Origin of the sequence: Streptomyces sp. NPDC046203, from assembly GCF_040646255.1 — a bacterium.
In the GTDB taxonomy this organism is placed as follows: Bacteria; Actinomycetota; Actinomycetes; order Streptomycetales; family Streptomycetaceae; genus Streptomyces.
The window spans coordinates 1-99,560 of the sequence record NZ_JBEYZX010000022.1 but is presented as its reverse complement, the minus strand read 5'-3'; the positions used below and the strand labels follow the sequence as shown (position 1 = coordinate 99,560).

Here is a 99,560-nt window from a genome sequence, read left to right as displayed (position 1 = left end):
ACGCAGCGTGGGGGCACCTCCCGTGCCCGAAGGGCTACGGGGGAGGGCGTGCCAGGCGTCGCGGGCCAGGAGGGACTTTCGAAACACGCCCTAGCCCGCTCGGCGGTGCACCTTCGCCCGCGACCGCTTCTCGATGTACATCCGCTGGTCCGCACTGTTGAGGACTTCCTCGACGGTCATCCCGCACTCGGCCCAGCCGATGCCGAAACTGGCGCCGACCCGCACGGCCCGCCCGTCCACCCGGATCGGCGGGATGATCGCGTTGCGCAGCCGTACGGCGAGATCGGCGGCGTCGGCCGCGCCGAGGCCGTCGGCGAGGACGACGAACTCGTCGCCGCCGAGCCGGGCGACGGTGTCCCCGTCGCGAACGCCGGTGGTGAGGCGGCGGGCGACCTCGATGAGCACGGCGTCTCCGGTGTGGTGGCCGAAGCGGTCGTTGATCGACTTGAAGCCGTCGAGGTCGCAGAAGAGGACGGCCAGGCCCTTGGTGCCGTCGTCGACCTCGCCGCCGGAGGGGGCGACGAGATGGACGTGGTGGTCGTACTCGCCGGCGGCGGCGCCCGCCGGCGAGAACCCGAAGCCGTGCTCGTGGTCGTAGTCGTAGCCATCCGACGCGTACTCCACCGCGTACTCCACCGCGTACTCCGACGGGTACTCGGGCGGGTACGCGGAGGCGTATGCGGCCCCGTACTCGGATCCGTACGGCGACGGGGACGGGGACAGGGACTGCTGGTGCGGTTGGGACTGCGCCTGCTGGTGCGCCTGGTACCCGGACGACTGCGCCGGTATGTGTCCCGGAGCGCCGGCGCCGGTACCGGCAGCGGCGGGGCGGGAGCAGATCCGGGCCGAGAGCCGGGAGCGGAGTTCGGCGCTGTTGGGGAGGCCGGTGAGGGCGTCGTGCGAGGCGCGGTGGGCGAGCTGGAGCTCGTGGCGCTTGCGCTCCTCGATGTCCTCGACGTGGGTGAGGAGGAAGCGGGGGCCGTCGGCGGTGTCGGCGACGACGGAGTTGCGCAGGCTGACCCAGACGTACGTGCCGTCGCGGCGGCCGAGGCGCAGTTCGGCCCGGCCGCCCTCGGCGGAGGTGCGCAGCAGGGTGCCGATGTCCTCGGGGTGGACGAGGTCGGCGAAGGAGTAGCGGCGCATGACGGAGGCGGGGCGGCCGAGCAGCCGGCACAGGGCGTCGTTGGTGCGCAGCAGGCGGCCGTGCTGGTCGCCGCCCATCTCGGCGATGGCCATGCCGGAGGGCGCGTACTCGAAGGCCTGCCGGAAGGATTCCTCACTGGCGCGCAGCGCCTGCTGCTCGCGTTCGAGCCGGACCAGGGCGCGCTGCATGTTGGAGCGGAGCCGGGCGTTGCTGATCGCGATGGAGGCCTGCGAGGCGTACATCTGGAGGGCCTCTCGGCCCCAGGGGCCGGGGTGACGTCCGTTGCGCGGGCGGTCGACGGAGATGACGCCGAGGAGTTCGCGGGCGGAGCCGGAGGCGTACATGGGGGCGTAGAGCCGGTCGTGCGAGTGCCACTCGTCCTCGAAGCGCGGGGCGGGACCCTCGGTGTGCCACTGCGGGACGTCGTCCTCGATCAGCACCCAGCCCTCGGTGTGCGGGATGAACCGCAGGTCGCCCCAGGACTCGCCCATGGAGAGCCGGCGGTCCCAGGAGGCGCGGGAGCCGACCCGGCCGGTGATCAGCGCCTCGGCGGCGGGGCTGCCGGCGAAGGCGGCGACGACCAGGTCGCCGTCGGGCCGGACGAGATTGACGGCGGCCAGCTCATAGTTGAGGCCGGTGACGATGCCGTCGGCGACGGCCTGCAGAGTGTCCGCGAGGCTGCGGGCGGTGTTGAGGTCCGTCACGACCCGGTGAAGCTGCCGCAGGGTCGCAAGACGGACGTACGGCTCCGACTCGGTCTCCATCGCTCGCTCTCCCCGAGACCTCGACAGCTGACTCCAGGATTCTCATCGGTTACGGCTACGGCTTTGGCTACGTAATGCACTGTCCCCGCCACTGAATCACAGCGCGCTGCGCACTCGGTACACAGGGTCAACAATTACCCCCCTCTGTGACTCAAGTCACAACAACCCCGGAATGGCATATTCCGTCCGGGGTCCTAGGACCCATGAGGGAATCGCCGCTGGTCCCCGGGCCCGATGCGGCACGGGAGGGAAGCGGACTAGCGTGCGAGGGTGCTCCAGAAGACCCCCGTGACCTCCCCCGTGCCGCCCGCCGTCCACGACCTCGCGATCCCCTCGGCCGCCGCATTCCCCGGATTCCCCGTGCCCCCGGCGTCCCCCGGGACCCCGCCGGGACCCGGGACCCCGCCGGGCCTCGGGACCCCGCCGGGCCCCGCGCTCGCGGCGGCCGGCCCCGGGGCTGCCGCGATCCCTCATGCTGAGGGGGTGAGCGACGACGAGTTCCGCGCGGCCATGTCCCGCCTGGCGGCGGGCGTGGTCCTGGTGACGGCGCACGACCCGGAGGACGGTCCGCGCGGCGAGGACATCGGCATGACGGCCACCGCCTTCCTCTCCGTCTCGCTGGACCCGCCTCTGGTCCTGGTCAGCCTGCGCAATGGCTCCCGGATGGACGACGTGCTCGCGGAGGTTCCGGTCTGGGCGGTGTCGCTGCTCGCCGAGAACCAGCGGCAGATCGCGGGCCGCTTCGCGATGCGCAACCGGGTCAGCGACCGGCTGCTCTTCGCCGACCTCCCGTACCGGCGCGGCGAACACAGCGACGCGCCCCTGATCGGCGGCGCGCTCGCCACCCTCGAATGCCGTACGGAGAGCCGGGTGGTGGCGGGGGACCACACTCTGGTGATCGGCCGCGTCCTCGCGACGGAGCTGCCTCGGGCGGAGGGCGGCCCGCTGACGTACTTCCGCGGGAACTACCGCACGCTGGGCTGAGCGGGGCGGGGCGGGGCGGTTCGGCCGCCTGGGCCGGCTGTGCGGGCCGCGCCATCGCGCAGGACGGCGGGTCGGCTCGCCCCGTACGGGATCGGCTCGTACGGGATCGACCCGTACGGGTTCCGCACCGCCCCGTACGGCCCGCCACGCCCCGACCCCTACGGGGGGGGCGGCGAAGCCCGGCCCTACGCGCGCGGGGAAACCGCGCGGGGAAACCGTGGGACGCCCCGCAAGACTCCGTACCGTCAGCGCCACCCGTCAGCGCCAGTCGTCAGTGCCGACCGTCAGTGCCGACCGTCAGCACCAACGGTTCAGTGCCGACCGTCAGTGCCAGTCGCGGCCCTGCCGGCCGCGCTTGGTGTCCGCGCGCTGTTTCTTCTCCCGCAGCCGTCGTTCGTTGATCCCTCGGGGGATCTTCGTCGGGCGGCGCGGCTTCGGCGGCGGTGCGCTCGCCTCGGCGAGCAGGGCGGCCAGACGTACGGCCGCAGTCTCGCGGTTGCGCCACTGGGAGCGGTGCTCCGAGGCGCGGACGACCAGGACGCCGCCCACCAGACGGCCCGCGAGCCGTTCGAGGGCGCGTGCCTTCCACACCTCGGGCAGGGCCTCGGTGGCCGCCAGGTCGAAGCGGAGCTCCACCTGGGAGTCGCTGGTGTTGACGTGCTGGCCGCCCGGCCCGGACGACCGCGAGAAACGCCAGATCAGCTCGGCCTCGGGAAGCGAGACGGAGCCGCGGATCGGATAGGGACCGGACATGTGTCCATGTTCCCCGCCCGCGCGACCGCACGTCACGCTCTTTTCCTCCGGGACTCTGGCGGAAAGGCCGCCCGCGCGGGAGGCGGGCATGGGAAGCGGGCACGGAAGCGGGCACTGGAATCAGCCATTCCGGAAACGGTGCCGCGTGCTGGAACCGACGGGCAGCATCGCGCGTTATCGCTTTCGACGACCCGTCAGCAACCGGTGCCGCACCCCGTGCCGCACTTCGTACCGCAGAAAGGGACTTCCCATGGCTGTAAGCCTGTCCAAGGGCGGCAACGTCTCCCTGACCAAGGAGGCCCCCGGCCTCGCCGCCGTCACCGTGGGCCTGGGCTGGGACGTCCGTACGACCACGGGCACGGAGTTCGACCTCGACGCGTCCGCCATCGGCGTCGACGCCATGGGCAAGGTCGTCTCCGACGGTCACTTCGTCTTCTTCAACAACAAGTCGACGCCGGACCAGACCATCGTCCACACCGGTGACAACCGCACCGGCGAGGGCAGCGGCGACGACGAGCAGATCAGCGTCAACCTGGCGGGCCTCGCCCCCGGCATCGACAAGATCGTCTTCCCGGTCTCCATCTACGACGCGGTCACCCGCTCGCAGAACTTCGGCCAGGTCCGCAACGCGTACATCCGCATCGTGAACCAGGCCGGCGGCGAGGAGCTCGCCCGCTACGACCTGTCGGAGGACGCCGCCGTCGAGACCGCCATGGTCTTCGGCGAGCTGTACCGCAACGGCGCCGAGTGGAAGTTCCGCGCCGTCGGCCAGGGCTACGCCTCCGGCCTGGAGGGCATCGCCCGCGACTTCGGCGTCAACCTCTGATCCTCTGATCCAACGGCTGCCCGTCCGGCATCCGCACGCACGCGGCCCGTCACCCTCACGAGGGGGTGGCGGGCCGCGCGCCGTCGGCGGTCATACGCAGTCATATGCCAGGACGCGGCGCGTGGGTCTGGCATATGCCGGAACCGACCTCCGCGCCCCAGGCCGGAGACCCGGCCCCAGACCCGGATCAGGGCCCGGATCAGCGCCAGGATCAGGCCCCGACCCCGACCCCGACCCCGACCCCGGGCCCGACCCCTCTCAGGGTTTGGCGGGCTTCTTGTCCCCGTACAGCCAGACGTCCCACAGACCGGACAGGTCCTTGTCCGTCATCGACTCGGCGTAGTCCGTGAAGTCCCGGGTGCTCGCGGTGCCATGCCGGTACTTCGCCGGCCAGCCCTTGAGCATCTCGAAGAAGCTCGCGTCCCCGACCCGCTGCCGCAGCTTGTGCAGCACCATCGCGCCCCGCTGGTACACGGGCGGCGAGAACAGGTCCTCCGAGGTCGGCGGCTCGGCCGGCGGGAAGTCCCAGACGGCGTCGTTGGCGAAAGCGTGGTCGAAGGACTTCTGCGCCGGAAGGTGCGCGGTCCGCTCCTCGTACAGCCACTCCCCGTAGGTCGCGAACCCCTCGTTCAGCCAGATGTCCTTCCAGCTCGCGGGCGAGACGGAGTTCCCGAACCACTGGTGCGCCAGCTCGTGCACGAGCGTGGGCGAGTTGAAGGAGGAGACGGGCAGGATCGGCCGGGTCTGGGTCTCCAGGGCGTAGCCGAGGTCGCCCTCGCGCTCGACGATCACACCGGCGGACGAGAACGGGTACGGCCCGAAGAGCCGCTCCTGCTCCGCGAGGATGCCGGGAACCTTGGCGAGCAGCCCCGCGCTCTTCGCGGCGGCGGTCGGATCGACGGCGTTGAGCACGGGCACCCGGCCGCCGAGCGCGGTCGTGGTCGAGGTGTCGAAACGGCCGATCGCGAGCACCGCGAGATAGCTCGCCATCGGCTCGGCCGAATGCCAGACGGAGGTGACGCCGCGCCCGTCGGCGGTCTTCCGCTCGGCCGTGCGCACCCCGTTGGACAGCGCCTTCAGCCCGGCGGGAACGGTGACGGTGACGTCGTAGGTGGCCTTGTCGGAGGGGTGGTGGTTGCCGGGGAACCAGGCCATCGAGCCGGTCGGCTCGCCGACGGCGAGCGCCCCGTCGGAGGTCGGGACCCAGCCCTCCTCGTCGCCGTCCGTGTCGGTGATCGTCTTCGGGACGCCTTCGTAGGTGACGACCGCGACGAACCGCGCCCCCTTGTCGATGTCGCGGCGCGGGCGCAGCGTCAGTTCGTTGCCGGCCCGGTTGACGGCGGCGGGCGCGCCGTCGACGGTCGCGGAGCGCACGGTCATACCGCTGAAGTCCAGGTTGAAGGCGCTCAGGTCCTGGGTGGCGGTCGCGGTGATCTCGGCCTTGCCGGTGAGGCGGCGGGTGGAGGGCTCGTACGACAGGGTGAGGCCGTAGTGGCCGACGTCGTAGCCGCCGTTGCCGAGCTTCGGGAAGTACGGGTCGCGCAGCCCGGCCGCGCCGGGGGCACCATGGACCGCGCCGCCGTCCCGGCCCGCTCCGGCGGCGCAGCCGGCGGCCAGGAGGGCGAGGGCGACGGCCACGGCTCCGGCCCGGATTCGGGTACGCGTCGAGTTCACGAACCGATCCTAAACAGACGTACGAAACCAGGCGCCTGAAACGGGATCGATGGGACCGGCGCGCCGGATCGGGGGCCTCAGATGCCCGCACGACCCGTAGGACCCGTAGGACCCGTAGGACCCGTAGGACCCGTAGGACCCGTAGGACCCGTAGGACCCGTAGGGGGTGGTGCGGGCGCCGGGCGGGTCCGGGCCGCCCCGGTCGGGCCCGGATAACCGAAGAGGCTTCCGTAGGGGTCGTCCCTCCGGGCGTTCCTGGCCCGTCTCCCCCACCCGCACACCCTCCCCCTGCTACTGTCCGTTGCTTTCCGGACGCACCGTGTCATATGCCCGATGAAGATCCGTGGGAGCGCACATGAAGATCTCCGTCGTCGGGGGCGGCCCCGGCGGGCTGTACTTCGCCATCCTGATGAAACGCCAGGACCCCTGCCACGAGATCACCGTCTACGAACGGAACCCGGCCGGGTCCACCTACGGGTGGGGTGTCACCTACTGGGCGGGGCTCCTCGACAAACTGCGCGCGGGCGACCCCGAGTCCGCCGAGGCGATCGCCGCCGCGTCCGTCACCTGGACCGACGGCACGGCGATCGTCCGCGACGAGCGCACCACCCACCACGGCGACGCGGGCTTCGGCATCGGCCGCCGCCGCATGCTCGCCCTGCTCGCCGACCGGGCCCGGGAACTCGGCGTCCACGTCGCGTACGAGCACCCGGTCGACGGCCCCGGCGCGCCCGAGCTGGCCGGCGCCGACCTGGTCGTGGCCGCCGACGGGGTCCACAGCGTGCTGCGCGAGGCGCACGCCGGCCACTTCGGCGCCGAGATCACCAGCGGCCGCAACCGCTACGTCTGGCTCGGCACGACGAAGGTCTTCGACTCCTTCAACTTCGCCTTCAAGGAGACGGAGCACGGCTGGGTCTGGTGTTACGCGTACGGCTTCAGCGGCGAGCAGTCGACCTGCGTGGTCGAGTGCGCGCCGGCCACCTGGACCGGCCTCGGGCTCGACCGGGCGAGCGAGGCGGACAGCCTGCGCCTCCTGGAGAAGCTCTTCGCCGACCTGCTCGACGGCGAGCCGCTGATCGGCCGCCACCACGAGGACGGCGACCCGGCGGCGCCGGCCCAGTGGCTCACGTTCCGCACCCTCGGCAGCCGCGTCTGGCACCGCGGCCACACCGTCCTGCTCGGCGACGCCGCCCACACCACCCACTACTCGATCGGCGCCGGCACCACCCTCGCCCTGGAGGACGCCCTGGTGCTCGCCGCCGCCCTGCGCCGGTGCGGCCCGGACGGCTTCGGCTCGCTGGACCGGGCGCTGACCGCGTACGGGCGGCGGCGGCGCGCCGAACTCGTCCCGGCGCAGAGCGCGGCCCGGCACAGCGCGCAGTGGTACGAGAACCTGCCCCGCTATATGCGCCTGCCGCCGGACCGCATGTTCGCCCTGCTCGGCCAGCGCCACTCGCCGCTGCTGCCCTACGTACCGCCGCAGCTCTACTACCGCCTCGACCGCGCCGCCGACCGGCTGGAACCGCTGCGCCGCCTCAAGCGCTGGCTCGGCCCGCGCCTGGCCCGCGCCGTCCACCGGACCTGAGCCGGCGGCACGGGGCGCGGGAGCCCGCGAAGGCAAAGGGGCCGGGCGCGGGGACTGCCGGGGGGGGCGGGCGTACGCACGGAGCGGACGCACGCGGGCGGGGCGGACGCACGGGAGGCAGGGCGTACGAGGGGGCCGGGCGCCCCGCCCGGCACGAACGCCCGCCCGACCCGGCCCCGCCCCCGGGCCCGTACGCCCGCCCGGGCCCCGGCCCCCACCCCCACGTACGTCCGCGCGCCGCCCCCGCGCCGTACCGCCCTCCGGACGTGACACCATCGAGGCGTGCTCGACATCGGCTACTCGCTCTCCCGCCGCTTCCCCGACCCGCCGCAGACGGACTACCGCACGGCGGACGTCCACGCGCTGCGCCACGACCTGTTCTGCGGTGACGTGTACCTCGCGGACACCGACAAGGACGAGGAAGTATCCACAGCCTGGGGATGGGTGCCGGTGCTCGACTTCGCCTGGGCGCTGTGCGACATCGTCGAGCGGCTCGACCGCGACCCGCGCGGCAGCCGCGCGGCCCAGCCGCAGTACGCCGAACTCGACTTCACCGAGTCCTCGGACCGCATGCTGTTCGAGCGCCGGTTCGGCTGGGTGGACGTCGAGGCCGACTGGATGCCCGGCGAGCAGCCGCCCCTCACCTTCAACCACGCGGCGCTGCGCCGCGAGGCCCGCGACTTCCTGCACGACCTGATCGCCGACCTCACCGACATGCACGAGGACCTCGCCGGCAACCCCGCGATCTGGGACCTCCAGGCCCGCTTCCCCCGCGTGTCCTGACCCGGCCCCCGGCCCCCTCTTCTTTTCCCTTCCCTTTTACTCACGGATCTAGTGCCGCAACAGGCAACAGCCGCCGACAAGCGCCTCACCGCCATCGTGAGCGGGGCCAACACCGCCTGACTGGCGGGCGCCAGCCGGTGTCACCAAAGGTGCAGGAAGCTCCGGACATCGTCATAACCGTCGAGAGCCCGACCGTCCACGTCCGCCGGGTCCGTTTCAGCACGCGCCGCCAGCGACTTCGCCAGCGCAAGAGCGCCGTCGCCAAGACGGCCGAAGCGTCGAGCGGTATGGCCCAGACACAGGCCGGCCAGCCCGAGAAGCGGACTGCTCGGCACTGCGCGCGTCCCGACCTCCATGCACCAGTGCTCGACGAACTCACGGTCGTTGTCGCTCAAGGCGATTCCGACCAGGGTGTTCGCCGCCTCGCCCTCGTGCGAGCGGTCACGCAGAGCCCGCTCCAGCGTTTCGGCCACGGCCTCATGAGACAGCGCGGGAGGGTTCTCGAAACTCAGGTGCGAATGCATCCCGCGAGACTACGTGCCCCTTGTGATCCGCACTCCCCTCAGTAAGAACGGGGCGAACGTTGCCTGACGCCGCACTAGTCGGTCACCCGCAGCCCCAGGTGTGCCGCGAACACCGGTGCCAGATCGAGCAGTTGGGACGGCGAGATCACCGCACCGGCCAGCGCGTCCACGCCGCGGGCGATCTCCAGGCGCCGTACCGTCCGCAGATCGACATCCTTCATCCGCACCCCGCTGAAGTCGGCGCCGATCAGCACGCAGTCCCGGAACTCGACGCGTTCGAGGGTGGCGCGCGCGAAGTCCGGCTCGTTCAGCACGCAGCCGTCGAAGACCACGTCCTTCAGCCGCGCCGCCCGCAGATTCGGGAAGTCCGCCTTCCCGCCCCGGATCCACACCCGTTCCAGAACGGCCCCGTGCAGCTGCGCACCGCCGAGGCGCGCCTCCACGACCTCCACATCGCGCAACTGCGCCCCCGCCAGGTCGGTGCCCACGCCCCGTACCCCGTCCAGCACCGAGTCGAGGAAACGCGCCGCCGTCAGCCGGGCGCCGTCGAGCACACAGCCGCGCAGCGCGCTGTCCAGGAAACGGGCGCCCGCGCCGTCCTGCCCGGTCAGGTCGGCGCCTGTGAACTCCACACCGTCGTAGTCCCCGTCCGGCTCCAGGGCCCCCGCGTACGGGGCGAGCGGGGGCAGCCGGACCTCCGGCAGCCGCGCCGCCGCCACCGGCTTCGGCTTCACGCCCCGCGCGCCGACCCCGCGCTTGCCGCCCGCGCCACCCCTGCCATCCCTGTCGTCCCTGCCACCCCTGCCGTCCCCGCCGTCCATTTCTTCCATGTCCCTCACGCTCTCCATCGTGACGTACGCCACTGACAATCACCGGCCCGCGATGTCACGGACCCGGCCCCCTCACCCGTCCCCTGCGTGACAGCCACACCCAGCCACACCAGGGAGCCGGAGACATGCCGAACAGCCGGAGCGTCCGGAACATCACCATCGTCGGCGGCGGATTCGCCGGACTCACGGCGGCCGTCACCGCCGCGGAGGCGGGCGCCGACGTCGTCCTGTACGAGGCCCATCGCACCCTCGGCGGCCGGGCCCGCACCGCCGAGGGCCCGTATCTCACCAACGAGGGCCCGCACGCGATCTACAGCGGCGGCCCGCACTGGACCTGGCTGAAGCAGCGCGGACTGCTCGGCCCGCTCGCGCCGCTGCGCGCGCCCGACGCGGCCAGACTCCGCTTCCACCACCGGGGTGCGCTGCGGCGCGTGCCGCCGTTCGGCTTCCTCCGCCAGAGTTTCCGCAAGGCGGAGGCGGCCCCGGTCGACGTCGACTTCCGCACCTGGGCGACCGGGCTCGCCGGGCCGGCGGCGGCCGAGGCGGCCGCCGCGTACAGCGGGGTCGCGGTCTACCACCACGACCCCGGGGCGCTGTCGGCGCGCTTCGTGCAGGAACGGCTGTACCGGGGCTCGTCGGTCCCGGCGGAGGCGCACTTCGTCCAGGGCGGCTGGGGACGGCTCGTCGACCGCATGGCGGCCCGGGCCCGGGAGCTCGGGGTACGGATCGAGACCTCGGCCCGGATCGACGCCCTGCCCACCGGGCCCGGCACCGGGCCCGTGATCGTGGCCACCGCCCTGCCCGCGGCCGCCCGGCTGCTCGGGGACCCGGCCCTGACCTGGGAGTCGGGTCGCACCGTCCTGTTCGACCTGGCGCTGCGGACCCGTAAGGGTGATCCGTTCGCGATCTCCGACCTCGACGCGCCGGGCTGGCTGGAACGCTTCACCACCCAGGACCCGACCCTCGCCCCCGCCGGGGAGCAGTTGATCCAGGCCCAGTTGCCGATCGGCCCCGACGAGGCCAGGGCCGACGGCGTCGCGCACGCCGAACGCCTTCTCGACCTGGGCTTCCCCGACTGGCGCGAGCGCGCGGTGTGGCGGCGCGAGGCGGTCTCCTCCGGCCGTACGGGGGCGGTCGACCGCCCCGGCACCACCTGGCGCGACCGGCCCGCGATCGACCGGGGCGACGGCGTGTACCTGGTGGGCGACCAGGTCGCGGCCCCGGGCGTCCTCGCGGAGGTGTCCTTCACCAGCGCGGTGGAGGCGGTGTCCCTGGCGCTGCGCACGCGCCTGCCCGCGTACGTGCCGCACCGGGCGGCTTGATCCCGGGACCCCTGGCTTCCCGGCCCCGTTGCCGGGGACCAGGGGCCGGGGCCGAGGGCCGGGGGGGGGATCAGATCCCCAGCACGTCCCAGGAGTGGCCCTTGAACTCCTTCAGGAAGTCGGGGTGGTCCTCCCACATCCGGGCGATGGAGCGCAGCACATCCCAGTTGTGCTCCAGCGCCTGGTCCACGACCTGCCGCAGTTCCGGCGCCGAGTCCCGCTTCTCCAGCAGCCCGTTCACCGCCGACGCGGCCTGCACGGTGTACCGCAGCGCGCGCAGCGAGCGCGAGGTGTCGTCCATCCCGAACCCATGGTCGCTGCCGTTCTCGGGGTCGAACAGCGGCGTGAGCCGCGCCTCGATGAATGCGGTGATGCGCTCGAACCGCTGCTGAATGTCCTTGTCCATGCCCTCTTCCTACACCCCGGAGGTCACCGGCCCGATGCCGGGAGGCATATGCCGAATGGGAGCCGCGACCCGCGCCCTGGGCGGGGCGAGCCGCCCCGTACGGGCGGACCACCCCGCCTCCCCCCGAACTCAGTTGGTGACGCGCCCGCCGGAGACGTCGACCGTGAGGCCGGTGAGCCAGGAGGCCGCGTCGGAGGCGAGGAACAGGGCGGTGTCCGCGATGTCGTCCGGCGTGCCCATGCGGTTCAGCGGATGCAGGGCGGCGACCTTGTCCCGTACGGCGGCGGGCATCCGGGCCTGTGTCGTCTCGGTCAGGATCGCCGAGGGCGCGACGCAGTTGACGCGGACGCCAGACGGGCCGACCTCGGTGGCCAGATGGCGGGTCAGCATCACCACTCCGGCGTTGGCGACACCGTAGGCGAGATTGGCCTGGCTGGGCTGGCGCCCGGCGGCCGAGGACATCGTGACGACCGAGCCCCGGCCGCGTTCCACCATGCCCGGCAGGAAGGCCCGGACGGTGAGGAACACCGAGGTGAGGTCGGAGTCGACTACCTCGCGCCAGCGCTGTTCGGTGAGTTCGACGGTCGGGACGGGCAGGCCCTGGCCGCCCGCGAAGACGGCGAGGACGTCGACCGGCCCGAACCGGGACTCGACGTGCCGGCGCGCCTCGTCCACCGCGGCGGAATCGGTGACGTCGGCGACCGCGCGGGTCGCCGTACCGCCCGCGCCGGTGATGCCGGCGACGACGGCGTCCAGGGCCTCCGCGTCCCGTCCGACGACGCAGACCCTGGCTCCCTGGGCCGCGAAGGCGTGCGCGGTCCGGGCGCCGATGCCGCGCGATCCACCGGTGACGAGGACGACCTTGCCGTTCAGGTCGGGATAGGTACCGGACATCTGTGTTGGCTCCTTGAGTCGGTGCGTGCGTTCTGAGCGAGAGCAAAGCGAAACGGCCTCAACAGGGCCTCAGCGCAAGGCCGTCAGGCCGAAACGGGACCGGGCTCCCGGCCGTTCGGCGTCCTGCGGCGGGTGCGCGGCAGGAGCGCCGCGACGCACAGCAGCCACAGGGCGCCGCCGAAGCGGACGACGGGCAGCAGATAGGCGAATCCGTCCGCCAGCAGGGTCAGCGAGGAGAGCATCCCGGCGGCGGCGATCACCAGTCCCGCCCAGCTCGCCGCCTTCGGCAGCAGGCCGGCCAGCAGGCCGGTGACGGAGACGCCGGCGGCCAGCAGGGCGTACGTCACCGCGTAACCGGGGCCGCCGGACAGGAACGACAGATCGGCGAGCGCGCGGGCCAGCGGCGCCGGGGCGTCCGCGGGCAGCCGGCCGCCGGTCCAGGTGAACAGCGCGCTCATGGTCAGCGCGGCGCTCGCGAGCACGCCTCCGACCAGGGTGATCGCCGAGCCGGGGGCGGTGATGCCGAGGGCTCGCAGCCGCCGGTAGAGCACTGCGGCGCACAGCGCCAGCGGCACGGCGGAGGAGAACAGCAGGAACGCGCCCAGTTTGATCGCGGTGCCGTGCTCGGCGGCGTAGCGCAGGACGTCGGCGCCGGAGGCGTCGGGATGCGGGGTGGCCCGGTTCACGACCACGTAGGCGACGGTCAGCGCGCAGAAGGCGAGGACGGGTGCCAGCAGCGGCGGTCCGGTCTGCGGGCGGCGCGCGTTCGCGGCGGGGAGCGGGGGTGCGGGGGCGACGGCCATGACTTCTCCCGGGATATCGATTTACCATCGATAATGATTACAGCTTGGAACGATTGTCAAGCGTGTACGACATGTACGATGCGAGGCATGAGCAGCAGCCACCACGAGGACCGCCCCGAGGGCCGCCCTGAGGACACGAGCCCCGCACTCCGCGGCGGCGCGGCCTTCCTGCTGGCGCAGTTGGGAGCCCACGCGGCGCAGCTGTTCGCCGAACGGATCGCCACCCTCGATCTGACTCCCGCGCAGGCGGGGCTCCTGCGTCTCCTCGACCGGACCCCGGGCCGCAGCCAGCGCGAACTCGCCGACGCCCTCGGCATGCCGCCGAGCCGCTTCGTGGCCTTCGCCGACGGCCTGGAGGAACGCGGCCTCATCGAGCGCCACCGCAACCCCGACGACCGGCGCCTGTACGCGCTGGACCTGAGCGAGGACGGGCGGGCGATGCTGGCCCGGCTGCGCGAGGCGGGAGCGGCGCACGAGCAGCAGGTCTGCGAGGGACTCTCCCCCGACGAACACGGGCAGTTGACCGCCCTGCTCGGCCGGCTGGCAGCACAGCAGGGGCTCACCCCGGGGGTGCACCCCGGCTTCCGTTCGGTACGCGCCGACCGCCCCGCGCGGGGGCGGTAGCCCGCACCCGGCACACCCGACACACCCCAAACACGCGGCACACCCGGCACACCCGGCACACCCCGGGCATGCGAAAGGAGCTCGTTCGCAGACCTGCGAACGAGCTCCTTGGGACTATCGGCAGCCGGGGCCGGGGCCCCCGACCGCCGCCACGATCAGCCGGTCACGCCCCCGCACCCTCCTCCGCGCCCGAGCCCGCGCCGGCCCCCGCGCCCGTCCCCAGCCGCTTCAGCGCGTCGTCCGTCAGCCGGTACACCGTCCACTCGTCCTGCGCCCCGGCGCCCAGGGACTCGTAGAAGGCGATCGACGGCGCGTTCCAGTTCAGGACGGACCACTCCAGGCGCTCGTAGCCGCGCTCCACGCAGATCCGCGCCAGCTCCGCGAGCAGCGCCTTGCCGTGCCCGCCGCCCCGCAGCTCGGGGCGGACGTACAGATCCTCCAAGTAGATGCCGTGAACCCCGCGCCATGTCGAGAAGTTGAGGAACCACAGCGCGAAGCCGGCAACCTCGCCCGTGTCGGTCTCGGCGATGTGCGCGAAGGCGGCCGGGTGTTCGCCGAAGAGCGCCTCGCGCAGGTGCTCGGGCGTGGCACGGACCTCGTGCAAAGCCTTCTCGTACTCGGCGAGATCGCGGATCATCTCGTGGACGACTGGGATGTCGGCAGGCGTGGCGGTACGGATCATGGGCCCAGCCTGCACCCGCTTACCCCGCCCTGGCCAGCAGGTTCCGCGCAATGGACACCTGTGCCGGGGCGAGCGCGACGGCGCCGTCCTCGACGTCCCACAGACCGTTCTGGAGCACCCGGCCGAGCGTCCAGGCGCGCGCCCGCGTCCGATCCAGGCCGAGGCGTTCGGTCAGCAGGTCGAAACGCCACCGGGTCTCGGCCGGATCCGGCAGGGGGCCCGGGTCCCAGGGGCTCGTCAGCGCCGGCAGCAGATCGAAGCCCGGGTCACCGGCCAGCGGCTTGGGGTCGATGGCCAGCCAGGGTTCGCGCGCGGACGCCAGGATGTTGTCGGCGTGCAGATCCCAGTGGAGCAGCCGATCGCCCGGTTCGCCCGCGACTTCCCGTACCGCCGCCGCGCAGTCCCGGAGCAGCGCGGCGTCGGCCGGATCCGCCAGGGCGGCGACGGCCGCCGGGGTACGGGCGAGCATGCGGGGCGCGATGTCACCGAGGCGGCGCAGGCCGGCCGGGGCGGGCAGGGCGACCAGCCGGGCGAGGACGTCCGCCAGGATCCGTACCGCCTCGCGCGCGTCCGGGTGCGAGGACAAGTGGCGGTTCTCGTCGGCCCGTTCCAGCAGCATGGTGCCGGTCGTTCCGTCATATGCCAGCAGTCGCACCGCCCCGTTCCCGCCCCACGCGCGCAGGGCGGGCGCCTCGCCCTCGCTCTCCTCGTCGAGCAGCTGGAACTTGAGCGCCGCCGGGGTCCCGTCCGCCCGTACGGCCACCGGCAGCACCAGCGACGCGACCCCGTGCATCGAGGGCCCCGTCACCCGTAGCCCCCACCGCTCGGTGAACTCCGCCGCCAGACCCGGCAGCGAGGCGACGAACGCCCGACCCGCCGCACCGTTGTACTTCTCCTGGGACGCCACCAGCGCCGCCGGAATCACGACCGGACGGCCCGCTGGACCACCCACCGTCCCGCGCACCGCACCACCCTCCGGCTCCCCGCTTTCCCTGTGTTCCCCGTGTTCCCCGTGTTCCCTTCCTCCCCCACCCGCTTCCCCGCGCGAAACTCCGACCGGACCCTTCACAGAGCCCTCCTCCGACGCACCCATCCCGTCAACTCCCCTTCCTCACCCAGCCGATGAAACAGCCCACCCCGCACTCACCAGGAACAACGAAATCCGCAGCCCGAAGGCTCCCCTGGAGACCACCGAAAGCTCCCCTCGAATCAGCCGTATCCACAGGCCCCGGGCCACCGGTAACCTCCCGCCCACGCACCCGGAAGAGGGATGGGACATGAGCACGAGCAGCACGGTCAACGGCGGCATATCGTTCTGGTACGCGCAGGAGGGCGCCCCCGCGCCCCGCGAGCCGCTGCCCGGCGACACGACCGCCGACGTCTGCATCGTCGGCGGCGGCTACACCGGCCTGTGGACGGCCTACTACCTCAAGAAGGCCGCCCCCTTCCTCGACATCACCGTCCTCGAAGCCTCCTTCTGCGGCTACGGCGCCTCCGGCCGCAACGGCGGCTGGCTCTACAACGGCATCGCGGGCCGCGACCGCTACGCCAAGCTGCACGGCCACGACGCCGCCGTCCGCCTCCAGCAGGCCATGAACGACACCGTCACCGAGGTCGTCGACGTGTGCGCCGCCGAGGGCATCGACGCCGACCTCCACCGCGGCGGCGTCCTCGAAGTCGCCCTCTCCCCCGCCCAGTTCGGCCGCCTCAAGGAGTTCCACGCCGCCGAGGTCGCCTTCGGCGAGAAGGACCGCGAGCTGTACGGCGCCCGCGAGACCGCCGAACGGGTCCGCGTCACCGGTGCCGTCGGCTCCACCTGGACCCCGCACGGCGCCCGGCTGCACCCGGTCAAGCTGGTCAAGGGCCTCGCCGACGCCGTCGAGGCGCTCGGCGTCACGATCCACGAGTCGACCCCCGTCACCGAGATCCGCCCGAAGCACGCCGTCACCCCGTACGGGACCGTCCGCGCGCCGTACGTCCTGCGCTGCACCGAGGGCTTCACCGCCTCCCTGAGCGGCCAGCGGCGCACCTGGCTGCCCATGAACTCGTCCATGATCGCCACCGAGCCCCTCACCGACGCCCAGTGGGAGTCGATCGGCTGGGACGGCCTGGAGACCCTCGGCGACATGGCCCACGCCTACATGTACGCCCAGCGCACCGCCGACGGCCGGATCGCGCTCGGCGGCCGGGGCGTCCCGTACCGCTACGGCTCGCGCACCGACAACGACGGCCGCACCCAGCCGCAGACCGTCGACGCGCTGCGCGAGATCCTGGTCCGCTTCTTCCCGCAGCTCGCGGGCGTCGGCATCGCGCACGCCTGGTCCGGTGTCCTCGGCGTGCCGCGCGACTGGTGCGCCACCGTCACCCTGGACCGGTCCACCGGTCTGGGCTGGGCGGGCGGTTACGTCGGCTCCGGCGTCGCCACGACCAACCTCGCCGCCCGCACCCTGCGCGACCTCATCCAGCAGGACTCGGGCCAGGCCGGCCCCACCGAACTGACCGCCCTGCCCTGGGTGAACCACCGCGTGCGCAAGTGGGAGCCGGAGCCGTTGCGCTGGCTCGGGGTGCAGACCATGTACGCGGCCTTCCGCTCGGCGGACCGGCGCGAGGCGGCCTCCCGTACGGCCGCGACGGACCGCATCGCGACGGTGGCGAACCGGCTCTCGGGGCGCTGAGGCGGGCACGGGCCCGGACACGGGCCCGGACACGGGCCCGCGCAGGCCGTCCAACCGGCCGACCGTCCCCCCGACTGCCGCCCGGGCGAAGGGGCGAGGGGGCGAGGGGGCGACCCAACTACCGAACAGCAGTACAACCCTTGGGCGCATACACGAGTCACACCAGGCGACCGACACGGCCTCCCCTCCGTGTCACGACTTCCTGGAGTACGTCTTGCGCCCCACTCGCACCGCCGCCGCCGTGGCGGCCGTCCTCGCGGCGGTGGCCGCGGGCCCCCTCGCGACCGCCCAACCGGCGGTCGCGGCCCCGGCCCCGGTCCCGGCCCCGGCCAAGCTGTCCGACGACTTCAACGGCGACGGCTACCGCGACCTCGTCCTGCTCGGCGGCACGTACCAGAAGGACTACCGGGTCGACGTCGTCTACGGCACCGCGAACGGTCCCGGCACCCGGGTGCAGACGATCCACCAGAGCCAGGCCGCCATCCCCGGCACCACCGAGGAGGGCGACTTCTTCGGACAGTCCGCCACCAGCGCGGATCTCGACCGCGACGGGTACGCCGACCTGATCGTGGCGTCCCCGGGCGAGGCGGTCGGCACCGCCACGCGCCGCGGCGGGCTCACCGTCGTCTGGGGCGGCCCCGGCGGCCTCGGCTCCGGCACCGTGTTCCACTCCCCCGTGCCCGTCGCGAACACCGACCAGAAGCAGGGCGACGCCTTCGGCCGGGAGGTCGTGGCGGGCGACTTCGACGGCGACGGCGACCAGGACCTGGCGGCCGTCAGCGAGAGCCGGGACGGCGGCGTCGTGCTGCTCAAGGGCCCCTTCACCCGGGCCGGCAAGACCGCCGGACACGCGCTCCTCGGCAAGAACTACGGCCTTCTCCAGGTCGACAGGCTGGTGGCCGGGCGGGTCGACGCCGACAGCGCCACCGACCTGTACATCGTCGGCGACGACACCTCCGACTCGGACAACGACGAGCACGCCTACCTCCACCGCGGCGGCGCCGCCTTCGCCACCCGGGCCTCGTCCGTACGGATCCCGGACCCCAGCCCCAAGACCGGAGCGTTCAGCCGCGGCCCCGTCGCCGCCGCCCTCGGCGACTTCGACAAGGACGGTTACGGCGACCTGGCCGTCGGCCGCGCCGCCGCGCCGAACGACAAGGAGCGCGGCTACGTCGTCGTGCAGTACGGCGGCGCCACCGGCCCGAACACCGCGCGCAAGCCGGTGAAGTTCACCCAGGACACGGCAGGTGTGCCGGGGGTCTCCGAGAACGGCGACCTCTTCGGCTACTCCCTCGCGGCGGGCGACGTGAACGACGACGGGTACGCGGACCTGGCCGTCGGCGCCCCCGGCGAGGACCTGGGGTCCGCGCGCGACGCCGGCGCGGTCACCGTCCTGTTCGGCCGCGCCGGAGGATTGACCGGCACCGGCTCGAAGGCGTACGACCAGAACAAGCCCGGCATCGGCGGAAGCGTCGAGCGCGACGACAACTTCGGCAACGACCTCCGGATGGCCGACTACAACCGCGACGGACGCGCCGACCTGATGGTCGAGACCGACGACTGGGTCGGAAACAAGCTCGGCATGGTCCACCTGCTCAAGGGGTCCGCGTCCGGCATCACCGGCACCGGCTCGAAGGACTACACCGCGAACTCGCTGAAGCTCTCGTACAACACCTTCGGCGGCTGGTTCGCCCGCTGACCCGCCGAACGCCGTCTACCGGCAACGGCGAAGGCCCCCGACCGCGACCGGTCGGGGGCCTTCGTCGTGAGCCCGCTGCCGGCCCGGCACAGGAGGCCAGGCGCCCCGCATATCGGCCCCGCGCCCGACCCCGCTCACCCACTCGCCCACGCACCCGCTCGCTCACCCGTACAACCATCGGGCCAGGACACGAGTCCAACCGCCAACTCGCTTTCTCCGCAAGCTCCTTGACCCCTTGGAGTGTCCCTTGCGCCCCACTCGCCCCGCCGTCGTGACGGCCGTCCTGGCGGCGCTGGCCGCAGGCGTCTTCGCGGCCGCCCAACCGTCGATCGCGGCCCCCTCGGCGACCCCGCCCTCTCCACTGTCCCTGCCCGTGTCCGGGCCCCTGCCCGACGCCTCCGCCTCCGCACCACTGTCCGCGTCCGCAGCCCCCGCCAAGCTGTCCGACGACTTCAACGGCGACGGCCACCGCGACCTCGTCCTGCTCCACGGCACGTACAAGCAGGACCAAAGGGTCGACGTCGTCTACGGAACGGCGAGTGGTCCCGGCACCCGTGTGCAGACCATCTACCAGGACCTCCCCAACATCCCTGGCATCACCGAGCAGTACGAAGGCTTCGGCCGGGCGGCCACCAGCGCTGACCTCGACCGCGACGGGTACGCCGACCTGGTGGTGGCGACCCCGAGCGAGAAGGTCGGCACGGTCGACGCCCGAGGCGGGCTCACCGTCGTCTGGGGCGGACCGCGCGGCCTCGGCTACGGCACCGTGTTCCACTCCCCCGTGCCCCTCGAAGAGAAGAACTGGGGTGATTCGTTCGGCGGCCTGGTCACAGCGGGCGACTTCAACGGTGACGGCAACCAGGACCTGGTGGCCCACAGCGACTCCACAGCCGGCGTCGTGGTCCTCCTCAAAGGCCCCTTCACGCGGACCGGCAAGACCGCCGGGCACGAGTTCCTCGGCAAGAACTTCCCTCGCCCCGTGCGCATCGACGGGCTGATCGCCGGGCGCGTCGACGGCGATCGCGCCACCGATCTCTACATCCTCGGCTGGGTCGGCGGCGAAGGCGACAAGGACGAGCACGTCTACTTCCACCGCGGCGGCGCCGGCTTCGCCACCCGGGCCGCCACCTTCCCCGTCCCGGACCCCACCACCACGGTGTCCAGCCAGTCATTCAGCCTCGCCCTCGGCGACTTCGACAAGGACGGCTACGGCGACCTGGCCATCGGCCGAGGCACCGAGCAGGTGGACAAGGGGCGCGGCTACGTCATCGTGCAGTACGGCGGTCCGGCCGGCCCGGACACCGGCCGCCCCATGGCGAGGTTCACCCAGGACACACCGGGCGTGCCGGGGGACCCCGAGGACGGCGACTACTTCGGCATGGCCCTCGCGGCGGGCGATGTGAACGGCGACGGCTACGCGGACCTGGCCGTCGGCGCCCCCGGGGAGAACCTGGGGCCCTCGGGCCGTAACGCCGGCATGGTCACCGTCCTGTACGGCCGCGCCGGAGGACTGACCGGCGCCGGCGCCCGGGTGTACGACCAGAACAAGCCCGGCATCCTCGGAGTCATCGAGCGCAACGACTACTTCGGCATGGAACTCCGGATGGCCGACTACACCCGCGACGGGCGCGCCGACCTGATGGTGCAGACCACCGACACGGTGGGCAAGACGTACGGCATGATCCACCTGCTCAAGGGATCCCCGTCCGGCATCACCGGCACCGGCTCGAAGATCTACAACGTGCCTTCGCTGAAGCTCCCTTACGACAACATCGGCACCGCGTTCGCCAACTGACCCGGTTCCGGCAGCCGGGCCCCAGGACCTCGACCGGTCCCGAATCCCCCTCTGCCCCAAGGCCGTCGCCGCCCCGGACACTCGGCGTCGACGGCCTACAGCGTCGAAGTCGCGCTATCGGCACCCGCCTTGCCGCCCACGCCTTCCCTCCGGCGCGCCCTCACCGACGCCGTCACCGCTCCGGCCGCGCAGACCAGGAGCAGCAACACCACAGCAACAAGAGTGGGATTGACGAAGGCGGGGACCATGTCGGCGTCCGCGTTGCACCGGTTGTGCAGGGGAAACCAGCGTCCGGGCTCACGCCAGTGCTCCGCACGGTAGGCGTCGTCGTAGACGGCGCCGTGCTCCGCGCAGGTCTCCCGGATGTCCAGGCCGCCGGCGGTGATCCCGCTGAACCACGCGGCACAGCCCAGGACAACGAGCAAGGCCACCGGGAAGACCCACCATCCCGGCCGCGCCCAGCCGCCGGTGCGCACTCCTCGCGCGGTCTTCCAGAGGCTCACCACCAGGAGAGCCGGAAGCAGGACGAGACCCATGACGAGGGCCGGCTCCAGGATGGTGTTCACGTTCCGGCTCACTCTCCTTGCCCGGGGCACTGCCCGGCGGCGGGTCCTACGGCTCAAACGGGTCACGCGGGTCACGGCACACGATGCCGTGGACACGAAAGCGTAACCACCCGGACCCGACCCCGGCCCCGGGCCCGGCCCCGGAAATCCAACCCGGCCCCGACCCCGGAAATCCAAGGAGAGAATCGCGTCTTCAGCACGCGAAAATCGCGGCGGTCACGGGTGTTCTATGGTTGCGGCCATGGCGATCGCGACGCATACCCCGCTCACTCTGATACCGCTGTTACGAGGAAAGCCGGCCGTGACGGTCCCACCGGCCGGGCCCACGACCTTCGAAAGCGGTGCCGCGTGAACAAACCGCTGCGCCATACGGCCGTCTTCTGCGGGCTGTTGATGCTCGCCCTGCTGCTGCGGGCCAACTGGATCCAGTACGCCGAGGCCGACAAGCTCGCCAACGATCCCAACAACCGCCGTGTCCTGATCAGCCGTTACGCGATACCCCGGGGCGACATCATCGTCGGCGACCGCGCGATCACCGGGTCGGTCCGGACGGACGGCGCGGAGTTCACGTACAAGCGCACGTACAAGAACGGCCCCATGTACGCGCCCGTCACCGGCTACGCCTCCCAGTCCATGGGCGCGACCCTGCTGGAGAGCACGTACGACAGCATCCTCAGCGGCACCGACGACCGGCTCGCGTTCGACCGGTTCACCCAGGTGCTCACCGGCAAGGAACGGCGCGGCGGGGATGTCGTCACCACCATCAACGCCAAGGCACAGGAAGCCGGTTACAAGGGTCTGACCAAGCTCGGGGCGCGCGGCTCGGTGGTGGCGCTCGAACCGAAGACGGGCAAGGTGCTCGCGCTGGTCTCGGCCCCGACCGCCGATCCCTCGCTCTTCGCGGGCAACTCCCTCAAGGAAGGCGAGCGGTTCACGAAGCTGAACGACGACAAGAGCAAGCCGCTGGCCAACCGGGCGCTGCGGGAGACCTTCCCGCCCGGCTCCACCTTCAAGATCCTCACCGCGGCGGCGGCCCTGGAGAACGGTGTGGTGACGGACGTCGACGCCCGTACCGACGCGGTGTCCCCGTACCCGCTGCCGCTGTCCACCAACAAGATCGGCAGCGAGGCCGGCGACGCCGTGTGCGACCGGGCCTCGCTGAAGACCGCCATGCAGCACTCCTGCAACAACGTCTTCCTCGACGCCGCCGTGAAGGTGGGCGCGGACAAGATGCGGGAGACGGCCGAGAAGTTCGGGTACAACGAGGACGTCTACTCCTCCGACATCGGTGATCTGCGTGCCGTCAAGAGCCTCTACCCCGCCGGCCTCGACAAGCCGGGCACGGCGCTGACGGGCATGGGCCAGGGCAGTCTCACCAGTACGCCGATGCAGATGGCCATGGTGACCGCCGCCCTGGTCAACGACGGCAAGGTGATGCAGCCGTACATCGTCGACACGCTGCGCGCCCCCAGCCTCGACATCCTGGAGAAGCACGAGCCCAAGATGATGAGCCAGGCCGTCTCCTCTCAAACGGCCGCCAAGGTACGGGAGATGATGGAGTTCACCGCCAAGGAGGGCAGTGCGCGGCGCGCGTTGATCGACGGCATCACCGTCGGCGGCAAGACCGGCACCGCCCAGCGCGGCGTGAACGTGCGCGACCAGGTCCCGTACGGCTGGTTCGTCTCCTACGGCGTCAAGCCGAACGGCGACTCGGTCGCCGTGGCCGTCTTCATCGACCCGACCGCGATGGACATCTCCCGTGAGGACATCTCCGGTGGCTCGCTGGCCGCGCCGATCGCGCGCAAGGTGATGCAGGCGGTCCTCCAGGACTGACCCCGCCGCCCGGGACCGGCCCCGCCGCCGGGGGCCGACCTCGCCGCCGGGCACGGACACGCCCGAGCCCCACGCGCCGCCCGCCCGGATGCTCCGGTGGTCCGCGGGCGGCAGGCAGGGTCGGCGGGCGGGGGCGGCGGGCGGCCGGTTCGGATCGATCGAATTCGGCCGGTTCGCCCGGAAGGAAGCCCGCGTGCGGGTGGGGGAAACCGGGACGCGCCGACGGCTTCCCCCACGCCGCCGACCCGCTTCCCCGGGGATTTCCGCACCGGGAACCACCGGGTCGGACAGGCACGACCGGCGGAAGTTCCCCCACCACCCCGAGCAGGTCCAAGAACGGGTTCGGCGACGCGAAACCGGCCCCTTTGGTTCCACATTGATTTTCGGCCATTCGGGAGCGTTGTACTCCGCTATCCATGCAAAATGATCGGTTACGCTGACTGCGCCGCCGCGTGATGATCGCCAGCCATCCCTCCAGGGCCACAGGTCGCCCGGCGAGAACCATCCGCACTCGCCTACAGGACGTGTGACGCGCCAGGTCCCCCGTCCTGCAGGACGCATGTGCCGCGACCGCACGAAGGAGACAGCGATGGCGGACCCGACTCCCGACGCCGGGGCCCACGGTCAGGACGACCCCCGGACGGAACCCTCCGGGAAAGCGGCCTTGGAGACGAAGAACGACGCCGTCACCAGGCCGTCGGACGGCATGGCCGGCACCGACGACACCGACGCCCCCGGCGGCCCGGACACCCCTGACGACACGGACCAGCCGAACGGGCCGAACAGGCCGAACGGACCTGGCGGCACGACACCGGCCGGGCCGGACGAGGACCGTCCGGCCGAAAACGGTCCGGACGCCTCGCGCGGCCGCACCCTGACCCTGGGCACCGGGCCGATAGTCGCCGAACTCTCGAAGAGCGACGGCGGCTTCGACGCGAGGGACACGCGCCCCAAGCCGCCGGCCACCGAGGCCCACACCGACGCCGACGACGCCGACGACGCCGCGTCCGCGAAGCCCTCCGAGGCCCCCGCCCCCGTCCCGGCCCCCGCCAGGACGCGCGCATCCGCGCCCCCGTCCGGCCGCACGGCCGACACCGGCACAGACGCCGGCTCGGTCTCCGCCGAGGGCTCCGGCCGGTCCGCCAGGAGCGGGCCCGGGGCGCGTACCGCCGCCGAGTCGTCCGAGACCACGCGAGCGATCCCGTCCTGGGCACTCGCGGACGAGGCCGCCGTCGAGTCCGGCAGGACGATGGCGCTCAGGGTCACCGACCTCCCCGGCGCCGGACCGGTCACCCCTCCCGGCACCACCGCCCCCGGCACCGAAGCTCCCCACAACAAGTGGGCCGACGACCCGTTCGTCTCCGCCGACCCCTCCCCCGGCCCCGCCGCCCCCGGCACCGACCGGGGCTCCGACGGCGCGCAGCCGCCCGCCGCTCCGCTCACCCTGCTCGCCCAACTCACCAACACGCCCCCGCCGCCGCCCCGGCCGGCCCGTACCCTGCTGCGCCGGCTCAAGATCTGGACGCCGATCGTGGGGCTCCTCGCCCTCGGTGTCGTCGGCGCCCAGTTGCTGCGCCCGCTGCCCGCACCCGCGGTCGTGGTCGAGTCGTCCTCGGCCACGGTCGGCGAGGGCACGTTCGACATGCCGTGGCCCGCGAAGGGACAGGCGGCGGTCATGGTGGCGGGCTCGGGCACGATCGGGACGTTCGGCGAGCAGAAGCCCGTCCCGACGGCCAGCGTCGCCAAGATCATGACGGCCTACGTCCTCCTGCGCGAGTACCCGATCAAGCGGGACGAGCAGGGCCCCAGCATCACCATCGACGCCCGCACCGTCGAGGAGGGCAAGGCCAAGGACGAGTCGCGCATCGAGGGGCTCGAGGTCGGCCAGACCTTCGCGCTCCAGGACATGCTGAAGATGCTGATGATCCCGTCGGGCAACAACGTGGCACGGATGCTGGCCCGTTGGAACACGAAGACCGACGACGAGACCGCGTTCGTCCAGAAGATGAACGAGGCGGCAGCCTCGCTCGGCATGACGAACACCACGTACACCGACCCCAGCGGGCTCGACAAGGGAACCGTCAGCACGGCCGTCGACCAGCTCAAACTCGCCGACGCCGTCATGAAGTTCGAGACGTTCCGCGCGGTGGTCGCCATGCCCGACGCCGACATCCCCGGTGTCGGCCGCATCTACAACAACAACCAGCTGACCTCGGCCGGGCTGAGCGTCCGGGGCATCAAGACCGGCTCAAACACCCCTGCCGGAGGCACCCTTTCCTGGGCCTCCTACAAGACGGTGGACGGCGTGGACCGGCTGATCCTGGGCACGATGATGGACCAGCACGCCCCGGGAGCCGACCTCAACGGCGCCGACAGCCTCGCGCTGGTCCTGAAGAACAGCAAGAAGGTCATCGAGGCGGTACGGGGCGCCCTCACCACCTCGACGGTGGTGCGCTCGGGCCAGGTCCTCGGCTACGTCGACGACGGCCTGGGCGGCCGTACGCCGGTGACGGCGACCAAGGACATGAAGGTGGTCGGGGTCCCCGGGCAGGAACTGACCCTCACCTTCCGCGACAAGGAGATCGACCTCGGCGCGGAGAGGAAGGCCGCGACCGTCGTCGGCGAGCTGGTCGTGGGCAGCGGCAAGGAGGCGCAGCGCGTCCCCGTGGCACTCCGGTCCGAGCGCCCGGAGCCGTCCTACTGGACTCGGCTGACCCGACTCGGCTGACCGACCGGGACGGGCGCCAGACCCCTGACCCCTGGCCCCGGCCTCCAAGCCCTCGGAGCCGGGGGCCGGGGCCGGGGGCCGGGCCGCCCGGCTCAGACCAGCGTGGTCACGACGTGCCGGGTGGCCTCGGCGATCAGGGCCTCGACGGGGTCGGCCTTGAAGTCGGAACGCTCGGACATGACGGCCAGAACCAGGGGCGCCGAGTGCGGTGGCCACACCACGGCGATGTCGTTGGCCCGTCCGTAGTCCCCGGTCCCGGTCTTGTCGGCGACCCGCCAGCCGCCGGGAACGCCGGCCCGGATGCGCTTGCCGCCGGTGGTGTTGCGCTCCAGGAGATCGTTGAGGAACGCGCGCCGATCCTCGGACAGCGCGTTGCCCAGGACGAGTTGCCGATAGTCGGCGGCGATGGCCTCGGGTGTGGTGGTGTCGGCCGGGTCCCCCGGGCGCATCGCGTTCAGCTCGGGCTCGTAGTGGTCGAGGCGGCTGACATGGTCGCCGAGCCCGCGCAGATAGGCGTTCAGCCGCTCCGTACCGCCGAGGTCGTGGACCAGCAGATTGGCGGCCGTGCCGTCGCTGAACCGGACGGCCGCGTCGCAGAGTTCGCGGATCGTCATGCCGTGCGCGACATGTTTACGGGTGACGGGCGAGATGGAGTTGATGTCGCTCCACCCGTAGCTGATGCGCTTGTCCAGATGGCCGAGCGAGTTGCCGTGCAGGACGGCGGCGACGGCGAGCGTCTTGAACGTGGAGCAGAACGCGAAGCGTTCGGACGCCCGGTGCACGACCGTGGCGCCCGTTCCGGTGTGCAGGGCGTACACCCCGATCCGGGCGTCGTGCTTGCCTTCGAGCGCGGCGAGCGCCGGGAGCTCCAGGGGCTTCGCGGCGCCAGGTGAGCCCGCCGGAGGGGCCGGCGCCCGCTTCGCCAGGGCGGCCGAGTCGTCCCGTCCGCCGCCGCATCCCGCCAGGGTCAGCAGGGCCGCCGCGGTGACGAAGCCGCGACGCGTCAGCCGGGCTCGCGCTAAGGGCGAGGGCGAGACCGAAGCCGAGACCGAAGACAAGGCCGGGGACGGGGCCGGGGACGAAGGCGACGACAGGGGCGAGGACATGGCGCGGTACCTGCTTTCAACCAGCCGGGTCGCATCCGCCGCGCCCGGCGCGGGAACGGTGACTCGCCGCTTGTTCTATGCCCCGGGGACAGAACGGTTCAACTCGGCTCATCCGACCGTGCGCTCTACTCGCGCAGACCTCCGAAAGCCCGTACGGACATGGCTCGCCAGTCCCCCCAACACCCGTATATCCAGCGGCCGTCGGCCCGCTGGGCCGCGTCGCGTACGGCGGGCATGGGCCGGCTCTATCCGACGGTCAGCCGCAGATACGGCTCGACCAGGTGGGGCGCCAGCATGAAGCCGTAGTGGCCGAGGTCCGTCTCCAGGATGTGTGCCGTGGCGCCCTTGATGCCCACGGCGAGCTCGCGCTGCGCCGCGGGCGGATAGGCACGGTCGGTGGTGAAGCCGACGACGTGCGTACGGGCGGTCACCCGCGCGAGCGCGTCCTCGACGCTCGCCCTCCCCCGGCCCACGGTGGCCCGGAGGGCCGCCTCGGAGAGGACCAGATTGCTGTTGGCGTCGAACCGTTCCCACAGCTTGTCGCCCTGCGCCAGCACATACGCGCGGAAGCGGTCGTGACAGCCGTCCGGGTCCTGGTTCCATGCCTCGCCGCCGAAGCGGTCCTGCCAGTAACTCTCCGTGCCGTAGCGCATGTGGGAGAAGCTGCGGGCGAGGGCGCTGCCGGTGCTGGGTCCGCAGCCCTCGGGCAGGTGGTAGAACTCGCCGCCGTGGAAGTGCGGGTCGCGCTGGATCAGTTCCAACTCGATGTTCAGCTGCCCGGCTTGCTCGATCCAGGTACGCGCGGAGGCGGCGACGAGCAGCAGCCGGTCCACCCGGTCCGGCCGGGAGACCGCCCACTCCAGGGCCCGCGCCCCGCCGATGGACATGCCGACGACGGCGTGCCAGCGCTCGATGCCCAGCGCGTCGGCCAGCGCGGCCTCGGCGTCGACCTGGTCGCGTATCTCAAGGGCCGGGAAGCGCGAGGCCCAGGGCCGGCCCTCCGCGTCGAGGCTCGCGGGCCCGGTGCTTCCGTCGCAGCCGCCGAGGTTGTTGATGACGACGACGTGGAAGCGGTCGGTGTCGACCGCCTTGCCGGGCCCGATCAGGGAGTTCCACCAGCCTTCGGCGCGATGCCCCGGCCCGGCGGGCCCGGCGGCGTGGCTGGCCATGGTGAGCGGCGGCAGGATGAGGACCGCGTTGCTCCGGTCCGGGGCGAGCGCGCCCCAGCTCTCGTACGCCATGGTCACCGGCCCCAGGTCCCGCCCGCAGCGCAGCGGCAGCGGGGCGTCGGCGGGGTGGGTGGTGACGAACCGGCGGTTGCCCGGCGGGTCGCCGGGTTGCCAGGCGCCGGTGTTGTTCAGTCGCATGCGCACTCCTTCTGCCGCCGGGGCGGGGTCCGGGGGGTCTTTGCCGCCGGACCGGGGGGACGCATCCGCTGCCGGACCGGGGCCTGGGTGATCGCTGCCGCGCGGCCCGGAGACGGGTGGATCGCCGTCGCCGGGCCGGTGTCGGTGTCGGTGTCGGTGTCGGGTGCGGCCGCCGGCCCGAGGGGATGGCCGACCCGCCGCGGACGATCCGGTCCAGCGAGCCGAACACCCCTTTCGGGGGATCCGACTCCTCCAAGTCCGGCCAGAACGCGCGTCAGCCGACCGAGAACGTGACCCGCTCCCGTTCCAACGTCCGCGCGATCGCCCCGGGTTGCGGGTGCGGACCGGTGAACCCAGGCCCGCACCCGCGAGAGCGACCGCGTAGGGCAGCCCCCGGGCGGCGGCGTGGAACAGCACGTCAGCGGAAGGAGCGCTCGGCGTACTCCCGGACTCCGTCCCGGAAGGTCGAGTGCTTCTTGAAGACGGCATCGGACCGGTACTCCATGAATTCGCCCTTCGATGGAGGAGAAACAATTCCCCGGAAGCGGGGCCGCGCCGGAAGGGAGAAAACCGCCGGAAGAGGGGGCGGATCAGGACGCGGGGGTCGCGTGCATCGTGACGTAATTGGTCCCGATCCAGTCGCCGAAGGTCGCGGTCTCGCCGTCGAGGGTGTCGACTTCGAGGCCGTACTCGCGGGCCTTGGGGACCGAGAAGCCGAATTCCGTCGAGGGGCGCAGGAAGAACACGCTCGACGTGCGGGCGCTGCCTTCGCGCAGACCGGACTCCGGGGAGCGGACATGGTGCCGGGGCGCGGGCACGGCGCCCCGGGTGACCAGTGGCGCGACGGCCCCGCACAGCACGACCACGGCGTCCGGGACGTGCGGCAGGTCGACCATGCGCCCGTCCATCTCGGCCTGCAGGCTGACGAAGCCGTTGGCGCACGGGGTCTGGTGGATCAGGGTGACGAGGGACAGGTCGTAGTGCGGGGCCATGCGCCGCGGCTCGTGCTCGGCGACCCGGTGCTCGGGCACCTCGGGAAAGTACCGCAGGCGCAGCACGGGGGCGGTGTCCAGCAGTACGTCGCTGTCCCGGTGGCCGGCCCCACCATGCGTACCGCCGCCGTGCCCGTCCCCCGGGCCCTCGCCCGTCCCCTCACCCGGGCCGTCGTACGTCCCGGCCGCCTCCATGACGATCCGGGCGGCGTCCAGGGCAGCGGTGTGCAGGCCGGTGAAGTAGTCCGTCCAGACCTTCTCGAAGCGGTCCGAGGGGAAGAGATTGTCGTCGATCCCCATCGAGAACGACATGGAGTAGTCCGTGTAGGTGCCCGTCTTGGTCACCTGGGCCGTGCTCTCGGCTTCGAGCGCGGAGAAGCCGCGGCGCATGGTGGGATTCTTCGCCCGCATGGCCTGCTTCTCCTCAGGCGTGCCCTGCGCGAAGAATTCCATCGCCGTGTCGGTGGCGAGCCGGTGGTCCTGTTCCCGGACCCCGCAGTCGGTGAGATAGAAGAACCCGGCCTTGGTCACCCAGGCCCGGAATTCCTCTTTTCCCTCACCCTTCTTCAGCTCAGGGAGGCTGAACGTGGGTACGCGGAGCCCTGACGTGTCCGTCATGGTGGGCCATTCCTTCCCGGATCAGTCGTAGAAAAGTACGGCGCGCATTTCGAGCGAGGTCCGCAGATGTCCTTCGGCGGGCCCGTTGTCGTCGTAGAACGCCGTGTGCGGGCACAGTCCCGCCACGTCGGCCGCCGCCGCCCCGGGCGTCCCGGGCGGCTCGGCTCCCCCGTCGCCGGCACCGCAGCCGACGGCACCGCCGGCATCGACATCACCGGCATCGGCATCGCCGGCGGCGAGCGCCAGCGAACGGCTCGCGCTGTCATAGCACTTGAAGAGGAGCACCTCGTCCGGCGACAGTGACCGCCAGTAGTGCCAGCGGTGCTTTGCGCTGTGCTTCACCGAGTAGCTCTCGCGGTCCTTGAGCCAGTCGGGGAAGTCCAGCCGGGTGGCCACCAGGTCCGCGCGGACGTCCAGCGACCGGTAGTCGCACAGGGCGAGCGGATAGTTGAGGACGGGTTCCAGCAGGGGCCGCCAGACGTTCACGATCTGGAACCGGCCGTAGCGGCGCTCTTCCCCGCCGCGCAGGACGGCGCGCGCCCGGGCGCTGGACGGAGTCTGGTCGACATGGACCCGCAGGTGCGGCGTCTGGTTGGGGGTCGCCCCGGAGGGGGTGGCGTCCTGCCGCCTGAGGGTGGCGTCGAAGAGTTCGACGCGGGCGGCGCCCGTGACCGAGGTCAGCAGCTCGACGGTCTCCCGCCGGTACCGGTCGAGGGCGGGCCCGGACTGATCGGCCAGGGCCCGCTGATCGACCCGGGTCGGGGCGATCACCTTCTCGAACCCCATCGTGTCGAGGGTGGGCCGCACCTCGCCGTCCCGCAGATCCGTGACGACCGTCTCGTGCGGCACCATGCGGAAGTTGAAGATCACCTCGGGGGGCCGGGACAGGGCGTCGATGCACCAGGGCTCGTCCGGGGCGTCCGGCGTCAGCGGCGCGGCGTAGTGCAGAACCGTCGACACGGCGGACACCGGAGGCACGGAAGGATCGGCGAGTTCGGCGAGTTCGGCGGACACCTCGGGCACGGCTGGGACGCGGGGTACCTCGGAGGCGGCGGGCACGGCGCCGGTCAGCCCTTCGCCGCGGTACGCCGGAAGACGCCCCGGTCCAGCTGGGGGCCGGCGTTGGCGTACACCATGTCCATGGTCAGCACGTCCTTGAAGGACGCCAGGTACTTCTCCAGCAACGTGGGGCTGTACCGGTGCCAGTACGGGATCATGTCCTCGAGGACGAAGTAGTCGCCCTCGTGCAGCAGTCGGTCGACCGCCCACCGCATGACGTTGAACGTGTCGGCGTGCGCGTCGTCGATGAACAGCAGCGGGTGGGCGACATCGCCGAGGATCTTCTCCAGCGCCCCGAGGTCCGTGCAGTCGGCCTCGTGGAGCGAGATGCCCGCCATCTCGGCTTCCGGGATACGGCAGTTGGAGAGGTTCTTCTCGACGCCGATCACCTGGCAGTCGATGCCCATGAGCTTGGCCAGGTCGCGGAACCAGAGCAGGGAACCGCCGCTGTACACGCCCAGTTCGACGATGGTGCGGGGGCGGAACTCCCAGAGCAGGTCGTGCAGGGCCGCCTGCGCCTCCGGGTCCTTGAGCAGCCGCAGCCCCCGCCAGTGGTACCGGGAGAAGTCCGAGTAGCCCAGATCGCGCGGCGCCTGCGCCCACCGGTCGAGCGGCCAGTCACGCGGGCGGTCCGTAAGGACCGGCGGCCGGTGAAGCGGGTCCTCGCCCAGCCCCCGGAATGCATTCAGATCCACGAATTCTTCGCGAGAATAGTCGTTCAATGGATTCTCGACCTCTCTCTGTTTTTCGCATCACATTTCCCGTGGATCACGCTAACCCGCACTCCTCTTGACCTCCTCTTGCCACTCTCTCGGGCACCTCTCCAGCGAATTTTGGCGCATTCCAGGGGGTTTACCTTTTCCCGGATCCGGGGTTGCTGTTATCGTCCGAAGCGTCGCTCGAATTCCGCCGGACCTGATATTCGTCCATGCATCCGGGAGAGCACGGACTGGCCTTGGCCGGCCGGGACGGCACCCGCGGCCGCACACCGTTCACCCCCACCGGGGCCCGGGTCCCGCGCCTCGGCCCGAGACGGACGGACCGCCTCGAACCGGCATGGACGGACCGCCCGTTCCGACCTCCGCCGAGACGGCCGCGACCGAGGGCCGAAGCGGCCCTCGCCGCGGGTAGCAGTGAACTTCCGCACCATCGAGGCGGAGATCGAGCACGTGGCGGGCGCGCCGCGGAAACCGCCGGCCGGCCGAGCCCCGGCCCCGCGCCCGCACTGGTTCCCCCTGCCCGCCGCCGTCAACCACCCGGTCGTTCAAGGAGCACTGAGTACCGATGGACACAGTCGTCCCCGTTTTCAGCCTGCCGTCCCTCCAGTCCGGTCTCCATCAGGAGGAATTCCGTCGATGCCTGGCCGAGAAAGGTGTGTTCTTCCTGTCGGACAGCGGCCTGACCGAGGTCGATCACAAGTCGTCCCGGGACATCGCCATCGACTTCTTCGAGCACGGCACCGAGGAACAGAAACAGGCCGTCACCGCTGCGGATCCGACGATCCGGCGCGGATTCACGGGCCTTGAGTCGGAGAGCACCGCAAAGGTCACCGACAACGGTTCGTACACCGATTACTCCATGTGCTACTCCATGGGGACATCGGGCAATCTCTTCCCCACCGCGGAATTCGAGGACATCTGGACCGGTTACTTCGACCGCATGTACGAGGTCTCCCAGGAGGTGGCCCGCCAGGTCCTCAAGACGACCGGTTCCCGGCCGGACGGAGGCGTCGAGTCCTTCGTCGACTGCGAACCCGTCCTCAGGTTCCGGCACTTCCCGGAGGTCCCCGAGCACCGCAGCGCCGAGGAGGAGCCGCTGCGGATGGCCCCGCACTACGACCTGTCGACGGTGACGCTCATCCAACAGACCCCGTGTGCCAACGGGTTCGTGAGCCTTCAGGTCGAGATCGACGGCGTCTTCGTGGACCTGCCGGCCCGGCCGGACCTGGTGCTGGTCTTCTGCGGAGCCGTCGCGACCCTCGCGACGGGCGGCCAGGTGAAGGCTCCCCGGCACCATGTCGCCGCGCCGGGACGGGACATGATGTCGGGCAGCGGCCGGACGTCCAGCGTCTTCTTCCTGCGTCCCGACCCGGACTTCGCCTTCTCGGTCCCGCTGGCCAGGGAGTGCGGCTTCGACATCTCGCTGGACGGCGCCACCGCCACGTTCCAGGACTGGATCGCGGGCAACTACGTGAACCTCCGCACGAAGACCACGGCGTGAGCCACCGGGGGCACGACGTCGGCCGTGTGACCCCGCCCCGGGACGCGGGCCTCGCCGGCCACCCGTAACCCTCTCCCCTACTCCGCTCCCCGGCACGAACGAAGGCCCAGGCCGGAACCACTCCGGCCTGGGCCTTCCCCGTCCTGCCGCCGCGCCTACGCTGATCCCCGCGTCAGCCCCGCGTGCCGGAACGCCGCATGCATCTGGTCGGCCTGGTTCGCCGCGCCGCGGACGTTCGGGTGGACGAGGGTGCACGCCTCACCCTTGGGCACACCGGCCGGCAGCTCGTCGCGCTGCGGGCACTGGTACTCGGCCGGATCGGCCGGCTTGGTCTCGCCCGGCGGGATCACCAGGTCGTCGAACACCCCGTACATCCACTGCTCCTCGCCCCTGGCGCACACACCGTGCCCCTGGCTGGACCGGTAGGTGTCGACGTAGGTGGCCCACTGCGGGTTGTCCTGCGCCTGCCGCTCGATCACCTCGTTGAGCCGCTGTTCAAGCCCGATGACGAAGTCGCCGTCCACACCGAGGCGGAGAGTACCGAGGCGCTTGAAGTTGCCCCAGTAGCAGGTGAGTTGATTGAACGGCTTGGACACGACCGTCGGGTAGCCCAGCAGGAACACCTTCGCGTGCGGCGCACGCTGATGGATCCGCCCCATCATGGTGGTGTACTCGCGGGCCAGGGTGGCGAACTTGGCCTCCAACCACTCCCTGCCCGCCCCGTGCTCGTAGTGGTCGCTGCACCCCGGGCCCAGGCTCGGCGGATTCCCCTGCTCCACCCCCATCTCCAGGCAGGTGGCGAGGACTTCGGCGAATCCGAGGGTGTTGCCGCCGATTCCGACGGTGACGACGTCCTCGTCGCCCTTCAGCGCGTCGATCTGCGCGGACTTGGCCGGCCAGCCGCATTTACCCCGGTTGAACGGCGGCCCCAGGAGCAGTTCACAGGGCTGCTCGTCCAGCACACCCTGGTCGATCGCGGCGGCACCACAGCTGACATCGGTGAGCCGGACCCCACCAGAGCCCTCGGCATCCAGCCGCCGGGCCAGCTGCCGCTCCCAGTTGTGGTTCGACCGGCCGCAACCGTCGCTGGGGTCCCAGCGGGGAATGAGCGCCCCGGCACTGTACGAGTCGCCGAGCGCGGTCCACTTCAGCGGCGCGGCAGCCTGCTGCCGGGCCGCCGGGGCGGATACCGCCACCCCCATGTCCGCGCTCCGGCCCGCGGCCGGAACGGAGTGGGCGGCGGGACCGGTCAGCAGACTCGCGGCGATACCGGCGGCGAGGGTGACGCTCAGGGCGAGGGAAGGTAGACGCATCCCACTCCTTCATTGACCGCGGGGAGTACTCGACCGCTCACCCATAGCACGCACCCCACACCCCCGCGCCACCGACGCCGCCCCCGGGACAGCGCTTCACCCGCCCTGTCCAAGACCTCCCCGCCGCCCCCACCCCGCCACGGCCCCACCCGCACGCCCACCCACGCAAAACGGCCCCGGACGAAACGTCCGAGGCCGATCAGGGCGTCCGCCCCGGGGAGAAACCCCAGGTCAGAAATTCACACCAGGGCCCCCTGTCGGGTTCGAACCGACGACCCCCGCTTTACAAGAGCGGTGCTCTGGCCAGCTGAGCTAAGGAGGCAACGGATGCAGTGTAACGAACGCCCGCGTGCCGGATGCGGGAAATCTCAGGGTCCCCCGGCTGCTGACAGATCGGACCGGGCCAGGTAGCGTCACACGCGGTTCACCCAGGTGGACTAGACCTCCATCCTTCCTTTACTCGGATCGTCCGGCACGTTCCTGCCGGTGAAGGGACGCATCACCATGGCTTCCGTCACGTACGACAAGGCGACGCTGGTCTACCCCGGCGCCGAAAAGCCCTCCGTCAACCAGCTCGACATCGAGATCGCGGACGGCGAGTTCCTCGTTCTCGTCGGCCCCTCCGGCTGTGGCAAGTCCACGTCGCTGCGCATGCTGGCCGGCCTGGAGGACGTCAGCTCCGGCGCCATCCGGATCGGCGACCGCGACGTCACGCACCTGCCGCCGAAGGACCGGGACATCGCGATGGTGTTCCAGAACTACGCGCTCTACCCGCACATGACCGTCGCCGACAACATGGGCTTCGCCCTGAAGATCGCCGGCGTCAACAAGAGCGAGATCCGTTCCAAGGTCGAGGAAGCCGCCCGGATCCTCGACCTCACCGAGTACCTGGACCGCAAGCCGAAGGCGCTGTCCGGCGGTCAGCGCCAGCGTGTCGCCATGGGCCGCGCCATCGTCCGCGAGCCGCAGGTCTTCCTCATGGACGAGCCGCTGTCGAACCTCGACGCCAAGCTCCGTGTCTCGACCCGTACGCAGATCGCCTCGCTGCAGCGCCGGCTCGGCATCACCACCGTGTACGTGACGCACGACCAGACCGAGGCTCTGACCATGGGCGACCGCGTCGCGGTCCTCAAGGACGGTCTGCTCCAGCAGGTCGACACCCCGCGCAACATGTACGACCGCCCCGCGAACCTCTTCGTCGCCGGCTTCATCGGCTCCCCCGCCATGAACCTGGTCGAGGTCCCGATCACCGACGGCGGCGTGAAGTTCGGCGCGAGCGTCGTCCCGGTCTCCCGTGAGGCGATCGCCGCCGCGGCCGCCAAGGGCGACACCACGGTGACGGTCGGCGTGCGCCCCGAGCACTTCGACATCGCCGGCGCCACCAGCAAGGACGGCCTGGCCGTGCACGTCAACGTGGTCGAGGAGCTGGGCTCCGACGGCTTCGTGTACGGCACGACCCGGGTCGGCGGCGAGGAGAAGGAGATCGTGGTCCGCGTCGGCGGCCGCGAGGTCCCGGCGAAGGGCTCGACCCTCCAGGTCACCCCGCGCGCGGCCGAGCTGCACGTCTTCTCGACCACGACCGGCGAGCGCCTCTCCAACTGACCCGGCGGGCCCCAGCGGCCCCCACCGGTCCCGGACCGACCCCGGACCGGCCCCGGCCGGTCCCTGTCGGCCCCAGCGCCCCGGCGCACCGGCACCCCCGCGGCCCCAACCGACCGGCCCGCCCGGCCCGTTGACCGCCACAGCCGCACACGGCCCCGCCCCCGACCACGGGGGGCGGGGCCGTCGCCGTACGGCGCCACGCCATCCGGCATGAAATGCCGAACAGTCGAAAACCCTGGCGGAACTGGCCCTTCGCTCCCGCGCCGACTCCCGGGCGTCAACACGGAATTCGAACTACCCGAGAGATTCATCCCCCGCAAGGGTGACTAAATGACGTCGGATCATTACCGACCGCTACGCTCGGCTCCGTGACCCACTCTGCCCGCCGTATCGGCCGCTCCCTCGCCCTCGTCCTCCCCGTCGTGCTGGTGCTCTCCGGAACGCTCGCGGTGTCCGCCGTTCCGTGGGCGGGCCAGGACGGGACCCAGCTGCTGACCGCGTCGACCGCCTCGTCGGCGATGAACGCGTCGGCGACGAACGCCACTTCCGCCGCCGACGCCACCGGCGCCCGGGCCGTCTCCCGCGCCCCGCAGGACGTCCTGCGCGACCGGCTCCTCGCCGAGCTCCAGGAGAAGGACCCCGGCACCGCCCTCACCCACCTCCAGCGCGAGGTGGAGAACCGCCCGTCGCTCGCCAAGCACTGCATGTCGATCGCCCGGTCCCTCGGCGCCGCCGCCGTCCGGCACTACGGCCCCACGCGCGCGCAGTCCTTCTCCCGCCCCGTCTGCGACACCTCCTTCGCGCTCGGCGTCATGCGCGCGAGCTGAGGCGCCGCCGGACCCGCATATCGTTCCCGGTATGCATACCTTCCCGACGCAGGCCGTGATCCTCGCGGGCGGCCAGGGTTCGCGGCTGCGCCCGTACACCGACGACCGCCCCAAGCCGATGGTCGAGATCCCGGGCACCGGGACCCCGATCATCGGCCATCAGCTGTCCTGGCTCGCCGCCGAGGGAGTCACGGACGCCGTCGTCTCCTGCGGCCATCTCGCCGAGGTGCTCCAGGAGTGGCTGGAGAGCGCCGATCTGCCGCTGCGCGTGACGACGGTCGTGGAGTCCGAGCCGCTGGGCCGCGGCGGCGGGCTCAAGTACGCGGCCGCGCACCTGCCCGAGCCGGGCCGGCCCTGGTACGCCACCAACGGCGACATCTGGACCCGTTTCTCGCTGCGCGAGATGGCCGAGTTCCACGCCGAGCGCGACGCCACCGCGACCCTCGCCCTCGCCCGGCCGCGCATCCCCTGGGGCGCCGTCGAGACCGACGCCTTCGGCCACATCACCGACTTCATCGAGTCGCCGCCGTCCCCGTATCTCATCAACGCGGGCGTGTACGTCTTCTCCGCGGCCTTCACCGGCCTGCTCCCGGACCTCGGCGACCACGAACGCACCACCTTCCCCCGGCTCGCGCGCGAGCGCCGCCTCGCGGGCTTCCCACTGCCCCAGGGCGCGTACTGGCGGGCCATCGACACCGCCAAGGACCTCACGGAAGCGGCCCGGGAGCTGGCCACCCAGCGCTGACCCGGCCCGGCGGTACGGAGCGGCGGGGGCGGCGTCCGTCGTACGTACGGCGGGCCCCCGGGCGCGCGCCACGGCAGCGCTCGCGTACGTACGACGGTACGGCGGTACGGCGGTACGGCGGTACGGACGGTACGACGGGACTCCCGCACCCCACGGCACCCCCGTAGCTCCGTCTCCCGTACGTACGAACCGCGGCCCCGCCCCCTCCGGCACGCCCTCACAGGCAGCGCGGCGCGCGGGCAACCGTACGGAACGCGCACTCGCACGCACCGCCGACGCGCGCCCGCCGCGCCTCCTCTCCCCCACGCCCAGCGCAGCCGCCGAAACCACGCCGACGCCACGCGGAGGGGCCCCGGGTGTCTCCTGACACCCGGGGCCCCTTCCTTGCCCATTGCCCCCTGCGCACGGGCGGGGCGGTGATTCAGCCCAGCAGGCCGCCGATCGGGTTGTGCGCCCCGCCGGAGGACGAGCCGCCGTCCGAGGAACCGCCACCGCTGCCGCCGTCGCTCGCGCCGCCCGGGGCGCCGCTCGTACCGCCGGCGCCCGTCGAACCGCCCGCGCCGCCGGCGGGGGCGCCGGTCGTCGAGGAGACGGGCGGCGGAATGACCGTCCCGCCACCGGGCCGGCCCGGGGTGCCGGTGCCCTGCGTCGCGGTCGGGCTCTGCGAGGTGCTCTGCTCGGGCTCGCGCGCCGCCTCGGTCGGCTTGGCCTCCTGCGCGCTCTTCTCCTGCGTCCCGGCGGTCCCGCTCGCCCCACTGGTCGCGGCCGGCTTCGGCGGGACCGTGGTCGTACGGGTCGTGTCGACGGCCCCGGGCTCGTGCGGGAGCGGCCGCCCCGGCAGGTGGTTGACCGGGTCGTCGTTCGGTCCGGGCACCGTGACCATCTCGGTGGAGCGCACCGCGCCGCCGAGCACCGAGCCGACGAGGAGGGTGACGCCGATGACGACCGCGGTGATGATCGTGCCGCGGCGCAGCACCCGGCGGCGCAGCTCCCAGATCTCGGAACGCGGTCCGAGGGTGCGCCAGGCCTCGCCGGCGAGCCGGCCGTCGAGGGAGTAGACGGGGGCGCCCGCGATGATCAGCGGCGACCAGGCGGCCAGATAGATGATGTCCGGCGTCTCGTAGGCGGGGACGGACTTCCAGCTGAGCGTCAGGATCAGTGCGGCCGACAGCACCGCGCCGACGGCCGCCGCGATCCGCTGCCACAGGCCGAGGGCGGTGAGGACGCCGACGATGATCTGGAGGAACGCGACGGTGAGTCCGGAGCCGACGGGGTGCTGGAGCGCGAAGTCCCGCAGGGGCTCGGCCGGCGGCCAGGGGTGCAGCGCGTGCAGGGTCTTGACCAGGGAGCCGCGCTCGCCGCCGTCGAAGTAGACGGGGTCGCAGAGCTTGCCCATGCCCGCGTAGACGGAGATGCAGCCGAGGAACACCCGCAGCGGCAGCAGCACCACCCCGAGGTTCATCCGGCGGCCGGGGTAGTAGGCGTGCCGGACCGGGTCGACGCCGTGCCGCTGGGCGGCGCGGGCGCGCGGATCGGCCCCGGCACCGTCGTACTCGCCGTGCCCGCCGTGGCCGCCGTGAGCCCCGTCGTAGGAGTCGTAGCCCTCGTCGTCGTACGGGCCCTCGTCGTACGGATCGCCGGGGGCGGCCGCGTACAGGTTGTCGTACGCCCCCTCGGCGCGCCGCATCGGCGGCAGCAGCGGGGTGGTGGGCGGCGACGGCACCACCGGGGTCGGCATGGTGTCGTCGAAGCGCGGGAAGGCGCGGGTGCCGGGGTCCAGGGTGGTGACCCCGCCCCCGGCACCGGCGCCGGGGGCGCGCGGGGTGACGGTGTCGCGGACGGCCTGGAGCAGACCGGCGGCGGCCGGCGAGGACTTCCCGGTCCATACGACGGGCCTGCGCCGGGTGCCGACGGTGAGCCCGGCGGCTCCGGCGAGCTGGGCGATACGGGGGCTCGCGGGGAACTTCGGCTGGTGGGCCGGCGCGAGGCGCACACGGAAGCTGGCGTGGTTCACGATCACCTGGGCGGGATCGCAATCCACCTTGAGCATGCTCAGCGCGGGCTGATCGTCGAACCCCGGCCGGGGCGTTCTGGTGTCCACACTCATCTAACCGAGTGACGCGCGGTTAGGACACTGCCTTGACGGCGCGGGAATGTCCGAGGCCCGTCAAGATCGGGGGCGGGGCGGACGCTGCCGAGGTCAGCGGGGGTGGGCGCGGCCGCGCCGGGCGTGCGCCGGGCGCGAGCCCGCGCGTGTCGCGGGCTCGCGGAAACGGCCGGAGACGGGCGGGAGTGCGGGTGGAAGTGCGGCGGGGGCGCGGGCGGGAGTGCGGGCGGGGGCGGCATCCCTGGCGACAGGAGACGAAACGGCCCGGCTGCGGGTTGGCATATGCCGCCCCGCAGCCGGGCCGTACGTCTTCTCGGGTGTCCGTCGTCCGGGACCCCGGACGACGGGCGGACACCCCTGGGCGTCAGCCCTTGCGGCGGCGGGCCGCCTCGTACAGCACGACACCCGCCGCGACACCGGCGTTCAGCGACTCGGCGCCACCCGGCATCGGGATGCGGACGAGGAAGTCGCAGGTCTCGCCGACGAGCCGGGACAGGCCCTTGCCCTCGGAGCCGACCACGATGACGACCGGGCCGGACAGCGCCTCCAGCTCGTGCACCTCGGTCTCGCCGTCGGCGGACAGACCGACGACCGTCAGACCGGCCTTCTGGTACTGCTCCAGGCAGCGGGTGAGGTTGGTGGCGCGGGCCACCGGCGTACGAGCGGCGGTACCGGCGGAGGTCTTCCACGCGCCCGCCGTCATGCCGGCGGCGCGGCGCTCGGGCACGACGACACCGTGACCGCCGAAGGCGGAGACGGAACGGACGACGGCGCCGAGGTTGCGCGGGTCGGTGACGCCGTCGAGGGCGACGATCAGCGGGTCGTCGTGGTCGTCGTACGCGGCCTCGGCGAGGTCCTCGGGGTGCGCGTACTCGTACGGCGGGACCTGCAGGACGAGACCCTGGTGGTTCAGGCCGTTCGTCATCCGGTCCAGCTCGGGGCGCGGCGCCTCCATGATGTTGATGTTGCCGCGGCCGGTGGCGAGGTTCAGGGCCTCGCGCACGCGCTCGTCGTTGTCGATGAACTGCTGGACGTAGAGCGTGGTGGCGGGCACGCCGTCGCGCAGCGCCTCGAAGACCGGGTTGCGGCCGACGACCATCTCGGACTGACCCTTGCCGCCGCGGCGGGCGATGGGCTTGCGCTTGGCCGCGTTCCGGGCCATCGCGTTGGAGACGCGGTACGCCTTGTGGCCCTTGCGGTCCTCCGCCTTGGGCGTCGGGCCCTTGCCCTCCAGGCCGCGGCGCCGGTTGCCACCGCTGCCGACCGTCGCGCCCTTCTTGTTGGACGTGCGACGTCCCCTGCGCTGGCTGTTCCCGGCCATGAGTGCTACCTGTTTCCTCTACCTGCGTACCTGATGTACGCGCGCGTACGTGCGTAAGTCTGTATGTGTCTGTAAGTGAAGTGTGCCGCCCGGAGACCCGGACGGCACACTCATCGGTACATCGGCGGCTCGGCGAAGCCGCTCAGCGGCCGGAGCCGGCGATCGACCAGCGGGGGCCGTCGGGGCCGTCCTCGATGGCCAGACCGGACTGGTTCAGCTGGTCGCGGATGGCGTCCGCGCTGGCCCAGTCCTTGCGCTCGCGCGCCGACTCGCGCTGCTGGAGCACCAGCCGGACGAGGGTGTCGACGACGCCGTGCAGCTCCTCGCCGCGGTCGCTCTCCTCGGCCCAGTGCGGGTCGAGCGGGTCGAGACCGAGGACGCCGAGCATGGCGCGCACCTCGGCGAGCCGGGCGATCGCCGCTTCCTTGTCGTCGGCGGCGAGCGCGCTGTTGCCCTGGCGGACGGTGGTGTGGATGATCGCCAGCGCGCCCGGCACGCCCAGGTCGTCGTCCATGGCCTCGGCGAACGCCGGCGGCACCTCGTCGGCGGGGGCGACCGGCGCCCCGGCCTTCTCGGTGGCGCGCTGGATGAAGCCCTCGATCCGGCCGAACGCGGCCTCGGCCTCGCGCAGGGACTCCTCGCTGTACTCGATCATCGAGCGGTAGTGCGGGGTGCCCAGGTAGTAGCGCAGGACGATGGGACGCCAGTTCTTCACCATCTCGGAGACGAGGACGCTGTTGCCCAGCGACTTCGACATCTTCTCGCCGCTCATGGTGACCCAGGCGTTGTGCACCCAGTAGTGGGCGAAGTCGTCACCGAAGGCGCGGGCCTGGGCGATCTCGTTCTCGTGGTGCGGGAAGACCAGGTCGAGACCGCCGCCGTGGATGTCGAAGGCGGAGCCCAGGTACTTGTGCGCCATCGCCGAGCACTCCAGGTGCCAACCGGGACGGCCGCGGCCCCACGGGGTCTCCCAGTCGGGCTCGCCGGGCTTGGTCGCCTTCCACATGGCGAAGTCGCGCGGGTCGCGCTTGCCGGAGACGCCCTCGTCGGGCTGGCGCAGGTCGTCGATGTCCTGGTTGGACAGCGACAGGTACTCCGGGAAGGAGCGCACGTCGAAGTAGACGCTGCCGTCGGAGACGTAGGCGTGGCCACGCTCGATCAGACCGCGCATCATCTCGACCATCTCGGTGACATGGCCGGTGGCGCGCGGCTCGTAGGTGGGCGGCAGGCAACCCAGGGACTCGTAGCCCGAGTTGAAGGCGCGCTCGTTCTCGTAGCCGATCGACCACCACGGACGGCCCTGTTCGGCACCCTTGGCGATGATCTTGTCGTCGATGTCGGTGACGTTGCGGATGAACGTCACTTCGTAGCCTCGGTAGGCGAACCAGCGGCGCATGATGTCGAAGTTCAGCCCCGACCGGATGTGCCCGATGTGCGGTGCGGCCTGCACGGTCGCGCCACACAGGTACATCGAGACACAGCCCGGCTTGATCGGGGTGAAGTCACGGGTCTGCCGGGCGCTGGTGTCGTACAGGCGAATAGTCACCACACCAGAGTAGTGGGAGAGCGGCGATGCCCCGAGACCTGCCAGGGGATCACCGCGACTTTCCCGGCTACGGACACCCGCCGCCGCGCCCGCGGACGCGCTCCTTGGCCGAATCGCGCCCCTGGGGGCCGGTCGGTTCCGTGGCGCGCCGGCTGTCCTGGTGGCCCTGACGGCTCTGGTGGCTCTGGTGGCTCTGGTGGCTCTGGTGACTCTGGTGGTCCCGGCGGCCCTGACGTACTTCGGTACGGAAGTACGACGGAAGTACGTCAGAGCCGACGATGCCGGGATATCCGCCCGGGGTCAGCGCTGCACGGGGTAGACCAGCGCGGTCGCGAGCGCGGCCAGGCCCTCGGCGCGGCCGGTGAGGCCGAGTCCGTCGGTGGTGGTGCCGGAGACGGAGACGGGCGCGCCGGCCGCCTCGCTCAGCGCCTTCTGCGCCTCGGCGCGGCGCTTGCCGACCTTCGGGCGGACGCCGACGACCTGTACGGCGATGTTGCCGATCTCGTACCCCTCGGCGCGGACGATCCGGGCGGCCTCGGCGAGCAGGGTGACCCCGGAGGCGCCGGACCACTCGGGGCGGGAGGTGCCGAAGTGGGCGCCGAGGTCGCCGATGCCGGCGGCCGAGAAGAGCGCGTCACAGGCGGCGTGCGCGGCGACGTCGCCGTCGGAGTGCCCGGCGAGCCCGTACTCCTCGCCCTCCCAGAGAAGGCCGGCGCACCACAGCTCGCGGCCCTTCTCGAAGGCGTGGACGTCGGTGCCGATGCCGGTCCGGGGAAGGACCGGCGCCTGGGACCCGGTGGCCGGGGCTGGGGCGGTGCTGTCAGAAGCCATCGTTGGCCCTCCTGCGGGCGAGTACGGCCTCGGCGAGGACGAGGTCGAGGGGACGGGTCACCTTGAACGCCTCTTCGTGGCCGGGCACCACGACGACGGGCGCGCCGAGCTTCTCGACCATGCCGGCGTCGTCGGTGGCTCCCTCGCCCGCGAGGGCGATGGTGGCGTGGGCGTTCACCAGGGTGTCGCGGTCGAAACCCTGAGGAGTCTGGACGGCGCGCAGCCGGGCCCGTACGGGTGTCGCGACGACCTGCTCGGGGTCGCCGGGCCGCTCGGCCGGTTCGACCTCCTTGACGGTGTCGGCGAGGGGCAGCGCGGGCACGACGGCCACGGCCCCGCCCCGTACCGCCTCGACGACGGTGTCGACGACCTCGGCGGGGACGAGCGGGCGGGCCGCGTCGTGGACGAGGACGGTGGTGACGTCGGCGGGCAGCGCCTTGAGTCCGAGGTGGACGGACTCCTGGCGGGTGTCGCCGCCGGGGACGACGACGTAGTCGGTCCGGTCGGGCAGGGTGTGGGCGCCGAGGAGGTTCTCGACCTCGGCCGCGCCGTCAGCGGGGGCGACCACGACGACGAGGGAGACGGCGCGGGAGGCGGCCATCGCCCGGACGGCGTGGACGAGGATGGGCGTGCCGTCCAGCGCGCGCAGCGCCTTGGGGGCGCCCGGGCCGAGGCGGACACCACGGCCGGCGGCGGGGATCACCACGGCGGTCCGGCTTTCACGCGCTTGGTCTGTCATCGGTTGCACTCCGGCAGGTTTGTTTCCGAGGGCGACGTGGGTATGGCGTCGATGAGCTTGACGGTGACGCCTTGACCGGGCCCCTTCCGGCCCCTTCCGTGAGTACGGTCGGGTGGCGCCGTGCAGAGCCGCGGGAGGAACCCGGTGATCCGGGTCCGGGGTGATCCCCGGATGGTCCCCGGGTCGTCCCTGGATGATCCCGGAGGTCCGGCGGTCACCCGGGTCCGGTGCCGAGCCAGGCGTGGGATCAGCCGGGTACGGGACCGGGTGGGCGACCGGGATCGAGCCTCGGGGATCGGGAATCGGGGATCGATCAGGGTCGGTGGTCGGTATCGGGGATCGTCGTGATCGGGATCAGGGGATCCCTGATCAGGGGATCGGGGTCTGGGTCAGGGGGTCCGAGCAGGCCGAGCAGAGAGACGAACATGCCGCAGTGCCCGGCGACGGCACTGTGGAACCTTTCGGTGAACCACTTCTCAGTGGTCCACCGCGATTCACAGGACGTCTACGGGCACTGCGGCATCGTGCGTCGTGCTGATGACATGGCGGGTGTGCCAGGCGTCAGGCGGTCGGCTCGGGTGTCGGGCTCAGGACGCGAGGACCTCGTCGAGAAGTGCCTCGGCCTTGTCCTCGTTGGTGTTCTCCGCGAGGGCCAGCTCGCTCACCAGGATCTGGCGCGCCTTGGCGAGCATGCGCTTCTCACCGGCGGAGAGTCCGCGCTCGCGCTCACGACGCCACAGGTCACGCACCACTTCGGCGACCTTGATGACATCGCCGGAGGCGAGCTTTTCCAGATTTGCCTTGTAACGACGGGACCAGTTCGTCGGCTCTTCCGCGTACGGCGCGCGCAGCACCTCGAAGACCCGGTCCAGCCCGTCCTGGCCGACCACGTCGCGAACACCGACAAACTCGGCGTTGTCCGCCGGCACGCGCACCGTCAGGTCACCCTGCGCGACCTTGAGCACCAAGTAGGTCTTGTCCACGCCTTTGATCTGGCGAGTTTCGATGGCCTCGATCAGCGCGGCCCCATGATGGGGATAGACCACGGTGTCGCCAACCTTGAACGTCATGTGACAGGTACCCCTTCCGTGGCTATCCAGGGTAACACGGATACAGCTTCTTCTGAATGGCGTTTTCGCAGGTCAGGGCATATCTCGGGGCTTGACAACAACGCGGCGGACGTGCTGCGGACGCCTTCCGGCATGCGGTATTCGCAGGTCGGAGCGGCTGCGCGGACGCAGAGAAACAGTGGCGTCACAGGTGCCGGGAGGGGGTCGTGGCGGGTGTGATGCCCTGGTTCGCCTGGTTCGGTGTGGCGCTCTTCACGTACTCCGTTCGAGCACCGGCGACGTGATCGACCACCCGTCCGGACCGATTCCCGAATTGATCACCGGGCTTTCTCGAATGCCTCCGGAAGGACCCGGACGGAGGAATGTGCGCGCGGTGGCCGAATTGATCACGGCGGATATGTGAACGCCGGGTCAAACGAGGGGCAAACGGCGAGGCAATGAGTTGAGATCCGGCCATGTAGGCGCGTTATCGACGGTGAGGGAAGCGGAGGGTAGGGGCGGAGGATAGGGGCGGAGGGTGCGGAGGGTAGAGGGATGAGCGAGGGCCCGGAGCCGGGCGAGGTGGGTGAGGCGGACGGGGCGGCTGGAGCGGGTGGGGTCGGTGGGGCGGCTCGGTGACGGCCCCGCAGTGGCTCCGTGGCGGCCCCACAGCGCCCCTGCGACGGCTCGTGGCGGTGCGGAGGGGCTCGCCGGCGGGGCAGGGGGCGGCCCGTGGCGAGGCGGGCAGCGGGGCAGGTCAGGGGTCCGCCGTGGAGTCCGGCGAAGGGTGCGTGACGCGCCAGAGGCGGGCAAGACACCCCCGGACAGTCCCAAGGGGGCGGGTCGGGTGCGGGGTGAGGAGAGCGGCTCGGTAACCTACCGCTGACACACCTTTAGCCCGTCCTTAGCCTGTCCGTTCGTCCTAGGAGTTGCCGCCGCCGTGAGCCGCAGCCTTCGACGCGGCGCCCTCGCCGCCACCGCCCTCGTGATCTCGGTCGCCTCTCTGTCCGCCTGTGCCGCGGGCAACAACGCACAGACGCTCGGCATCCGCCCGGACAACGCCGGTGTCTCGGTCGATGACGTCAAGATCCTCAACGTCCTGGTCATCACCCAGCCCGAGCACGGTGCGGAGGGCCCCGCGGTCGTGTCCGCCACCGTCTTCAACAACGGTGACAAGCAGCAGACCCTCGACTCGATCACCCTGCCGGGCACCTCGGCGACGGTGAAGCTCGCGCCGGCCAAGGGCAGCGGCCCGGTCGTCGTCCCCGCCGGCGGCTACACGCTGCTCGGTGGTGCGGGCAACGCCTCCGCCACCATCGAGAACGGCCACGAGGCCGCCAAGAACGGCGACGCGCAGCCGGTCGTCTTCAAGCTGAGCAAGACCGGCGAGGCCAAGGTGAACGCCCTCGTTGTCCCGGCGACCAGCCACTTCTCGAAGTTCGGCCCGTCCTCCGTGCCGACCCCGCCGGCCGGCACCACCGCGCCGGCGACCCCGACGGGCACCGCCAGCCCGACGGGCGAGGCCACCCACGCAGCCGGTCACTGACCTCCGCGGGAGTCACCGGCTCCGTACGTACGTGAAGGGCGCCCCCTCTCGGAGGGGGCGCCCTTCACGCATGCGGTGGCCCGGCCACGTCCGTGCGGGGCGGGCAGAGGTACGACTGACCCGGTACGGGCAGCAGAGATACGGCCTACGGCTCGATCCCCTGCCGCTACCGCCGCCGGACTCCGTCCGGCTGCAGGGAGCCGACCGCCGGCCTACGGCTCGAACTTGTAACCCAGACCGCGCACCGTCACCAGGTAACGGGGCGCACCCGGGTCCGGCTCGATCTTGGCGCGGAGGCGCTTGACGTGGACGTCGAGGGTCTTGGTGTCGCCGACGTAGTCCGCGCCCCAGACCCGGTCGATGAGCTGCATACGGGTGAGCACGCGGCCCGCGTTGCGCAGCAGCATCTCCAGGAGGTCGAACTCCTTCAGCGGCAGGTCGACCTTGCCGCCCCCGACCGTGACCACGTGGCGGTCGACGTCCATGCGGACCGGGCCGGCCTCCAGGGCCGCCGGGGTGACCTCCTCCGGCTCGCCGCGGCGGCGCAGGACCGCGCGGATGCGGGCGACCAGCTCCCGCGAGGAGAAGGGCTTGGTGACGTAGTCGTCGGCTCCTATCTCCAGGCCGACGACCTTGTCGATCTCGCTGTCCTTGGCGGTCACCATGATCACCGGGACGTTCGAGCGGCCGCGCAGCTGGCGGCACACCTCGGTGCCGGGCAGGCCCGGCAGCATCAGGTCGAGGAGGACGAGATCCGCTCCGTTGCGCTCGAACTCGTCGAGGCCGTCGGGCCCGGTCGCCGCCACGGCGACCTCGAAGCCTTCCTTGCGGAGCATGTACGACAGGGCGTCGCTGAAGGATTCCTCATCCTCGACGACAAGCACACGGGTCACGGAAGGACCTCCGGGGCGATGAGCGATTCGGTCATGAGTTCTGGTGTAGTTACGGGGGTGGCGGAGGCCGCTGCCGGGGCGGACCGATCGCCGCCGCCGACGCGCCCGTTGCCGCCGTGGTGTCCACGGGTGTCGCCGTGGACACCGTCACTGCCATGGCCATTGCCATTGCCATTGCCGAAGCCGTCACTGTCGCCGTCGGCACCCTCGCCGGCACCTTCGGTGAAGGCGTCGTCCGCGTCGGGATCGGCGTCGAAGTCGTCTCCGGCGTAGTCCCCACCGACGCCGGCGGTGTCGGTGGAGCGGCGGGAGCGCGCCGCGCCCGCCTCCGGCAGCCGCAGGGTGAAGGTCGAGCCCTGGCCCTCGGTGCTCCACACCGTGACCTCCCCGCCGTGCGAGGCGGCCACGTGCTTGACGATGGCGAGGCCGAGCCCCGTACCGCCGGTGGCACGGGAGCGGGCCGGGTCGACCCGGTAGAAGCGTTCGAAGATCCGCTCGCGGTCCCGGTCGGAGATGCCTATGCCCTGGTCGGTCACGGCGATCTCGATGAGGTCGCCCCCGGGGGCCGCGACGCGGCGGGCGGCGATGCCGACCCGGGTGCGGGCGGGCGAGTAGTTGACGGCGTTCTCGACGAGATTGCCCAGGGCGGCGGCGAGCTGGCCGCGGCTGCCCCAGACATGGAGATCGGCCGCGCCTCCGGCGGCCATGGTGATCTGCTTGGTGGAGGCGGTGTGCCGGGAGCGGTCGATCGCCTCGGCGACCAGTTCGTCCACCCGTACCGGCTCGGAGTCCTCCAGCGGGTCGTCGTTCTGCACCCGGGAGAGGTCGATGAGTTCCTGGACGAGGTTGGTCAGGCGGGTGGCCTCGATCTGCATCCGGCCCGCGAAGCGGGTGACCGCCTCGGGGTCGTCGGAGGCGTCCATGACCGCCTCGGAGAGCAGGGAGAGCGCTCCGGTCGGGGTCTTCAGCTCATGGCTCACGTTGGCGACGAAGTCGCGCCGTACCGCTTCGATCCGGCGGGCCTCGGTGAGGTCCTCCACGAGCAGCAGGACGAGCCGGGAGCCCAGCGGGGCGACTCGGGCGGAGACCGCGAGGGCCTCGCCACGACCGGTGCCGCGCCGGGGCAGGTCGAGTTCGACCTGCCGTATCTCTCCGTCGCGACGGGTGTCGCGGGCCATGTTGAGCATGGGCTCGACGGCCAGTTTCCCGCCGCGGACCAGGCCGAGCGCGTACGCCGCCGAGCTGGCCTTGACCACGGAGTCACTCTCGTCGAGGACCACCGCGGAGGACCGCAGCACGGAGAGCACGGTGTCGACGCCGGGCGGCAGCACGGCGTCGGTGTGCAACGAGGTACGGGTGGGTTTCGCCTGGTCGCGCTCGCTCCAGCGGAACGCCAGCATGGCGATCACGCCGGTACATACTCCGGCGATCGCGGCCAATGCGGCAACCGCCGCGTTCACGTCCATGCGTCCAGGTTATGCGGGTCCGCCGACACTCTCCCAGCCGTCCCGGTGACTGCTCGAACACTCGTCGCCCAGAGTTCACCGAGGGGACGGGTGTGATTCACATGCTGCGGAGGGTAACGGAGGCCGCGTCGCCCAGAGTTCACCTGGAAGACGCATCCGGTTCACGCGGGCGGCCGGATCAGGACGCGTACGGGCCGGACCGTGGGACCGTGGGGGTCCGAGCCCTCGCGGGACGGACCGATTCCGGGAACGATTCCGGGAATGGTGCCGGGAACGGTGCCGTACGAGGACCCGTACGGCACCGGACCACGACACCGGACCACGCCATCGGGCACGGACCGGAGCCGGACACGGGACCGGACACGGGACCGGTTGTACGGCCCCGGACCACGGCCTTCGGCCCACGGGCTCCGAGCCGGCCGCCCACGCTCCAGCAACGCGACGCGACGAAGGGACACCCATGCGGGACGCGTACCACGAGGAACTTGACTCGATAGGCGAGGGCCTGGTCGAGATGGCCCGTCTGGTCGGGTCCGCGATCGGGCGGGCCACCACGGCCATGCTGGACGCCGACCTGAAGCTCGCGGAGCATGTGATCGCCGCGGACCGGAAGGTCGACGACCTCCAGCACGACCTGGAGGCGCGCGCGATCGCGCTGCTCGCCCGGCAGCAGCCGGTGGCGACGGACCTGCGGATCGTGGTGACCTCGCTGCGGATGAGCGCCGACCTGGAGCGCTCGGGCGACTTGGCCCAGCACGTGGCGAAGCTGGCACGGCTGCGGTTCCCGGACCGCGCGGTGCCGGACGACCTCCACGCGACGATCCTGCAGATGGGTCAGCTCGCGCAGCGGCTGATGGCGAAGGCCGCCGAGGTCATCATCACCAAGGACGTCGATCTCGCGCTCCAGCTGGAGCAGGACGACGACGAGATGGACCTGCTGCACCGGACGCTGTTCCAGCACCTGATGGACGACCGCTGGAAGCACGGCATCGAGACGGCCGTGGACGTCACCCTGCTCGGCCGTTATTACGAGCGGTTCGCCGACCACGCGGTGTCGGTCGCGAAGCGCGTGGTCTACCTGGTGACGGGCGAGCACGCGGACGAGCTGCAGCCGGTGGAGGCACCCGTCGAGGGTGTCTGACCGTGTCCGACGCGTGAGGGCGCGCGGGGGCGCGTGAAGGGCAGGGCGCGCGGGGCGTACGGGTGTGCCGGAGCAGGGCTTCGCACACCTGTGCGCCGTTGATGCGCCGTACGGGACAGGGTTGGAATGGCGGGAGGGCGAGGTACGCCTCTCACGGAGCCAGGGAGGAACCCCATGGCCGAATCCGCTCCGAACACCGTCCCCCCGATACCGGAGCCCGCGCGTGTCGCGAAGTTCCTGCCCGTCCTCGGCGCCTGCGGGTGCGGTTCGGGTTGCGGCTGCGGCTGCCAGTCCGGCGGGTCGTGCAGCTGCGGCGGCAGCTGCGGCTGACCGCCGGCGTCGGCGCCGCCAACCGCGACTGCGGCTGCGGCTGTGGCTGTGGCTGCGGCTGTGGCTGCGGCTGTGGCTGCGGCCCGTGCGGCTCCCGCCGGTGTGACGGTGCGGGCCCCGCTCTCCTGACAAGCGGGGCCCGCACTGTCACGCGCCCGTGGCGGTGGAGGTGCTGCCGGTGTCGACCAGGTCCAGGACGCCCACCGCCTGGTCGCCCGCCAGCTCTCCGGTCTCCCGGAAGCCGAGCCCTCGGTAGAAGGCGCCGGGGCCGTGCGCGCCCTGATGCCAGGTCACGTACATCTCGTACGTCCCGCGCCGTCGCAGTTCCTCGGCGACGGCCCGGACGGCGTACCGCCCGTACCCCTTGCCCTGCTGCCCGGCCTCGATGTTCAGCCGCCACAGGCCGCTGCGGCGCTCGGCAGGGCGCGGGCCGTCGTCGCCATCCCCGCCCCACGGGAGATCGAGGAAGGCCATCAGGAAGCCGACGAGCCGGTCCCCGTCGAAGATCAGCCGGGGCCAGGCGTCGTCCCCGTACGCGTACGCCTCGGCGAGCGAGCGGACGACGGGCGCGACGTTGTCCTCCTGGTGGGGGTGGACCCGCAGGTCGAGGGCGGCGTCGATGTTCCCGGGGGTGACGGGCTCCAGCCGGAGGTTGTCCGGGCTTTCCGTGCTTTCCAGACTTTCCGTGGTCATGCCACGGGACGCTAGACGAGCCGGGGCCTCCCCCGCGCGCGAATATGCCGCCCCGGCCCTCTGACCGGTCCTCTGCCGCTCAAGGGCGACGTCGCCCAGGATGGCCGCCATGACGTCGTCCGCACCCGCACCCGCTTCCCGTACCCGCAGCACCGCGTCCCCTGGCCCCAGCGTGCTCCTCGCCCGGGCGGCGACGCCCGGAGAGGTCCCGCCCGGGCTGCGGCGGCGGCTGATCGACTGCTGGATCGTGGTGACGAACGCGGGTGGCGCCGCCGGGTTCCCCTTCCCGCCGGTCGGGGAGGCGGAGGTCGCCCCGGTCCTGGACAGGCTGCTCGCCCGGCTCGCCCCGGACGGCCACCGGCTGATCACCGCGACCGCCGGCGGCGCGCTCGCCGGCTGGGTCGTCCTCGGCCGCGACCAGGACCCGCTCGTCGCGCACTGGGGCACGGTCCACCACCTCCAGACCCACCCGGACTTCCGCGGCCGAGGCATCGGCACCGCGCTCATGCGCGAGCTCCACCGCGTCGCCCGCGACGAACTCGGCCTCGACCACCTGCGCCTGGCCGCCCGCGGCGGCGAGTGCCTGGAGTCCTTCTACTCCGCTCTCGGCTGGCACGAGACCGGCCGCTGGCCGAACGCCCTGCGGCTGCGCCCCGACGACACCCGGGACGAGGTGCTGATGCGGTACGACTGCGGGAGCGCGGGCTGACCCGTTCCCCGCGCGTACGGAGAACGCGTACACGGAGCGCGTACGAAGAAGGGGACGCCGCGCGGCATCCCCTTCCTCACCCCCCGGGGCGGTCAGTCCCCCTTCTCCAGGAAGAGCACCGAGCGCAGCTTGAGCCGGTCCGTGGCGGGGCGGCCGTGCGGGCGCAGTTTCCAGGAGTCGCCGCCGCAGTCCCGCCCGGTGAAGACCAGGGCCGGCGCGTCGGTGTCGTTGTGCGGCGCGAAGGCCGGTTCGGAGGCACCCTGGTCGGCGACCTCGGGCAGCGTGACGCACGTGCCGGTCTCCGGGTGGTGCAGGACGGCCGACCGGGGTTTGCCGTCGGGCCCGGCGAAGCGGTAGCCGAAGTCGCCCTGAGCGGCGAAGGCGGGCGCGGCCAGAACGGCGGCGAGCGCGAGGGCGCCGCACGCGGCGGTGACGGTGTGCCGAAGGCGCACGGGGAAGTCTCTTTCGTCAGCGGAGAACAGCGGAGAACAGTGACCATCGAGGTCACCCGTTTCCCTGCGCCCCTGGAACCCCGGCCATGCTCCGCTCCCCTGCCGGAAGGTTTCTCCGTCCCCCATCCGGCCCAACCCCACGCCAGCCACACCGGCGCTTACGGCGCCGCCGTGGACCGGTGCCCTGGATGACCCAGGACGGCGCCCCGGTCGGTCATCGGCTGCTGTTCACGGGGCCTCAGGGGAACCACGTCTGGCGCACCTCCCTGAACGAGGAGGCGTGGAAGCCCGCGCTGGCAACGGCCGGCGTCATCCCTGAGTGCAAGGAGAGTGAGCAGCGCCACGCGGCGGCGCGCGAGCACGGGATGCACGCGCTCCGGCCCTCCTGGACGCCGGGGAGAACATCAAGGCGCTGGCGGAGTATCTGGGGCACTCGGACCCGGGCCTGACCTTGCGGGTGTACGTCCACCTGATGCCTAGCAGCCGAGAACACACACGTAGCGCGATCTCGTCTATCTACCCGAACCAAAGCGTTCAATAACCCGACACAATATTAGACTCACTAACTGGGTGAATAAATCCACCCAATAATCTAGCTGTTATTCAACACCCAACACCGCAGCATAATCCCAACGCTATTTGCGGCCAATATTTAAGCCCAGACGCAGCGCAGGAAGCGATGCCAAGTCGATGGCTCGATGGCTCGATGGCTCGATGACTCGATGACTCGATGACTCAACCTTGGATCCCCGCAGATCAGGATCGGCGATCCGAGTAGCCCAGAAAGAAGAAACGGACGATCGCATTCCGCCCTCTCGTCTGGGCATTTGCGAGAATCTCGCGACCGCGCATAAAGTTCACCACGAATGGAAAGACCGCCCCGGCCAGGGGGCGGTCTTTAGCTCCATTCATGCCCAGCCCTGCACAGGACGAGAACACGTAGGAGGAGTCGATGGTACCGCCCATCGTTCGAATCGACATAGCCCCTCGGCACTCACCCGCGCCCATCACCGCCGGCGCACTCGGGGTCATCGCTCTGTGGGTCAACATGCCCTGGGAGTACGTGGCCCCGGCAGCGTTCCTGATCGTGGCCCGCGTCAGGATCCGCGTCGGACCTGCGGCCCGCCGCGCCGCCTGACGCCCCACAGACGGCCCACGGGTATGCACATGGCCCCCACTCGCGGAGAAACCGCAGGTGGGGGCCATGATCACGTGAATTACTTCTTCTTGCCCTGGTTCTTCACGGCCTCGATGGCGGCCGCCGCGGCCTCCGGGTCGAGGTAGGTGCCGCCCGGGTTGAGCGGCTTGAAGTTCTCGTCGAGCTGGTAGCTCAGCGGGATGCCGGTCGGGATGTTGAGGCCCGCGATGTCGGTGTCCGAGATGCCGTCGAGGTGCTTGACGAGCGCGCGCAGGCTGTTGCCGTGGGCGGCGACCAGGACCGTGCGGCCGGCCAGCAGGTCCGGGACGATGCCGTCGTACCAGTACGGCAGCATGCGCTGGACGACGTCCTTCAGGCACTCGGTGCGCGGACGGAGCTCCGGCGGGATCGACGCGTAGCGGGCGTCGCCGGCCTGGGAGTACTCGTTGTCGTCGGCGAGGGCCGGCGGCGGGGTGTCGTACGAGCGGCGCCACATCATGAACTGCTCCTCGCCGAACTCGGCGAGGGTCTGCGCCTTGTCCTTGCCCTGGAGCGCGCCGTAGTGGCGCTCGTTCAGACGCCAGGAGCGGTGCACCGGGATCCAGTGGCGGTCGGCGGACTCCAGCGCGAGCTGCGCCGTGCGGATCGCGCGCTTCTGGAGGGAGGTGTGGAGCACGTCGGGCAGCAGGCCGGCGTCCTTGAGCAGCTCACCGCCGCGGACCGCCTCCTTCTCGCCCTTCTCGGTGAGATTGACGTCCACCCAGCCGGTGAACAGGTTCTTGGCGTTCCACTCGCTCTCGCCGTGGCGGAGGAGGATCAGCTTGTACGGTGCGTCGGCCATGCGTACGAGCCTAGACGACGCCGGTCAGCGGGCCCCGCATGCCCGACGATTGACGCGCACCGTCAATTCACTGGCGTCCGGGACGGCCGCTGCGTAAGTTACGAGAGCCATTAGAGGCACTTACACGCAGCACGATCACACAGCACGCCGCAGGGGGCCGCCCGCTCATGTCCATCGCCGCACTCAGACGTTCCGCACGCGCGACGGTGTCGGGCTTTCCCGGGGGCTTCTGGTGGCTCTGGCTGTCGACCCTGGTCAACCGGACCGGCGCCTTCGTCCTCACCTTCCTCTCCCTCTATCTGACCCAGGAACTCGGCCACTCCGCCTGGTTCGCCGGACTCGTCGTCGCCCTGCACGGCCTCGGCGGCGTCGTCGGATCCCCGCTCGGCGGCTCGCTGACCGACCGCTGGGGCCGCCGGCCCACCATGGTCGCCATGCACCTGGCGGCGGCCGTCTGCGCGGCACTGCTCGCGTTCGTCACCAGCGCCTGGGGCGTCGCGCTCGTCGTCCTGCTGATGGGCGTCGCCATGCAGGCCGTCCGGCCCGCGATCAACGCCGCCATCGCCGACCTCGTCCCCGCCGCCGAGGTCCGCCGCGCCTACGCGCTCAACTACTGGGCCCTCAACCTCGGCTTCGCCATCGCCGCCATCGGCGGCGGCGCCGCGGCCCTCCTCGGCTATCACACGCTCTTCCTGATCGACGCCACCGCCACCGTGCTGTGCGCGCTGATCGTCTTCCTCCGGCTGCCGGAGACCCGGCCCGAGGCCGTCACCGCCGTCACCGCCACGGCGGCGGACCTCGCCTCGAAGGGCACGGGGAAGGGTGCGCGGAAGGCCATGGGGAAGGGATCCGGGAAGCCGCGGGCCGAGTCCGAGGTCGGCATCGGCACCGTTCTGCGCGACGCGCCGTTCCGCACCCTGGTGACCCTCAACCTGCTGGTCTGCCTGGTGTTCACGGCCCCCTGGATCGGGCTGCCGCTCACCATGACCGCCAAGGGCCTCGACCCGTCCGCGTACGGTGTCGTCATCGCCGTCAACGGCATCGTGATCGTCGCGTTCCAGCTGCTGGTCAACCGGATCACGGACAAGCGCTCGCCCGTGATGCTCCTGACGGTCTCCTCGCTCCTCTTCGCCGCCGGCACCGGGGCCACCGCGCTCGCCGGGAACTCGGTCGCGTTCGCCGCGACCGTCGTCGTCTGGACGATCGGCGAGATGGTCCACGTCCCGACCAACGCCGCCGCCACCGCCCGGCTCGCGCCGGAGCACGCCCGCGGCCGCTACCAGGGCGTCATGGGCATGTCCTGGTCGGTCGCCGGGTTCGTCGCCCCGATCCTGGCCGGCTGGATCGTCGACGGTCCCGGTCCGGTCATCCTGTGGATCGCCTGCGCCGTGATCGGCGCCATCGCCGCCGTCGGCTACCAGACCCGGCTCCGCAGCGCCCTCGCCGACGCCGAGGGCTCCCCCACCGATGGCCCCAAGGACCTCGGTGACGACATCAGGGACGACCTCAGGGGTGGCGGTACGGGTGAGGGCGCGGGCACGGGCACGGGCGGCGGGAAGGGCGTGGAGGTTCCGGAGCCCCGGGCCGCCGCTGTCGCCGCCGCCGACGCCACCGTCTGAACCCTTACGGGTCTACGGGTCTACGGGTCTACGGGTCCGCTCGACCCGTAGCCCTCCCGGCCGGCGGGCGCTCAGCTCGCCGGCTTGCCCGTCAGGTTGCGGAAGGCGTCGAGGTTGCGGGTCGACTCCCCGCGCGACACCCGCCACTCGTACTCCCGCCGGATCGCCGTCGCGAACCCCAGCTCCAGGAGGGTGTTGAAGTCGCCGTCCGCCGCCTCCAGGACCGAGCCGAGCAGCCGGTCCAGTTCCTCCGGCGTGACGGCGGCCAGCGGCAGCTTGCCGGCCAGGTAGATGTCGCCGAGCCGGTCGATCGCGTAACCGACGCCGTACAGCTTGAGATTGCGTTCGAGCAGCCAGCGGTGGACGCCGGCCTCGTTCTCGTCCGGGTGGCGGACGACGAAGGCGTTGAGGGAGAGGGAGTGCCGGCCGGCGCGCAGCGACAGCGTCGTGAAGAGCTTGTGCGTGCCAGGGAGCCGTACGACGTAGGAGCCCGGTTCGGGGGACTCCCACTCCAGTTCCGCGTCCTTGAACGCGTCCTCGATGATCCGCCGGACGCCCTCGGTGTCGACCTCAGCCATGGTGCGAGCGTACGCGACGGCGCTGCTCGCGGTGTTCCCGGTGATCACGCAGCCGGTGGTCGTGGATGGCGGCCGTGTACACGTCCGCTGTCCGGCCCGCCGCCGCGTCCCAGCCGAACGAGCCGGCGTGCCGGGCCGCCGCCTCGCCCATCCGGGCGGACAGCTCCGCGTCGCCCGCGAACCGGGCGAGCATCCGGGCGTAGTCCGCCGGGTCGTGGCCCTGCACGAGGAAACCGGAGACCCCGTCCCGTACGGCCACGGGCAGACCGCCCACCGACGCCGCGACGACCGGGGTGCCCGCCGCCTGCGCCTCGATGGCGACCAGGCCGAAGGACTCGCTGTACGAGGGGACGACGAGCACGCTGGCCGCGCGGAACCAGTCCGCGAGCCGGTCCTGCCCCACCGGCGGCTGGAAGCGCACGACATCGCCGATGCCCAGCTTGGCGGCGAGCTTCTGGAGCTCCTCCGGCTTGGCGAGACCGCTGCCGCTCGGCCCGCCGACCACCGGCACCACCATCCGCGAGCGCAGCGACGGATCGCGTTCCAGCAGGAGCGCGATGGCGCGCAGCAGGATGTCCGGGGCCTTCAGCGGCTGGATCCGGCCCGCGAAGGCGGGGATGAAGGCGTCCGCGGGGAGCCCGAGACGGGCCCGGGCGGCGGCCCGGCCGTCGGCGGGGCGGAAGCGCTCCAGGTTGACGCCCGGGTGGACGACGGCGATCCGGGCCGGATCCGCCTCGTAGAAGCGGGCGAGTTCGCCGGCCTCCTCCGCCGTGTTGGCGATCATCCGGTCGGCCGCCGAGACGATCTGGGTCTCGCCGATCACGCGGGCGGCGGGCTCGGGCGTGTCGCCCTCCGCGAGCGCCGCGTTCTTGACCTTGGCCATGGTGTGCATGGTGTGGACGAGCGGGACGCCCCAGCGCTCGGCGGCCAGCCAGCCGACATGGCCGGAGAGCCAGTAGTGGGAGTGCACCAGGTCGTAGTGGCCGTGCCGGTGGCCCGCCCATGCCTGCATCACTCCGTGCGTGAACGCGCACAGCTGGGCCGGCAGCTCCTCCTTCGCCAGGCCCTCGTACGGGCCGGCGTCGACGTGCCGGACCAGGACACCGGGCGCCAGCTCGACCACCGGGGCGAGGCCGCCGGCGGTGGCCCGGGTGAAGATCTCGACCTCGACGTTGATCGCGGCGAGCCGCTTGGCCAGCTCGACGATGTAGACGTTCATACCGCCCGCGTCGCCGGTGCCCGGCTGGTGCAGGGGGGAGGTGTGCACGCTGAGCATGGCCACGCGGCGCGGCCCGCGCTGCCGGCCGGGGAGCCGGAGCCGGGGCGGCACCGCCAGAGTGCCGGCGAACCGGGACACGTACTGGCTCACGTCGGCGATCCTTCCGCTGTCGGGCTGGGGGGCGGGGCTGGGGCTGGCTCGGTCCGGGCGGGCCGGGGCCGGCGGTGGGGCCGGGCGGAGCGGACCGTTCCGGGCTGTCGGTCGGAGGCGGGCGGCGGGTCGGCTGGCGGCGTCGGTCGGCAGGCGGTGGGGCTGTCGGGGCCGGTCCGGCCCACCCTGGCGGGGCGGCGCGGGGGCGCCGACGCAAAGGCGTACCGAACAGGCGGGCGATCCCGCCCGCCAGCTCCGACAACACCGGGCCGGCTCGCTTTCATTTCCGCCACCTCGGGCGTTTTGCCAATTCCTTACCGTTCATTGTGCGGGTTCGCCCGAAAGTCATGGGTGGGTCAGGGACGAGTCAGGGGTGGGCCAGGGGCGCTCCAGGGGCGGGGTGCGGGTCGGTCACGGGGGTGCGCATGGGGGTGCGCATGGGGGTGTACGGGGAGCGGGAGCGGTTGCCCGGAGACGGTGTGCGGGGAGCGGGAGCGGTGTCCGGAGACGGTGCGCGGGGAGCGGGAGCGGTGTCCGCGGGCCCACCCCGTACGCTCGTCGTATGGCCCCGCGCACCACTCGCCCCGTCGGCACCGTCACCCGCGGGACCACCAATCCCAACCGGCTGCGCCGCCAGGACCGCTGGATCGCCGCCGTCCACGGCCCCGCACTGCGCCGCTCGGGCCCGCCCCCGCTCGCCGTCGACCTCGGGTACGGCGCCGCGCCCTGGACCGCCGTCGAACTGCTGGCGCGGCTGCGTACCGCCGACCCCCGCACCCGGGTCGTCGGCATCGAGATCGAGCCGGCCCGGGTCGCGGCGGCGCAGCCGTACGCGCGCGAGGGGCTGGAATTCCGGCATGGCGGCTTCGAGGTGCCGGTGCCCGGCGAGGTCGCGCTGATCCGGGCCGCGAACGTGCTGCGTCAGTACGACGAGGCGCAGGTCGCGGACGTCTGGGCGCGGCTGTGCGCCCGGCTCGCGCCGGAGGGGCTGCTCGTGGAGGGGACCTGCGACGAGATCGGCCGGCGGCACGTGTGGGTCGCGCTGGACCGGACCGGGCCGCGTACGGTCACCTTCGCCACCCGGCTCGGCTCCCTCGACCGGCCCTCCGACCTGGCCGAACGGCTGCCGAAGGCGCTCATCCACCGGAACGTGCCGGGCGAGCCGGTACACGCCTTCCTGCGGGACTTCGACCGGGCGTGGGCGGCGGCGGCGCCGTACGCCTCGTACGGGGCCCGGCAGCGGTGGATCCGTACCGTGCGCGACCTGGCGGCGGACTGGCCGGTGACGGACGGTCCGCGGCGGTGGCGGCAGGGCGAGATCACGGTGCGGTGGGAGGCGCTGGCGCCGGCCGGAGGCTGACGGCTGCACCGGCGACTCTCGTCGCCCCGACGCCCTGGCCACTCCCGACGCCGCCGGCACCCCTGCCGCCCCGGCCGCTCCCGTCACGTCCGGACACTCACTCCCGACACTCCCGGCACACCCGGCACACCCGGCACACCACCCTCCCCCGGCCTCGGAACCTCCGGGGGCGCGCACGGCGCGCACGCGGCGCGGAGCACTCGCGGGGAACGCACCACGCGTCGCACTCGTCCCTGAGAGGGGAACTGACCCCGCAGGCTCTGTGTCCCCCTGTTGCTTTCGGGGCTCTCATGGCACTATCGCGAAAGGTCACACCCAAGTTACTGACGGTAAGTCAGTTTTTGTCGACCGGCCGCACGCACGACCAGACCAGACACGGGTGCCGCGCGCGCCCGAGGGGGAGCCAGTGAACCGACACCGCCATGCCCTTGCCGCGTTCACCGTGGCCTGTGCCCTGACCGTGCTGGCCTCGCCCGCCCTCACCCTCCAGGCGACGGCGGCCCCGCTGCCCTCGCCGCCGCCGCTGCCGGAGAAGTCCCTGGAAGAGGTGCGGCTGGAGATCGACGGCCTCTACCGGGAGGCGGCCACCGCCACCGACGCCTACAACCTCGCCGAGGAACGCGCCAAGCGGCAGTCCGGCGAGATCGTGCGGCTGGCCCGGATGATCGAGAACGGCCGGAAGCGGATCGAGGGACTGAAGGCGCAGGCGGGCGCCGCGGCCCGGGCCCAGTACCGCAACGGCGGACTGCCGGAGGGCGCCCAGCTGGTCCTCACCAACGACCCCCAGCTCTTCCTCGACAACGCCGGCCGTCTGCAGGAGGGCCAGAAGGCCACCAAGGACCTGATCTCCGACCTGACCCGTACCCAGGACGAGCTGACCACGTACGCCAAGGAAGCCGGCGACAACTGGACCAAGCTGGAGGCCGGCCGGGTCAAGCAGGCCCAGGCGAAGAAGGAGATCAACGACAAGATAGAGGCGGCGAAGAAGCTGGAGTCCAAGCTCGCCGCCGACGAGCTGGCCCGGCTGCGCGCCCTGGAGCTGCGCGAGCAGAACCGGGCGCAGACCGCCTGGCTCGGCTCCGGCATACTCGCGGGCCTGAGCGACCGGACCAGCCCGGAGGCCAAGCGGGCGGTGGAGTTCGCCACCGCGCAGATCGGCAAGCCGTACGTGTGGGGGGCCGAGGGCCCGAACTCGTACGACTGCTCGGGGCTCACCCAGTCCGCCTGGATCGCCGCCGGCCGCACCATCCCGCGCACCTCGCAGGAGCAGTGGCGGCTGCTGCCGCACATCGACATCAAGGACATGCGACCCGGCGACCTGATCATCTACTTCCACGACGCGAGCCACGTCGGGATGTACGTGGGGGACGGCCGGATCGTGCACGCGCCGCGCCCGGGCCGGGACGTCACGATCACGGGCGCGGGGACGATGGACATCCTCGGCGTCGTACGACCGGGCTGACGGGTCCCGGCCCGCCCCCCTACGGGCCGGTCGGCCGGCCCAGGGCAGCGGGCGGTACGGATCGGCTGCCCCTACGGGTCGGCCGCCCCGGCACGAATCGGCTCTCCCCGCGTATCGGCCACCCCTAAGGGTCGGGCCGCCCTTACGGGTCGGCCGACCGGGCCGTTCCCTCCTGAACCGCGGCGTCCCGGCGAGTGACGTTCGTCATCGCCGACCGCCGCTTCCGGGGTGCCCGTAAGGCGGCTACCTCCCCTTCCGTGGCATATGCCATACGAATCGGGCGCTTCCCGGCCCGTCCGGCGTTCCCCGGCGGACGGCGCACCCACTAGGGTCGGTCCCCGGCCCTCGGGGGGAGGGAAGGAAACAGACCGATGCCCGTACCCGTACCGCGCCAGAGGACCGAGACTCTCGCGGCACCGGCACCCGGAACGCACGGCGCCGCCGGCGACCTCACCCTGCTGGTCGTCGAGGACGACCCGGCGGGCGCCCTCGCCGTACCCGAGTTGCTCGACGCGGCAGGCACCCGCGTCCGCATCCGTACCGCCCGCAACCTCACCGAGGCGGAGCGGCTGCTCACCGACGACGTGCACTGCGTCCTCGTCGACCTCGCCCTGACCGATCCGCGCGCGGCCACCGCCGACGACCCGCTCGCGCCGCTGCGGCACGTCCTGCGTCTCGCGCCGCGCCACGCCGTCCTCGCCCTCGCGCCGTCCGCGGACGCGGAACTCGCGGCCGAGGCGGTACGGGTCGGCGCCCAGGACCACCTCTTCCGCGAGGAACTGGACGGGCGGGTGCTCAGCCGCGCCATCCGGTACGCGGTCGAACGCAAGCGGGCGGACGTCGTCCAGGTCAAGCTCACCGAGTCCCGGCTGCGCGCCCAGGAGAACGCCCGCCTGGAGCGCGGGCTGCTGCCGACGCCCCTGCTCGACGGTTCCGATCTGCGCTTCGCCGCCCACTACCGGCCCGGCCGGTCCCGGGCGCTGCTCGGCGGCGACTTCTACGACACCGTCCGTACCTCCGACGGCACCGTCCACGCCATGATCGGCGACGTCTGCGGCCACGGCCCCGACGAGGCCGCGCTCGGCGTCGCCCTGCGGATCGCGTGGCGCGCGCTGATCTTCGCGGGGCTGTGCGGCGACGAGCTGCTCTCCACCCTCCAGCAAGTCCTGGAGCACGAACGCGAGAGCGACGAGATCTTCGCGACCCTCTGCACCCTCGACATCGCCCCCGACGGCCGGCGCGCCGGGCTGTGTCTGGCGGGCCACCCCTCCCCGCTGATCGCCCGGCACGGGCGGGCGGCCCAGCTGCTGCCGTACGAGGACGGGGGGCCGGCCCTCGGGCTGCTGCCGCGTGCCCGCTGGCCGCGCCGGCAGGTGGACCTCGGGGCGTCCTGGAGCCTGCTGATGTACACGGACGGCCTGATCGAGGGGCGTTCGGCGGGCCCGGGCTCGCCGCGACTCGGGCAGGAGGGGATGCTCGACATGATCAACCGGCAACTGGCGGCGGGGCTGCGCGGCGAGCCGCTCCTGGAGGCGGCCGTCACCGAGGTGCGATCGCTCAACGGCGGCGAGCTGACGGACGACGTGGCCGTGCTGGCCCTGGACCGGCTGGATGCCGCCGCCGGGCCGGGGGTCCTCGCGGGTCCGGGAACCGGGACCCTGGCGGCGGAACGCGGCAGGGCCTGGGGATAAGCCCCCAGGCCCTGTGCCTACCGTTCGGTCCCCTCGTGTCCGCGTCGGGTCCCGGGTTGTTTCGGGTGCCGACGCCGGGTGTCAGTGCCGGGTGTCAGCGGCCGCCGTTGTAGGGGCCGTACGGGCCGTCGCTGCTGGAACCGCCGCCGCGGCGGCCGCCGCCGCCGGTGACATCGCGCAGCGCGGGCCGTACATCGACCATGAAGACGATGGCGGCGACGAGCCCCGCGATCTGGAACATCATGAACATCGGCCCGAGCACCCACGCGCCCACCAGGTTGACGGCGAGATTGCCCCCGAGCAGCAGCAGCCAGAACTTCTTCGTCTTCTTGTCAGCGGCACGATAGGCGTCCTCACGGCCGAGGGCGGCGAAGACGAGCGCGATGACGGCCATGCCGAGAAGGACGTACCTGATCACGTCCCACAGGGCGCTGTTGAAGTGGTCCATCAGCATGCTGGGCACCGCCTTGAGGAGCTGGAGGGGGAGCGTGGGGCGAGGGTGACGGGGCGGGGAAAAGAAAGGGAAAGCCGCCTCCCGGCCAAGGTACCTCGTACGGCGCGGCGGGCACGGGTGGACGGCGGATGGCTGACCGGTCCGGACGGCCCGGACGGCCCGGACGGACGACCGAGGACGCAATCACGCCCCGCCCGCTCGTCCGCCCGCTCGTCCCGCCCGGTGCCTGACGGCCCTGCCGGCCGCGGCTACTCCGCGCCGTCCGCCGCTTCCGCCGCCACGGTCTTCTTGCGGGCCGCCTCGGGCTCGGCGACCGGCTCGGTCACCAGCACCGGCTCGGTGACGGGCTCGGTCACCGGCTCCGGCTCGACGGCGATGGCGATCTCGGTGCTCTCCTCGGCGTCGTCGCCGCGCCACGTCCGGACGGTCTCCTCGCCGTGCGCGGCGAGCTCCTCGTACTTCTCGCGCGCCTTGACCGCGTACTCGGCGGCTACGCCGACCCCGCGCAGCGCCAGGTCCTGGGCCTGCTCGCCCAGCTTCTTCAGGTCGGTGTCGAGGCCGCCGACGAACTCGGCGAACTTCGCCTGCGCCTTCTCCTGCACCGCCTTCGGGTCCGCCTTCCGTACGGCCTCGATCCGCGCCGGCGCCTCGGCAGCCAGCTGCTCGATCAGCCCGGGCACCTTCTTGGCCTGCTGCACGGCGAGGTCGGCGGTGCCGGCGGCGAAGTAGAGAGGGGTGCGCAGTTCGTCGATGATGGCCATGGTCGTGGTCCTCCCAGAGGTTCTACGAGGTGCTACGTATCGGTGGACTGCCGGGCGGCGTTCTCCGCCGCCTTCTCGGCGGCGTTCTCCTTGCGGAAGGAGTCGTAGATCTGGAGCAGCACCTGCTTCTGCCGCTCGTTGATCGAGGGATCGGCCAGGATGACGGCACGCGTCTCCAGCTCCTCCCGCTCCTTCTCGTCGAGGATCCCGGCTTGCACGTACAGCGTCTCGGCGGAGATCCGCAGGGCCTTCGCGACCTGCTGGAGCACCTCGGCGCTGGGCTTGCGGAGCCCCCGCTCGATCTGACTCAGATACGGATTCGACACGCCCGCGGCGTCGGCGAGCTGCCGCAGGGACAACTGTGCGGTCCGCCGCTGTTCGCGGAGGTACTCACCGAGATTGCCGACGTTGAGCGATGCCATGCTCCGACCCTGCCACCCGTTGCTAACTATTGCAAGCAGACGCTTGCAATAGTTCTGTCACAGCCGCTCTGACTGAGTGTGTGACCGAGTGCCTCAGTCGGCGAGTGAGCCGTTGAGCTGGCGAGCCGAGTCACGTGGACGGCCAGGGCTGCAGGAAGGGCCGGCTACCCACTCCAGCGGGAACCTTGCGAGGATCTTCGTCATGGCCTCGTCTCCCATCGACCAAGACCGCTCCATCGATCCCTTCTCCGGGATCGGTGATGCCGTCCTGGTCGTGGCGGACAAGCGAAGAGGCCTGGTCGCCGTGGCCGGCGCGCACGAGTACGACGAGGCGAAGACGGTCGGTGCCTTCCACGTCACCGACCGCGCCCGCCGCCGCCATCTGCTGTACTCGCGGCACCCCGTGAACGCGATGGCCTTCCACCCGACCCTCCCCCTGCTCGCCGTGGGATCCGGCAAGTACGACGGCGGCTACTACTTCGAGGGAGAGCTCTTGCTCCTCCACCTGGAGACCGGTACCGCCCTGTCACTCATCGAGCATCACCTCGGCCGCCAGGTCCTCGGGCTGGAGTGGCTGAACGATCAGGACCTCCGTGTCCTGATGGCGCCACCCGACGACTGGAAGGACGGACAGGCCCACGAGGAAGGTCACATCGCCGTGGTGCGCCGCGCCGACTGGATCGCGGTCGAAGCCAAGTCGCTCACCGGCCGCGACCTGGCCGGCCCTCGCGTGCCGGCGCCCCGCCCAGACCACCGGGAAGCCGCCCGCCAGGCGGTCGCCCGTCTGACGGCGCCGCAGACGCGCCGACACCACACCAGCCGAGCACACGAGTGAGGACAGGCTGACGCTCAACTCGCCAACTGGGGCGCTCGGTCACAGCCGTCAGGGCGCTGCCGCCACCGGCCGGGGCCAAACGGTGCTGAAGGATCTCGCTGAAGGCAACCCGGCCCCCTCCTCCGCTCGCATACGCAGACTTCCACCGGGCTATGTTCGAGCGGTGGAGACCCCGGAGATCATCGTCAAGCTCACCCCGGACGAGGCACTGGTCCTGTCGGACTGGCTGGAGCGAGTACAGATGACGGACCTCGACCGTCTCGTCGACGACAGCGCGGTCTGGGCACCCCTTCACCGCATCGCCGGAACGCTCGACAAGTCCCTGCCGGAGATCTTCGCGGCGGACTACGTCGAACGCCTGGAAGCCGCCCGCCGCAGGCTTCGTCCGGCTCCGGACGACGACGCCGATGACCATGAGGAGGCGGACGCATGAACCCGCTCGCGGAAATGACCGAGCGCGAGTACTTCGCCCATGTCGGCCGACGCCCCGGCATGTTCGTCGGCAAGTCCTCCTTCCACCTGCTGGCCGCGTTCCTGACCGGCTACGACCAGCACGCCCGCCGGCATGACGGGAACGGGCTCACCGGCTGGCACGACTGGCTCCTCGCCCGTCGAGGCCGCGACTGCAGCCACGCCTGGCCCGGCCAGGTCCTCCACATTGCCTTCCCGAACGGCTGGGACGACTTGTGGAGCCTTCCGCCTGAGGACGAACAGCACGCGATCAAGGTCCTGTTCGAGCTCCTCGACGAGTTCGCCGCCGAGCGCGAAGCGGCCCAGGGCACACGATGCTCGTGACCGCGTACGGAGACGGGTTCCTGGCGGTGGCGCCGCAGCGCACCTCGACGCGCGAGTTGCTCGCGGCGGCGGCGCGGCGGCGGGGGATGGCGGTGGAGGTGCTTCCCGTTCCCTCCCGCGACGGCGTGGTGGCGGTGGACGCGGGTGGGCGGACCGGTGGGCACTACTACGGCGGGCCCGCCTTCGGCGCGCGGGTCGTGGACGCCCTCGGGGTCGCGCTTCTGGAGCCCTCCGACGACTGGCTCGCCTCGCTGCCCCTCGCGTACACCGGGCGGCGGATCACCCTGGCGACCCTGGGCGAGGCGCGCCGGCTGACCCGGCCCGCGTTCGTCAAACCGCCGAGCGACAAGAGCTTCCCGGCCGCCGTGTACGCCGACGGCGGCCGGCTCCCCGTACGGCCGGAGCTTCCGCCGGACCTGCCGGTGCAGATCGCGGACGTGGTGACCTGGGCGGCGGAGTTCCGGCTGTTCGTGCTCGACGGCGAGGTCCGGACGGGCTCGCAGTACGCCACCTTCGGCCGGCTGGACGCCCGGCCGCTGGACGGGCACCAACAGGAAGGCGCTGTCCTGGAGTTCGCCGCCGGCCTCCTGGACGCTTGCGGCGACGGTCTGCCCGGCGCGGTGGTCATGGACGTCGGGTTGCTGACCCCGGCCGGGAGCGGTGGGGGCGCGGGTGGTCAATGGGCCGTGGTCGAGGCGAACATGGCGTGGTTCAGCAACTGTTACGCCGCCGATCCCGACCAGGCCCTGGACGTCGTCCTGCGCGCCGCCGGGCCCCGGACCCGACTGGCCGAACGCGACCGCCGGTTCTGCCGGCATCTGTGACCGGCCCTCCTTCCGTACGCCGGCCCCGTCCGTACACCCGGAAAGTCGGTTGGCTCCGGTCCTCCCCAGCGGTGAGACTGCCGAGTGTGACGCTTCACGAGAACGAGATCCCGGCCGACGAGACGCTCGTCCGCTCGCTGCTGGCGGCGCAGCGGCCGGAATGGGCCGACCTGCTGCTGTCCCCCGCGGGCGCGGGTACCGACAACAGCATGTACCGGCTGGGCGACGACCTGCTCGTACGGCTTCCGCGTACCGCCGACAAACAGCGGGCGCTGCGGAAGGAGCGGGCGTGGCTGCCCCGGCTGGCGCCCCATCTGCCGCGCCCGGTCCCCGAGCCCGTCCACGCCGGGGAGCCCACCGACGCGTTCCCGCTGATCTGGTCCGTCTACCGCCGGCTCGACGGCGCCGAGGCCGGCCCGGACACCGTCCAGGGCTGGGGCGCGTTCGGGGCCGATCTGGCGGAGTTCGTACGGGAGTTGCACCGTGCCGACCTCATGGGGGCGACCCGCGAGGACGGCCTCGACTGGTACCGCGGCGGCAGTCTCAAGCCCTGCGACACATGGGTCACCGACGCGTTCGAGGACTGCCGGCGACTGGCGGGCCCCGGCTCCCTCGGTCTCGCCCTCGACCCCGCCCCCGCTCTTGATGTCGACACCCTGGAGGAGCTGTGGCGGGACGGGCTCGCGCTGCCCGATTCCCCGGCTCCCCAGGGGTGGTTGCACGGCGACCTCAAGCCGTCCAACCTCCTGGTCCAGGACGGCCGGCTCCACGCGGTCATCGACTTCGGCGGACTCTCGATCGGCTTCCCCGACGCCGAGCACGCCACCGTCTGGGACCTGCCGACCCCAGCCCGGCAGGCCTACTGGGACGCCCTGGACCTCGACGACGCGACCTGGACCCGAGCCCGCGCCTGGGCGGTCGCGGTGGCCGTCAGCGGCATCGCCTACTACTGGGACACCTTCCCCGCCTTCGTCGCCGAATGCCGCGCCCGCGTCGCTTCGATCCTGGACGATGCCGCGAAGCGCTAACGGTCCCCTGCCCCTCCCCCATGGCTCGACAGCCCGATGCTCAGACGTCCATGTCCGGGGTGCCGCGCACCGCGTACGCCGGGAGGCAGGCGTCCCGCAGCACGGACGGGGAGAGGGAGAGGCCGAAGCGCCGCTCGACGACGCCGAGGGTGCGGCGGGCGGCGGCCTCCCCGAGGCCGTCGGCCTCCTGGGCGGCGGACATCGCCCCGTCTGGGCGGAGGACACCACCGGCGACGAGGTCGGGGAGCAGCAGATCGGGTTCCTCGCCCCAGCGCCGGATCTCCTCGCCGAGGCCGAACCCGCACCGCTCCACGCCGTCCCGGGCGTAGGACACGGTGGCGGGCGGGTGTTCCGCGACCGGTACGAAGTGGAGGGCCTCGACGCCGTCGCGGGAGACCTCCGCGAGCCGCTCGGTGCCGGTCGAGTCCCCGTATTCCACGGCGAACGCCCAGCCGTTCTGCTCGCCGACGCGGATGACGCCGTCGTCGTCCTCCTCGCCCGGCCGGTACCACTCGCCGAGGTCCCACGCGTCGGCGTCGTCGATGGGCTCGGTGGCGCCGTCCGGGTCCGCGCCCAGCCGGACGGCGAGCTCGGTCGCGGAGATCCCCCGGGCGAACACGATGCCGGAGGTGGCGTCCCGCCCCGCCAGCCACTGGATGCCGTCGTGTTCCGCTGTCATGCCGTTCCCTCTCGCCGCCGTGTTCCCGCCGGGCCGATGCGCTTCTGCCGGGCCGATGGGCTTCCGCGGGCCGATGCGTTTCCGCTGGTCAGAAGGACTGTAGGCGGCACCACCGACAGTCGGCGGACCGCGACCGGATGTGAGCCGCGACACAAGCTGTCACAGGCGTCACGGACCTGGTGTCTTGAGGCCGAACCCTGAAACACAGGGGGACGGAGGAGGGACACCATGAACACCGAGAACAGCACCGGCACCGGCACCAAGGCCAGCGCCGAGACCCGGGTCGTCGTGATCGGCGGCGGATACGCGGGTGTGATCGCCGCCAACCGGCTCACCCAGAACCCCCGGGTCCGCGTCGAACTCGTCAACCCGCGCCCCGACTTCGTCCAGCGGATCCGGCTGCACCAGCTGGCCGGCGGTACGCACGCGGCGGTCGCCGACTACCGGCAGCTGTTGAGCGGGCGGGTCCGGCTCGTCGTCGGCACCGTGACCAGAATCGACGCCTCCGCGCGGGAGTTGACGCTCGTGCCGCCCGACGAGGGCACGACCGAGAACGGGAGTGAGAGCGCGAACAAGGAGGAGCGGACGCTCCGTTACGACTATCTCGTCTACGCGGTCGGCAGCGGCAGCGCGGCCCCGGACGTGCCGGGGGCCGCCGAGTTCGCGTACCCGCTCGCCAGCCTGGAGGAGACCCGACGGCTGCGGACGGTCCTCGACGCCACGCCCGCCACGCACACGATCACCGTCGTCGGCGCCGGCCCCACCGGCATCGAGACGACGGCCGAACTCGCCGAGCAGGGCCGCCGGGTGACCCTGGCCTGCGGCGGGACGCTCGGCCCGTATCTGCACCCGAAGGCCCGGCGCGCGGTGGCCCGCCGGCTGACCGCGCTCGGGGTGACCGTGCTCGCGGGGCCCGGTACACGGGTCGCCGCTGTGGCGCGCGAGAGCGTCACGCTCGCCGACGGGCGCGAGCTGCCGAGCGCGGTGACCGTGTGGACCGCCGGGTTCACGGTGCCGGACCTCGCCGCCCGCAGCGGGCTGCGGACCGACGCCCTCGGGCGGCTGCTCACCGACGAGACGCTGACCAGCGTCGACGACGACCGGATCGTCGCCGCCGGCGACTCGGCGGCCCCGTCCGGTCTGCCGCTGCGGATGAGCTGCCAGATCGCGATGCCGCTCGGCGCGCACGCCGCCGACACCGTGCTGCGCCGGATCGGGGACGAGCAGGCGAAGCCGATCGCGATGGGCTTCGCCGGGCAGTGCCTGAGCCTGGGGCGCCGGACCGGGCTGTTCCAGATCTCGCACACGAACGACGTCGCGCGCTGGATCCACATCTCCGGGCGGCCCGGGGCGCATCTGAAGGAGTCCATCTGCGCCGGCATCGTCAAGCAGATGGTGCGGGAGGGGAAGAAGCCCGGTTCGCTGAAGTGGGAGTGGGCGAAGGACTCGAAGCGCGCGGAGCAGCTGCGTACGCGGGCCGCCACCGGGCAGGATCACAAGGCTGTAGCCTCCGACTCCGCCGCCAACTCCGCTGATATCAAACTGAACTGACGCTATGTCACTCTTCTGGAAGGATTCCGTCGTGGATGCCGCCGACCCGGCGACCGAGAGCTTCGTCGCCCATCGCAACCTGCTCTTCACCGTCGCGTACGAGATGCTCGGGTCGGCGGCCGACGCCGAGGACGTCCTCCAGGAAACCTGGCTGCGCTGGTCCGGCGTCGACCTGACGGAGGTCCGCGACCAGCGCGCGTACCTGGTCCGGATCACCACCCGGCAGGCCATCAACCGGATGCGGACGATGAGCCGCCGCAAGGAGTCGTACGTCGGCCCGTGGCTGCCCGAACCGCTGCTCACCTCCCCCGACGTGGCGCAGGAGGTCGAACTCGCCGAGAGCGTGTCGATGGCCCTGATGCTGGTCCTGGAGACGCTGGCGCCGACGGAACGGGCCGTGTTCGTGCTGCGCGAGGTGTTCGACGTCGGGTACGAGGAGATCGCCGCCGCCGTCGGCAAGACCCCGGCCGCCGTCCGCCAGATCGCCCACCGCGCGCGCCGCCACGTCGAGGCCCGCCGCCCCCGCGAGGTCGTCCCGGCGAAGGTCACCCGCGCGGCTCTCGACTCCTTCCACGGCGCCCTCGTCACGGGCGATCTCCAGGCCCTGCTCGACGTCCTGGCCCCCGATGTCGTCCTGCTCGGCGACGGCGGCGGCATCAAGCAGGCGGCCCGCCGCCCGGTCCTCGGCGCGGACAAGGTGGCGCGCTTCCTGCTGGGCGGCATCGGCAAGCACGGCGTCGCCTTCTCCGGGACGCCGACCCTCGTCAACGGCGCACCGGGCCTGATCATCACGGTCGGCGGCGAGGTCGAAGGCGTCCTGGCGTGTCACGTCGAGGGCGACCGGATCGCCGGCCTGTACTTCGTCCGCAACCCCGAGAAGCTGACCCGGATCGGGGAGGAGACGCCCCTGTCGCTGCGCTGACGGCGGCTCGGGGGCTGACCGTGGCTCGGGCGCGGCTCCGGTCCCGGCGGCTCGGCGGTTCCGGGGTACGGCTCCTGCGTACGATTCCGGTCTACGGCTCCGAGGGCGACGGCCCGTCCCACGTACCGAGCGCCCGGGCCAGCTCGTCGTTCTGCTCCCGGGTGATGCCCGCCGCGAGCCGCACGCCGGAGCGCGGGCTCCACTCACCGTCGCAGTGCAGGATGCCGGGGTACGGCTCCCCGCCGCCCGACAGCGGGGACGCCTCGGCGGGTGCCCAGGTGACGGGCTCCCACAGCGGGTGGTCGGTCAGGAGCAGGCGCGCGAGCCGCCGCACGCCCGCGCCCGGGGCACCCACCCGCACGAGGGCGTCGGCGACCATGTCGACGGCCTCCGCGGGCAGGTCCTCCTCGCCGAGTACGGGCAGCAGAAGCAGCAGCCGGGCATCCGCGTCCCGTACGGCGGAACCCCTGAGGGTTCCGGAACCCCCGGACTCGGGGTCGATCTCGGGGTCGGACTCAGGGCCAGGGTCAGGCTCAGGGCCAGGGTCGGAGTCAGGGCCAGGGTCGGAGTCAGGGGTACGGGCGATATGGACCAGCTCCCGCCAGGCGAGGCCCGGACCGGCCTGGTGGCCGTCGATCGTGGCCAGATGGCCGGTGCGGTCCCAGGCGGGGTGCGTGACGACGTACTCCGTCCCCTGGTCCTCGGGCATGTTCCGGCCCAGCACCACCACCGAGTGACCGCCGCCGAACGGAATCCTGAAGACCGGCCACCGCTCCGGGTCGCTCAACGCCTCGTAGGCGGCGTCCATGTCGGCCTCGTCCACCCCGAACCAGCCCGGATCCGGCTCCAGTTCCGATTCCGATTCCGATTCCGGATCCTCGTCCGCCAAGGCGCCCTCGCCCTCGCCCTCGCTCTCGCCCTCCGTGAGCCAGAGCAGATACGCCGCCCAGAAGCCCGGCAGACCGAGCAGCGCCTCTCCCCCGACGAGCGGCGCGTCCTCGTAGTCGGCGCCGTAGGCGCCTTCGTGCCCGTTCAACTCTCCGCACCCATGCCCTTGTCCAGCCGCCGGCGTCAGGCGGTCACTCTCCCACGTACCGCGCCAGGTGCTCCCCCGTCAGGGTGGACCGTGCCGCCACCAGCTCCGCCGGGGTGCCCTCGAAGACGATCCGGCCGCCGTCGTGGCCCGCGCCCGGCCCGAGGTCGATGATCCAGTCGGCGTGGGCCATGACGGCCTGGTGGTGCTCGACCACGATGACCGACTTCCCGGAGTCGACCAGCCGGTCGAGCAGCCCCAAGAGCTGTTCCACATCGGCGAGATGGAGGCCGGCGGTGGGCTCGTCCAGGACGTACACGCCGCCCTTGTCGCCCATGTGCGTGGCCAGCTTGAGCCGCTGCCGCTCGCCGCCCGAGAGGGTGGTCAGCGGCTGGCCGAGGGTGAGATAGCCGAGGCCGACGTCGGCGAGCCGCGTGAGGACGCGGTGCGCGGCGGGCGTCCGGGCCTCGCCGTCGCCGAAGAAGGCGACGGCCTCGTCCACCGGCATCGCGAGGACCTCGGCGATGTTCCGGCCGCCGAAGCGGTAGTCGAGCACCGCCGCCTGGAACCGCCGGCCCTCGCACTCCTCGCACTCCGTCGCGACCCCGGCCATCACCGCCAGGTCGGTGTAGACGACCCCCGCGCCCTTGCAAGTCGGGCAGGCGCCTTCCGAATTGGCGCTGAAGAGCGCCGGTTTCACGCCGTTGACCTTGGCGAACGCCTTGCGGATCGGGTCGAGCAGCCCCGTGTACGTGGCCGGGTTGCTGCGCCGCGAGCCGCGGATCCCGCTCTGGTCGACCGACACCACGCCCTCGCCCGCCGGGATCGAGCCGTGCACCAGCGAACTCTTCCCGGAGCCGGCCACCCCGGTCACCACCGCGAGGACGCCGAGCGGGATGTCGACGTCGACGCCCCGCAGGTTGTTCGCGCTCGCGCCGCGGATCGCGAGGACGCCGTCCGGCTGCCGTACGGCGTCCTTGTCCTTGACGCGGGCGCGGTCGCCGAAGTGCCGCCCGGTGACCGTGTCGCTGTCCTTCAGCCCGGCCACCGTGCCCTCGAAGCAGACGCTGCCGCCCGCCGTACCGGCGCCCGGCCCGAGGTCCACCACATGGTCGGCGATCGCGATCGTCTCCGGCTTGTGCTCGACGACGAGCACCGTGTTGCCCTTGTCGCGCAGCCGCAGCAGCAGCGCGTTCATGCGCTGGATGTCGTGTGGGTGCAGCCCGGTGGTCGGCTCGTCGAAGACGTACGTGACGTCGGTGAGCGACGACCCGAGGTGCCGCACCATCTTCACGCGCTGCGCCTCGCCGCCCGACAGGGTCCCGGCGGGGCGGTCGAGCGCGAGATAGCCGAGCCCGATCTCCACGAACGAGTCGAGGGTCTGCCGCAGATTCGCGAGCAGCGGCGCGACCGAGGGGTCCTCGATCCCCCGTACCCACTCCGCCAGATCGCTGATCTGCATCGCGCAGGCGTCCGCGATGCTCACCCCGTCGATCTTCGCCGACCGCGCGCCCTCGTTCAGGCGGGTGCCGTCGCACTCGGGGCAGGTGGCGAAGGTGACCGCGCGCTCCACGAAGGCCCGGACGTGCGGCTGGAGCGAGTCGATGTCCTTGGAGAGGATCGACTTGCGCAACTTGGGGATCAGGCCCTCGTAGGTGAGGCTGACGCCGTCGACTTTGATCTTGGTCGCCTCGCGGTGGAGCAGGTCGTTCAGCTCGCGCTTGGTGTACCGGGCGATCGGCTTGTCCATGTCGAAGTAGCCGCTGCCGGCGAAGATCCGGCCGTACCAGCCGTCCATGCTGTAGCCGGGGATGGAGAGCGCGCCGTCGGCGAGCGACTTCGTGTCGTCGTACAGCGCCGTCAGATCGATGTCGGAGACCGCGCCCCGGCCCTCGCAGCGCGCGCACATGCCGCCGGTGACGGTGAACTCGCGGCGCTCCTTCACCGTCCGCCCGCCCCGCTCGAACGCGACCGCGCCCGCCCCGCTGATCGAGGCGACATTGAACGAGAACGCCTTCGGGCCGCCGATGTGCGGCGTCGCGAGCCGGCTGAAGAGGATGCGCAGCATGGCGTTGGCGTCGGTGGCGGTGCCGACGGTGGAGCGCGGGTCGCCGCCCATGCGGCGCTGGTCGACGCTGATGACGGTGGTCAGACCGTCGAGGACGTCGACGTCGGGGCGGCCGAGGGAGGGCATGAAGCCCTGGACGAAGGTGCTGTACGTCTCGTTGATCAGGCGCTGCGACTCGGCGGCGATCGTGTCGAAGACCAGGGAGCTCTTGCCGGAACCCGAGACTCCGGTGAAGACGGTGAGCCGGCGCTTCGGGATCTCGATCCCGATGTCCTTGAGGTTGTTCTCGCGCGCGCCGTGGACGCGGATCATGTCGTGGCGGTCGGCGGCGTGCGGGGTGTTCGTGTCCGTGCTCGTCGTGCTCGTGCCCGTCTTCGTGCCCGTCTTCGTGCTCATGCTGCGGCGTCTCCCTGGTCTCGGCCTCGCGGCCAGGCTAGGCGCGCGGGGACAGGGAAGGCTTCTCCATTCCTGACTTCCCGACTTCCCGACTTCCTGACTTCCGGCTCCCGCTCCGGCCCCGGTGCGGCAGGCTGGGCGCGTGACTCCGACCCTCGACGACCTCGTGAGACTGCGCCACGCGCGCGACATGATGGACCGCGACTACGCAGAGCCGCTGGACGTCCCGGCCCTGGCGCGGGCCGCGCTGATGTCACCGGGCCACTTCTCGCGCAGCTTCCGGGCCGCGTACGGGGAGACGCCGTACGGCTACCTCATGACACGCCGCGTGGAGCGGGCCAAGACGCTGCTGCGGCGGGGCGATCTGAGCGTCACCGAGGTCTGCTTCGCGGTCGGCTGTACGTCGCTGGGGTCGTTCAGCTCGCGCTTCACGGAACTCGTCGGGGAGAGCCCGAGCGCGTACCGGGCACGCGATCACGAGGCGGGGGAGGCGATCCCGGGGTGCGTGGCGATGTACCTGACACGGCCCACCCGGGCGGGAGCGACGGGGCGGCCGGGGGCGGCGGGCTGACGGGGCGGGGCGGGCTGACAGGTCGGGGCAAGGCTGACGGGTCAGTCGGCCCGCGCCGGATCCGGAACCGGTCAGGAATGGAGAAGCGAACCGCCCGGCCGGGCTCGTAGCGTCGACGCCATGAACACCGACACCAGCCACACCGGCCACGCCATCAACCTCGCCCAGTGCTTCATCGCCGTGGACGACCACGACAAGGCGCTCGCCTTCTACCGCGACGCCCTCGGTCTGGAGGTCCGCAAGGACGTCTCCTTCGAGGGCATGCGCTGGGTGACCGTCGGCTCGCCCGAGCAGCCGGACGTCGAGATCGTCCTCGAACCGCCGCTCGCCGACCCGAACGCCCCCGCCGCCGACCGTCAGGCCGCCGCCGAACTGCTCGCCAAGGGCATGCTGCGGGGCGTCAACTTCCGTACGGACGACGTGGACGCGACCTTCGAGCGGGTCCGCGCGGCGGGCGGCGACGTCCTCCAGGAGCCGATGGACCAGCCGTACGGGACGCGGGACTGCGCGTTCCGGGACCCGGCGGGCAACATGCTGAGGTTCAGCCAGCCGCGAGGGTGAGCCGGGGAAGGCGGGGGGGCCGGGTGCGTACTCAATCGCTCCCGTACGCCACCTGGTCCACCCATGCCGTGACCGCCGTGTAGTCGGCGTCGCCGAGCCCGGTACGCGGGTCGACGCGGTGCAGCAGGGCCGGGGCCGGGTGGTGGGCCGTGGCCCAGGCGCGGTCGGCGGGGCCGATCTCGTCGTCGAGCCACACGTACGGCCGCCCGCCGGCCCACACCGACAGCGGGCGGGTCTTCCAGTGGAGGCCCGCCCGCACGTTCTCCAGGTCCGCCCAGTCGGCCAGATCCCCCGGGCCCTCCTCCGGCCAGTCGACCACCGGCAGCGGCGGCAGCCCGAGCCGGGGCGCCATGATCTCGTTCGCCTCGTCGCCCCACGTCGTCGCCCAGACCAGCTCGCAGCCGAGCGCGGCGAGCCGGGGGCCGTGCGCGGGATCCACCCGGTACAGGAGGGGATGGGAGCCGGGCGGCGGGACAGGGGGGTGGGAGGGGTACGTGTACGAGGGCGGGGCGCCGAACGGGATCAGGGGACCGTCGACGTCCAGGAACAGCAGAGGCCGCATGCCGCCCAGGGTGTCACCGTTCCAGCGACCGCCGCGCGGCCCCGCCCGGACCGCCACGGCTTCCGCGTCCGGGCGTCCCCGTTCAGACCCCGTCAGTTCTCGTTAGTTCTCGCCGGTCCCCACCGGTCCTCACCGGTGCTCGTCAGTCCTCGCCGGTCCTCACCAGCGCCGCCGGCAGCGGGCGCGCGTGGACCAGGTCCAGGCGGGAGACCGCGCGGGTGAGGGCCACGTACAGGCGGTGCGGGCCGCGTTGTTCGGCGGCCACGATGGCGGCGGGCTCGGCCACCACGACGTGGTCGTACTCCAGGCCCTTGGCGAGCGAGGCCGGGACCACCGTGACCCGGTCGGCCGGGAAGCCGTACTCCCGCAGCGGGCCGACGGCCGCGTCCGCCGCGATGACGCCGATCGAGCCCTCCTCGGCGAGCGCCGCCCGGACCGCCTCGGCCACGCCCGCCGGGACATCGTCCACCGGCCGTACGGTCACCTCGCCGCCCGCGCGCAGTGAACGCCCCGCCCAGTCGGCCGCGCCCAGTTCCGGCAGCAGCCGGTTGGCAAGGTCGACGACGGCGGCCGGGACGCGGTAGCCGGTGGTGAGGGGCACGATCGTCGCGTCCGGCTTGCCGAGGTGGGCGAGCTGGGACGGCCAGTCGCGGGCGGCCCATGGGGTGGTGCCCTGGGCGAGGTCGCCGAGGACGGTCAGGGAGCCGAACCCGGCCCGGCGCGCGATGGCCCGGCACTCCATGGGCGACAGGTCCTGGGCCTCGTCGACGACGAGGTGCGCGTAGCCCTCGGGGCGTTCGATCAGACCGGCGAGTTCGTCGAGGAGGACGAGGTCGGCGGCGGTCCAGCGGGCGCTCCGGTACGAGCGCGGGGGCCTGGTCCAGCGGATCGCGGCGCGTTCGGCGGGCGTGAGCCCGGCCCGTACCCCCGCTTCCGGGGCAACCGGGGCAACCGAATCCGCCGAATCCTCCTGCTCCGCCGGGGGCTCGGTCAGGACCTCGGCGAGGACCTCCTCCGGGGTGACCTTGGGCCAGCAGGCGTCCAGGCAGGCCGTCACCGGCCGGGCCCGCTCGATCCGGCGCGTCCAGGCGGCGCCGAGCGCCCCGGCCCGGCGTTCGGCGCGCAGTTGGAGGGCGCGGACGACGCGGGCGCGGACCCGTTCGCGCCCGGTGGCGTAGGGCGGGGCCTCCTCCCGTACCGCCGCGACGATCCCGGCCAGCTCGTGGGCGGGGACCCGCCATTGGTACGAGCCGTCCGGCACCACCAGGTCCTCGGCCCCGGCCGACGCCTGGTCCACGCGCGCGTAGAGCGCCCGGCGCAGCACCTCCGCCATCCGTATGTCGTGTTTGACGAGGGCCGCCGCCTCGTCGTCCTCGGCGCGCACCTCGTGCCGGGCGATCTCGTCGTGGACGGTGGACTGGCGTACGCCGGTCTCGCCGAGCGCGGGCAGCACCTCGGCGATGTAGGAGAGGAAGGTGCGGTTCGGGCCGAGCACGAGGAGGCCGGAACGCCGCAGCCGCTGCGGATGCGTGTAGAGCAGATACGCGGCGCGGTGCAGACCGACGGCGGTCTTGCCGGTGCCGGGGGCGCCCTGGACGCAGATCGAGGTGGCGGGGCCGGAGCGGACCAGGTCGTCCTGTTCGGGCTGGAGGGTCGCGGCGATGTCACGCATCGGGCCGACGCGGGGCCGCTCGATCTCCCCGGCGAGGATCGCGCTCGGCGCGCCCGGTGTGGCTGGTGCGCCCGGTGCGCCCGGTGTGTCGGCACCTGCCCGCTCCCCCAGGTGCCCGTCCCCCAGGTACTCGTCCTCCAGCGCCGTCAGATCCTCCGACGCCCCGAGGCTGCCCGGCGCCCAGCCGAACCGCCGCCGCCGTACGACGCCCTGCGGGTCCTTCGCCCCGGCCTGGTAGTACGCGCGGCAGACCGGCGCCCGCCAGTCGACGACCAGCGGCGGCGCGGCCGGGTGCTCGGCGACCCGGCGGCGGCCGATGTGGTGGATCTGGCCGTCCGTACGGTCGAGGCGGCCGAAGAAGAGCGGTCCGGGCGGCATCTCGCGGAACACCTTGGCGCGGCTGCGCAGGTGGTAGCCGAGGGCCTCGGCGTCGGCGCCGGAGGCGGCGGTGTCCTCGCCGGTGACGACCTGCTCCTCGACGCCCTCGATCATCCGGGCGAGGGCGGCGCGGCAGGCGTCGTGGTGGTCGCGTTCCTCGTCGAGGTCGGGCCGGAGCGGGTCGTGACGGAGCGGCTGCATGCCGCCAGGGTCCCTCGGGACCCCACAGAAATGCAACTCGGTTAACTTTTTTACTTGGTCAGCGTAGGTCGAGCCTCGCGTGGTCCGTACAACCGACACAGGTCAGTACGGCAGACCCTCCGCCAGCTCCCGGAACGCCTCCCGTGTCGCCGTCACCGCCCCCGGCAGCACCGTGTCGACCGGCTCCCCCGCCGTGATGCGCCGGATGTTGTCGTCCGCCAGGACCCGGAGCACCACCACGATCTGCGCCGCCGCGAGCCGCGCCCGCAACGGAACTCCATCCGGACCCCCGGTCGGAACCCCGGCCGCGCGACCCCCGCCCGCCCCTCCGGTCCCGTCCGCCCCTTCGAGCGCGGCGGCGAGCACCCCCTCCGAGCGCGCCTGGAACGCCTGCATCCGCGCCACCAGCGACGGCGTCCCGTACAGCAGCCGCAGGAACGCCAGCACCTGCGGCGCGTCGTTCAGCCCGGTCACCGGGTCGCGCCGCTCCAGGCCCGCGAGGACGTGGTCGCGCAGGGCCGCGAGCGGCGGCACCCCGGCCTCCCGGGCGGCGGCCACCACCCGGGCCGGCTCGCCCTCGTGATCGGCGAACCGGTGCAGGACCAGGTCCTCCTTCGCCGGGAAGTAGCGGAACAGCGTCGGCTTCGACACCTCGGCCGCCGCCGCGACCTCCGCGACCGACACCGCGTCGAACCCCTTCTCCAGGAAGAGCGCGATGGCCACCTCCGAGAGCGTCTGCCGCGTCCGCTCCTTCTTCCGCTCCCGCAGTCCGCTCATCTCCCGGAACCCTCCACCCGTCGCCACCACCGTCGTCCTCTGCCGATTCTGCCGATTCTGCCGAATCCGTCGAATCCGTCGAATCCGCTGAATCCGCTGAATCCGCTGAATCCGTCGATCAGAAGACGTCCATGCTCCACGGTCGGCGCGAGGTCCGCAGCAGCAGGTCCGCCCGTGCCGCCGCGCCGGCCGTCGCCTCCTCGATCCGGCCGAGCGCCGCGAGCCGCACCGCCGACTCGTCGCCGAGCGCCAGGGTGGCCAGTTCCGCCACGTCCAGGACCAGGTCGGGGGCGGACGACACCGGCGTGCACGTCCCGCCCTCCGGGGAGGCGTCGAGCCGGAAACGTCCGCCCGCGAACCCGGCCGCGTCCTTCACGTCCAGGACCAGCGTGCCCTCGGTCGCGTACGTACGCGGTTCGAAGACCTTCGGCACGTCCAGGATGCGCAGCCACAGCATGTCGGCGTGGGTGAGGACGCGCGCGGCGCGCGGGTCGGGGAGCAGCAGCGGCACGAGGTCGTCGGGGGCGCGGTAGCCGGTACGGACCTGGGTGATCCAGTCGATCGAGCAGACGTACCGCCACAGGGCGCGCTCGGCGGCCGGGGTGACGGCGATCAGCTCGCGTACGCGCAGGGTGTTCTGCGGCTGCTTACCGTCGTTCCACTTGTCGTCGGCGAGGTACGCGACATAGCCCTCGGCCTCGCCGGAGTCGCCTCGGTAGACGGCGTAGAAGGGCTCGGTCCACGGCTCCACCGGATACACGTTGCCGGTGGCCATGTCCCAGCCGCGCGGGGTACGGCCGGTGATTCCGGCGCGGCTCGCGGCGAGCCGGCGGTGCAGCGCGGGGCCCTCCTTGCGGATCTGGGCGCCGTCGGCCAGTTCGATCCGGCCGCCGCCCTCCTCGGCGGTGGGGCCGGACCAACGGCGGTCGAAACCGGCGCGGGTGACGTCGATCGTCCACTCGGTGAGCCAGCTCGCCGGGCCGAAGCCGAACCGGCCGTAGATCGGGTACTCGGCGGCGACCAGCGTCGCGCACGCGTCGCCGCGCTCCTTCGCCGCCGCCAGGTCGCCGGCCAGCATCCGGCTCAGCAGGCCGCGCCGGCGGTGGGTCGGGGAGACGGTGACGCCGCTGACCGCGTTCGCGGCGAGGTCGGCGCCGCCGACCGTGCTCAGCGTCTGGTCGAAGGAGCGGTACGTGGCGACCATCCGGCCCTGGTCGAAGGCCGCGAACGTACGGGACAGGTCATGGTGCGGGAGCCGGTCGGCGACCTCCTCCTCGGACACCACCGGCTGGACGAGGAAACCGACCCTTCTGACCCGCAGCCATTCGGGGAACTCGGACTCGTCGACAGCACGCACTTCAAGGTTCATTGCACGAGGCTAGAAAACGGCGCCCGCCACCCGCACCCGAGTTTCGGCAGGCCGGGTGCCCCTCGTCCCACGGCTTCACGGCTTCACGGACTCACGGACTCACGGACTCACGGCCTCACGGCCTCACGGCCTCACGCCAGCAGGTCGTCGACCTGCGCCTCGCCCTCCCGGTAGCGGCGGGCGATCTCCCCGCCGCAGTCGTCGGCGGTCCGCTGGAGCTGGTGCCGGCGCCGCGACACCTGCTGCTCACAGCCCGCGAGCCGGGCCATCGCGGTGTGCAGTTCCTCGTCCGTACGGGCCGACAGGTCCGACAGCTCGACCTCCGACAACGTCTCGGCCGCCAGCCGCCGGTACTCCTCGCCGCGCGGGGTCGAAAGGGTCACGTGCCGCGCCGAACGGGCCGCCACCCCCGGCCCGAGCGGGGTGTCCGCCAGGATCTCGGAGAGCCGGTCGACCACCGGGGTCTCGGGGGCGCAGCGCCGGGCCAGTTCGGCCCGCAGGATGTCGATCCGGCCCTGGAGCATCCGCCGTACGTAGCTCAGGTCGGCCTCGTCGCGCTGTGCGTCACGGCGCAACGCCCGCAGCTCGGGCAGCCGCAGCGTGCCGAGGTCCAGGTGCGGCTGATCGGAGGGCTGGCCGGAAGGCTGATCGGAGAGACCGGGCAACCCTGGAAGGCCGGGCAGGCCCGGCAGCTCGGCCAGACCCGGCAGATCGGGCTCGGCGGTCCGCTGTACGGGTGGCCGCGCGACGGCGCCGGCCGTCCTCCCGTCCGTGGTGACCCCGCCGGCGGCGACTCCACCGGCCGTCATTCCACCCGTGGTGACTCCACCGGCTGTCATTCCACCGGTCGTCGTTCCACCGGTCGTGGCGCCGCGGGTACGGGCCAGCGGTACGGAACCGGACGGCGTGGGCCCGTTGCCAGATGCACTCATGAGAATCGTCCCCTCGACCGGTGCGGGCGAAAACGCACCGTCTGACAGGCATGGTGCCACTGGAGCACCGGCCGACGCAGGCGGTCTGCACCCGTTCGGCCCTGCCGGTGTCGGCCGGGCGACGGGTCGGTAGGTTGGTCCGTATGCGAGCGGTGGTGCAGAGAGTCGACGGCGCGAGTGTCGTCGTCGCAGGGGAGACCGTCGGCGAGATCGTCGGCGAGGGGCTGTGCGTGCTGGTCGGGGTGACCCACGACGACACGCCGGAGAAGGCCGCGCAATTGGCCAGAAAGCTCTGGTCCGTACGGGTGCTGGACGACGAGAAATCCTGCTCCGACGTCAACGCTCCGCTGTTGGTCATCTCCCAGTTCACCCTCTACGGCGACGCTCGCAAGGGCCGCCGCCCCACCTGGCACGCCGCCGCCCCCGGCCCGGTCGCCGAACCCCTCGTCGACGAGGTCGTCGCCCGGCTGCGCGATCTGGGCGCTCACGTGGAGACCGGCCGCTTCGGCGCGGACATGCGCGTATCCCTCACCAACCAGGGCCCGTTCACGGTGCTGCTGGAGGTGTAGTGCCCCTCCCGGCAAGCTTCGCCCTGTCGCGGCACTAGCCGCCGGCCGCTCCTCACTCCCCGGGGCGAGACGGCTCCCCCGGGCGAGAGCGAAGCGTGCCGGGGCCGGGGCCCGCGAACCAGGATTTCCGCCGCGTGCTGTCCGAAGCGTTCACACCGTGCCCCGCCCTTCCTCCGCGATGCCTTGGCCGCCGAGCTGAGCATGTGCCCTGCCCCCGGCGGAAGGATCTCTTCCCCTCTCGCGCCCACGGCAGACACGCGACCGCTTCGCGAGTCCCGCATCCCGGCTCCGGGCAGGCGGTGGACCGACGAGCGTCACTCGTACGGCGGAGCCCGCGCCGCCGCTGTCCGTCGGCGGCCCGGTTGCCGGGGCGAGGGGTCTCCTGAAGATGGGAGGCAGGGGTCCGGGGGATCGACGGGCGAGCCAGAGGAGATGCCGTGAGACAGAAGGTGCTGCGGACCGTCGCGGCGGCGAGCGGTGTCGCCGCCGTGCTGACGCTCGGGGCGTGCGGGAATTCGAACCCGGCCCCCGCCACGAGCCCCTCGCCCACCGCGACCGCCACGGCGACCGCGACCGGTGGGGTGCCGCTGTATCCCGGCGCCACGGAGACCCGTCACACCGGCTCGACCACCCTGCTGAGCACCGACGACTCGGTGAAGCAGGTCGGCACCTTCTACGCGGACGCGCTGAGCCGGGACGGCTGGAAGACCGTCTCCAAGTACGTGGGCGACTTCAGCGCCAACATCGTGGCCCGGCGCGGGCACGACGGGGTGACCGTGCAGGTCAACCCGATGGGCTCGCACACCTCGATCTCGATCTCGACGTACCCGACCGGCTGACCCCGTCGGAACGCGGCCGCAGGCGGCCGACCCCGGCCGACCGCCCGCGAAAGCGCGTCTGTCGGGCCCGCCGCAGAGCCGGACCTACCGCCCGGTCGCCCCGGCCGACCCGGGGCACCCTCACCCGCCTACGGCTCGACGATCGTCTCCTGCGCCGCGGCCGTCGTCCCCGCGATCAGTTCGGCGTCCACCGGCACGTTGCGCTTCACCAGCGCCAGTGCGATCGGGCCCAGCTCGTGGTGGCGCGCCGAGGTCGTGACGAAGCCCAGCTGGCGGCCCTCGGGGCCGTCCGCCGCGAGGCGGATCGGGTCGCCGTGGGCGGGGAGGTGGACCTCGCTGCCGTCCAGGTGCAGGAAGACCAGGCGGCGCGGCGGCTTGCCCAGGTTGTGCACCCGGGCGACCGTCTCCTGGCCCCGGTAGCAGCCCTTCTGAAGGTGGACGGCGCTGCCGATCAGGCCGAGCTCGTGCGGGATGGTCCGGTGGTCGGTCTCGAAGCCGAGCCGCGGCCGGTGGCCCTCCACCCGCAGCGCCTCGTACGCGAGGATGCCGGCGGCCGGGCCGTGGGCCGCCGCGAAGTCCGTCAGGTCCGCGCGCGGCAGGAACAGATCGCGGCCGTGCGCCGTCTCCCGTACGACCACGCCCTCGGGCACGGCGGTGATCGAGCCGGCCGGGAGGTGGACGACGGCGAAGTCGTCGGTACGGTCGGCGACCTCGACCCGGTAGAAGAACTTCATCGACTCCAGGTACGCGACCAGCGCCTCGCGCGTCCCGGGCTCCACGTGCGCCCAGACCGTCTCGCCATCGTCGACGAGGTACAGGGCGTGCTCGATGTGCCCGTTCGCGGAAAGGATCAGCGCGTCGGTGGCCTGGCCCGCCGGGAGTCCGCTGACGTGCTGGGTGAGCAGCAGGTGCAGCCAGCTCAGCCGGTCGTCGCCGGTGACGGTGACGACCCCGTGGTGCGACAGATCGACGAAACCGGCGCCGTCGGCGAGGGTCCGCTGCTCGCGGAACAGGTCACCGTAGTGCGCGGCGACACCTTCGTCGCGGCCTTCGGCGGGAACGGCGCCGGGCAGGGACAGCAGAGGGCTCTTCGTGGACATGGGAAAAGCCTACGACGACGGGCGACGGGAAACCGGAGGCCCTGGGCCCGACGGCCTGCGGCCCGGGGGTTCGCGGCCCGGCAGTTCGCGGTCTGGCGGCTCGCGGCCCGGCGGCCCGGGGCTCAGCCCGCGGTCTGGCCGGCCTGCGGCTCGGCCTGCTGCCCGGCGGCGTCGGCCGCCCGCTTCGAGCAGTCCCGGCACTGGCCGAAGATCGCGAAGTGCTTCATGTCGGTCTCGAAGCCGAAGGTCTCCCGGAGCTTCCCGGTGAACTCGGCGGCGACCTCCACGTCCGCCTCGATGACCCCCGAGCAGTCCCGGCAGACCAGGTGCAGATGGTGGTGCCGGTCGGCGAGGTGGTACGTGGGCGCCCCGTGCCCCAGATGGGCGTGGCTGACGAGGCCCAGCTCCTCCAGCAGCTCCAGCGTCCGGTAGACGGTGGAGATGTTCACGCCGGAGGCCGTCTTGCGGACCTCGCAGAGGATGTCGTCGGGCGTCGCGTGTTCGAGCGCGTCGACGGCCTCCAGGACAAGCTGGCGCTGAGGCGTCAGGCGGTAGCCGCGCTGCCGAAGGTCGCTCTTCCAGTCGATGCTCACCACGCCCCCCAGTGTAGGAGGGCGTGGTGGGCGTCGAACCGCTGTATGGGTGGGGTGACCTGAAGAAGGCCCGCGCGAGAGGACCCGCGCGGGAAAGGCATCCCCGACCGGCTCAGGCTCGGCTGGCTCGGGCCGGCTCGGACTCGACCGACTCGGACTCGGCCGGCTCAGGCTCGACTGGCTCGGGCTCGGGCTCGGCCTACTTGAAGAAGGCGATGCCGTCGTCCGGCATGTCCGGGAGGTTGCGGGCCATCTCGGCCACTTCCTCCGGGGTGACGACCTTCTTCAGGTGCGCCGACATGTACGGGCGCAGCGGGACCTCGGGGGTGGCCTTCTCGCCGACCCACATCAGGTCGCTCTTGACGTAGCCGTACAGACGCTTGCCACCGCTGTACGGGCCGGAGGCGGCGGTACGCGCGACGGCGTCGGTCGCGATGTCGATCTGCGGCTTCTGGTCGGCCAGCTCGCCGTACCAGACCTCGACGATGCCCTGGTCGCGGACCATGACGATCTCGACCTGACGGTCCTTGTCGATGCGCCAGTAGCCGCTCTCGCTCTCCAGCGGGCGGATCTGGTTGCCGTCGGCGTCCAGGACCCAGGAGTGCGAGTGGTACTCGAGGAAGTCCCGGCCGTCGTGGCTGAAGGTCACGGACTGGCCGAAGTTGCACTTCTCGGCGCCGGGGAAGTCGGACACACCCGCGCCCTCCCACGTGCCCAGCAGGAACGCGAGGGGGACGAGGGCCGGGTTGAGGTCGGACGGGATCTCGATCATGGGCGGCTCAGGCGATCTGTGTCTGGTCTGGGCGGGGACGGGGTCGGTCGCGGACGGTCACGGGCGCGGCGGGCGCGCCCGAGGGTCAGCGCTGGCCCTGGTACAGCTTCTTCACGGCCAGGAAGGCGAAGCCGGCAACCGCGACGCAGACGAGCGCGAGCAGCGTTTCGAAGAAAACGATCACTTGGTGCTCCTCGATGAGCGTGAAGGCAGTAGGGGCCGGCCCCCAGCTTAGTCGGCGGGGGGCCGGCCCTCTCGGTGAGGTGGGTCGGGTACGGGATAAGTCCGGGATCGCCCCGGGGCGGCGTCCGGGGCCGGCCCCGGCTCGGGTCGGGGGCGGATCCGGGATGGGGTCCAGGATCGGGACCGCCCCTGACCCGCCCCTGGCCGCCCCTGAGCACCATTCAGCACCCTTCCGCGTCCCCGTACGGGATCCCGGAAGGGGTGGTCAGCCCAGGAGCTGGTTCTGCAGGGCCACCGTCTGCCGGAACGGGACGGTCGCGGCGCCGCCCTTCTGGGACTGCACGACCAGACCGAGCGTGTCACCGGCCTGGATGTAGGCCCAGCGGACCTGCTCGGCGCCGTACGGCTCCTCCTCGGCGAGCGCGTAGAGCGCCGTGCCCGGGACCCGGATGTGGGCGGAGATCGAATAGCGCTCGACGGAATCGGCGCCCACCAGCGGCACCGTGCGGTCCGACCCGGCGTCCAGCACGTTGTCCTTGAACGACTCCGAGAAGCCCACGGACTTGAAGCGCAGCAGGTAGACGGCGCTCTTCGTGCCGTCCGGCATGGTCCAGGAACGGACCGCGACGTGCCGCAGCGCGGAGTCCTCGATCGCCTGGCGCAGGTCGTCCCGCTTGCTCTTCTCGTAGAGGGCCACGTAGTCGTCGACGCTCATCCAGGCGCCGTCCCGCTTCGGGTCGACGCGCGCGCCGGCCGGCGCGGGCAGCAACAGCGCGCGCAGGTCCGCGTGGTGGATCTCGCCGAAGTTGTCGGGGTTGAACGGGCGCGGGGAGCCCGCCGGAAGCTGCGGCAGGGTCAGCTTCGGGTAGTCCCAGCGGCCGTCGTTCTCGGTCGCCAGACCGGGCACGTCGGTGCGTTCCATGGACGTGATCGCGGCGGCCGTGCCGGTCGCGAGCCCGCCGCACACGACGACGGCGGCGCTCCACCGCGCGACGGCCGCCAGGACCGGACGCGGCTTGCGGCTCTTGCCGTCGCCGGCCTCCGCCGAGGCCGGAGCAGCCTTAAGGGCCGACTCAGGGGCCGGCTTGGGGGCCAAGGTCCGGGCCCGGGCCCGGGCCGGGGCGACCTCGGGGGCGGCCTCAGGGATGACCTCGGGGGCGACCTCAGGGGTGGCCTCGGGGGCCTGGGGCTGCTGGGTCTCGCTCATATGTACTCCCCCGGGGACTTGAGGTGGTCCAGCTGCTGCTTGACCAGATCGGCGATCTCCGAACGGTCCAGAGATCCGGCGCCCGAGGCATCGACGGTCACGACGTACTCCCCCTCGTACGCGGAGCAGGTCATGCCGTCGATGGGCTCGATGTCCCGGTCCTTGCCCTTGTCCTTCTTCGGCTTCGGCTTCATGAAGCAGGACGCGTTCTTGTAGCCCTCGATCTTCGGGCCCTTGCCCAGGTGCAGGAACGAGGCGAGATCGCGCTGGACCGCGAGCAACTCACGGCCCACCCGCTGGTCCGTCCCCCGCTGGACCCGCACGTTCACCAGCCGGTCGGACTGGTCGGAGACGTACGAGCGGAAAGCGACGCCCTTGATGCCGAGCTTCTCGATCCGCCGGTCGAACTCGCGGCGCCGGCTGCCCGCCAGCCCCTTGCCCGATTCCTTCACCAGGGCGACGGCGTCGTCGCCGGTCAGCTCGCTGTCGTTGCCGTACTGCCCCATGTCGGGGCCGAGCCGGTACCCCCCGGGCACGGGCAGCAGCATCTTGCTCAGCGGCGTCGAGGACCGGCCGCGCCGGGCCTCGGTGGCAGCCGGGTCCTTGCCGGCCTCCGGGAGGTCCGCCCACTCGATCGTGGGCGCGTGCCGGTCGGCCTGCGACACGGTGACCCCGGTGTACGTCGCACCGCCGGCGACGCCGAGCACGAGCACGCCACCGAGGACGTACGGGAAGACGCGGCGGGGCTTGCGCGCGCCCACGGGCGCTTCGGACGCCGCCGTCGCGTCCGCCGTCGCGTTCACGGATCCGGCGGTGCCGTCGGCGGTCGCGGCGGCAGTGGCGTCGGCGGTGGACTCGGGCGTCACGGAGTCCACGGCCTTCTCGGAGTCCACGGGCTTCTCGGGGTTCTCGGGGTTCTCGGGGTTCTCGGGGTTCACAAGCGCTCCAACTGCCGCTCGGCCAGCGAGGCGATCTCCTTCTGGCCGACCTTCTTGGTGTCCGACACGAAGATCTCGACCATCACGTCGCCTCGGTGGAACACCGCGTAGGCCGTGTAGTAGTCGAGAAAGCCCGCCTCGCGGTCCACGGGCAGCAGATACGTCCGGCCCTCGGGGCTGCCCTTGATCAGGCCGACCTCGCTGCCGCCCTCCGTGCCCCGGTAGGAGCGCTGGTCCTCGGCGTGCTGGGCGGCCGGTTCTCCGCTGCCGCTCCGGAACTGGATCAGGTTGATCTTGGTGATCTTGCCCTTGCCGTCGCTCCAGGAGGTGGCGACGACACGACGGATGTCGTCCTCAAGGAGATAGGCGAGGGCCCCGCCCGGATTCTCGTAGTCGCCCGCGTACGAGGCGATGCTCAGCAGGCCGTCCTTGACGAAGAACGGCGCCTTCTCCGCGCCCTTCGGCTTCGGCAGCAGCAGGTCGCGCAGATCGCCCTCGGTCTTCAGGCCGCGGTCCTCGGCCGCGGTCAGCGGCTTCGGCTCCTTCCCCTTCGGGAGCGGCTTGGCCGGGTAGGCGAGAGACGGCTGGTTGAGCGCCGGGAGCGCGGTCGGAGGACGCTGGGCCTGGACGCCGTAACCCACCGCCGTACCGGCGACGATGCCGAGCACGGCGGCGACACCGAGCAGGGCGGCGGTACGGCCGCCACGGCGGCGCGGCGTCGGGACGGGCTCTGCGGCCTCCGGGGACTCCGCGGCTTCCGGAGATTCCGGGGACTCCGAAACCGTCTCGGTCTTCGTCTCGTCCCGCACCTCGGGCGCCACCGCGGACGCCGGGTCCGCCGATGGCGTCGGATCCGGCTCGGACGGAGGTCCGCTCTCGATCGGTTCCGTCACTTCCGTGGTTGTCACGACAGTCCCCCCATGAGACGTGAAGCACGGATTCCGTTATCCGTGCACCCCGCTGACTGGCGAGAGGCGCATAAGGTTGCCTCACTTCGCATTACAGTTCGGTATATGGCGAAGAAGCTCGTGATCAAGGTGACCGCCGGGGCCGACTCCCCCGAACGCTGCTCCCAGGCCTTCACGGTGGCCGCCGTCGCCGTCGCCAGCGGCGTCGAGGTCTCGCTGTGGCTGACCGGGGAGTCCTCGTGGTTCGCGCTGCCCGGGCGCGCGGCGGAGTTCGAACTCCCGCATGCCGCACCGCTGCCGGACCTGCTCGACTCGATCCTGGCGGCGGGCCGCGTGACGCTGTGCACGCAGTGCGCGACCCGCCGCGAGATCACCGAGGACGACGTCCTCGACGGCGTCCGTATCGCGGGCGCCCAGGTCTTCGTCCAGGAGGCGATGGCCGACGAGACGCAGGCGCTCGTCTACTAGACGCGGACCAGGCGCGGACTAGGCGCGTTCGGCAGAACCGCTGGGCGCACCGTCCACCACACCGCCCGCCCCCGTCCCCGGCCGCCCGGCCGGGGACGCCGTCGTGAACGTCGTGGACGTCGCGACGGCGGACAAGACGACCGGAGCCGCGGCGAGGGCGAACAACGCCGGCAGAGGCATATGCCCGATCAGCAGTCCGGCGGCGGCCGTCGACCCCGACGAACCGGCGTTGAACGCGGTGTTGACCCATGCGCCCGCCTTCGTGCGGGCGCCCGGACCGGCGGACTCGTCGGCGATCAGATAGGCCGTCGTGAGGGCAGGGGCCACGAACAGCCCGCCCAGCGCCGCCCCGGCGACGAGCACATAGGGATGTGGCGCGAGACCGGTCGCGGCCACGACGAGCCCGAGCGCCACCGCGAGCGCCGCCAGCCGGCGGCCGATCGGGGCGCGCCACGAGACCGCGCCGTACGCGAGCCCGCCGACCGCGCTGCCCGCGGAGAGCGCGGCCATGATCCAGGGGATCGTGCCAGGGGCGTCGTGCTCCTCGGCGAACGCGATCACCAGAAGGTCCAGCGCCCCGAGCCCGATGCCCAGACCGGCGGTGACGGCGATCGCCTGCCGCAACCCCCGCCCGCCTCCCAGCAGTCCGGACAGGCCGAACCGACTGGACCGGCGGCCCGGCCGGTCGGACGCCGCAGACACGGCAGACGCGGCAGAGGCGGCAGAGGCAGAAGCGTTCCCGTCCGAGCCCTCCGGCGCCCCGGCGGCCTTCCCCCGCCCGCCGGCGACCGGATACGCCCGGACCGCCGGAGACGCGACCAGCGAGAGCGCCCCCACCAGGACGAGGACGGCGCTCACCCCCAGTCCCACCGACGGCACGGTGACCCTCATCAGGACGCCCACCAGCAACGGCCCGGTGACGAAGAGGAGTTCCTCGGCCACCCCGTCCAGGCTGTACGCGCGCTGGAGCAGCGGCCGGTCGGACAGCAGTGTGCTCCACAGCGTCCTCATCACCGGCCCCAGGGGCGGTGTGGTGGCGCCGGCGGCACTGGCCAGGACGGCCAGCAGGAGGCCCGGCGCGCCGGGCCACGCGGTCGCGAAGGCCAGGACGGTGAGCAGCACCGCGTATACGCAGGCCATGGGCGGCAGCACCCGGCGCGGCCCGTGACGGTCGATCAGCCCGGCGCGCGCCGGGGAGAGCAGGACACCGGTCAGCCCGAAGACGGCCATGACGGTGCCCGCCACCGCGTAGGAGCCGGTGGCCGCCTTGACGGCCAGGACCAGGGAGAGCGGGGCCACCCCGTAGGAGAGACGGCCGAGGAGCGCGGCGGCGAAGGTACGGAGGGCATGGGGAGTTCGCAGCACGGCCGCGTACGACGGTGCCACTGAGGGCGAAGACATGGGTGTGTTCCTTGGAAGGGCGCGCCGGCCGCGGAACGGCGGCGCGCACGCGTGCGGGGTCGGCGAAGGACCGCACCCCCAAGGGGTGCAGTGGTAGCCGACTCCTACGCACGGGAAAGGAACATGCGGGCGAAGCTAGCAGAGCGGGGGCCGGGGCGCAGCCCCCGTACTCCCCGTACGGGTCTACTCCTCCCGGTCCTCCCGGTCCTCCCCCTGATCACGGTCCCGGTCGGGGTCCCGTCCCCGCCCCCGGTCCCGCCCCTGATCCCGACCCTGATCCCGACCCCGCCCCCGGCCCTGGTCCCGGCCCTGGTCCCGGCCGGGGCGTGTCCTGCCGTCGAGTTCGTCCCACCACTCGTCGGACTGTTTGTCGCCGGTCGGGTCGTCCCACCAGCGGTCCTCCGGGCCGCGCCGGTTCGCGACCATCGCGGCGACCGGCGGGATGACCATGGCGACCACGCACATGGCCACGGCGGCCGGGACCGAGAAGAGCCGCACGACTGCCCAGGCGCCCACGAAGAGGGCCAGGCAGACGCCCATCATCCAGAAATAGACGCGCCGACGCCGTACGTACACACCTTCAGCGTACGACCGGACATGCCGGAGGGCCGTGCCACGTTCTGGTCGGCGTCCAACCCCCAGAGGCACGGCCCTCCGGCCGTTCACAGTCCGTGACGTCACCGAGGCGAGGTCACGGGTCCGCCCGTCGGCGTCTGCGTCAGACCGCGATGGCGACCTCGGCCAGACCGCCGTGCTGGGCGACGACGGTGCGGTCGGCGGTGCCGCCCGGGACCAGGGCGCGGACGGTCCACGTGCCCTCGGCCGCGTAGAAGCGGAACTGACCGGTGGCGGAGGTCGGGACCTCGGCCGTGAACTCGCCGGTCGCGTCCAGGAGGCGGACGTAACCGGTGACGGGCTGGCCGTCCTTGGTCACGTAACCCTGGATCGTGGTCTCACCGGGCTTGATCGTCGAGGCGTCGGGGCCGCCGGGCTGTGCTCCGCACATGTCGGGAATTCCTTACGGTCGAGGGGGAGGGAGAGGGGAGGGCGGGGGCCGGTACCGGGGCCGGCGCCGGTCGGGTGACCAGGGCCGGAACCGGAACCGGAACCGGAACCGGAACCCGGGACTACTTGCCGGAGCCCAGCTCGATCGGCACGCCCACGAGGGAGCCGTACTCGGTCCACGAGCCGTCGTAGTTCTTGACGTTCTCGACACCGAGCAGCTCGTGCAGGACGAACCAGGTGAGCGCGGAGCGCTCGCCGATACGGCAGTAGGCGATGGTGTCCGTCGCGAGGTCCACGCCCTCGGCGGCGTAGAGGGCGGTCAGCTCCTCGTCCGACTTGAAGGTGCCGTCGTCGTTGGCGTTCTTCGACCACGGGATGTTCTTCGCGCTGGGCACGTGGCCCGGGCGCTGCGACTGCTCCTGCGGGAGGTGCGCCGGGGCGAGCAGCTTGCCGGAGAACTCGTCGGGCGACCGTACGTCGACCAGGTTCTGGCTGCCGATCGCGGCCACGACGTCGTCGCGGAAGGCACGCAGCGAGACGTCCTGCGGCTGCGCCTTGTAGTCGGTGGCCGGACGGTTCGGGACCTCGGAGCCGTCGGCCAGGTCGCGGGCGTCCAGCTCCCACTTCTTGCGGCCGCCGTCGAGCAGCCGGACGTCCTGGTGGCCGTACAGCTTGAAGTACCAGAACGCGTAGGAGGCGAACCAGTTGTTGTTGCCGCCGTAAAGGACGACGGTCGTGTCGTTGGCGATCCCCTTGGCCGAGAGGAGCTTCTCGAAGCCCTCCTGGTCGACGAAGTCGCGGCGCACCGGGTCCTGGAGGTCCTTGGTCCAGTCGATCCGGATCGCGTTCCTGATGTGGTTCTTGTCGTAGACCGACGTGTCCTCGTCCACCTCGACAAGGGCGACCTGGGGGTTGTCGAGGTTGGCCTCGACCCAGTCGGCGTCGACCAGGACGTCGTTGCGAGCCATGCTGTTCTCCTCCGGGGCAGTGTGCGGCGGTGTGGTGCTGGTGGTGCGCGGTGGTGCGGATACGCGTCGGGAGTGCGTGCGTGCGCACGTTCGACGGCGTAGGCGTACGACTGCGCGAAGTGGCCCCGGCATCGACGGGGATGGGGACTCGGGGAACGCGGGGGAAGACCCTCCCGCTCAGATGGACCGACAGAGCATGGCGGCGACGCGGCACAGGTCTACTGCCCGCCGCTTCGTGAGTTCCGCCTGTCGCTCCATGCCCCCGATCGTAGGGACGGCGTCCGGCCGTGTCACCGGCGTGTCGCATTTCGAGACGCGAAAATCCGCTATGTGGGACGGACAAAGGGTGCGGACCCTCTCCGGACCGACGGCGGACCGCCTCCGGGGCCCGTCGTTCTGCGGATCGGATGAACTCGTCTCACCATTCGGGCAATGGGTGTCCGAAAGCCCCTTGAGGCAGGGGCGGGGGCAGAATCCGGGGCGGAATCCGGGCATGGCTCAGGGCCGGATCCGGGCCGTCATCAGGGTTCGGATCCGGGAAGGAAAACGGGACTCAGGGGCAGGGCTCAGGGTCAGGGCTCAGGGCCCGCTCAGGGGGAACGCGGGCACTCAGGGCCCCGGAGGGCACAGGACTCAGGGCCCCCTCAGGGGGACGCGGGGGCGCAGGGCCCCCATGGCACCGGCCCCAGGGCCCCAAGGCCCCGGAGCCGCCGATGCCCGGGGCTCAGAACCCGGTCAGGGCGATGTCCTCGCCCGTCACCATCACCGCGAGGCCCTCGGGCCGGGGCTCGACCTTCGTCACCCGCATGCCCTTCGGCAGGCCCTCGACCCGCCGGTCGAAGTCGGTACGGGCCCGGACCAGCTCCTCCAGTCCCGGCATGCCCTCCCCCGGCACCGAGTCGGCCCGCACCCGGATGGTGTCCCCGCCGACCAGGGTCACCGTGGACGTCACGGTGCGGGTGATCGTCCGGCCGAGGACCCGTACCCCGCCCGTCACCTTCAGCTTGTTCTCGCCGCCGTACCGCACCGTGGCCTTCTCGCCCGAGGCGTCGACCAGGTCCTCGTACCGGATCAGGGCCGTGCCGTCGGCCGTACGGACCCGGTCGATGCTGTAGGCGCCGTCCAGGGTGACATCGCGCAGCGCGACGGTCAGCTCGCCGATGCGCACCGACTGACCGCCTCCGGCGGACGCCTTGAGCCCGGTCAGCTTCAGGTCGACCTCGTCGAAGCGCCGGCCGGCGATCTGGGTCAGGAACGGGAAGCCCTTGATGTCGACCTCCGCCGACTCCGGCCGTGCGCTCGCCGCGGCCCGCACCCGGTCGGCGGCCTCCGACTCCACGTACCCGACCGCCAGCCGGTCCACGCCGACGAAGATTCCGCCGAGCACGACCGCCAGGATCAGCAGCACCCGCAGTGCCCGCATCGTTCGCCCCCACCATCCAAAGAGAAAACCGGCCCTCCGACACAAGATCGACGTGTCGGAGGGCCGGTCGGTTCCCTGGCGGACCGTCCGGCAGTCCGCCGGACGGTCCGCCACGGGGTTACGCGAAGACGCGTCCCAGCAGGTAGACGGCGGGCACGGCGGCGGTGAGCGGGAGCGCGACACCGGCTGTCATATGCACGAACCGCGACGGGTAGTCGTAGCTGGCCGTCCGCAGTCCGATCAGCGCGCACACCCCGGCCCCCAGGCCGATCAGCGCGCCGGGGACGGTGTCCAGGCCGACGAACGAGCCGCCCGCCAGGCCGCCGCCCGCCGCCGCGAGCAGCGCCACGACCACGGAGACCGGGCCGGGCAGCGGGAGCGTGCGGACGAGGACACCGGCGGCGACCGCGAGGGCGCCGACGACCACCGCGTCCGGCTCGGCCCCCAGGTAACCGGTGGCCAGGACCGCGAGGGCGGCGGCCGCGACCGTCGCCATCAGGCCGTACATCCGCTCGTCCGGGTCGGCGTGGCTGCGCAGCTGGAGCACCACCGTCAGCAGCACCCAGACGCCGAGCGTGCCCGTGATCGCGCCGGCCGCGTGCTCCCGGCCCGCGACGAGCAGCGCCGCGTCGGCGACGACACCGCCGAGGAAGGCGAGGGCGATGCCCTGCCGGGCCGGCCACATGCCGTTCAGCCGGAACCAGCCCGCGGCGGTGACCGCCTGGAGCAGGACCAGCGGCACGAGCAGCGCGTACGAGCCGAACGCGGCGCCGCCGGCCAGCAGGACGCCGAGCGCCGCGGTGATCGCGGCCGGGCGCGAGCCGGGCGGGATGATCGGCGACCGGCCCTCGGCGCGGGCGCGCTGGGCGTCGGTGATCCGGGTGTCGCCGGAGGTGGTGGGGCTGGAGTACGCGGGTCCGGCGTCGGGCGCGGCTGCCTCGGCGGCACCGGCGTGCGCGGGCGCGTGAGCCGGTGCTCCGTACGGCGCGGAGGCCTGAGCCTGAGCCTGAGCCGCGTCCGGCGACGGTGCCGGTGCCGGTGCCGGTGCCGGCGGGTACGTCGCCTCCGGCGGCAGCGGATGCCCGCCCGTCACCGGAGCCATGTACGTCGTCGCGGCCGCGTCGGGATCCTGGGAAGCCGTCGAAGCCGTCACCGGCGCCATGTACGCCGTCGCCGCCAGGTCGGGAGCCTGCGGAGCCTGGGGCGCCGGGGCCTGCTGCGGCTGCTGTGCGTACGGCTGGGGCTGCTGCTGGGCCTGCGGCGGCTGGGACTGCTGCGGCGGCTGCTGCGCGTACGGCTGTCCCACCACCGGCTGGTACTGGGTGTCCCAGGTCTGCCCCTCCCACGTCTGGGCGACCTGGGCGTCCCCGTAGGGCCCCTGCGGGGCCTGCGGATACGCGGCCGGACCCTGATGCGGGCCGGGGTTCGGGCCCTGAGGCGATTCCGGGTACCGCGGGTCGTACGGATAGTGCTGATCGCTGCTCATGGTCTTTCGGTTCACCCTCCTGCGAACGGGGGGAGCACCTCGACCGTGCCGCCCTCGGCCAGCCGTACGGTCTCATGCGCGCGGGTCCCCACCGGGTCTCCGTCCACCAGGAACGAACACCTCAGGAGGACCCGCTCCAGCTCGCCGGGGTGCCGCTCGCGGGCGCCGGCCAGCGCCTCGGCGAGCGTGCCGGCCGTGTACGGCTCCTCGGCCACCCCGGCGGCGGCTTTCGCCGCGGCCCAGTAGCGGATGGTCCCCGCTGCCATGACGGCGCTCCCTTCGATCGTCTGCGCGCCGCCCACCATCATGGGCTATGCCCGGACCAGCCAGGCCCCGAGGCGGTCCAGCAGGTCCTCGTCGGCCGCGTTCTCGGCGTGGCCCATGCCGTGCTCCAGCCACAGTTCCGCCGTACCGCCCGACGCGGCCGAAGTGGCCGACCCGCCCGAAGCGCCCGCCTCACCCCTCGCGCCCGACACACCCGACACGCCCGACACGCCGGCCGCCGCCATGAGGCTGCGCGGGTGATCGAGCGGGAAGTACGGGTCGCGGTCGCCGTGCACGACGAGGAGCGGCGTCGGCGCGATCAGCGGCACCGCCTCGACCGGCGACATCGGCACCGGGTCCCACGCCTTGGTGTCGATCCGGGTGTGCAGCCCGTACCGGCCGACGAGCCGGCCGACCGGCCGGGTCACCACCCAGTGCACCCGGCGCATCGACGGCGTCCCCCGGTAGAACCAGCGCGCGGGCGCGCTGACGGCGGCCACCGCGTCCGTCCGCGCGTCCGTCCCGCGCTCCAGCGCGGCGTGCCGCAGCACGACCGAGCCGCCCATGGAGAACCCGACCGTCACCACGCGCGCGTGGCCGAGCCAGCGCGCCCAGCGGACCGCCGCGGCCAGGTCGAGCACCTCGCGGTCGCCGACGGTGCTGACCCCGCCGGAGCCGCCGTGGCCGCGGAAGGAGAAGGAGACCACCGGCGCGTGGGCGCGCAGCACCTGGACGGCGCGCCGCAGCGCGGGCCGGTCGACCGATCCCGTGAACCCGTGCGCGACCACGATGGCGGTGTCGGTGGCGGTATCGGTGGCGGGAACGACGGCGGTATCGGTGACACTGGGAGTGGCCGCTTCGTAAACCGCCTCGATCCGGACACCGTCCTCGGTCCGCAGACCGGTCCGGAGCACACCACGCGGCGGCCCGGCGGGTGTGCGGCCGGAAGGTGTACGGGAAGTGAGCGAGGAAACATCCACCATGTGAAATCGGCCCTCTGCCTCGGAACTCATGTGGGCTATTGTGCTGGCGGAGGATCCGGGCATCGCAGCCCCCGGGTCCTTTTGTGTTTCCGGTCCTTTGTTACAGGCGGATGAACAAACGCTCTCGGGGCGCGAGAGCCATAGGCACCCCTACGTGAGCCACCCCACGGGTACCCCTGAGGGCACCCCCGCGGGCCGGCCCCCGGACCCCTCCGGCGGGCCGCCCCGAGGGCCGTCCCCCAGGGACCATCCCCGAGCCACCCGCAGACGTCCTCGCACGGACCGAGGAGGAACCGACGTCATGGACGAGCGAACCCCCCACGAACGCCGCCGCCGCGCGGCGGCCCCGCCGACGCCTCCGCCGCCTTCCCCCGCGACCCGGGCGGACGGTGGTGCGCGATGAGTTCGCTGCTGCTCCTCACCAACGCCCTCCAGCCCTCCGCCGAGGTGCTGCCCGCCCTCGGGCTGCTGCTGCACACCGTGCGGGTGGCCCCCACCGAGGGCTCGGCCCTCCTGGAGACGCCCGGCGCCGACGCGATCCTCGTCGACGGGCGGCGCGACCTGCCGCAGATCCGCTCGCTGTGCCAGCTGCTGCGCTCCACCGGCCCCGGCTGTCCGCTGATCCTCGTCGTGACGGAGGGCGGGCTCGCGGCCGTCACCGCCGACTGGGGCATCGACGACGTGCTGCTCGACACGGCGGGCCCCGCCGAGGTCGAGGCGCGGCTGCGGCTGGCCGTCGGCCGCCGGCAGCAGGGCACGGACGACTCGCCCATGGAGATCCGCAACGGCGATCTGTCGGTCGACGAGGCCACCTACAGCGCCCGGCTCAAGGGCCGGGTCCTGGATCTGACCTTCAAGGAGTTCGAGCTGCTCAAGTACCTGGCCCAGCACCCGGGCCGGGTCTTCACGCGCGCGCAGCTGCTCCAGGAGGTGTGGGGGTACGACTACTTCGGCGGCACCCGCACGGTCGACGTGCACGTGCGACGGCTGCGGGCGAAGCTCGGGCCCGAGCACGAGTCGCTGATCGGGACCGTCCGCAATGTCGGCTACCGCTTCGTCACGGTCGAGAAGGCCGAGAAGTCCGCGGACCGGGGCACGCGGGGCCCGGAGGGCACGCGGGACACCAGGGACACCAGGGGCGGACGGGACATCCGAGGCAGCCGGGACGGCCGGAACGCGCAGAGCACCATGGACGTACAGGGCACCCGGGACGTACCGGGCACCCGGGACTTCAGCCCGGCGAAGAGCACCCGCGACCGCTGATCGCGGGGGCATCGCCGACCGAGGGGAGACGCCGGGGCCCACCGAGTGCGCCACCGAGTGCGCCACCGGAATCGGCCGCCGGGACGGGCCGCCGGAATGGACCACCGGAATCGGCCGCCGCTCGCCGGGGCACGCCCGGATCCACCCGGATCCACCCGGATCCACCCGGGCCCGGCGGGGTACGCGGGGACCCGACCGCCCGCCCGGGTGACGCCCCGCGGGCCGGCCGCGTGACGGCGCGGTGACCGTGGGGTGACGCGCCCTGCCGGAAGCAAGGTCACCCCGCGTAGACTGCCGCGCGTGGCCAAGGTGACGCGGGACGACGTGGCGCGACTGGCGGGTACTTCCACCGCGGTCGTGAGCTACGTCATCAACAACGGACCCCGGCCGGTCGCCCCGGCCACGCGCGAGCGTGTCCTCGCCGCCATCAACGAACTGGGTTACCGGCCCGACCGGGTGGCACAGGCGATGGCGTCCCGGCGCACCGACCTCATAGGCATGATCGTGCCGGACGCCCGCCAGCCCTTCTTCGCGGAGATGGCGCACGCGGTCGAACAGGCCGCCGCCGCGCGCGGAAAGATGGTCCTGGTCGGCAACTCCGACTACCGGACCGAGCGCGAGATCCACTATCTGCGGGCCTTCCTCGGCATGCGCGTCTCCGGTCTCATCCTGGTCAGCCAGGGCATGAGCGAGCAGGCGGCGAGCGAGATCGAGGCGTGGGACGCCCGGGTCGTGCTGCTGCACGAGCGTCCGGAGGCGATCGACGACGTCGCCGTCGTCACCGACGACATCGGCGGCGCGCAGCTGGCCACCCGTCACCTCCTGGAGCACGGTCACCCGTACGTGGCATGCCTGGGCGGCGTCCCCACCACCCCCTCCATCGGCGACCCGGTCACCGACCACGTCGAGGGCTGGCGGCGGGCCATGGTGGAGTCCGGGCGGTCGACCGAGGGACGTCTCTTCGAGGCCCCGTACAACCGCTACGACGCCTACCAGCTCGCCCTCGACCTGCTGTCCGGCCCCGACCGGCCGCCGGCCATCTTCTGCTCGACGGACGACCAGGCGCTCGGCGTCCTGCGGGCGGCGCGCGAGCTGCGGATCGACGTGCCGGGGGAGCTCGCGGTGGCGGGCTTCGACGACGTCAAGGAGGCGGCCCTCGCCGACCCGCCGCTGACCACGGTCTACTCCGACCGTCCGGCGATGGCCCGGGCGGCGGTGGACCTGGTGCTCGACGACTCGCTGCGGGTGTCGGGGTCGCGGCGCGACCGGGTCCGGCAGTTCCCGTCGGCGCTGATCGTGCGCCGGTCCTGCGGCTGCGGCTGACCCCGCTCGGATCCCCGGCCCGGCCCGGCGCCCCCCGGCCCGGCCCGGCGCCCCCGGGCCGGCCCGGCCCGACCTCGCCCGTTCGCCGACTATCCGGAACCTCCGACTCCACTCCGCCTTTATTTCGGGCATACGGGGTTCTGCCGGGCTTCTCACCGCGTCCTCAGACGGCTCTCATGTACGGCTCCGACAGTCGTAGCCATGACGGACTTCCCGGAGCACCAGCCGCAGCAGCCCCAGCCCCAGCCGTCCTGGCAGTCCTGGCCGCCGAGGACCGGGCGGACCGGGCCCGAGGAGCAGCCGGGCATGTCGGCCACGGCGGCCATGCCGCCCGTACCGCCGATGCCGCCGATGCCCCCGTACGACCCGGCGCCGCCGTACGACCCGGCACCCAGGGGATGGCGCGCAGTCCGTCGAGTCCGGCGCCGGAGTCGGGGCGGCGGGAGGGGCGG

At 72.3% G+C, this 99,560-nt stretch carries 90 protein-coding genes, 1 tRNA gene and 4 pseudogenes; 39 read left to right on the top strand and 56 right to left on the bottom strand.

Going from position 1 to position 99,560, the window contains the following annotated elements:
• Window positions 1-90: 90 nt before the first annotated feature.
• Window positions 91-1,908, bottom strand: coding sequence for a diguanylate cyclase CdgB (gene cdgB / locus ABZ990_RS18240; protein ID WP_361232020.1), 1,818 nt, complete (start codon window positions 1,906-1,908; stop codon window positions 91-93).
• Between the two features lie 465 nt (window positions 1,909-2,373).
• Between cdgB and ABZ990_RS18235 the strand changes: the two genes are divergently transcribed.
• Window positions 2,374-2,892 carry a flavin reductase family protein gene (locus tag ABZ990_RS18235; RefSeq protein ID WP_361232032.1) on the top strand — a complete coding sequence of 173 codons (519 nt, stop codon included), beginning with the start codon at window positions 2,374-2,376 and terminating at the stop codon, window positions 2,890-2,892.
• A gap of 324 nt (window positions 2,893-3,216) precedes the next feature.
• On the opposite strand, the gene arfB is transcribed toward ABZ990_RS18235, so the two are convergent.
• Window positions 3,217-3,645 carry an alternative ribosome rescue aminoacyl-tRNA hydrolase ArfB gene (gene arfB, locus ABZ990_RS18230; protein ID WP_361232018.1) on the bottom strand — a complete coding sequence of 143 codons (429 nt, stop codon included), beginning with the start codon at window positions 3,643-3,645 and terminating at the stop codon, window positions 3,217-3,219.
• 250 nt (window positions 3,646-3,895) lie between these two features.
• Here arfB and ABZ990_RS18225 point away from each other — a divergent pair, with 250 nt between their 5' ends.
• Entirely contained in the window at window positions 3,896-4,471 is a 576-nt protein-coding gene (locus ABZ990_RS18225) for a TerD family protein (protein ID WP_361232016.1), read from the top strand.
• Window positions 4,472-4,729: 258 nt separating this feature from the next.
• On the opposite strand, the gene ABZ990_RS18220 is transcribed toward ABZ990_RS18225, so the two are convergent.
• Window positions 4,730-6,088, bottom strand: coding sequence for a M1 family metallopeptidase (locus ABZ990_RS18220; protein WP_361232030.1), 1,359 nt, complete (start codon window positions 6,086-6,088; stop codon window positions 4,730-4,732).
• Between the two features lie 412 nt (window positions 6,089-6,500).
• On the opposite strand from ABZ990_RS18220, the gene ABZ990_RS18215 reads away from it, so the two are divergent.
• Both ABZ990_RS18215 and ABZ990_RS18210 read left to right on the top strand, forming a co-directional pair.
• On the top strand, window positions 6,501-7,730 hold the full coding sequence (locus ABZ990_RS18215; protein ID WP_361232014.1) for an FAD-dependent monooxygenase: 1,230 nt from the start codon (window positions 6,501-6,503) through the stop codon (window positions 7,728-7,730).
• 282 nt (window positions 7,731-8,012) lie between these two features.
• A complete protein-coding gene (locus tag ABZ990_RS18210; protein WP_361232012.1) occupies window positions 8,013-8,513 on the top strand; it encodes a hypothetical protein in 501 nt (166 codons plus the stop codon).
• Window positions 8,514-8,653: 140 nt separating this feature from the next.
• Here the strand turns inward: ABZ990_RS18210 and ABZ990_RS18205 are convergent, their stop codons facing one another.
• Together ABZ990_RS18205 and ABZ990_RS18200 are read right to left on the bottom strand one after the other, a co-directional pair.
• Window positions 8,654-9,037, bottom strand: coding sequence for a hypothetical protein (locus ABZ990_RS18205; RefSeq protein ID WP_361232010.1), 384 nt, complete (start codon window positions 9,035-9,037; stop codon window positions 8,654-8,656).
• A gap of 74 nt (window positions 9,038-9,111) precedes the next feature.
• Window positions 9,112-9,756, bottom strand: a complete 645-nt coding sequence (locus ABZ990_RS18200) for a pentapeptide repeat-containing protein (protein ID WP_361232028.1) — start codon at window positions 9,754-9,756, stop codon at window positions 9,112-9,114.
• Between the two features lie 236 nt (window positions 9,757-9,992).
• On the opposite strand from ABZ990_RS18200, the gene ABZ990_RS18195 reads away from it, so the two are divergent.
• Window positions 9,993-11,189, top strand: a complete 1,197-nt coding sequence (locus tag ABZ990_RS18195) for an FAD-dependent oxidoreductase (protein WP_361232008.1) — start codon at window positions 9,993-9,995, stop codon at window positions 11,187-11,189.
• A 70-nt stretch (window positions 11,190-11,259) separates the two neighbouring features.
• Here ABZ990_RS18195 and ABZ990_RS18190 read toward each other — a convergent pair whose 3' ends face one another.
• The 3 genes from ABZ990_RS18190 to ABZ990_RS18180 form a co-directional block, all read right to left on the bottom strand.
• Window positions 11,260-11,595 (bottom strand): hypothetical protein, encoded by a 336-nt coding sequence (locus ABZ990_RS18190; protein ID WP_361232006.1) that lies wholly within the window; start codon window positions 11,593-11,595, stop codon window positions 11,260-11,262.
• A 129-nt stretch (window positions 11,596-11,724) separates the two neighbouring features.
• Complete coding sequence (locus ABZ990_RS18185) at window positions 11,725-12,489, bottom strand: SDR family NAD(P)-dependent oxidoreductase (protein ID WP_361232004.1); 765 nt, start codon at window positions 12,487-12,489, stop codon at window positions 11,725-11,727.
• Window positions 12,490-12,572: 83 nt separating this feature from the next.
• A complete protein-coding gene (locus ABZ990_RS18180) occupies window positions 12,573-13,292 on the bottom strand; it encodes a DUF4386 domain-containing protein (protein WP_361232002.1) in 720 nt (239 codons plus the stop codon).
• A gap of 87 nt (window positions 13,293-13,379) precedes the next feature.
• On the opposite strand from ABZ990_RS18180, the gene ABZ990_RS18175 reads away from it, so the two are divergent.
• Window positions 13,380-13,916, top strand: coding sequence for a MarR family transcriptional regulator (locus tag ABZ990_RS18175; RefSeq protein ID WP_361232000.1), 537 nt, complete (start codon window positions 13,380-13,382; stop codon window positions 13,914-13,916).
• 163 nt (window positions 13,917-14,079) lie between these two features.
• Here the strand turns inward: ABZ990_RS18175 and ABZ990_RS18170 are convergent, their stop codons facing one another.
• Both ABZ990_RS18170 and ABZ990_RS18165 read right to left on the bottom strand, forming a co-directional pair.
• Window positions 14,080-14,598: a GNAT family N-acetyltransferase gene (locus tag ABZ990_RS18170; RefSeq protein WP_361231998.1), complete on the bottom strand. Its 519-nt coding sequence runs from the start codon at window positions 14,596-14,598 to the stop codon at window positions 14,080-14,082.
• Window positions 14,599-14,617: 19 nt separating this feature from the next.
• Window positions 14,618-15,562 carry an aminoglycoside phosphotransferase family protein gene (locus ABZ990_RS18165; protein WP_361231996.1) on the bottom strand — a complete coding sequence of 315 codons (945 nt, stop codon included), beginning with the start codon at window positions 15,560-15,562 and terminating at the stop codon, window positions 14,618-14,620.
• A gap of 313 nt (window positions 15,563-15,875) precedes the next feature.
• Between ABZ990_RS18165 and ABZ990_RS18160 the strand changes: the two genes are divergently transcribed.
• The 3 genes from ABZ990_RS18160 to ABZ990_RS18150 all read left to right on the top strand — a co-directional run bounded on the left by ABZ990_RS18160 (window position 15,876) and on the right by ABZ990_RS18150 (window position 20,767).
• Window positions 15,876-17,273, top strand: a complete 1,398-nt coding sequence (locus ABZ990_RS18160) for an FAD-dependent oxidoreductase (protein ID WP_361231994.1) — start codon at window positions 15,876-15,878, stop codon at window positions 17,271-17,273.
• A 214-nt stretch (window positions 17,274-17,487) separates the two neighbouring features.
• On the top strand, window positions 17,488-18,972 hold the full coding sequence (locus ABZ990_RS18155; RefSeq protein WP_361231992.1) for a VCBS repeat-containing protein: 1,485 nt from the start codon (window positions 17,488-17,490) through the stop codon (window positions 18,970-18,972).
• Window positions 18,973-19,219: 247 nt separating this feature from the next.
• Window positions 19,220-20,767, top strand: coding sequence for an FG-GAP and VCBS repeat-containing protein (locus tag ABZ990_RS18150; RefSeq protein ID WP_361231990.1), 1,548 nt, complete (start codon window positions 19,220-19,222; stop codon window positions 20,765-20,767).
• A gap of 95 nt (window positions 20,768-20,862) precedes the next feature.
• Here the strand turns inward: ABZ990_RS18150 and ABZ990_RS18145 are convergent, their stop codons facing one another.
• On the bottom strand, window positions 20,863-21,333 hold the full coding sequence (locus ABZ990_RS18145; protein WP_361231988.1) for a hypothetical protein: 471 nt from the start codon (window positions 21,331-21,333) through the stop codon (window positions 20,863-20,865).
• Between the two features lie 348 nt (window positions 21,334-21,681).
• On the opposite strand from ABZ990_RS18145, the gene ABZ990_RS18140 reads away from it, so the two are divergent.
• A complete protein-coding gene (locus ABZ990_RS18140; RefSeq protein WP_361231986.1) occupies window positions 21,682-23,166 on the top strand; it encodes a penicillin-binding protein 2 in 1,485 nt (494 codons plus the stop codon).
• A 589-nt stretch (window positions 23,167-23,755) separates the two neighbouring features.
• The gene (locus tag ABZ990_RS18135) at window positions 23,756-25,894 is read left to right on the top strand and encodes a serine hydrolase (RefSeq protein WP_361231984.1); all 2,139 of its coding nucleotides are present in this window, start codon (window positions 23,756-23,758) and stop codon (window positions 25,892-25,894) included.
• A gap of 92 nt (window positions 25,895-25,986) precedes the next feature.
• Here ABZ990_RS18135 and bla read toward each other — a convergent pair whose 3' ends face one another.
• The 5 genes from bla to ABZ990_RS18110 all read right to left on the bottom strand — a co-directional run bounded on the left by bla (window position 25,987) and on the right by ABZ990_RS18110 (window position 31,731).
• Window positions 25,987-27,000 carry a class A beta-lactamase gene (bla, locus tag ABZ990_RS18130; protein WP_361231982.1) on the bottom strand — a complete coding sequence of 338 codons (1,014 nt, stop codon included), beginning with the start codon at window positions 26,998-27,000 and terminating at the stop codon, window positions 25,987-25,989.
• A gap of 245 nt (window positions 27,001-27,245) precedes the next feature.
• A complete protein-coding gene (locus tag ABZ990_RS18125) occupies window positions 27,246-28,367 on the bottom strand; it encodes a homoserine O-acetyltransferase (RefSeq protein WP_361231980.1) in 1,122 nt (373 codons plus the stop codon).
• Window positions 28,368-28,957: 590 nt separating this feature from the next.
• On the bottom strand, window positions 28,958-29,977 hold the full coding sequence (locus ABZ990_RS18120; protein WP_361231978.1) for a 2OG-Fe(II) oxygenase family protein: 1,020 nt from the start codon (window positions 29,975-29,977) through the stop codon (window positions 28,958-28,960).
• A gap of 21 nt (window positions 29,978-29,998) precedes the next feature.
• Window positions 29,999-31,000: a CmcJ/NvfI family oxidoreductase gene (locus tag ABZ990_RS18115; protein WP_361231976.1), complete on the bottom strand. Its 1,002-nt coding sequence runs from the start codon at window positions 30,998-31,000 to the stop codon at window positions 29,999-30,001.
• 44 nt (window positions 31,001-31,044) lie between these two features.
• Entirely contained in the window at window positions 31,045-31,731 is a 687-nt protein-coding gene (locus tag ABZ990_RS18110; protein ID WP_361231974.1) for a CmcI family methyltransferase, read from the bottom strand.
• A 589-nt stretch (window positions 31,732-32,320) separates the two neighbouring features.
• On the opposite strand from ABZ990_RS18110, the gene ABZ990_RS18105 reads away from it, so the two are divergent.
• The gene (locus ABZ990_RS18105; RefSeq protein WP_361231972.1) at window positions 32,321-33,256 is read left to right on the top strand and encodes a 2OG-Fe(II) oxygenase family protein; all 936 of its coding nucleotides are present in this window, start codon (window positions 32,321-32,323) and stop codon (window positions 33,254-33,256) included.
• Between the two features lie 155 nt (window positions 33,257-33,411).
• Here the strand turns inward: ABZ990_RS18105 and ABZ990_RS18100 are convergent, their stop codons facing one another.
• Together ABZ990_RS18100 and ABZ990_RS18095 are read right to left on the bottom strand one after the other, a co-directional pair.
• Window positions 33,412-34,569 (bottom strand): SGNH/GDSL hydrolase family protein, encoded by a 1,158-nt coding sequence (locus tag ABZ990_RS18100; RefSeq protein ID WP_361231970.1) that lies wholly within the window; start codon window positions 34,567-34,569, stop codon window positions 33,412-33,414.
• A 248-nt stretch (window positions 34,570-34,817) separates the two neighbouring features.
• Window positions 34,818-34,891: transfer RNA gene (locus ABZ990_RS18095), tRNA-Thr, on the bottom strand.
• A gap of 182 nt (window positions 34,892-35,073) precedes the next feature.
• Between ABZ990_RS18095 and ugpC the strand changes: the two genes are divergently transcribed.
• From ugpC to ABZ990_RS18080, 3 genes are all read left to right on the top strand, one after another.
• Entirely contained in the window at window positions 35,074-36,171 is a 1,098-nt protein-coding gene (gene ugpC, locus ABZ990_RS18090) for a sn-glycerol-3-phosphate ABC transporter ATP-binding protein UgpC (protein ID WP_361231968.1), read from the top strand.
• A 368-nt stretch (window positions 36,172-36,539) separates the two neighbouring features.
• Entirely contained in the window at window positions 36,540-36,998 is a 459-nt protein-coding gene (locus tag ABZ990_RS18085; protein ID WP_361231966.1) for a hypothetical protein, read from the top strand.
• A gap of 31 nt (window positions 36,999-37,029) precedes the next feature.
• Entirely contained in the window at window positions 37,030-37,743 is a 714-nt protein-coding gene (locus tag ABZ990_RS18080; RefSeq protein ID WP_361231964.1) for a nucleotidyltransferase family protein, read from the top strand.
• Window positions 37,744-38,164: 421 nt separating this feature from the next.
• Here ABZ990_RS18080 and ABZ990_RS18075 read toward each other — a convergent pair whose 3' ends face one another.
• From ABZ990_RS18075 to ABZ990_RS18050, 6 genes are all read right to left on the bottom strand, one after another.
• Window positions 38,165-39,850, bottom strand: coding sequence for a DoxX family protein (locus ABZ990_RS18075; protein ID WP_361231962.1), 1,686 nt, complete (start codon window positions 39,848-39,850; stop codon window positions 38,165-38,167).
• A gap of 364 nt (window positions 39,851-40,214) precedes the next feature.
• On the bottom strand, window positions 40,215-41,171 hold the full coding sequence (gene rlmB, locus ABZ990_RS18070; RefSeq protein WP_361231961.1) for a 23S rRNA (guanosine(2251)-2'-O)-methyltransferase RlmB: 957 nt from the start codon (window positions 41,169-41,171) through the stop codon (window positions 40,215-40,217).
• A gap of 142 nt (window positions 41,172-41,313) precedes the next feature.
• Window positions 41,314-42,717 carry a cysteine--tRNA ligase gene (gene cysS, locus ABZ990_RS18065; RefSeq protein WP_361231959.1) on the bottom strand — a complete coding sequence of 468 codons (1,404 nt, stop codon included), beginning with the start codon at window positions 42,715-42,717 and terminating at the stop codon, window positions 41,314-41,316.
• A gap of 300 nt (window positions 42,718-43,017) precedes the next feature.
• Window positions 43,018-43,548 carry a 2-C-methyl-D-erythritol 2,4-cyclodiphosphate synthase gene (gene ispF, locus ABZ990_RS18060; protein ID WP_361231957.1) on the bottom strand — a complete coding sequence of 177 codons (531 nt, stop codon included), beginning with the start codon at window positions 43,546-43,548 and terminating at the stop codon, window positions 43,018-43,020.
• Window positions 43,538-44,287: a 2-C-methyl-D-erythritol 4-phosphate cytidylyltransferase gene (gene ispD, locus ABZ990_RS18055; protein WP_361231955.1), complete on the bottom strand. Its 750-nt coding sequence runs from the start codon at window positions 44,285-44,287 to the stop codon at window positions 43,538-43,540. Before ispD ends, ispF begins: the two co-directional genes overlap by 11 nt.
• Window positions 44,288-44,874: 587 nt before the next feature.
• On the bottom strand, window positions 44,875-45,357 hold the full coding sequence (locus ABZ990_RS18050; protein ID WP_003953493.1) for a CarD family transcriptional regulator: 483 nt from the start codon (window positions 45,355-45,357) through the stop codon (window positions 44,875-44,877).
• A 919-nt stretch (window positions 45,358-46,276) separates the two neighbouring features.
• On the opposite strand from ABZ990_RS18050, the gene ABZ990_RS18045 reads away from it, so the two are divergent.
• On the top strand, window positions 46,277-46,882 hold the full coding sequence (locus ABZ990_RS18045) for a DUF461 domain-containing protein (RefSeq protein WP_361231953.1): 606 nt from the start codon (window positions 46,277-46,279) through the stop codon (window positions 46,880-46,882).
• 212 nt (window positions 46,883-47,094) lie between these two features.
• Here the strand turns inward: ABZ990_RS18045 and ABZ990_RS18040 are convergent, their stop codons facing one another.
• The gene (locus ABZ990_RS18040) at window positions 47,095-47,775 is read right to left on the bottom strand and encodes a response regulator transcription factor (RefSeq protein ID WP_188271409.1); all 681 of its coding nucleotides are present in this window, start codon (window positions 47,773-47,775) and stop codon (window positions 47,095-47,097) included.
• Entirely contained in the window at window positions 47,772-49,241 is a 1,470-nt protein-coding gene (locus ABZ990_RS18035) for an ATP-binding protein (RefSeq protein ID WP_361231951.1), read from the bottom strand. The genes ABZ990_RS18040 and ABZ990_RS18035 overlap by 4 nt, the downstream gene beginning before the upstream one ends.
• Window positions 49,242-49,701: 460 nt before the next feature.
• On the opposite strand from ABZ990_RS18035, the gene phoU reads away from it, so the two are divergent.
• The gene (gene phoU / locus ABZ990_RS18030; protein WP_361231949.1) at window positions 49,702-50,382 is read left to right on the top strand and encodes a phosphate signaling complex protein PhoU; all 681 of its coding nucleotides are present in this window, start codon (window positions 49,702-49,704) and stop codon (window positions 50,380-50,382) included.
• Between the two features lie 477 nt (window positions 50,383-50,859).
• Here the strand turns inward: phoU and ABZ990_RS18025 are convergent, their stop codons facing one another.
• Window positions 50,860-51,405 carry a GNAT family N-acetyltransferase gene (locus ABZ990_RS18025; protein WP_361231947.1) on the bottom strand — a complete coding sequence of 182 codons (546 nt, stop codon included), beginning with the start codon at window positions 51,403-51,405 and terminating at the stop codon, window positions 50,860-50,862.
• Window positions 51,406-51,514: 109 nt separating this feature from the next.
• Here ABZ990_RS18025 and ABZ990_RS18020 point away from each other — a divergent pair, with 109 nt between their 5' ends.
• Complete coding sequence (locus tag ABZ990_RS18020) at window positions 51,515-52,114, top strand: GNAT family N-acetyltransferase (protein ID WP_361231945.1); 600 nt, start codon at window positions 51,515-51,517, stop codon at window positions 52,112-52,114.
• 92 nt (window positions 52,115-52,206) lie between these two features.
• Here the strand turns inward: ABZ990_RS18020 and ABZ990_RS18015 are convergent, their stop codons facing one another.
• On the bottom strand, window positions 52,207-52,566 hold the full coding sequence (locus ABZ990_RS18015) for a hypothetical protein (RefSeq protein WP_361231943.1): 360 nt from the start codon (window positions 52,564-52,566) through the stop codon (window positions 52,207-52,209).
• Between the two features lie 179 nt (window positions 52,567-52,745).
• Between ABZ990_RS18015 and ABZ990_RS18010 the strand changes: the two are divergent.
• A pseudogene (locus ABZ990_RS18010) lies at window positions 52,746-53,107 on the top strand (site-specific integrase); the annotation flags it as partial.
• A 411-nt stretch (window positions 53,108-53,518) separates the two neighbouring features.
• A complete protein-coding gene (locus ABZ990_RS18005; RefSeq protein ID WP_361231941.1) occupies window positions 53,519-53,704 on the top strand; it encodes a hypothetical protein in 186 nt (61 codons plus the stop codon).
• 79 nt (window positions 53,705-53,783) lie between these two features.
• Here ABZ990_RS18005 and ABZ990_RS18000 read toward each other — a convergent pair whose 3' ends face one another.
• Complete coding sequence (locus ABZ990_RS18000) at window positions 53,784-54,545, bottom strand: phosphoglyceromutase (protein WP_361231939.1); 762 nt, start codon at window positions 54,543-54,545, stop codon at window positions 53,784-53,786.
• Window positions 54,546-54,712: 167 nt separating this feature from the next.
• Here ABZ990_RS18000 and ABZ990_RS17995 point away from each other — a divergent pair, with 167 nt between their 5' ends.
• The gene (locus ABZ990_RS17995) at window positions 54,713-56,164 is read left to right on the top strand and encodes an MFS transporter (protein WP_361231938.1); all 1,452 of its coding nucleotides are present in this window, start codon (window positions 54,713-54,715) and stop codon (window positions 56,162-56,164) included.
• Between the two features lie 71 nt (window positions 56,165-56,235).
• Here ABZ990_RS17995 and ABZ990_RS17990 read toward each other — a convergent pair whose 3' ends face one another.
• Together ABZ990_RS17990 and mshA are read right to left on the bottom strand one after the other, a co-directional pair.
• Entirely contained in the window at window positions 56,236-56,742 is a 507-nt protein-coding gene (locus ABZ990_RS17990; protein ID WP_361231936.1) for a YbjN domain-containing protein, read from the bottom strand.
• Window positions 56,735-58,111 (bottom strand): D-inositol-3-phosphate glycosyltransferase, encoded by a 1,377-nt coding sequence (gene mshA / locus ABZ990_RS17985; protein WP_361231934.1) that lies wholly within the window; start codon window positions 58,109-58,111, stop codon window positions 56,735-56,737. The genes ABZ990_RS17990 and mshA overlap by 8 nt, the downstream gene beginning before the upstream one ends.
• A 562-nt stretch (window positions 58,112-58,673) precedes the next feature.
• On the opposite strand from mshA, the gene ABZ990_RS17980 reads away from it, so the two are divergent.
• From ABZ990_RS17980 to ABZ990_RS17970, 3 genes are all read left to right on the top strand, one after another.
• Window positions 58,674-59,471 (top strand): class I SAM-dependent methyltransferase, encoded by a 798-nt coding sequence (locus tag ABZ990_RS17980; RefSeq protein WP_361231932.1) that lies wholly within the window; start codon window positions 58,674-58,676, stop codon window positions 59,469-59,471.
• Between the two features lie 406 nt (window positions 59,472-59,877).
• Complete coding sequence (locus tag ABZ990_RS17975) at window positions 59,878-60,933, top strand: NlpC/P60 family protein (RefSeq protein ID WP_361231930.1); 1,056 nt, start codon at window positions 59,878-59,880, stop codon at window positions 60,931-60,933.
• Between the two features lie 371 nt (window positions 60,934-61,304).
• Window positions 61,305-62,624, top strand: coding sequence for a fused response regulator/phosphatase (locus tag ABZ990_RS17970; RefSeq protein ID WP_361231928.1), 1,320 nt, complete (start codon window positions 61,305-61,307; stop codon window positions 62,622-62,624).
• Between the two features lie 94 nt (window positions 62,625-62,718).
• Here the strand turns inward: ABZ990_RS17970 and ABZ990_RS17965 are convergent, their stop codons facing one another.
• From ABZ990_RS17965 to ABZ990_RS17955, 3 genes are all read right to left on the bottom strand, one after another.
• Window positions 62,719-63,078: a DUF2516 family protein gene (locus tag ABZ990_RS17965; RefSeq protein WP_361231926.1), complete on the bottom strand. Its 360-nt coding sequence runs from the start codon at window positions 63,076-63,078 to the stop codon at window positions 62,719-62,721.
• Window positions 63,079-63,326: 248 nt separating this feature from the next.
• A complete protein-coding gene (locus ABZ990_RS17960) occupies window positions 63,327-63,839 on the bottom strand; it encodes a hypothetical protein (protein WP_361231924.1) in 513 nt (170 codons plus the stop codon).
• A gap of 32 nt (window positions 63,840-63,871) precedes the next feature.
• Window positions 63,872-64,261, bottom strand: a complete 390-nt coding sequence (locus ABZ990_RS17955) for a helix-turn-helix transcriptional regulator (protein ID WP_361231922.1) — start codon at window positions 64,259-64,261, stop codon at window positions 63,872-63,874.
• A gap of 202 nt (window positions 64,262-64,463) precedes the next feature.
• Here ABZ990_RS17955 and ABZ990_RS17950 point away from each other — a divergent pair, with 202 nt between their 5' ends.
• From ABZ990_RS17950 to ABZ990_RS17930, 5 genes are all read left to right on the top strand, one after another.
• Window positions 64,464-65,096 carry a hypothetical protein gene (locus ABZ990_RS17950; protein WP_361231920.1) on the top strand — a complete coding sequence of 211 codons (633 nt, stop codon included), beginning with the start codon at window positions 64,464-64,466 and terminating at the stop codon, window positions 65,094-65,096.
• Window positions 65,097-65,259: 163 nt separating this feature from the next.
• Window positions 65,260-65,529 (top strand): hypothetical protein, encoded by a 270-nt coding sequence (locus tag ABZ990_RS17945; RefSeq protein ID WP_361231919.1) that lies wholly within the window; start codon window positions 65,260-65,262, stop codon window positions 65,527-65,529.
• Window positions 65,526-65,891, top strand: coding sequence for a hypothetical protein (locus tag ABZ990_RS17940; RefSeq protein WP_361231917.1), 366 nt, complete (start codon window positions 65,526-65,528; stop codon window positions 65,889-65,891). The genes ABZ990_RS17945 and ABZ990_RS17940 overlap by 4 nt, the downstream gene beginning before the upstream one ends.
• 86 nt (window positions 65,892-65,977) lie before the next feature.
• A complete protein-coding gene (locus ABZ990_RS17935; RefSeq protein WP_361232026.1) occupies window positions 65,978-66,715 on the top strand; it encodes an ATP-grasp domain-containing protein in 738 nt (245 codons plus the stop codon).
• An 86-nt stretch (window positions 66,716-66,801) separates the two neighbouring features.
• Window positions 66,802-67,743: an aminoglycoside phosphotransferase family protein gene (locus ABZ990_RS17930; RefSeq protein ID WP_361231915.1), complete on the top strand. Its 942-nt coding sequence runs from the start codon at window positions 66,802-66,804 to the stop codon at window positions 67,741-67,743.
• 40 nt (window positions 67,744-67,783) lie between these two features.
• Here the strand turns inward: ABZ990_RS17930 and ABZ990_RS17925 are convergent, their stop codons facing one another.
• Window positions 67,784-68,422, bottom strand: a complete 639-nt coding sequence (locus ABZ990_RS17925; protein WP_361231913.1) for a DUF6461 domain-containing protein — start codon at window positions 68,420-68,422, stop codon at window positions 67,784-67,786.
• A 228-nt stretch (window positions 68,423-68,650) separates the two neighbouring features.
• Here ABZ990_RS17925 and ABZ990_RS17920 point away from each other — a divergent pair, with 228 nt between their 5' ends.
• Complete coding sequence (locus tag ABZ990_RS17920) at window positions 68,651-69,973, top strand: FAD-dependent oxidoreductase (RefSeq protein WP_361231911.1); 1,323 nt, start codon at window positions 68,651-68,653, stop codon at window positions 69,971-69,973.
• 4 nt (window positions 69,974-69,977) lie between these two features.
• Window positions 69,978-70,895, top strand: coding sequence for an RNA polymerase sigma-70 factor (locus ABZ990_RS17915; protein ID WP_361231909.1), 918 nt, complete (start codon window positions 69,978-69,980; stop codon window positions 70,893-70,895).
• A gap of 91 nt (window positions 70,896-70,986) precedes the next feature.
• Here ABZ990_RS17915 and ABZ990_RS17910 read toward each other — a convergent pair whose 3' ends face one another.
• Both ABZ990_RS17910 and ABZ990_RS17905 read right to left on the bottom strand, forming a co-directional pair.
• Window positions 70,987-71,931 (bottom strand): hypothetical protein, encoded by a 945-nt coding sequence (locus ABZ990_RS17910; RefSeq protein WP_361231907.1) that lies wholly within the window; start codon window positions 71,929-71,931, stop codon window positions 70,987-70,989.
• Window positions 71,932-71,974: 43 nt separating this feature from the next.
• The gene (locus tag ABZ990_RS17905) at window positions 71,975-74,308 is read right to left on the bottom strand and encodes an excinuclease ABC subunit UvrA (protein WP_361232024.1); all 2,334 of its coding nucleotides are present in this window, start codon (window positions 74,306-74,308) and stop codon (window positions 71,975-71,977) included.
• A gap of 274 nt (window positions 74,309-74,582) precedes the next feature.
• Between ABZ990_RS17905 and ABZ990_RS17900 the strand changes: the two genes are divergently transcribed.
• Together ABZ990_RS17900 and ABZ990_RS17895 are read left to right on the top strand one after the other, a co-directional pair.
• Entirely contained in the window at window positions 74,583-74,963 is a 381-nt protein-coding gene (locus ABZ990_RS17900; RefSeq protein WP_361232022.1) for a helix-turn-helix transcriptional regulator, read from the top strand.
• Between the two features lie 120 nt (window positions 74,964-75,083).
• Window positions 75,084-75,524: a VOC family protein gene (locus tag ABZ990_RS17895; RefSeq protein WP_361231905.1), complete on the top strand. Its 441-nt coding sequence runs from the start codon at window positions 75,084-75,086 to the stop codon at window positions 75,522-75,524.
• Window positions 75,525-75,555: 31 nt separating this feature from the next.
• Here the strand turns inward: ABZ990_RS17895 and ABZ990_RS17890 are convergent, their stop codons facing one another.
• The 5 genes from ABZ990_RS17890 to ABZ990_RS17870 all read right to left on the bottom strand — a co-directional run bounded on the left by ABZ990_RS17890 (window position 75,556) and on the right by ABZ990_RS17870 (window position 81,292).
• Window positions 75,556-76,086, bottom strand: coding sequence for an HAD domain-containing protein (locus tag ABZ990_RS17890; RefSeq protein ID WP_361231903.1), 531 nt, complete (start codon window positions 76,084-76,086; stop codon window positions 75,556-75,558).
• A 142-nt stretch (window positions 76,087-76,228) separates the two neighbouring features.
• Window positions 76,229-78,337 (bottom strand): AAA family ATPase, encoded by a 2,109-nt coding sequence (locus tag ABZ990_RS17885; RefSeq protein WP_361231901.1) that lies wholly within the window; start codon window positions 78,335-78,337, stop codon window positions 76,229-76,231.
• Window positions 78,338-78,439: 102 nt separating this feature from the next.
• Window positions 78,440-79,114 carry a TetR family transcriptional regulator gene (locus ABZ990_RS17880; RefSeq protein ID WP_361231899.1) on the bottom strand — a complete coding sequence of 225 codons (675 nt, stop codon included), beginning with the start codon at window positions 79,112-79,114 and terminating at the stop codon, window positions 78,440-78,442.
• 118 nt (window positions 79,115-79,232) lie between these two features.
• A complete protein-coding gene (locus ABZ990_RS17875; RefSeq protein WP_361231897.1) occupies window positions 79,233-80,483 on the bottom strand; it encodes a GNAT family N-acetyltransferase in 1,251 nt (416 codons plus the stop codon).
• Window positions 80,484-80,614: 131 nt separating this feature from the next.
• Window positions 80,615-81,292 (bottom strand): ABC transporter substrate-binding protein, encoded by a 678-nt coding sequence (locus ABZ990_RS17870; protein WP_361231895.1) that lies wholly within the window; start codon window positions 81,290-81,292, stop codon window positions 80,615-80,617.
• Between the two features lie 266 nt (window positions 81,293-81,558).
• On the opposite strand from ABZ990_RS17870, the gene dtd reads away from it, so the two are divergent.
• Window positions 81,559-81,984 carry a D-aminoacyl-tRNA deacylase gene (gene dtd, locus ABZ990_RS17865; protein ID WP_361231893.1) on the top strand — a complete coding sequence of 142 codons (426 nt, stop codon included), beginning with the start codon at window positions 81,559-81,561 and terminating at the stop codon, window positions 81,982-81,984.
• Between the two features lie 437 nt (window positions 81,985-82,421).
• A complete protein-coding gene (locus ABZ990_RS17860) occupies window positions 82,422-82,823 on the top strand; it encodes a hypothetical protein (protein WP_361231891.1) in 402 nt (133 codons plus the stop codon).
• A 128-nt stretch (window positions 82,824-82,951) separates the two neighbouring features.
• On the opposite strand, the gene ABZ990_RS17855 is transcribed toward ABZ990_RS17860, so the two are convergent.
• The 6 genes from ABZ990_RS17855 to ABZ990_RS17830 form a co-directional block, all read right to left on the bottom strand.
• On the bottom strand, window positions 82,952-83,923 hold the full coding sequence (locus tag ABZ990_RS17855; protein WP_361231890.1) for a folate-binding protein: 972 nt from the start codon (window positions 83,921-83,923) through the stop codon (window positions 82,952-82,954).
• A 122-nt stretch (window positions 83,924-84,045) separates the two neighbouring features.
• Window positions 84,046-84,519 (bottom strand): transcriptional repressor, encoded by a 474-nt coding sequence (locus ABZ990_RS17850; RefSeq protein ID WP_361231888.1) that lies wholly within the window; start codon window positions 84,517-84,519, stop codon window positions 84,046-84,048.
• Window positions 84,520-84,715: 196 nt separating this feature from the next.
• On the bottom strand, window positions 84,716-85,288 hold the full coding sequence (locus ABZ990_RS17845) for an FABP family protein (protein ID WP_361231886.1): 573 nt from the start codon (window positions 85,286-85,288) through the stop codon (window positions 84,716-84,718).
• A gap of 448 nt (window positions 85,289-85,736) precedes the next feature.
• The gene (locus ABZ990_RS17840; protein WP_361231884.1) at window positions 85,737-86,678 is read right to left on the bottom strand and encodes a hypothetical protein; all 942 of its coding nucleotides are present in this window, start codon (window positions 86,676-86,678) and stop codon (window positions 85,737-85,739) included.
• Complete coding sequence (locus ABZ990_RS17835) at window positions 86,675-87,616, bottom strand: hypothetical protein (RefSeq protein WP_361231882.1); 942 nt, start codon at window positions 87,614-87,616, stop codon at window positions 86,675-86,677. The genes ABZ990_RS17840 and ABZ990_RS17835 overlap by 4 nt, the downstream gene beginning before the upstream one ends.
• A complete protein-coding gene (locus ABZ990_RS17830) occupies window positions 87,613-88,524 on the bottom strand; it encodes a hypothetical protein (protein WP_361231880.1) in 912 nt (303 codons plus the stop codon). Before ABZ990_RS17830 ends, ABZ990_RS17835 begins: the two co-directional genes overlap by 4 nt.
• Before the next feature lie 105 nt (window positions 88,525-88,629).
• Between ABZ990_RS17830 and ABZ990_RS17825 the strand changes: the two genes are divergently transcribed.
• Complete coding sequence (locus tag ABZ990_RS17825; protein WP_361231878.1) at window positions 88,630-88,992, top strand: DsrE family protein; 363 nt, start codon at window positions 88,630-88,632, stop codon at window positions 88,990-88,992.
• Window positions 88,993-89,010: 18 nt separating this feature from the next.
• On the opposite strand, the gene ABZ990_RS17820 is transcribed toward ABZ990_RS17825, so the two are convergent.
• From ABZ990_RS17820 to ABZ990_RS17785, 8 genes and pseudogenes are all read right to left on the bottom strand, one after another.
• Window positions 89,011-90,393: an MFS transporter gene (locus ABZ990_RS17820; protein WP_361231876.1), complete on the bottom strand. Its 1,383-nt coding sequence runs from the start codon at window positions 90,391-90,393 to the stop codon at window positions 89,011-89,013.
• Window positions 90,394-90,723: 330 nt separating this feature from the next.
• Window positions 90,724-90,969, bottom strand: a pseudogene (locus tag ABZ990_RS17815) (DUF3099 domain-containing protein); the annotation flags it as partial.
• A 142-nt stretch (window positions 90,970-91,111) separates the two neighbouring features.
• The gene (locus ABZ990_RS17810; protein WP_361231874.1) at window positions 91,112-91,399 is read right to left on the bottom strand and encodes a DUF1416 domain-containing protein; all 288 of its coding nucleotides are present in this window, start codon (window positions 91,397-91,399) and stop codon (window positions 91,112-91,114) included.
• Between the two features lie 121 nt (window positions 91,400-91,520).
• On the bottom strand, window positions 91,521-92,366 hold the full coding sequence (locus ABZ990_RS17805) for a sulfurtransferase (RefSeq protein ID WP_361231872.1): 846 nt from the start codon (window positions 92,364-92,366) through the stop codon (window positions 91,521-91,523).
• A 724-nt stretch (window positions 92,367-93,090) separates the two neighbouring features.
• A complete protein-coding gene (locus tag ABZ990_RS17800) occupies window positions 93,091-93,789 on the bottom strand; it encodes a DUF2993 domain-containing protein (protein ID WP_361231870.1) in 699 nt (232 codons plus the stop codon).
• A 118-nt stretch (window positions 93,790-93,907) separates the two neighbouring features.
• A complete protein-coding gene (locus ABZ990_RS17795; protein WP_361231868.1) occupies window positions 93,908-95,275 on the bottom strand; it encodes a hypothetical protein in 1,368 nt (455 codons plus the stop codon).
• Between the two features lie 11 nt (window positions 95,276-95,286).
• Window positions 95,287-95,541 (bottom strand): MoaD/ThiS family protein, encoded by a 255-nt coding sequence (locus tag ABZ990_RS17790; protein WP_361231866.1) that lies wholly within the window; start codon window positions 95,539-95,541, stop codon window positions 95,287-95,289.
• A 45-nt stretch (window positions 95,542-95,586) separates the two neighbouring features.
• Window positions 95,587-96,552 carry an alpha/beta fold hydrolase gene (locus tag ABZ990_RS17785; protein ID WP_361231864.1) on the bottom strand — a complete coding sequence of 322 codons (966 nt, stop codon included), beginning with the start codon at window positions 96,550-96,552 and terminating at the stop codon, window positions 95,587-95,589.
• Window positions 96,553-96,921: 369 nt separating this feature from the next.
• Here ABZ990_RS17785 and ABZ990_RS17780 point away from each other — a divergent pair.
• The 3 genes and pseudogenes from ABZ990_RS17780 to ABZ990_RS17770 form a co-directional block, all read left to right on the top strand.
• Window positions 96,922-97,602: pseudogene (locus ABZ990_RS17780) on the top strand (response regulator transcription factor); the annotation flags it as partial.
• Window positions 97,603-98,085: 483 nt separating this feature from the next.
• Window positions 98,086-99,108 (top strand): LacI family DNA-binding transcriptional regulator, encoded by a 1,023-nt coding sequence (locus ABZ990_RS17775; protein WP_361231862.1) that lies wholly within the window; start codon window positions 98,086-98,088, stop codon window positions 99,106-99,108.
• A gap of 201 nt (window positions 99,109-99,309) precedes the next feature.
• Window positions 99,310-99,560 (top strand): annotated as a pseudogene (locus ABZ990_RS17770) (hypothetical protein); the annotation flags it as partial.

What these genes read in the sequence shown, in the direction of transcription:
- cdgB (WP_361232020.1), bottom strand. Translation starts at nt 1,908, where the DNA reads ATGGAGACCGAGTCGGAGCCGTACGTCCGTCTTGCGACCCTGCGGCAG.
- arfB (WP_361232018.1), bottom strand. Translation starts at nt 3,645, where the DNA reads ATGTCCGGTCCCTATCCGATCCGCGGCTCCGTCTCGCTTCCCGAGGCC.
- ABZ990_RS18225 (WP_361232016.1), top strand. Translation starts at nt 3,896, where the DNA reads ATGGCTGTAAGCCTGTCCAAGGGCGGCAACGTCTCCCTGACCAAGGAG.
- ABZ990_RS18215 (WP_361232014.1), top strand. Translation starts at nt 6,501, where the DNA reads ATGAAGATCTCCGTCGTCGGGGGCGGCCCCGGCGGGCTGTACTTCGCC.
- ABZ990_RS18205 (WP_361232010.1), bottom strand. Translation starts at nt 9,037, where the DNA reads ATGCATTCGCACCTGAGTTTCGAGAACCCTCCCGCGCTGTCTCATGAG.
- ABZ990_RS18195 (WP_361232008.1), top strand. Translation starts at nt 9,993, where the DNA reads ATGCCGAACAGCCGGAGCGTCCGGAACATCACCATCGTCGGCGGCGGA.
- ABZ990_RS18190 (WP_361232006.1), bottom strand. Translation starts at nt 11,595, where the DNA reads ATGGACAAGGACATTCAGCAGCGGTTCGAGCGCATCACCGCATTCATC.
- ABZ990_RS18185 (WP_361232004.1), bottom strand. Translation starts at nt 12,489, where the DNA reads ATGTCCGGTACCTATCCCGACCTGAACGGCAAGGTCGTCCTCGTCACC.
- ABZ990_RS18180 (WP_361232002.1), bottom strand. Translation starts at nt 13,292, where the DNA reads ATGGCCGTCGCCCCCGCACCCCCGCTCCCCGCCGCGAACGCGCGCCGC.
- ABZ990_RS18175 (WP_361232000.1), top strand. Translation starts at nt 13,380, where the DNA reads ATGAGCAGCAGCCACCACGAGGACCGCCCCGAGGGCCGCCCTGAGGAC.
- ABZ990_RS18170 (WP_361231998.1), bottom strand. Translation starts at nt 14,598, where the DNA reads ATGATCCGTACCGCCACGCCTGCCGACATCCCAGTCGTCCACGAGATG.
- ABZ990_RS18160 (WP_361231994.1), top strand. Translation starts at nt 15,876, where the DNA reads ATGAGCACGAGCAGCACGGTCAACGGCGGCATATCGTTCTGGTACGCG.
- ABZ990_RS18135 (WP_361231984.1), top strand. Translation starts at nt 23,756, where the DNA reads ATGGCGGACCCGACTCCCGACGCCGGGGCCCACGGTCAGGACGACCCC.
- bla (WP_361231982.1), bottom strand. Translation starts at nt 27,000, where the DNA reads ATGTCCTCGCCCCTGTCGTCGCCTTCGTCCCCGGCCCCGTCCCCGGCC.
- ABZ990_RS18125 (WP_361231980.1), bottom strand. Translation starts at nt 28,367, where the DNA reads ATGCGACTGAACAACACCGGCGCCTGGCAACCCGGCGACCCGCCGGGC.
- ABZ990_RS18120 (WP_361231978.1), bottom strand. Translation starts at nt 29,977, where the DNA reads ATGACGGACACGTCAGGGCTCCGCGTACCCACGTTCAGCCTCCCTGAG.
- ABZ990_RS18105 (WP_361231972.1), top strand. Translation starts at nt 32,321, where the DNA reads ATGGACACAGTCGTCCCCGTTTTCAGCCTGCCGTCCCTCCAGTCCGGT.
- ABZ990_RS18100 (WP_361231970.1), bottom strand. Translation starts at nt 34,569, where the DNA reads ATGCGTCTACCTTCCCTCGCCCTGAGCGTCACCCTCGCCGCCGGTATC.
- ugpC (WP_361231968.1), top strand. Translation starts at nt 35,074, where the DNA reads ATGGCTTCCGTCACGTACGACAAGGCGACGCTGGTCTACCCCGGCGCC.
- ABZ990_RS18080 (WP_361231964.1), top strand. Translation starts at nt 37,030, where the DNA reads ATGCATACCTTCCCGACGCAGGCCGTGATCCTCGCGGGCGGCCAGGGT.
- ABZ990_RS18075 (WP_361231962.1), bottom strand. Translation starts at nt 39,850, where the DNA reads ATGAGTGTGGACACCAGAACGCCCCGGCCGGGGTTCGACGATCAGCCC.
- rlmB (WP_361231961.1), bottom strand. Translation starts at nt 41,171, where the DNA reads ATGGCCGGGAACAGCCAGCGCAGGGGACGTCGCACGTCCAACAAGAAG.
- ispF (WP_361231957.1), bottom strand. Translation starts at nt 43,548, where the DNA reads ATGGCTTCTGACAGCACCGCCCCAGCCCCGGCCACCGGGTCCCAGGCG.
- ispD (WP_361231955.1), bottom strand. Translation starts at nt 44,287, where the DNA reads ATGACAGACCAAGCGCGTGAAAGCCGGACCGCCGTGGTGATCCCCGCC.
- ABZ990_RS18050 (WP_003953493.1), bottom strand. Translation starts at nt 45,357, where the DNA reads ATGACGTTCAAGGTTGGCGACACCGTGGTCTATCCCCATCATGGGGCC.
- ABZ990_RS18035 (WP_361231951.1), bottom strand. Translation starts at nt 49,241, where the DNA reads ATGGACGTGAACGCGGCGGTTGCCGCATTGGCCGCGATCGCCGGAGTA.
- phoU (WP_361231949.1), top strand. Translation starts at nt 49,702, where the DNA reads ATGCGGGACGCGTACCACGAGGAACTTGACTCGATAGGCGAGGGCCTG.
- ABZ990_RS18025 (WP_361231947.1), bottom strand. Translation starts at nt 51,405, where the DNA reads ATGACCACGGAAAGTCTGGAAAGCACGGAAAGCCCGGACAACCTCCGG.
- ABZ990_RS18020 (WP_361231945.1), top strand. Translation starts at nt 51,515, where the DNA reads ATGACGTCGTCCGCACCCGCACCCGCTTCCCGTACCCGCAGCACCGCG.
- ABZ990_RS18005 (WP_361231941.1), top strand. Translation starts at nt 53,519, where the DNA reads ATGGTACCGCCCATCGTTCGAATCGACATAGCCCCTCGGCACTCACCC.
- ABZ990_RS18000 (WP_361231939.1), bottom strand. Translation starts at nt 54,545, where the DNA reads ATGGCCGACGCACCGTACAAGCTGATCCTCCTCCGCCACGGCGAGAGC.
- ABZ990_RS17995 (WP_361231938.1), top strand. Translation starts at nt 54,713, where the DNA reads ATGTCCATCGCCGCACTCAGACGTTCCGCACGCGCGACGGTGTCGGGC.
- ABZ990_RS17990 (WP_361231936.1), bottom strand. Translation starts at nt 56,742, where the DNA reads ATGGCTGAGGTCGACACCGAGGGCGTCCGGCGGATCATCGAGGACGCG.
- ABZ990_RS17980 (WP_361231932.1), top strand. Translation starts at nt 58,674, where the DNA reads ATGGCCCCGCGCACCACTCGCCCCGTCGGCACCGTCACCCGCGGGACC.
- ABZ990_RS17970 (WP_361231928.1), top strand. Translation starts at nt 61,305, where the DNA reads ATGCCCGTACCCGTACCGCGCCAGAGGACCGAGACTCTCGCGGCACCG.
- ABZ990_RS17965 (WP_361231926.1), bottom strand. Translation starts at nt 63,078, where the DNA reads ATGCTGATGGACCACTTCAACAGCGCCCTGTGGGACGTGATCAGGTAC.
- ABZ990_RS17960 (WP_361231924.1), bottom strand. Translation starts at nt 63,839, where the DNA reads ATGGCCATCATCGACGAACTGCGCACCCCTCTCTACTTCGCCGCCGGC.
- ABZ990_RS17955 (WP_361231922.1), bottom strand. Translation starts at nt 64,261, where the DNA reads ATGGCATCGCTCAACGTCGGCAATCTCGGTGAGTACCTCCGCGAACAG.
- ABZ990_RS17950 (WP_361231920.1), top strand. Translation starts at nt 64,464, where the DNA reads ATGGCCTCGTCTCCCATCGACCAAGACCGCTCCATCGATCCCTTCTCC.
- ABZ990_RS17940 (WP_361231917.1), top strand. Translation starts at nt 65,526, where the DNA reads ATGAACCCGCTCGCGGAAATGACCGAGCGCGAGTACTTCGCCCATGTC.
- ABZ990_RS17935 (WP_361232026.1), top strand. Translation starts at nt 65,978, where the DNA reads ATGGCGGTGGAGGTGCTTCCCGTTCCCTCCCGCGACGGCGTGGTGGCG.
- ABZ990_RS17925 (WP_361231913.1), bottom strand. Translation starts at nt 68,422, where the DNA reads ATGACAGCGGAACACGACGGCATCCAGTGGCTGGCGGGGCGGGACGCC.
- ABZ990_RS17920 (WP_361231911.1), top strand. Translation starts at nt 68,651, where the DNA reads ATGAACACCGAGAACAGCACCGGCACCGGCACCAAGGCCAGCGCCGAG.
- ABZ990_RS17915 (WP_361231909.1), top strand. Translation starts at nt 69,978, where the DNA reads ATGTCACTCTTCTGGAAGGATTCCGTCGTGGATGCCGCCGACCCGGCG.
- ABZ990_RS17905 (WP_361232024.1), bottom strand. Translation starts at nt 74,308, where the DNA reads ATGATCCGCGTCCACGGCGCGCGCGAGAACAACCTCAAGGACATCGGG.
- ABZ990_RS17900 (WP_361232022.1), top strand. Translation starts at nt 74,583, where the DNA reads ATGATGGACCGCGACTACGCAGAGCCGCTGGACGTCCCGGCCCTGGCG.
- ABZ990_RS17895 (WP_361231905.1), top strand. Translation starts at nt 75,084, where the DNA reads ATGAACACCGACACCAGCCACACCGGCCACGCCATCAACCTCGCCCAG.
- ABZ990_RS17890 (WP_361231903.1), bottom strand. Translation starts at nt 76,086, where the DNA reads ATGCGGCCTCTGCTGTTCCTGGACGTCGACGGTCCCCTGATCCCGTTC.
- ABZ990_RS17885 (WP_361231901.1), bottom strand. Translation starts at nt 78,337, where the DNA reads ATGCAGCCGCTCCGTCACGACCCGCTCCGGCCCGACCTCGACGAGGAA.
- ABZ990_RS17880 (WP_361231899.1), bottom strand. Translation starts at nt 79,114, where the DNA reads ATGAGCGGACTGCGGGAGCGGAAGAAGGAGCGGACGCGGCAGACGCTC.
- ABZ990_RS17875 (WP_361231897.1), bottom strand. Translation starts at nt 80,483, where the DNA reads ATGAACCTTGAAGTGCGTGCTGTCGACGAGTCCGAGTTCCCCGAATGG.
- ABZ990_RS17870 (WP_361231895.1), bottom strand. Translation starts at nt 81,292, where the DNA reads ATGACGGCCGGTGGAGTCGCCGCCGGCGGGGTCACCACGGACGGGAGG.
- dtd (WP_361231893.1), top strand. Translation starts at nt 81,559, where the DNA reads ATGCGAGCGGTGGTGCAGAGAGTCGACGGCGCGAGTGTCGTCGTCGCA.
- ABZ990_RS17855 (WP_361231890.1), bottom strand. Translation starts at nt 83,923, where the DNA reads ATGTCCACGAAGAGCCCTCTGCTGTCCCTGCCCGGCGCCGTTCCCGCC.
- ABZ990_RS17845 (WP_361231886.1), bottom strand. Translation starts at nt 85,288, where the DNA reads ATGATCGAGATCCCGTCCGACCTCAACCCGGCCCTCGTCCCCCTCGCG.
- ABZ990_RS17840 (WP_361231884.1), bottom strand. Translation starts at nt 86,678, where the DNA reads ATGAGCGAGACCCAGCAGCCCCAGGCCCCCGAGGCCACCCCTGAGGTC.
- ABZ990_RS17825 (WP_361231878.1), top strand. Translation starts at nt 88,630, where the DNA reads ATGGCGAAGAAGCTCGTGATCAAGGTGACCGCCGGGGCCGACTCCCCC.
- ABZ990_RS17820 (WP_361231876.1), bottom strand. Translation starts at nt 90,393, where the DNA reads ATGTCTTCGCCCTCAGTGGCACCGTCGTACGCGGCCGTGCTGCGAACT.
- ABZ990_RS17810 (WP_361231874.1), bottom strand. Translation starts at nt 91,399, where the DNA reads ATGTGCGGAGCACAGCCCGGCGGCCCCGACGCCTCGACGATCAAGCCC.
- ABZ990_RS17805 (WP_361231872.1), bottom strand. Translation starts at nt 92,366, where the DNA reads ATGGCTCGCAACGACGTCCTGGTCGACGCCGACTGGGTCGAGGCCAAC.
- ABZ990_RS17800 (WP_361231870.1), bottom strand. Translation starts at nt 93,789, where the DNA reads ATGCGGGCACTGCGGGTGCTGCTGATCCTGGCGGTCGTGCTCGGCGGA.
- ABZ990_RS17795 (WP_361231868.1), bottom strand. Translation starts at nt 95,275, where the DNA reads ATGAGCAGCGATCAGCACTATCCGTACGACCCGCGGTACCCGGAATCG.
- ABZ990_RS17790 (WP_361231866.1), bottom strand. Translation starts at nt 95,541, where the DNA reads ATGGCAGCGGGGACCATCCGCTACTGGGCCGCGGCGAAAGCCGCCGCC.
- ABZ990_RS17785 (WP_361231864.1), bottom strand. Translation starts at nt 96,552, where the DNA reads ATGAGTTCCGAGGCAGAGGGCCGATTTCACATGGTGGATGTTTCCTCG.